110 protein-coding genes, 2 tRNA genes, 2 pseudogenes and 1 riboswitch (2 of these 115 only partly in view) are annotated in these 111,832 nt (G+C 60.1%); of the genes and pseudogenes, 63 read left to right on the top strand and 51 right to left on the bottom strand.

Annotation, left to right across the window (positions count from 1 at the left end):
* Positions 1-663 carry the 3' portion of an alpha/beta hydrolase gene (locus ABWV64_RS08415; protein ID WP_353343996.1) on the top strand. It extends 453 nt beyond the left edge of the window, so 663 of the gene's 1,116 nt are visible here — the last part of the coding sequence; its start codon lies off the left edge, out of view; its stop codon occupies positions 661-663.
* A 26-nt stretch (positions 664-689) separates the two neighbouring features.
* Here the strand turns inward: ABWV64_RS08415 and ABWV64_RS08410 are convergent, their stop codons facing one another.
* The 3 genes from ABWV64_RS08410 to ABWV64_RS08400 are packed head-to-tail and all read right to left on the bottom strand — an operon-like array spanning position 690 to position 2,982.
* Complete coding sequence (locus tag ABWV64_RS08410; RefSeq protein ID WP_353343994.1) at positions 690-1,274, bottom strand: Smr/MutS family protein; 585 nt, start codon at positions 1,272-1,274, stop codon at positions 690-692.
* Positions 1,271-2,326 (bottom strand): murein transglycosylase A, encoded by a 1,056-nt coding sequence (gene mltA / locus ABWV64_RS08405; RefSeq protein WP_353343992.1) that lies wholly within the window; start codon positions 2,324-2,326, stop codon positions 1,271-1,273. Before mltA ends, ABWV64_RS08410 begins: the two co-directional genes overlap by 4 nt.
* The gene (locus ABWV64_RS08400; protein WP_353343990.1) at positions 2,323-2,982 is read right to left on the bottom strand and encodes a Tim44/TimA family putative adaptor protein; all 660 of its coding nucleotides are present in this window, start codon (positions 2,980-2,982) and stop codon (positions 2,323-2,325) included. Before ABWV64_RS08400 ends, mltA begins: the two co-directional genes overlap by 4 nt.
* 107 nt (positions 2,983-3,089) lie before the next feature.
* On the opposite strand from ABWV64_RS08400, the gene ABWV64_RS08395 reads away from it, so the two are divergent.
* Together ABWV64_RS08395 and secB are read left to right on the top strand one after the other, a co-directional pair.
* Positions 3,090-3,572: an FxsA family protein gene (locus ABWV64_RS08395; protein ID WP_353343988.1), complete on the top strand. Its 483-nt coding sequence runs from the start codon at positions 3,090-3,092 to the stop codon at positions 3,570-3,572.
* A 77-nt stretch (positions 3,573-3,649) separates the two neighbouring features.
* The gene (gene secB, locus ABWV64_RS08390) at positions 3,650-4,135 is read left to right on the top strand and encodes a protein-export chaperone SecB (RefSeq protein ID WP_353343986.1); all 486 of its coding nucleotides are present in this window, start codon (positions 3,650-3,652) and stop codon (positions 4,133-4,135) included.
* 31 nt (positions 4,136-4,166) lie between these two features.
* Here secB and dnaQ read toward each other — a convergent pair whose 3' ends face one another.
* From dnaQ to ABWV64_RS08370, 4 genes are read right to left on the bottom strand one after another with little or no spacing between them, the layout of a single operon-like run.
* Positions 4,167-4,856, bottom strand: a complete 690-nt coding sequence (gene dnaQ, locus ABWV64_RS08385) for a DNA polymerase III subunit epsilon (protein WP_353343984.1) — start codon at positions 4,854-4,856, stop codon at positions 4,167-4,169.
* Entirely contained in the window at positions 4,849-5,442 is a 594-nt protein-coding gene (coaE, locus tag ABWV64_RS08380) for a dephospho-CoA kinase (protein ID WP_353343982.1), read from the bottom strand. Before coaE ends, dnaQ begins: the two co-directional genes overlap by 8 nt.
* Positions 5,439-6,266 (bottom strand): shikimate dehydrogenase, encoded by an 828-nt coding sequence (locus ABWV64_RS08375; RefSeq protein WP_353343980.1) that lies wholly within the window; start codon positions 6,264-6,266, stop codon positions 5,439-5,441. Before ABWV64_RS08375 ends, coaE begins: the two co-directional genes overlap by 4 nt.
* A 1-nt stretch (position 6,267) precedes the next feature.
* Complete coding sequence (locus ABWV64_RS08370) at positions 6,268-6,864, bottom strand: Maf family protein (RefSeq protein WP_353343978.1); 597 nt, start codon at positions 6,862-6,864, stop codon at positions 6,268-6,270.
* A gap of 420 nt (positions 6,865-7,284) precedes the next feature.
* Between ABWV64_RS08370 and hemJ the strand changes: the two genes are divergently transcribed.
* The 7 genes from hemJ (at position 7,285) to ABWV64_RS08335 (ending at position 14,675) form a co-directional block, all read left to right on the top strand.
* Positions 7,285-7,737 (top strand): protoporphyrinogen oxidase HemJ, encoded by a 453-nt coding sequence (gene hemJ, locus ABWV64_RS08365; protein ID WP_353343976.1) that lies wholly within the window; start codon positions 7,285-7,287, stop codon positions 7,735-7,737.
* Between the two features lie 134 nt (positions 7,738-7,871).
* Positions 7,872-9,155 (top strand): transcription termination factor Rho, encoded by a 1,284-nt coding sequence (gene rho / locus ABWV64_RS08360; protein WP_353343974.1) that lies wholly within the window; start codon positions 7,872-7,874, stop codon positions 9,153-9,155.
* A gap of 29 nt (positions 9,156-9,184) precedes the next feature.
* On the top strand, positions 9,185-10,471 hold the full coding sequence (gene mnmE / locus ABWV64_RS08355) for a tRNA uridine-5-carboxymethylaminomethyl(34) synthesis GTPase MnmE (protein ID WP_353343972.1): 1,287 nt from the start codon (positions 9,185-9,187) through the stop codon (positions 10,469-10,471).
* Between the two features lie 12 nt (positions 10,472-10,483).
* Positions 10,484-12,352 carry a tRNA uridine-5-carboxymethylaminomethyl(34) synthesis enzyme MnmG gene (mnmG, locus tag ABWV64_RS08350; protein ID WP_353343970.1) on the top strand — a complete coding sequence of 623 codons (1,869 nt, stop codon included), beginning with the start codon at positions 10,484-10,486 and terminating at the stop codon, positions 12,350-12,352.
* Positions 12,349-12,951, top strand: a complete 603-nt coding sequence (rsmG, locus tag ABWV64_RS08345; RefSeq protein ID WP_353343968.1) for a 16S rRNA (guanine(527)-N(7))-methyltransferase RsmG — start codon at positions 12,349-12,351, stop codon at positions 12,949-12,951. The genes mnmG and rsmG overlap by 4 nt, the downstream gene beginning before the upstream one ends.
* A complete protein-coding gene (locus ABWV64_RS08340) occupies positions 12,944-13,753 on the top strand; it encodes a ParA family protein (protein ID WP_353343966.1) in 810 nt (269 codons plus the stop codon). Before rsmG ends, ABWV64_RS08340 begins: the two co-directional genes overlap by 8 nt.
* A 10-nt stretch (positions 13,754-13,763) precedes the next feature.
* Positions 13,764-14,675, top strand: a complete 912-nt coding sequence (locus ABWV64_RS08335; RefSeq protein ID WP_353343964.1) for a ParB/RepB/Spo0J family partition protein — start codon at positions 13,764-13,766, stop codon at positions 14,673-14,675.
* On the opposite strand, the gene ABWV64_RS08330 is transcribed toward ABWV64_RS08335, so the two are convergent.
* From ABWV64_RS08330 to rph, 4 genes are read right to left on the bottom strand one after another with little or no spacing between them, the layout of a single operon-like run.
* Positions 14,665-15,018 carry a YbaN family protein gene (locus ABWV64_RS08330; RefSeq protein WP_353343962.1) on the bottom strand — a complete coding sequence of 118 codons (354 nt, stop codon included), beginning with the start codon at positions 15,016-15,018 and terminating at the stop codon, positions 14,665-14,667. The two genes, ABWV64_RS08335 and ABWV64_RS08330, sit on opposite strands and share 11 nt — an antisense overlap.
* 3 nt (positions 15,019-15,021) lie before the next feature.
* Positions 15,022-16,179, bottom strand: coding sequence for a radical SAM family heme chaperone HemW (hemW, locus tag ABWV64_RS08325; protein ID WP_353343960.1), 1,158 nt, complete (start codon positions 16,177-16,179; stop codon positions 15,022-15,024).
* On the bottom strand, positions 16,172-16,780 hold the full coding sequence (gene rdgB / locus ABWV64_RS08320; protein WP_353343958.1) for an RdgB/HAM1 family non-canonical purine NTP pyrophosphatase: 609 nt from the start codon (positions 16,778-16,780) through the stop codon (positions 16,172-16,174). Before rdgB ends, hemW begins: the two co-directional genes overlap by 8 nt.
* Complete coding sequence (gene rph, locus ABWV64_RS08315; protein ID WP_353343956.1) at positions 16,773-17,489, bottom strand: ribonuclease PH; 717 nt, start codon at positions 17,487-17,489, stop codon at positions 16,773-16,775. The genes rdgB and rph overlap by 8 nt, the downstream gene beginning before the upstream one ends.
* Positions 17,490-17,601: 112 nt before the next feature.
* Here rph and hrcA point away from each other — a divergent pair, with 112 nt between their 5' ends.
* On the top strand, positions 17,602-18,666 hold the full coding sequence (gene hrcA / locus ABWV64_RS08310) for a heat-inducible transcriptional repressor HrcA (protein WP_353343954.1): 1,065 nt from the start codon (positions 17,602-17,604) through the stop codon (positions 18,664-18,666).
* Positions 18,667-18,677: 11 nt separating this feature from the next.
* Positions 18,678-19,238, top strand: coding sequence for a nucleotide exchange factor GrpE (locus ABWV64_RS08305; RefSeq protein WP_353343952.1), 561 nt, complete (start codon positions 18,678-18,680; stop codon positions 19,236-19,238).
* An 82-nt stretch (positions 19,239-19,320) separates the two neighbouring features.
* On the opposite strand, the gene mutS is transcribed toward ABWV64_RS08305, so the two are convergent.
* Positions 19,321-21,948, bottom strand: coding sequence for a DNA mismatch repair protein MutS (gene mutS, locus ABWV64_RS08300; RefSeq protein WP_353344578.1), 2,628 nt, complete (start codon positions 21,946-21,948; stop codon positions 19,321-19,323).
* A 157-nt stretch (positions 21,949-22,105) separates the two neighbouring features.
* Between mutS and ABWV64_RS08295 the strand changes: the two genes are divergently transcribed.
* A complete protein-coding gene (locus ABWV64_RS08295) occupies positions 22,106-24,361 on the top strand; it encodes an NADP-dependent malic enzyme (protein WP_353343950.1) in 2,256 nt (751 codons plus the stop codon).
* A gap of 18 nt (positions 24,362-24,379) precedes the next feature.
* The gene (locus tag ABWV64_RS08290; RefSeq protein ID WP_353343948.1) at positions 24,380-25,255 is read left to right on the top strand and encodes a ribokinase; all 876 of its coding nucleotides are present in this window, start codon (positions 24,380-24,382) and stop codon (positions 25,253-25,255) included.
* Here ABWV64_RS08290 and msrA read toward each other — a convergent pair.
* Positions 25,249-25,914 carry a peptide-methionine (S)-S-oxide reductase MsrA gene (msrA, locus tag ABWV64_RS08285; RefSeq protein ID WP_353343946.1) on the bottom strand — a complete coding sequence of 222 codons (666 nt, stop codon included), beginning with the start codon at positions 25,912-25,914 and terminating at the stop codon, positions 25,249-25,251. The two genes, ABWV64_RS08290 and msrA, sit on opposite strands and share 7 nt — an antisense overlap.
* Positions 25,915-26,096: 182 nt before the next feature.
* Entirely contained in the window at positions 26,097-27,338 is a 1,242-nt protein-coding gene (locus ABWV64_RS08280; protein ID WP_353343944.1) for an argininosuccinate synthase, read from the bottom strand.
* A gap of 136 nt (positions 27,339-27,474) precedes the next feature.
* Here ABWV64_RS08280 and ABWV64_RS08275 point away from each other — a divergent pair, with 136 nt between their 5' ends.
* Together ABWV64_RS08275 and ilvA are read left to right on the top strand one after the other, a co-directional pair.
* Positions 27,475-27,738, top strand: a complete 264-nt coding sequence (locus ABWV64_RS08275) for a hypothetical protein (RefSeq protein WP_353343942.1) — start codon at positions 27,475-27,477, stop codon at positions 27,736-27,738.
* Entirely contained in the window at positions 27,701-28,939 is a 1,239-nt protein-coding gene (gene ilvA / locus ABWV64_RS08270; protein WP_353343940.1) for a threonine ammonia-lyase IlvA, read from the top strand. Before ABWV64_RS08275 ends, ilvA begins: the two co-directional genes overlap by 38 nt.
* A gap of 20 nt (positions 28,940-28,959) precedes the next feature.
* On the opposite strand, the gene ABWV64_RS08265 is transcribed toward ilvA, so the two are convergent.
* The gene (locus ABWV64_RS08265; protein ID WP_353343938.1) at positions 28,960-29,292 is read right to left on the bottom strand and encodes an Hpt domain-containing protein; all 333 of its coding nucleotides are present in this window, start codon (positions 29,290-29,292) and stop codon (positions 28,960-28,962) included.
* Positions 29,293-29,503: 211 nt separating this feature from the next.
* Between ABWV64_RS08265 and ABWV64_RS08260 the strand changes: the two genes are divergently transcribed.
* Positions 29,504-30,772 carry a PP2C family protein-serine/threonine phosphatase gene (locus ABWV64_RS08260; RefSeq protein WP_502902641.1) on the top strand — a complete coding sequence of 423 codons (1,269 nt, stop codon included), beginning with the start codon at positions 29,504-29,506 and terminating at the stop codon, positions 30,770-30,772.
* A gap of 53 nt (positions 30,773-30,825) precedes the next feature.
* Here the strand turns inward: ABWV64_RS08260 and ABWV64_RS08255 are convergent, their stop codons facing one another.
* On the bottom strand, positions 30,826-31,263 hold the full coding sequence (locus tag ABWV64_RS08255) for an NUDIX hydrolase (protein ID WP_353343936.1): 438 nt from the start codon (positions 31,261-31,263) through the stop codon (positions 30,826-30,828).
* A 118-nt stretch (positions 31,264-31,381) separates the two neighbouring features.
* On the opposite strand from ABWV64_RS08255, the gene hslO reads away from it, so the two are divergent.
* From hslO to ABWV64_RS08230, 5 genes are all read left to right on the top strand, one after another.
* Positions 31,382-32,383 carry an Hsp33 family molecular chaperone HslO gene (gene hslO, locus ABWV64_RS08250; RefSeq protein ID WP_353343934.1) on the top strand — a complete coding sequence of 334 codons (1,002 nt, stop codon included), beginning with the start codon at positions 31,382-31,384 and terminating at the stop codon, positions 32,381-32,383.
* On the top strand, positions 32,380-32,994 hold the full coding sequence (locus ABWV64_RS08245) for a CoA pyrophosphatase (protein ID WP_502902626.1): 615 nt from the start codon (positions 32,380-32,382) through the stop codon (positions 32,992-32,994). Before hslO ends, ABWV64_RS08245 begins: the two co-directional genes overlap by 4 nt.
* Positions 32,991-34,163, top strand: coding sequence for a CCA tRNA nucleotidyltransferase (locus ABWV64_RS08240; protein ID WP_353343932.1), 1,173 nt, complete (start codon positions 32,991-32,993; stop codon positions 34,161-34,163). Before ABWV64_RS08245 ends, ABWV64_RS08240 begins: the two co-directional genes overlap by 4 nt.
* Positions 34,164-34,201: 38 nt before the next feature.
* Positions 34,202-35,419 carry a class I SAM-dependent RNA methyltransferase gene (locus ABWV64_RS08235; protein WP_353343930.1) on the top strand — a complete coding sequence of 406 codons (1,218 nt, stop codon included), beginning with the start codon at positions 34,202-34,204 and terminating at the stop codon, positions 35,417-35,419.
* Between the two features lie 119 nt (positions 35,420-35,538).
* Positions 35,539-36,039: a L,D-transpeptidase family protein gene (locus ABWV64_RS08230; protein ID WP_353344572.1), complete on the top strand. Its 501-nt coding sequence runs from the start codon at positions 35,539-35,541 to the stop codon at positions 36,037-36,039.
* An 83-nt stretch (positions 36,040-36,122) separates the two neighbouring features.
* Here the strand turns inward: ABWV64_RS08230 and dalA are convergent, their stop codons facing one another.
* Positions 36,123-36,632 (bottom strand): divisome-associated lipoprotein DalA, encoded by a 510-nt coding sequence (gene dalA / locus ABWV64_RS08225; RefSeq protein WP_353343928.1) that lies wholly within the window; start codon positions 36,630-36,632, stop codon positions 36,123-36,125.
* A 168-nt stretch (positions 36,633-36,800) separates the two neighbouring features.
* Between dalA and ABWV64_RS08220 the strand changes: the two genes are divergently transcribed.
* A complete protein-coding gene (locus ABWV64_RS08220) occupies positions 36,801-37,418 on the top strand; it encodes a L,D-transpeptidase (RefSeq protein WP_353343926.1) in 618 nt (205 codons plus the stop codon).
* Positions 37,419-37,567: 149 nt separating this feature from the next.
* Positions 37,568-37,753 carry a hypothetical protein gene (locus ABWV64_RS08215; protein WP_353343924.1) on the top strand — a complete coding sequence of 62 codons (186 nt, stop codon included), beginning with the start codon at positions 37,568-37,570 and terminating at the stop codon, positions 37,751-37,753.
* 148 nt (positions 37,754-37,901) lie between these two features.
* Here ABWV64_RS08215 and hemH read toward each other — a convergent pair whose 3' ends face one another.
* A complete protein-coding gene (gene hemH / locus ABWV64_RS08210; protein ID WP_353343922.1) occupies positions 37,902-38,966 on the bottom strand; it encodes a ferrochelatase in 1,065 nt (354 codons plus the stop codon).
* Between the two features lie 86 nt (positions 38,967-39,052).
* Complete coding sequence (locus tag ABWV64_RS08205) at positions 39,053-39,886, bottom strand: methyltransferase domain-containing protein (RefSeq protein ID WP_353343920.1); 834 nt, start codon at positions 39,884-39,886, stop codon at positions 39,053-39,055.
* Positions 39,887-39,910: 24 nt separating this feature from the next.
* Here ABWV64_RS08205 and ABWV64_RS08200 point away from each other — a divergent pair, with 24 nt between their 5' ends.
* From ABWV64_RS08200 to ABWV64_RS08185, 4 genes are read left to right on the top strand one after another with little or no spacing between them, the layout of a single operon-like run.
* Positions 39,911-40,642, top strand: a complete 732-nt coding sequence (locus ABWV64_RS08200; protein ID WP_353343918.1) for a ComF family protein — start codon at positions 39,911-39,913, stop codon at positions 40,640-40,642.
* 36 nt (positions 40,643-40,678) lie between these two features.
* Positions 40,679-40,936 (top strand): glutaredoxin 3, encoded by a 258-nt coding sequence (gene grxC / locus ABWV64_RS08195; protein ID WP_353343916.1) that lies wholly within the window; start codon positions 40,679-40,681, stop codon positions 40,934-40,936.
* Between the two features lie 3 nt (positions 40,937-40,939).
* Complete coding sequence (locus ABWV64_RS08190; RefSeq protein ID WP_353343914.1) at positions 40,940-41,770, top strand: carbon-nitrogen hydrolase family protein; 831 nt, start codon at positions 40,940-40,942, stop codon at positions 41,768-41,770.
* A 34-nt stretch (positions 41,771-41,804) separates the two neighbouring features.
* On the top strand, positions 41,805-42,248 hold the full coding sequence (locus tag ABWV64_RS08185; RefSeq protein WP_353343912.1) for a MarR family winged helix-turn-helix transcriptional regulator: 444 nt from the start codon (positions 41,805-41,807) through the stop codon (positions 42,246-42,248).
* Here ABWV64_RS08185 and ubiG read toward each other — a convergent pair whose 3' ends face one another.
* Positions 42,249-42,998, bottom strand: a complete 750-nt coding sequence (gene ubiG, locus ABWV64_RS08180) for a bifunctional 2-polyprenyl-6-hydroxyphenol methylase/3-demethylubiquinol 3-O-methyltransferase UbiG (RefSeq protein WP_353343910.1) — start codon at positions 42,996-42,998, stop codon at positions 42,249-42,251.
* Positions 42,999-43,073: 75 nt separating this feature from the next.
* Here ubiG and pip point away from each other — a divergent pair, with 75 nt between their 5' ends.
* The 6 genes from pip to infB all read left to right on the top strand — a co-directional run bounded on the left by pip (position 43,074) and on the right by infB (position 50,340).
* On the top strand, positions 43,074-44,066 hold the full coding sequence (gene pip, locus ABWV64_RS08175; RefSeq protein WP_353343908.1) for a prolyl aminopeptidase: 993 nt from the start codon (positions 43,074-43,076) through the stop codon (positions 44,064-44,066).
* Between the two features lie 8 nt (positions 44,067-44,074).
* Complete coding sequence (locus tag ABWV64_RS08170) at positions 44,075-44,713, top strand: class I SAM-dependent methyltransferase (RefSeq protein ID WP_353343906.1); 639 nt, start codon at positions 44,075-44,077, stop codon at positions 44,711-44,713.
* Between the two features lie 220 nt (positions 44,714-44,933).
* Complete coding sequence (gene rimP / locus ABWV64_RS08165; RefSeq protein ID WP_353343904.1) at positions 44,934-45,533, top strand: ribosome maturation factor RimP; 600 nt, start codon at positions 44,934-44,936, stop codon at positions 45,531-45,533.
* Between the two features lie 36 nt (positions 45,534-45,569).
* Complete coding sequence (gene nusA, locus ABWV64_RS08160; RefSeq protein WP_353343902.1) at positions 45,570-47,195, top strand: transcription termination factor NusA; 1,626 nt, start codon at positions 45,570-45,572, stop codon at positions 47,193-47,195.
* A gap of 23 nt (positions 47,196-47,218) precedes the next feature.
* Entirely contained in the window at positions 47,219-47,842 is a 624-nt protein-coding gene (locus tag ABWV64_RS08155) for an RNA-binding protein (protein WP_353343900.1), read from the top strand.
* A 5-nt stretch (positions 47,843-47,847) separates the two neighbouring features.
* Entirely contained in the window at positions 47,848-50,340 is a 2,493-nt protein-coding gene (gene infB / locus ABWV64_RS08150) for a translation initiation factor IF-2 (RefSeq protein WP_353343898.1), read from the top strand.
* A 587-nt stretch (positions 50,341-50,927) separates the two neighbouring features.
* Here the strand turns inward: infB and mutT are convergent.
* Genes mutT through ABWV64_RS08135 form a run of 3 tightly spaced genes read right to left on the bottom strand, consistent with a single transcriptional unit; the run spans position 50,928 to position 53,429 of the window.
* Positions 50,928-51,326 (bottom strand): 8-oxo-dGTP diphosphatase MutT, encoded by a 399-nt coding sequence (mutT, locus tag ABWV64_RS08145; protein ID WP_353343896.1) that lies wholly within the window; start codon positions 51,324-51,326, stop codon positions 50,928-50,930.
* Positions 51,323-52,549: a bifunctional glutamate N-acetyltransferase/amino-acid acetyltransferase ArgJ gene (argJ, locus tag ABWV64_RS08140; RefSeq protein ID WP_353343894.1), complete on the bottom strand. Its 1,227-nt coding sequence runs from the start codon at positions 52,547-52,549 to the stop codon at positions 51,323-51,325. Before argJ ends, mutT begins: the two co-directional genes overlap by 4 nt.
* 1 nt (position 52,550) lies before the next feature.
* Positions 52,551-53,429, bottom strand: coding sequence for a peptidylprolyl isomerase (locus ABWV64_RS08135; protein ID WP_353343892.1), 879 nt, complete (start codon positions 53,427-53,429; stop codon positions 52,551-52,553).
* Positions 53,430-53,606: 177 nt separating this feature from the next.
* Between ABWV64_RS08135 and secA the strand changes: the two genes are divergently transcribed.
* Entirely contained in the window at positions 53,607-56,315 is a 2,709-nt protein-coding gene (secA, locus tag ABWV64_RS08130; protein ID WP_353343890.1) for a preprotein translocase subunit SecA, read from the top strand.
* 89 nt (positions 56,316-56,404) lie between these two features.
* Here the strand turns inward: secA and ABWV64_RS08125 are convergent.
* Positions 56,405-56,818 (bottom strand): annotated as a pseudogene (locus ABWV64_RS08125) (DDE-type integrase/transposase/recombinase); the annotation flags it as partial.
* Between the two features lie 233 nt (positions 56,819-57,051).
* Here ABWV64_RS08125 and ABWV64_RS08120 point away from each other — a divergent pair.
* Positions 57,052-58,080 (top strand): hypothetical protein, encoded by a 1,029-nt coding sequence (locus tag ABWV64_RS08120; protein WP_353343886.1) that lies wholly within the window; start codon positions 57,052-57,054, stop codon positions 58,078-58,080.
* A gap of 73 nt (positions 58,081-58,153) precedes the next feature.
* On the opposite strand, the gene ABWV64_RS08115 is transcribed toward ABWV64_RS08120, so the two are convergent.
* The 4 genes from ABWV64_RS08115 to ABWV64_RS08100 form a co-directional block, all read right to left on the bottom strand.
* Positions 58,154-59,329 (bottom strand): acetyl-CoA C-acyltransferase family protein, encoded by a 1,176-nt coding sequence (locus ABWV64_RS08115; protein WP_353343884.1) that lies wholly within the window; start codon positions 59,327-59,329, stop codon positions 58,154-58,156.
* A 153-nt stretch (positions 59,330-59,482) separates the two neighbouring features.
* Positions 59,483-60,214: a metallophosphoesterase family protein gene (locus ABWV64_RS08110; RefSeq protein WP_353343882.1), complete on the bottom strand. Its 732-nt coding sequence runs from the start codon at positions 60,212-60,214 to the stop codon at positions 59,483-59,485.
* An 87-nt stretch (positions 60,215-60,301) separates the two neighbouring features.
* Positions 60,302-61,894, bottom strand: coding sequence for a phosphoglycerate dehydrogenase (serA, locus tag ABWV64_RS08105; RefSeq protein ID WP_353343880.1), 1,593 nt, complete (start codon positions 61,892-61,894; stop codon positions 60,302-60,304).
* An 88-nt stretch (positions 61,895-61,982) separates the two neighbouring features.
* Complete coding sequence (locus ABWV64_RS08100) at positions 61,983-63,125, bottom strand: phosphoserine transaminase (RefSeq protein ID WP_353343878.1); 1,143 nt, start codon at positions 63,123-63,125, stop codon at positions 61,983-61,985.
* A gap of 203 nt (positions 63,126-63,328) precedes the next feature.
* Between ABWV64_RS08100 and serB the strand changes: the two genes are divergently transcribed.
* A complete protein-coding gene (gene serB / locus ABWV64_RS08095) occupies positions 63,329-64,207 on the top strand; it encodes a phosphoserine phosphatase SerB (RefSeq protein WP_353343876.1) in 879 nt (292 codons plus the stop codon).
* Between the two features lie 90 nt (positions 64,208-64,297).
* On the opposite strand, the gene ABWV64_RS08090 is transcribed toward serB, so the two are convergent.
* Together ABWV64_RS08090 and ABWV64_RS08085 are read right to left on the bottom strand one after the other, a co-directional pair.
* Complete coding sequence (locus ABWV64_RS08090; RefSeq protein WP_353343874.1) at positions 64,298-64,747, bottom strand: 6,7-dimethyl-8-ribityllumazine synthase; 450 nt, start codon at positions 64,745-64,747, stop codon at positions 64,298-64,300.
* Between the two features lie 77 nt (positions 64,748-64,824).
* Positions 64,825-64,969: riboswitch (FMN riboswitch) on the bottom strand.
* Positions 64,970-65,089: 120 nt separating this feature from the next.
* Positions 65,090-66,121 carry an asparaginase gene (locus tag ABWV64_RS08085; protein ID WP_353343872.1) on the bottom strand — a complete coding sequence of 344 codons (1,032 nt, stop codon included), beginning with the start codon at positions 66,119-66,121 and terminating at the stop codon, positions 65,090-65,092.
* Positions 66,122-66,296: 175 nt separating this feature from the next.
* Here ABWV64_RS08085 and ABWV64_RS08080 point away from each other — a divergent pair, with 175 nt between their 5' ends.
* Both ABWV64_RS08080 and rlmN read left to right on the top strand, forming a co-directional pair.
* Complete coding sequence (locus tag ABWV64_RS08080) at positions 66,297-66,833, top strand: invasion associated locus B family protein (protein ID WP_353343870.1); 537 nt, start codon at positions 66,297-66,299, stop codon at positions 66,831-66,833.
* A 128-nt stretch (positions 66,834-66,961) separates the two neighbouring features.
* Complete coding sequence (gene rlmN, locus ABWV64_RS08075; RefSeq protein WP_353343868.1) at positions 66,962-68,143, top strand: dual-specificity RNA methyltransferase RlmN; 1,182 nt, start codon at positions 66,962-66,964, stop codon at positions 68,141-68,143.
* 47 nt (positions 68,144-68,190) lie between these two features.
* On the opposite strand, the gene ABWV64_RS08070 is transcribed toward rlmN, so the two are convergent.
* Positions 68,191-69,039: an LOG family protein gene (locus ABWV64_RS08070; protein WP_353343866.1), complete on the bottom strand. Its 849-nt coding sequence runs from the start codon at positions 69,037-69,039 to the stop codon at positions 68,191-68,193.
* Positions 69,040-69,205: 166 nt separating this feature from the next.
* Between ABWV64_RS08070 and dapD the strand changes: the two genes are divergently transcribed.
* Entirely contained in the window at positions 69,206-70,033 is an 828-nt protein-coding gene (gene dapD / locus ABWV64_RS08065) for a 2,3,4,5-tetrahydropyridine-2,6-dicarboxylate N-succinyltransferase (protein WP_353343864.1), read from the top strand.
* Positions 70,034-70,101: 68 nt separating this feature from the next.
* On the opposite strand, the gene ABWV64_RS08060 is transcribed toward dapD, so the two are convergent.
* Both ABWV64_RS08060 and ABWV64_RS08055 read right to left on the bottom strand, forming a co-directional pair.
* Entirely contained in the window at positions 70,102-70,668 is a 567-nt protein-coding gene (locus ABWV64_RS08060; protein ID WP_353343862.1) for an AAA family ATPase, read from the bottom strand.
* Positions 70,611-71,012 (bottom strand): rhodanese-like domain-containing protein, encoded by a 402-nt coding sequence (locus ABWV64_RS08055; protein WP_353343860.1) that lies wholly within the window; start codon positions 71,010-71,012, stop codon positions 70,611-70,613. Before ABWV64_RS08055 ends, ABWV64_RS08060 begins: the two co-directional genes overlap by 58 nt.
* Before the next feature lie 66 nt (positions 71,013-71,078).
* Between ABWV64_RS08055 and ABWV64_RS08050 the strand changes: the two genes are divergently transcribed.
* The 4 genes from ABWV64_RS08050 to ABWV64_RS08035 all read left to right on the top strand — a co-directional run bounded on the left by ABWV64_RS08050 (position 71,079) and on the right by ABWV64_RS08035 (position 76,027).
* Complete coding sequence (locus ABWV64_RS08050; protein ID WP_353343858.1) at positions 71,079-71,447, top strand: DUF8846 family protein; 369 nt, start codon at positions 71,079-71,081, stop codon at positions 71,445-71,447.
* 437 nt (positions 71,448-71,884) lie between these two features.
* A complete protein-coding gene (gene nirB / locus ABWV64_RS08045; protein ID WP_353343856.1) occupies positions 71,885-74,341 on the top strand; it encodes a nitrite reductase large subunit NirB in 2,457 nt (818 codons plus the stop codon).
* Positions 74,342-74,343: 2 nt separating this feature from the next.
* Complete coding sequence (gene nirD, locus ABWV64_RS08040) at positions 74,344-74,670, top strand: nitrite reductase small subunit NirD (RefSeq protein WP_502902640.1); 327 nt, start codon at positions 74,344-74,346, stop codon at positions 74,668-74,670.
* 238 nt (positions 74,671-74,908) lie between these two features.
* Positions 74,909-76,027: a THUMP domain-containing class I SAM-dependent RNA methyltransferase gene (locus tag ABWV64_RS08035; protein WP_353343852.1), complete on the top strand. Its 1,119-nt coding sequence runs from the start codon at positions 74,909-74,911 to the stop codon at positions 76,025-76,027.
* On the opposite strand, the gene ABWV64_RS08030 is transcribed toward ABWV64_RS08035, so the two are convergent.
* The 3 genes from ABWV64_RS08030 to dapF are packed head-to-tail and all read right to left on the bottom strand — an operon-like array spanning position 76,024 to position 78,830.
* Entirely contained in the window at positions 76,024-76,665 is a 642-nt protein-coding gene (locus ABWV64_RS08030) for an FMN-binding negative transcriptional regulator (protein WP_353343850.1), read from the bottom strand. The two genes, ABWV64_RS08035 and ABWV64_RS08030, sit on opposite strands and share 4 nt — an antisense overlap.
* 54 nt (positions 76,666-76,719) lie before the next feature.
* On the bottom strand, positions 76,720-77,997 hold the full coding sequence (gene mtaB / locus ABWV64_RS08025; RefSeq protein WP_353343848.1) for a tRNA (N(6)-L-threonylcarbamoyladenosine(37)-C(2))-methylthiotransferase MtaB: 1,278 nt from the start codon (positions 77,995-77,997) through the stop codon (positions 76,720-76,722).
* Positions 77,997-78,830, bottom strand: a complete 834-nt coding sequence (gene dapF / locus ABWV64_RS08020) for a diaminopimelate epimerase (protein ID WP_353343846.1) — start codon at positions 78,828-78,830, stop codon at positions 77,997-77,999. Before dapF ends, mtaB begins: the two co-directional genes overlap by 1 nt.
* A gap of 107 nt (positions 78,831-78,937) precedes the next feature.
* Between dapF and ABWV64_RS08015 the strand changes: the two genes are divergently transcribed.
* From ABWV64_RS08015 to ABWV64_RS08005, 3 genes are all read left to right on the top strand, one after another.
* Positions 78,938-79,013: transfer RNA gene (locus tag ABWV64_RS08015), tRNA-Lys, on the top strand.
* Between the two features lie 280 nt (positions 79,014-79,293).
* Positions 79,294-80,592, top strand: a complete 1,299-nt coding sequence (locus ABWV64_RS08010; protein WP_353343844.1) for an MmgE/PrpD family protein — start codon at positions 79,294-79,296, stop codon at positions 80,590-80,592.
* A complete protein-coding gene (locus ABWV64_RS08005; protein ID WP_353343842.1) occupies positions 80,589-81,410 on the top strand; it encodes an HTD2 family dehydratase in 822 nt (273 codons plus the stop codon). Before ABWV64_RS08010 ends, ABWV64_RS08005 begins: the two co-directional genes overlap by 4 nt.
* Here ABWV64_RS08005 and ABWV64_RS08000 read toward each other — a convergent pair.
* Together ABWV64_RS08000 and ABWV64_RS07995 are read right to left on the bottom strand one after the other, a co-directional pair.
* Positions 81,407-82,351, bottom strand: coding sequence for a LysR family transcriptional regulator (locus tag ABWV64_RS08000; RefSeq protein WP_353343840.1), 945 nt, complete (start codon positions 82,349-82,351; stop codon positions 81,407-81,409). The two genes, ABWV64_RS08005 and ABWV64_RS08000, sit on opposite strands and share 4 nt — an antisense overlap.
* 260 nt (positions 82,352-82,611) lie before the next feature.
* Entirely contained in the window at positions 82,612-83,382 is a 771-nt protein-coding gene (locus tag ABWV64_RS07995; protein ID WP_353343838.1) for an enoyl-CoA hydratase/isomerase family protein, read from the bottom strand.
* A gap of 298 nt (positions 83,383-83,680) precedes the next feature.
* On the opposite strand from ABWV64_RS07995, the gene ABWV64_RS07990 reads away from it, so the two are divergent.
* The 10 genes from ABWV64_RS07990 (at position 83,681) to ABWV64_RS07945 (ending at position 91,414) form a co-directional block, all read left to right on the top strand.
* Complete coding sequence (locus tag ABWV64_RS07990; RefSeq protein WP_353343836.1) at positions 83,681-84,085, top strand: hypothetical protein; 405 nt, start codon at positions 83,681-83,683, stop codon at positions 84,083-84,085.
* A gap of 10 nt (positions 84,086-84,095) precedes the next feature.
* A complete protein-coding gene (locus ABWV64_RS07985) occupies positions 84,096-84,479 on the top strand; it encodes a MaoC family dehydratase (protein ID WP_353343834.1) in 384 nt (127 codons plus the stop codon).
* Positions 84,479-85,618: a thiolase family protein gene (locus tag ABWV64_RS07980; protein WP_353343832.1), complete on the top strand. Its 1,140-nt coding sequence runs from the start codon at positions 84,479-84,481 to the stop codon at positions 85,616-85,618. Before ABWV64_RS07985 ends, ABWV64_RS07980 begins: the two co-directional genes overlap by 1 nt.
* Positions 85,615-85,947 carry a Zn-ribbon domain-containing OB-fold protein gene (locus ABWV64_RS07975; protein WP_353343830.1) on the top strand — a complete coding sequence of 111 codons (333 nt, stop codon included), beginning with the start codon at positions 85,615-85,617 and terminating at the stop codon, positions 85,945-85,947. The genes ABWV64_RS07980 and ABWV64_RS07975 overlap by 4 nt, the downstream gene beginning before the upstream one ends.
* A gap of 3 nt (positions 85,948-85,950) precedes the next feature.
* Positions 85,951-86,865: an SDR family NAD(P)-dependent oxidoreductase gene (locus ABWV64_RS07970; protein WP_353343828.1), complete on the top strand. Its 915-nt coding sequence runs from the start codon at positions 85,951-85,953 to the stop codon at positions 86,863-86,865.
* A gap of 10 nt (positions 86,866-86,875) precedes the next feature.
* A complete protein-coding gene (locus tag ABWV64_RS07965; protein ID WP_353343826.1) occupies positions 86,876-87,682 on the top strand; it encodes a citryl-CoA lyase in 807 nt (268 codons plus the stop codon).
* A gap of 94 nt (positions 87,683-87,776) precedes the next feature.
* Positions 87,777-88,904 carry a CaiB/BaiF CoA transferase family protein gene (locus ABWV64_RS07960; protein ID WP_353343824.1) on the top strand — a complete coding sequence of 376 codons (1,128 nt, stop codon included), beginning with the start codon at positions 87,777-87,779 and terminating at the stop codon, positions 88,902-88,904.
* A gap of 9 nt (positions 88,905-88,913) precedes the next feature.
* Entirely contained in the window at positions 88,914-89,336 is a 423-nt protein-coding gene (locus tag ABWV64_RS07955) for a PaaI family thioesterase (protein WP_353343822.1), read from the top strand.
* A 72-nt stretch (positions 89,337-89,408) separates the two neighbouring features.
* Entirely contained in the window at positions 89,409-90,572 is a 1,164-nt protein-coding gene (locus ABWV64_RS07950) for an acyl-CoA dehydrogenase family protein (protein ID WP_353344570.1), read from the top strand.
* Positions 90,572-91,414: an HpcH/HpaI aldolase/citrate lyase family protein gene (locus ABWV64_RS07945; RefSeq protein ID WP_353343820.1), complete on the top strand. Its 843-nt coding sequence runs from the start codon at positions 90,572-90,574 to the stop codon at positions 91,412-91,414. Before ABWV64_RS07950 ends, ABWV64_RS07945 begins: the two co-directional genes overlap by 1 nt.
* A 67-nt stretch (positions 91,415-91,481) precedes the next feature.
* Here the strand turns inward: ABWV64_RS07945 and ABWV64_RS07940 are convergent, their stop codons facing one another.
* The 6 genes from ABWV64_RS07940 to ABWV64_RS07915 all read right to left on the bottom strand — a co-directional run bounded on the left by ABWV64_RS07940 (position 91,482) and on the right by ABWV64_RS07915 (position 99,503).
* Complete coding sequence (locus tag ABWV64_RS07940) at positions 91,482-93,611, bottom strand: acetate--CoA ligase family protein (protein WP_353343818.1); 2,130 nt, start codon at positions 93,609-93,611, stop codon at positions 91,482-91,484.
* 73 nt (positions 93,612-93,684) lie between these two features.
* On the bottom strand, positions 93,685-95,115 hold the full coding sequence (locus tag ABWV64_RS07935; protein ID WP_353343816.1) for an NAD-dependent succinate-semialdehyde dehydrogenase: 1,431 nt from the start codon (positions 95,113-95,115) through the stop codon (positions 93,685-93,687).
* 34 nt (positions 95,116-95,149) lie between these two features.
* Positions 95,150-96,457 (bottom strand): TRAP transporter large permease, encoded by a 1,308-nt coding sequence (locus tag ABWV64_RS07930; RefSeq protein ID WP_353343814.1) that lies wholly within the window; start codon positions 96,455-96,457, stop codon positions 95,150-95,152.
* 48 nt (positions 96,458-96,505) lie between these two features.
* Positions 96,506-97,042: a TRAP transporter small permease gene (locus ABWV64_RS07925; RefSeq protein ID WP_353343812.1), complete on the bottom strand. Its 537-nt coding sequence runs from the start codon at positions 97,040-97,042 to the stop codon at positions 96,506-96,508.
* A gap of 55 nt (positions 97,043-97,097) precedes the next feature.
* Positions 97,098-98,249, bottom strand: a complete 1,152-nt coding sequence (locus ABWV64_RS07920; RefSeq protein WP_353343810.1) for a C4-dicarboxylate TRAP transporter substrate-binding protein — start codon at positions 98,247-98,249, stop codon at positions 97,098-97,100.
* 195 nt (positions 98,250-98,444) lie between these two features.
* Positions 98,445-99,503, bottom strand: coding sequence for an alcohol dehydrogenase (locus ABWV64_RS07915; protein WP_353343808.1), 1,059 nt, complete (start codon positions 99,501-99,503; stop codon positions 98,445-98,447).
* 300 nt (positions 99,504-99,803) lie between these two features.
* Between ABWV64_RS07915 and ABWV64_RS07910 the strand changes: the two are divergent.
* A pseudogene (locus ABWV64_RS07910) lies at positions 99,804-99,977 on the top strand (helix-turn-helix domain-containing protein); the annotation flags it as partial.
* Positions 99,978-100,592: an IclR family transcriptional regulator domain-containing protein gene (locus ABWV64_RS07905; RefSeq protein ID WP_353344568.1), complete on the top strand. Its 615-nt coding sequence runs from the start codon at positions 99,978-99,980 to the stop codon at positions 100,590-100,592. It abuts the pseudogene before it with no gap.
* Between the two features lie 133 nt (positions 100,593-100,725).
* Here the strand turns inward: ABWV64_RS07905 and ABWV64_RS07900 are convergent, their stop codons facing one another.
* On the bottom strand, positions 100,726-101,904 hold the full coding sequence (locus ABWV64_RS07900) for an acyl-CoA dehydrogenase family protein (protein ID WP_353343806.1): 1,179 nt from the start codon (positions 101,902-101,904) through the stop codon (positions 100,726-100,728).
* A 176-nt stretch (positions 101,905-102,080) separates the two neighbouring features.
* On the opposite strand from ABWV64_RS07900, the gene ABWV64_RS07895 reads away from it, so the two are divergent.
* A complete protein-coding gene (locus tag ABWV64_RS07895) occupies positions 102,081-102,977 on the top strand; it encodes an IclR family transcriptional regulator (RefSeq protein ID WP_353343804.1) in 897 nt (298 codons plus the stop codon).
* 131 nt (positions 102,978-103,108) lie between these two features.
* Entirely contained in the window at positions 103,109-104,323 is a 1,215-nt protein-coding gene (locus tag ABWV64_RS07890; RefSeq protein WP_353343802.1) for an acetyl-CoA C-acetyltransferase, read from the top strand.
* Between the two features lie 48 nt (positions 104,324-104,371).
* Here ABWV64_RS07890 and ABWV64_RS07885 read toward each other — a convergent pair whose 3' ends face one another.
* The gene (locus ABWV64_RS07885; RefSeq protein WP_353343800.1) at positions 104,372-105,280 is read right to left on the bottom strand and encodes a helix-turn-helix domain-containing protein; all 909 of its coding nucleotides are present in this window, start codon (positions 105,278-105,280) and stop codon (positions 104,372-104,374) included.
* A gap of 91 nt (positions 105,281-105,371) precedes the next feature.
* On the opposite strand from ABWV64_RS07885, the gene ABWV64_RS07880 reads away from it, so the two are divergent.
* Positions 105,372-106,505 carry an alpha/beta hydrolase gene (locus ABWV64_RS07880; RefSeq protein WP_353343798.1) on the top strand — a complete coding sequence of 378 codons (1,134 nt, stop codon included), beginning with the start codon at positions 105,372-105,374 and terminating at the stop codon, positions 106,503-106,505.
* Between the two features lie 49 nt (positions 106,506-106,554).
* Here ABWV64_RS07880 and ABWV64_RS07875 read toward each other — a convergent pair.
* From ABWV64_RS07875 to ABWV64_RS07860, 4 genes are all read right to left on the bottom strand, one after another.
* Positions 106,555-106,631: transfer RNA gene (locus ABWV64_RS07875), tRNA-Pro, on the bottom strand.
* Positions 106,632-106,689: 58 nt separating this feature from the next.
* Positions 106,690-107,652: a DMT family transporter gene (locus tag ABWV64_RS07870; protein WP_353343796.1), complete on the bottom strand. Its 963-nt coding sequence runs from the start codon at positions 107,650-107,652 to the stop codon at positions 106,690-106,692.
* Positions 107,653-107,881: 229 nt separating this feature from the next.
* The gene (leuB, locus tag ABWV64_RS07865; protein WP_353343794.1) at positions 107,882-108,988 is read right to left on the bottom strand and encodes a 3-isopropylmalate dehydrogenase; all 1,107 of its coding nucleotides are present in this window, start codon (positions 108,986-108,988) and stop codon (positions 107,882-107,884) included.
* A gap of 78 nt (positions 108,989-109,066) precedes the next feature.
* Positions 109,067-109,990: a LysR family transcriptional regulator gene (locus ABWV64_RS07860; protein ID WP_353343792.1), complete on the bottom strand. Its 924-nt coding sequence runs from the start codon at positions 109,988-109,990 to the stop codon at positions 109,067-109,069.
* Positions 109,991-110,087: 97 nt separating this feature from the next.
* Between ABWV64_RS07860 and ABWV64_RS07855 the strand changes: the two genes are divergently transcribed.
* Complete coding sequence (locus ABWV64_RS07855) at positions 110,088-110,990, top strand: Rossmann-fold NAD(P)-binding domain-containing protein (protein WP_353343790.1); 903 nt, start codon at positions 110,088-110,090, stop codon at positions 110,988-110,990.
* A gap of 4 nt (positions 110,991-110,994) precedes the next feature.
* On the opposite strand, the gene ABWV64_RS07850 is transcribed toward ABWV64_RS07855, so the two are convergent.
* Positions 110,995-111,832 carry the 3' portion of an endonuclease/exonuclease/phosphatase family protein gene (locus ABWV64_RS07850; protein ID WP_353343788.1) on the bottom strand. The gene runs 197 nt beyond the window's last position, so only the last 838 of its 1,035 coding nucleotides appear in the window; the start codon falls outside the window, past its right edge; its stop codon occupies positions 110,995-110,997.

Below are 111,832 nucleotides of genomic sequence, written 5' to 3'. Positions count from 1 at the left end.
GGAACAGCGGTGCATTACTCGTGGCCCTCTGCGGCCAATCCTTTGGGCTATACTCACGACCGCGACAGCATGCTTTTCGCGCGCGACGGGCTGGAGGCCTTGCTGCGCGATGTTCAAAAAGCGGGGCCGAGCCGGATCGTGCTCGTCGGGCACTCGATGGGCACGCTTTTGGTCATGGAAGCCCTGCGCCAGATCGAAATCGGCACACCCGGTTGGTCGGAAAAGGCGTTGAGCGGCGTGGTTCTGATCTCTCCCGATATTGATCTTGATCTGTTTCGCAGCCAAGCCGACCGCGTCAATGCCCTGCCCCAACCGTTTGCGATTTTTGTCTCCAACCGCGACCGCGCTTTGCGTCTGTCTGCGCGGTTGAACGGCAGCTCAAAGCGCCTTGGCAATATCGAAAGCCCTGACGAGATCGCCGAATATCCGGTCACCATCATCGATGTGACCCAATTTGCAAGCACAGCCGACGGGCATTTTACCATCGGCAATTCGCCAACGCTGATCGCGCTTTTGAACGGGGCCGTCGATCTTGACAGCGCCTTCCAAAGGGATCGCGCCGGCATGGCAGGATTGCTCCCCGGGACGGCGCTGACGGTGCGCAACGCGACGCAATTGATTTTGTCGCCCGCATTGGTGATCGCAAACCCCAACGGAAATTAGCGGGGCCTTTTGCGTCACAAACGGCGCTAGTTTCGGCGTAGATAGATGTAGTAGGCGCCGCCGCCGCCATGTTTGAGATGCGCTTCGGAAATCTGCAAAACCAAAGACGATAGCGGCGCCATCGCGAGCCATTGCGGCACGTTATGGCGCAAAACGCCGTGCCGGACGGGGATCGGGCCGCCCTCATCACGGTGTTTGCCCTTGCCGGTCACTACCAGCACCAACCTTTTGCCGCTCGCGTGCGACGACAGAATAAAGCGCGACAGAGCCGGATGCGCTTGATCCATGGTCATGCCGTGCAGATCAAGCTTGCCTTCGGGGCGCAGCTTGCCGCGCTTGAGCCGCGCAAAGGTCTTTTTATCCATATTGAGCGGCGCGCTGGCGATGCGGTCACGCACTGGCGCGACCAGAGTATGCTCCTGCGGCTTGGCCCGCGCATGAGCGCCGATGGAAAAATCCTCGCGCGGGAGGTGTGTCTTTTGCGGCTTTGGCTTGGGGCGCGGCGTATGTTCGGGCGCGTCATTCGGGCGGTTAGGGTTGAGCCGCTCAGCCGTGGCGGCGACTTGGGCCCAAAGCTCAATCTCATCGGGGCGTAACTTGCGGCGACTCATTGCGCGCGCTCCGCCATCAAAGCCGCGGCAATTTCCTTGGGCAAGAGCACAGTCATACGGCCCCCGTCGCGCAAACGACCGGCATTGAGGCCCGCACTCTCGCCGGTGCCAAAGAAGATGTCGGCCCGTTGCGCGCCTTTGATCGCCGATCCGGTGTCTTGGGCAACCATCAAACGACGCATGGGGTTCGGCCCCCCCTTGTCCACCCAAACCGGCGCCCCGAGCGGGGTAATATCGGGATCGACCGCAATGGAGCGCAGAGGCGTAACCGAGCGGCCCATCGCGCCAACCGGCCCTTGGTCGGCGGGCACATCCGTCACTTCGCGAAAGAACACATAGGACGGATTGTGCAACAAAAGCTGCGCGCCCTCATGCGGGTTGGCGCGCACCCACTGCTTGATCACGTCCGCAGAGAGCGCCTCGGCCTCAAAGGTGCCCCGCCGGACCAGCTCTTTGCCGATAGAGCGGTAAGGATGGCCGTTTTTGCCCGCATACCCCAAACGCAAAACGCCGCCGTCCTCAAACCGGATGCGGCCCGAGCCTTGGACTTGAAGGAAAAACAGATCGACCGGCTCGGCAATCCACGCCAGTTCCAAACCGCGACCGCGCAGCGCGCCGCTGGCTTCGATCTCTTTCCGGCTCAGCCATGGTTGTTTGCCGCTTGCTTCGGGCGGCAATGCATAGACCGGATGGCGAAAAACATCCGAGCGAGCGCGCGCGCCGTTGATTTCGGGCTCGAAATAGCCGGTAAAGAGAGCATCCGCCCCGTCGGTGATGCGCACTGGCTGAAACTGCGCCTCAAAGAAGGCGCGCGGATCTGCTGCTGTTGTGGCCGCACTGCATAGTCTCTTCCACTCGGGATCGCTCGGCACATCGCAGGTCTGTTGAAACACCCCTATGGCCGCGAGGTGATCATCCTCGGGCCAACCATCAAGATCGGAGAAGGCGATATATTCATAAGTGAGTTTCGCGGTATCGGCCACGGCATCATCCAAGGTCGAAAAGGCGCAGGCGGCACAGGCAAGGCCCACCGCCAACGCCCGCCACGTCATTCACCCGTCGCGACGAGTATCCAATTGGGATCGTCTGCGCCCATGTGCCGCTCAAAGCTCCAGACATCGCGCTGACGTTTGACCTTGCCGTCGCGACCTTCAATAATGTCGCCCTCGTTGTCGCGCACGATCGACGTCAATTCACCGGTGAAACGAACATCCAAAATCGCGCGGCCCGTGGCCTCTTCGAACACCGCGTCCTCGAGAGACATTTCGCGCAAACCGACAAACTCGGCCTCGATGGTCAGGCCCTGAGCGTGGCGCGCTTCGACGACCTCGGCAAAGGTTTGATAAACCTCATCGCCGAGGAAGGGTTTGATTTCGGCCATCTCACCGCGTTCAAACCCCATCAAGATCATCTCATAGGCACCGCGCGCACCTTGCAAGAATTCGCCCACGTTAAAGCTCGGCTCGGCGGCTTTCATCGCGGCCAATGCTTTGGCGGCAGGGCTGCCTTCGGCAACGTGGTCGATGATATCGCGGTCCGGCCCGCCTTCGATCACCTCGAAATCGGGGCGCTGCGATGCGGTATCGGCGGTTTTCGGCAAAACCGGCTTTTCAAAGCCTTCACGCGTGCCGAGCACGTTTTTCAGTCGCAAAATCAAGAAGATGGCAATACCTGCCAAGACCAAAAGCTGAATGATGGGCGCGTTCATGTGTTACCTCGTCTAGGGGCAGGGCATGGAAACCTTGCCTGCATGCTCCTATGTAGGGATTGAGCGCCGCCAAGTCCACCATAGCAGCGCAAAAGAGGAGACCGCCCATGTGGCTTTTGATCGCGTTTATTGCCGTTCCCTTGATCGAAATCGCGCTGTTCTTGCAGGTCGGCGGCTTGATCGGAACATGGCCGACGCTCGGCCTTGTGCTTTTGACGGCGGTGATTGGCCACCGGCTCATGCGCCAACAGGGCGCTCTGGCGATGGGCGATGTGCGCCGCTCCCTATCCGAAATGCAGGACCCGACCGAACCCTTGGCCCATGGCGCGATGATCTTGGTGGCAGGCGTTCTTTTGTTGACGCCGGGGTTCTTTACCGACGCGGTGGGCATTTCGTTGCTTTTGCCGCCCGTCCGGCGCGCCGTGATGCGCGAAGCCCGCAAACGGATCACCGTGGCGCGGTTCGAAATGGGCGCATCCGGCCCCGCGCGGCCCGCGCCAGAGCAAGGCGATGTGATCGACGTGGAATTCACCGAAGTCGACCCCCCCAAGCGTCCGACGCACACGCCCTCGGGTTGGACCAAACACTGACGCCTTTCGGTTGAGGCGGCTTTGCCAAGCTGATAAGGCTGTAGCGAATTTGTTGAACCCTTTGGGAGAAGAACACGATGGCCGAGAATGGCAACGGCGCGGCACCGGAAATGCCCCAGATCAAAATGAACATCCTGACCCAGTATATTCGCGACATGTCGTTCGAAAACGTGCTGGCGCAGAAGGGTGGCAAGGGCAACGTGCAGCCCGATGTGCAGGTGCAGGTCAATCTCGACGCCAAACCGCGCGATACGGCGAACCAGTTCGAAGTTGTGACCAAGCTGGTCGTGACCTCCTCGGATAAAACCACCAAAGACACGCTGTTTTTGCTCGAGATCGAATATGCGGGCGTCTTCAACATCGAGGGCGTGCCGGAAGAGCAAATGCACCCGTTTTTGCTGATCGAATGCCCGCGCCTGACCTTCCCGTTCTTGCGCCGCATTGTGTCGGACGTGACCCGCGACGGGGGCTTCCCGCCCTTGAACCTCGACAATATCGATTTTGTACAGCTTTACCGCGCCGAAATCGCACGCCGCCAGCAAGAGGCGCAGCCAGCGTCCTAAGGGTTTGGCCGAAACAGTCTCTGTTTCGGTCCTATTTAGACCAAAGCGCGCCGTCGCCCATCGCCTCGACAAAGGCTTTATGGGCGGCGGCTTCTTCGTCTGTGATGCGCGGCGGAAGCGGCGCGGGGCGCGGGACAGGGCGCCAATCGCTGCTGACTTGGGCTTCGCTTCGCTTTTCTTGGGGGACAGCGCCAAGCCCGAAATCCGGCTGCCGCCCACCGATCAGCTCAAGATAGACCTCGGCCAGAATTTCGCTATCGAGCAAAGCGCCGTGCAAGGTGCGGTTAGAATTGTCGATACCGAAGCGGCGGCACAGCGCGTCGAGCGAGGCGGGCGAGCCAGGGAATTTTTTACGCGCAATGGCAAGCGTATCAAGCGCCTGAGACATGGGCAGGGTGGGCAATCCCATCCATTTCAGCTCGGCGTTGAGGAATTTCATATCGAAACTGGCGTTATGAATGATCAGCCTTGCATCGCCGATAAAGTCCAAAAAAGCCTGCCCGACCTTGGCGAATACCGGTTTATCGCGCAGGAAATCATCGCCAAGCCCGTGCACTTCAAACGCGCCTTGGGGCATGCTGCGCTCGGGGTTGATGTATTGATGATAGGTGTTTCCTGTCGGCATGTGATTATAAAGCTCGACACAGCCGATTTCGACAATCCGGTCGCCGCTTTCGGGTTCAAATCCGGTGGTTTCGGTGTCGAGGACAATCTCACGCATCGCGCATTCGCTTTCTGATATCTGCCACAACATCTTGCACCTGCGCGCGGGCATGCTCAAGCGTATCGGTTTCGATCACATAGTCGCTTCGGGCGCATTTCTCGTCATTGGGCATTTGTTTGGCTCGGATGCCCTCGAACTGTGCCTCGGTCATCGTGCCCCGCGCCATGACCCGCTCTCGTTGGGTTTGAGGTGAAACAGTGACACATGCAACCGCATCCATACGCTTTTCGCCGCCAGTCTCAAACAGCAAGGGAATGTCGTAGACGAGAATATCGGCGGCAGCATTTTTGGCAAAATCGGCGCGATCCGCGCCAAGCAGAGGGTGAACGATCGCCTCGATCTGACCTAATGCTTGCGGATCGGCGCCAATGATCTCTTTGAGGGCGTCGCGCGATACGGCACCATCAATGATCGCAGCCGGAAATACGGCCCCCATTGGCGCCACCGCTGAACCGCCCTTGGCATAAAGCCGGTGCACCGCGGCATCCGCATCCCATACGGCGCAGCCATCTTCGGCAAACATTTTCGCCGTCGTGGATTTGCCCATCCCGATGGAGCCAGTCAGACCGAGGCGAAATATCATCGCAATGCCGCCGTGCGCGCGGCGCTGTCGACCTCAGGTCGCTGGCCGAACCAGCGCTCGAAGGCGGGGACGGCTTGATGAAGCAACATGCCAAGGCCGTCCACGGTGGTGCACCCCTGTTTTTCCGCCTCAAGCAACAGGCGGGTTTTCAGTGGCGCATATACCAGATCGGTCACAACAGCGGATTTTTGCAACCCGTCGAGCGGCACCCGCAATTCGGGTTTGCCCATCATGCCAAGAGAGGTCGTGTTGACCACAAGGCTGGCCTCTTCAATCATATTGCCCGCTTGCACCCAATCCACGACCGTGAGGCGTTTGCCAAAATCATCTTGGAGTTTTTCAGCGCGCACCTTGGTGCGGTTGGAGATCAATATTTCCGGCACGCCCACATCCAAAAGCGCCGCGACCACGGCCCGCGCCGCGCCGCCAGCGCCAAGCACCGCCGCAGGTCCGGATTTCGGGTCCCAATGCGGTGCACCTTGGCGCAGGTTTTCAATGAACCCGTAACCATCCGTGTTGTCAGCGTGAATTTTTCCGTCTTTGCGAAAGATCAACGTATTCGCCGCGCCGATCAAAGTGGCACGATCTGTAATCAAATCGGCGATCTGCATCACATGCTCTTTGTGCGGAACGGTGATATTGACCCCCACAAACCCCATTTTCGGAAGCGTTTTCAGCACGTGTTCAAGATCATCCGACACCACATCCATCGGAATATAGAATCCAGGCAACCCGTAGGTTTTTAGCCAATGCTGATGCAGTTGCGGGGATTTTGAATGGGCGATCGGATTGCCGATCACGCCGGCCAACGGGATTCGTGTCATATCAAGTCTCCAAATCGCCGCGCAGGCTCAGGTAGGATAGGATTTCAAGTAAGGGCATGCCCAGCACCGTAAAATAATCGCCATCCACTCGGGAAAACAAGCGCACACCCTCTTCTTCAAGCTTATATCCGCCAACCGAGTGGCGCAGGCTATGCCAATTGCGATCAAGATAGCCCTGCAAGTAGCTTGGCGAGATATCCCGCATTTGCATCCGAACAATACCGATATGGCGCCACAAGGGCTTTCCGTTTTCGCAAATGACAGCCGCCGAGAGGAGTTGATGTTTTTGACCCGATAGTGCCCGCAGTTGCGCCTCGGCATCGCTGCGGTCCGCTGGTTTGGAGAAAAGCGTGCCCGCATGATCCAAAACCTGATCGGAGCCGATCACCAGCGCATCGGGATGTTTTTCGCTGACCTTGCGGGCCTTCATTTCGGCCAATGTGTCGGCAATATCGCGCGGCTTCGCTCCCTCGGCCAAAAGCGCGGCTTTGACCATCTCTTCATCCACGCGCGGCTTTTCTATTTCAAACGCTACATTCGCATTTTGCAGCATCTGCGCCCTGATGGATGAACCGGATGCCAGTATTATTTTCACCATGCTATGAGACCCGCCCTATGCGCCATGTGGATAACCCCGTGGAGGAGTTAACGGACTATTTACGAATAGTCTGCGTATCCTTTTAGAGGTCTCGCGCGGCTGGGGAAAGATACCGCGTCTCACGGGACGCCGCGGGAATTTTCCCTAAGGGGTAAGAATAACTTAACCATTGTGAATGGATCAGTTGTTGAATGCTTGCTCAGAGAGTTATTCACAGCATGTTTGGAATAAAAACTTATTAATTTCAATATTTTGTGCACTTATTTGGTCTGGTTATCCTTATCGACCACAGGATTTACTCCTCATGTGGAGAAGCCGTGGAGAACACAATAATCCACGGAAAATGCGTTTACCTACTAAATCATCATCCTTTTTCTTTTCTTTATTTATTATATTGAGATGGCAAAAAGGGGCTTTGAAATGATCGGTGATTTTTTGGCAGGGGTCTATCCATGGACCAAGGCGATGCACATCATGTCTGTGATTTCATGGATGGCAGGCTTGTTCTATCTGCCCCGTCTTTTTGTGCATCACACTGAGCAAGTGACATCTGGCGAGAAGGCGGATGAAATTTTTGCCATGATGGAGACCAAGCTTTTGCGCGTGATCATGAATCCAGCGATGATCGCGACTTGGATTTTTGGCCTGATGTTGGTTTTTACTCCCGGGATCGTGGATTGGTCGATGGTTTGGCCATGGACGAAGGCGGCGGCGGTTTTGATCATGACATGGTTTCATCACTGGCTGGCCAAGCGTCGCAAAGATTTTATACGTGGTGAGAATAGCCTGAGCGGAAAACATTACCGGATGATGAATGAGGTTCCGACGCTTTTAATGGTCGTGATTGTCTTGTCGGTGGTTGTGAAATTCTAAACCTGACTGCTTTCGTTGACTCGCAGCTTGGGCGGCTTTATGAAGCGATCAACCAGCCCGTCCGGGCAACGTGTTTTTCCAGATCAAAACAGAACGATCCACTGCGCGGGCAGTGTGTGCGTTGAGGTATGTCCATGAGCGATGAAACCACCATTGAACGTCTGAACCTGTCGGACCTCAAAGCCAAGAGCCCTAAAGACCTGCTCTCGATGGCTGAAGAGCTGGAGATCGAGAACGCCTCGACCATGCGCAAGGGCGAGATGATGTTCTCGATCCTCAAAGAAATGGCCGAAGACGATTGGGAAATCGGCGGCGATGGCGTGTTGGAAGTTCTGCAGGACGGTTTTGGATTTTTGCGCAGCCCCGAAGCAAACTATCTTCCCGGTCCCGATGACATCTATGTTTCGCCGGAAATGATCCGTCAGTATTCTTTGCGCACGGGCGACACAATCGAAGGTTTGATGGCCGCGCCTGACGGGGATGAGCGTTATTTCGCCCTTCAAACCGTGAGCCAGATCAATTTCGAAGATCCGGAAAAAGCCCGTCACAAGATCGCTTTTGACAACCTTACGCCGCTTTACCCCGACGAGCGTCTGAAAATGGAAGTCGAAGATCCGACGGTGAAGGATCGCTCGGCACGGATTATCGATCTGGTAGCGCCTATCGGGAAGGGGCAACGCTCGCTGATCGTGGCGCCGCCGCGGACGGGTAAAACCGTGCTGCTGCAAAATATCGCCAATTCGATCGAGCAGAACCATCCCGAGTGCTATTTGATTGTGTTGTTGATCGACGAGCGCCCCGAAGAGGTCACGGATATGCAACGCTCTGTGAAGGGTGAGGTGGTGTCCTCGACCTTTGATGAGCCTGCGACACGCCACGTTGCGGTATCCGAAATGGTGATCGAGAAGGCGAAGCGTCTGGTTGAGCATAAGCGCGATGTCGTGATCTTGCTCGATTCCATCACACGCCTTGGCCGCGCCTTCAACACGGTTGTGCCGTCCTCGGGCAAGGTTCTGACCGGCGGTGTCGATGCGAACGCCCTGCAGCGCCCCAAGCGCTTCTTTGGCGCTGCACGCAACATCGAAGAGGGCGGCTCGCTTACGATTATCGCGACGGCCTTGATCGATACGGGATCGCGTATGGATGAGGTCATCTTTGAAGAGTTCAAAGGCACGGGCAACTCCGAGATCGTTCTGGATCGCAAGGTTGCCGATAAACGGGTCTTCCCTGCGATGGATATCTTGAAATCGGGCACGCGTAAGGAAGACTTGCTTGTCGACAAAATCGATCTGCAGAAAACCTTTGTTTTGCGCCGGATCCTCAATCCGATGGGCACGACAGATGCCATTGAGTTCCTGATTTCGAAGTTGAAGCAGACCAAGACCAACTCTGACTTCTTCGACTCGATGAATACCTGATTTTCTAACGAAAACAGTAGGTTATTACTATGGACACGATCTTCGCCTTGGCAACTTCGGCGGGCAAGGCGGGCGTTGCGGTGATCCGTATTTCCGGCCCTCACGCCTTTGCGGCGGGACGGGCTTTGGCTGGCGATTTGCCAAAAACACGCGTTGCTGGGCTTAGACGCCTGATGGACCAAGATGGGATGATCTTGGATGAGGCGCTTGTTTTGTGTTTTGAGAAGGGGGCCAGCTTTACCGGCGAGCAGGTCGTCGAGCTGCAGCTACACGGATCTGTCGCGGTGATTTCTCAGGTGCTGCGGGTTTTGTCTGATATGCCGCAACTGCGTATGGCCGAACCTGGAGAGTTTACGCGTCGCGCGTTGACCTCTGGACAGTTGGACTTGGCGCAAGTCGAGGGCCTCGCGGATTTGATCGATGCCGAAACGGAGGCACAGCGGAAACAGGCGTTTCGCGTGCTTTCAGGTGAATTAGGGTCGAAAGCCGAAGTTTGGCGGCGCGATCTGATCCGCGCGGCGGCCTTGATCGAAGCGACGATTGATTTTGCCGATGAGGATGTGCCGGTTGATGTGTCGCCGGAGGTTACCGGACTGTTGCTCGATGTGCGCGGCTCAATGGCGGCAGAGATTTCCGGTGTTGAAGCAGCGGAGCGCATCCGAAGCGGGTTTGAGGTGGCAATTGTCGGCGCGCCGAACGTCGGAAAATCCACGCTCTTGAACCGGCTGGCGGGTCGAGATGCGGCAATCACATCCGAATACGCCGGAACAACCCGCGATATCATCGAGGTCCGCATGGATATCGCGGGCCTTCCCGTGACCCTTTTGGATACCGCGGGGCTGCGCGAAACCGAGGATCACGTCGAGGCCATCGGGATTGACCGTGCGCGCGAAAGAGCGACTGCGGCGGATCTGAGAGTGTTCCTCATAGAGGAAGGCGGCTCTTTGCTGATGGATCCCCAGCAAGGGGATATTGTTCTGCGCGCGAAGGGCGATCTGAGTAACGCTGGCGAAGAGAAAATTTCGGGTCTGACAGGGCAGGGCGTTGATGAGTTGGTGCGCCGTGTGGGTGAAATTTTGTCAACGCGCGCAGCGAATGTCGGGATTGCCACCCGTAATCGCCATCGGTCCGCTATGATGCGAGCCGACGAATCGTTGGCTTTGGCCGAGAGCTATATCTCCTCCTCCTTTGAGGAGACGGATATCGTTGCGGAGGAACTCCGCACTGCTATCCGTGCCCTTGAAACTTTGGTGGGTCGCATAGATGTTGAGAACCTGCTTGATGAAATTTTTTCCAGCTTTTGCCTTGGAAAGTGAGGAGTGTTTCACGTGAAACATTTTGATTTTGATGTTGTTGTGATCGGGGGGGGCCACGCGGGCGCCGAAGCAGCACACGCGTCCGCGCGAATGGGCGCGCGGACCGCTTTGCTGACTCTGCGCCGCGATGGTATCGGCGTTATGTCTTGCAATCCTGCGATTGGCGGGCTCGGCAAAGGGCATTTGGTGCGCGAAATCGATGCCATGGATGGCGTCATGGGTAAAGTTGCCGATCGCGCGGGCATCCAGTTTCGCCTTCTCAACCGTCGAAAGGGCCCCGCTGTTCAAGGCCCGCGCACACAGGCGGACCGTAAAGTTTACCGCGAAACGATGTTGTCCTTTACCGAGGCGCAGGAAAACCTAGAGATTATCGAGGGCGAGGCCATTGATTTTCTGATGAGCGAAGGGGCGGTGCGCGGCGTGATTCTCGAGGGCGGGCGCGAGATCTCTAGCGCTGCCGTCGTGCTGACCACAGGCACATTTTTGCGCGGCGTGATTCATATTGGCGATGTGTCCCGCCCTGGCGGGCGCATGGGGGATAAACCCTCTGTAAAGCTGGCCGAGAGAATTGATGCGTTTGGGCTGCCGCTGGGCCGGCTAAAGACCGGAACACCGCCTCGCCTTGACGGGCGCACGATCGATTGGTCTTCGCTTGAAAGCCAGCCGGCCGACGGTGACCCTACGATGTTCTCGTTTCTCTCTAGGGCACCTTTTGCTCGACAGATTTCGTGCGGCATAACCCACACAAACCCGAAAACCCATGAGATCATTCGCAGAAATCTTGATCGATCCGCCATGTATGGTGGGCATATTTCAGGTGTAGGCCCGCGCTATTGCCCATCCATCGAGGACAAAATTGTGCGGTTTGCGGATAAGGAATCACATCAGATTTTCCTAGAACCGGAGGGACTCGAGGATCATACGGTCTATCCCAACGGAATTTCGACATCGCTTCCTGAGGATGTTCAGGAAGCCTACATTCGTTCGATTGCAGGTCTAGAGCGGGCAAAAATTTTGCAGCCTGGTTACGCGATCGAATATGATTACGTCGATCCGAGGGCTCTGGACGCGACGTTGCGGGTAAAGTCCGTGCTTGGTCTATTTCTTGCAGGGCAAATAAACGGGACCACAGGATATGAAGAGGCGGCGGCGCAGGGTCTGGCTGCTGGTATTAACGCGGCCTTGGCGTCGGCTGGGCGTGAGCCTTTTCAGTTTAGTCGCGCTGACAGCTACATCGGCGTGATGATCGATGACCTTATATCTCGCGGAGTGACCGAGCCGTACCGGATGTTTACGTCACGGGCCGAGTTCAGGCTTTCCCTGCGTGCCGATAACGCTGACCAAAGACTTACCCCGATCGCGATCGCGTTGGGCTGCGCCAGTGTCGAGCGTCGGGCGGTGTTCGAGGATAAGCACTCTCGCTTGAAGTTTGCTCGGCAGCGAATTTCCGAGAAAACCTATACCGCGAAAGAACTTAGCGCGGTTGGGGTCGCGCTGACACAAGATGGCGCGCGCAGGACGGGGTTTGAATTGCTGTCTTTGCCCAGTGTTGATTTCGCTACATTGCGTTCTCTCGACCCAGGTTTAGAGGATATCGATCGAGAGGTCAGCGGGCAGCTGGAAAAAGACGCGATCTACGCCCATTATATTGAACGACAACAGCGCGATGTGGAGGCGATGCGGCGAGACGAAGCGCACATCATTCCCGAAGACTTTGATTTTTTGAACGTTGAGGGCCTTACAACCGAGCAAAAAGTAAAGCTTGATCGTCTCAGGCCGTCAAATTTGGCGCAAGCCGCGCGAATGGAGGGGATAACTCCTGCGGCGCTAACCTTGCTTCTCTCTAAAATCCGACAGGCGAAGCGGAGCCAAAGTGCATGATTGAGGGAAGTGATGTTTCACGTGAAACAATTGAGCGGTTAGAGCATTTTGCGACGCTCTTGATTAAGTGGAATCCAAAGATCAACCTTGTTTCCAAGGCCTCATTGGAAAATTTATGGGAGCGCCATATCCGGGATTCTGTTCAAGTCGCACAGATTGCGTTGGGAGCGAGGGGTCATTTGGTGGACTTGGGAAGTGGTGGCGGCTTTCCGGGTGTTGTTTTGGCAATCATGCGTGATGAGATTGGCCTCGACAAGGTGACCCTGATCGAGAGCGATCAGAGAAAATGCGCATTTTTGCGCTCTGCCCTGCGAGAAACGGGTGCATCAGCAGAGATTATTTCGCAACGTATCGAGCTTTCGCCACCACAATCTGCTGATCTTGTTTCGGCGCGCGCTCTTGCTGACCTGGCGGCGCTTTTGGGTCATGCTGAACGTCACCTTGCGCCGACCGGGCTGTGTTTGTTTCCAAAAGGCAGGAGTTGGGAAAAAGAGGTGGCAGAGGCCCGAGAACAATGGCATTTTGAACATGAGGCTATACCAAGCAAAACAGAAGCTGGCGCTGTCATCTTGCGAATCGGAGAAATAAAACGTGTCTGATCCGTCCCGCCCTGCAGGCCCTCGCATTATTGCTGTCGCCAATCAAAAAGGTGGCGTAGGAAAGACGACGACCACCATCAACTTGAGCGCTGCATTGGCCGAGCAAGGTAAGCGCGTTCTGGTGATCGATCTCGATCCGCAGGGGAATGCCTCTACCGGCCTTGGGATCGATCCGGAGGCACGCGATTACACGACCTATGAGTTGCTTCTCGAGGATGTGCCACTTGATGAGGTGGTTCTGCCGACAAGCAGCGAAGGTCTTTTTATTATTCCTGCGACGGTTGATCTGAGCTCGGCTGATATCGAATTGATATCAAACGAAAAGCGTAGCTTTCTTTTGCATGATGCATTGCGCCAAACGGCCATGGATGCGTTCGATTTTGACTATATTCTGATCGACTGTCCTCCATCGCTCAATTTGTTGACGGTAAATGCGATGGTCGCAGCGCATTCCATTTTGGTGCCTCTGCAGAGCGAATTTTTTGCCTTGGAAGGGTTGTCTCAGTTGATGTTGACCATTCGAGAGGTGCGAGAGGCTGCCAATCCAGCGCTGCGCATAGAGGGCGTCGTCTTGACGATGTATGATTCTCGAAACCGGTTGTCACAACAGGTCGAAATGGATGCTCGGGATAACTTGGGTGATTTGGTTTTCAAAACAATAATCCCGCGAAATGTTCGAGTTAGTGAGGCGCCGTCATACTCAATTCCGGTGTTGAGCTACGATTCGAATTCAAAGGGGGCCGCGGCGTATCGGGCGCTTGCGGTCGAGTTGCTAGAGCAGCACGCGGCGGTCGCGGTGTAAGGGGGATACAATGACGGACAAGACAAGAAAAAACCGCGGTTTGGGCCGAGGGTTGTCGGCCCTGATGGCAGATGTAGCGGTTGAACAGACAGCGACCACCCAATCTGGTGGTCGTGAGGCGCCTGATATGATGGTCCCAATCGAGAAGGTTGTGCCAAATCCTGATCAGCCGCGCCGCAGCTTCACCCCCGAACAGCTGGACGAACTGGCCGCTTCGATCAAAGAGAAGGGTATCATCCAGCCTCTGATCGTGCGTCCGCGTCCAAATAACAGCGGCGAGTATGAGATCGTGGCCGGTGAGCGGCGTTGGCGCGCGGCGCAGATGGCGCAGCTACACCGTATTCCGGTGCTTGTGCGTGAATTTGACGATACCGAAGTTCTCGAGATCGCGATCATCGAAAATATCCAGCGCGCCGACCTCAACCCGGTGGAAGAGGCGATGGGCTATCGTCAGTTGATGGACAAATTCGGTCATACCCAAGAACAACTGGCGCAGGCGCTCGGGAAAAGCCGAAGCTATCTTGCGAACCTTATGCGGCTCTTGCAATTGCCCGAAGAGGTCCTGGAATATTTGCGCGATGGCGCGCTCTCCACGGGGCACGCGCGTGCGCTGATCACCTCGGATGATCCAGTGGGATTGGCGAAGACGGTAATCAAGAATGGCCTTTCGGTGCGTGATACAGAGCGGTTGGCAAAGCGCGAAAGTGCTCCAAAGATCGGCGAACGCGCGGCCAAAGGGCCGTCGGATCGTATAGAAAAGGATGCCGATACGCGGGCCTTAGAGGGGGACCTGTCGGCCGCGCTGAAAATGAAGGTGAGTGTTGATCACAAGGCGGGTCAGGATGCGGGGCAGATTACGATTAAGTATGAAACCTTGGAGGAGCTGGACGAGCTTTGCCGCATCCTGAGCTTTACGCGCTAGGGCGCGACCAAATGAAAACCAGCACGGCACATAGCGTAATTGCCTGAATCAACAGGATTAAAAGTTTCAGCTTGAGCACCACAGATAGGCCGAAGGTCAGCGCAATAGACAATGTGGCCAATCTTTTTGCGCCTATCGAGATTGCGCCGTGTGCCTGCCAATCGTGGATTGGCGGGCCGAATTTTGGGTGATTGAGTAGCCAAAAGTGGAGCCGCTCGGATGAGCGCGCAAAGCAAAATGCGGCGAGAAGAAAAAGCGGGACGGTCGGAACCAGCGGTAGAATGATGCCTGCGATACCGGTTCCCAAGCTGAGCAGGCCGCAGATCATCCAAATCAGTCGCATTGCTCAGCCCGCCAGTAGTTTCTCGAGGATTGCGTTGAGCACCAACCGGCCTTCGCGGGTGGTTCGCAAGTTTGTGCCCTGCGCTTCGATCATGCCGATTTCGTCTAGGTGCTGCAAGCTTTCCGCGTCGAGCGGCTGTCCGGCGAGGGCGGCGTAGCGCTCTGTGTCGATGCCTTCCGTGAGGCGCAGACCCATCATCAAATATTCACCCGCCTGATCGAGCGGGGCAATGATGTTGCGGGCTTGCTCGCCGTGGTGATCCTCGGCTTGGGCGAGCCATATTGCAGGATTGTGAACCGTGCTTGTTGCGTAGCGCGCGCCACCAGCGGTCAACCGTCCGTGTGCCCCGGGTCCGATCCCGATGAAATCCCCATAGCGCCAGTAGATCATGTTGTGGCGCGATGCGGCGCCGTCTTTGGCATGGTTAGAGACTTCGTATGCGCTTAAACCGGCTTCGCCGCAGATGTCCTGCGTGGCTTTATACATATCGGCCGCGGTCGAATCTGCAGGAAGACCGCGCAGTTTTCCCAGAGCATATCGGTCTCCAAATGCGGTGCCTTCCTCGATTGTCAGTTGGTAGAGCGAAAGGTGATCCACCGCGAGGCGCAACGCTTGCGACAGCTCGCTGCGCCAGTCTGACAGGGTCTGGTCTTGACGCGCATAGATCAAATCAAAGCTTATTCGGTCAAAGTGGGCACGCGCGATGTCAAAGGCGGCATATGCCTCCTCTGCAGTATGTAAGCGGCCCAATTTTTGCAGATCACGGTTATTTAGAGACTGAATTCCCATCGAAACGCGGCTTACCCCCCCCTCGGCATAGGCGGCAAAGCGGCCTGCCTCGACCGAGCCGGGGTTGGCTTCGAGGGTGATTTCGAAGTCATTGGCTGTGGGCCAATGCGATTTGATGCGCTCGATGATGGCGGCCACGCTATCGGGGTTCATCAGGCTGGGCGTGCCGCCGCCAAAAAAGACCGAGGTCAATACGCGGCCTTTGGTTTGTGCCGCGTATCTGTCTATTTCCCTCAGGTAGGCCGAAAGCCAGCGTGATTGATCAATCTCGCGCGAAACATGGCTGTTGAAGTCACAATAGGGGCATTTCGATTGGCAAAAGGGCCAATGCAAATAGAGGCCAAAGCCCCCGTTTCGCCAATCTTCACTCAAAACAGCCCGCGACAAGTTTGGCAAAGGCGTCGGCGCGATGGCTGATCCGGTTCTTTTGCTCAGAGGGCATTTCGGCGAAGGTCACCTCATAGCCATCAGGAATGAAGATCGGGTCATATCCATGCCCGTTATCGCCGCGCATCGGCCAAGTGACTTGGCCTTCCATTTTTCCAGGGAACACCTCGTCATGCCCATCGGGCCATGCGAGCACCAAGGTCGAGCAAAACCGACCGGTCCAAGGTTGGGGTTTGCCGGTTTCGCGCAGCTTGTCGTGGGTCTTGGTCATCGCCATGATGAAATCGCGACCAGTCTCTGTTTCGGCCCAATCGGCGGTATATACGCCAGGTGCGCCGTCCAAAGCGTCGATTTCGATACCGCTGTCGTCGGAGAGGGCCGGAAGGCCGGTGGCCTGAGCCGCGGCGTGGGCCTTGATCCGCGCATTGCCGACGAATGTGGTTTCGGTCTCTTCGGGTTCTGGCAGGTTCATGTCGCCTGCACCGATGACCTCTATCCCGAAGGGCGCCAGCAGATCGATGATCTCCGCCAGCTTGCCCTTGTTGTGGGTCGCAACGAGGAGCTTTTTGCCGTCGAATTTACGCACTGGCGGCGGCCTTTTGCGCGGCGACCAATTCGGTCACGCCTTTTTCCGCGAGATCCATCAGTTGGTTCATCTGGTCGCGCGAATAGGTCGATCCTTCGGCAGACATTTGAACTTCGATCAATTTCTTGGTGCCGGTCATGATGAAATTACCATCGACGCCCGCTTCGCTGTCTTCGGGATAGTCAAGGTCGAGCACGGGTTGACCTGCATAGATGCCGCAAGAAACCGCCGCGACCGGATCGACCAAAGGATCGGAGATCACGGCGCCGGTTTTCATCAGCTTGTTGACCGCGAGGCGCAGCGCGACCCAGCCGCCCGTGATCGACGCGCAGCGGGTGCCGCCGTCCGCTTGGATCACGTCGCAATCGACGGTGATTTGGCGCTCGCCCAAAGCCACACGGTCGACGCCCGCGCGCAAGGAGCGACCGATCAGGCGCTGGATTTCGACAGTGCGGCCGCCCTGTTTTCCGGCGGCGGCTTCGCGGCGCATCCGGCTGGTGGTCGAGCGCGGCAACATACCGTATTCGGCGGTGACCCAACCAAGGCCGGAGCCTTTGATAAACGGCGGCACGCGGTCTTCGATCGTCGCGGTGCAAAGCACATGCGTGTCGCCCATGCGGATCATGCAAGACCCTTCGGCATGTTTGGTCACGCCGGTTTCAATGGACACGTCGCGCATTTGGTCTAGGTTTCTTCCCGAAGGCCGCATGGTTATTCCCCTTTGCTGTTATGCAGGGGATACAAGGGGCCAAGGCGCAAAAGCAACCCCGATTGACCTTTCGCTACGGTCATCTTTAATGATGGGGAGCACAGAGGGCCATATGACGGACAAAACGGGCATATTCGATCAAATGAACGACCGCTCGCGCGAGGTGTTTCGCCGCGTGGTCGAGGGCTATCTTGAAAGCGGCGGGCCAGTCGGCAGCCGGACATTGACTCGCACCTTAAGCGAAAAGGTTTCGGCGGCGACGATCCGCAATGTGATGCAAGACCTCGAGTATCTGGGTTTGCTGGACAGCCCGCATGTCTCTGCCGGGCGCGTTCCGACACAGCAGGGGCTTCGGATGTTTGTCGACGGCTTGCTCGAGGTGGGTGATCTGGAGAGCGATGACCGACGCAAGATTGACGAGACCTTGGGGGATACGCGCTCTGATGTCGCCGGATTGCTTGACCGCGTCAGCACCGCATTGTCGGGGGTCACCCATGGGGCGTCTTTGGTTTTGACCCCAAAGCACGAAGCCCCGATCCGGCACATTGAATTTGTCTCGCTGGCCCAAGACCGCGCCTTGGTGGTTTTGGTCTTTGCCGACGGTCATGTCGAAAACCGGCTGTTTTCCCCGCCCCCTGGTCAAACGCCCAGCTCGATGCGCGAGGCGGCGAATTTTCTCAATGCCATCGTCGGCGGGCGCACGCTTGGCGATTTGCAGCCGGTGATTGCCAAGGAGATTGCCGCGCGCCGTCAAGAGATCGACCGACTGGCGCATGATATGATCGAATCGGGCCTTGCGGTTTGGGAGAATGCGGGCGAACGCAATGAGCGGCTCATCGTGCGGGGGCGGTCGAACCTTTTGGATCGCGAGGGCAGCGACGAAGACGTCGAGCGCATTCGCACCCTCTTCGACGACCTAGAACGCAAACGCGATATTGCCGAATTCCTCGAATTGACCGACGAGGGCGAAGGTGTGCGCATTTTTATCGGTTCCGAGAACAAACTTTTTTCACTTTCGGGTTCCTCTTTGGTGGTGAGTCCATATATGAACGCTGATCGAAAGATCATCGGTGCGGTCGGGGTTATCGGCCCAACGCGCCTGAACTATGGACGGATTGTGCCGATTGTAGATTACACGGCGCAGCTGGTTGGAAAGATCCTCTCCGACCGCGGTTAAAGGTAGAGAAGATGGCAGAGCCAAAGAACGACGATTTTCTGGACGATATTGATGACGCCGAAGCCGAGGCTTATGCCGAGGAAATGGAAGAAGTCGATGATGAGGCGCTTGAACTTGACGAGCTGCGCGCAGAGCGGGACGAATATAAGAATCGCTTTATGCGCGCCTTGGCCGATGCCGAGAATGCACGCAAGCGGTCGGATAAAGATCGCCGCGAGGCCGAAAATTATGGCGGCTCCAAATTGGCCCGCGACTTGCTGCCGGTCTATGACAATATGAAGCGCGCGCTTGAGGCGGCGACCGACGAGCAACGCGCCGTTTCTGCGGCATTGCTTGAAGGTGTAGAGTTGACTCAGCGTGAATTGATTTCGGTGTTCAAAAAGCACGGTATTGTGCCGATCTCGCCGGTGGTGGGCGATGCCTTCGATCCGCAAATCCATCAGGCGATGTTCGAGGCGCCGGTTCCTGGCACCAAAGCGGGCGACATTATTCAAGTCGCAGCCGAAGGGTTCATGCTACATGATCGTTTGCTGCGCCCCGCGCAGGTCGGGGTGTCGTCGACCCCAGCCTAAATCGGCGCACGATGTTCAACGTGAAACGCCCGCTCTCAGTATGAGGCGCGGGCGTTTTGGCTGTTTTGGGGCGCGGTAGTCTCTATTCCACGTCTGCTGCCTCTTTCAATTCATAGAGCATTTGCAGCGCCTCGCGCGGGCTCATCTCGTCGGGGTGCATCTGTGCGAGACGCTTTTCGAGCTCTGACGGGCCTTTGGCGGCGGGCGGCGGTGGGGGCGGCGCAACAGAGAAAAGCGGCAGGTCATCAATGACGGCGCGTTTCGCCCCGCCGCCTTCGCGCTCGCCTTTCTCCAGAGCATCCAAAACCACGCGCGCCCTCGCGACGACGCTTTCGGGCAATCCGGCCAATTTCGCGACCTGCACACCATAGCTGCGATCCGCCGCGCCTTTGACCACTTCGTGCAGGAAGATGACGTCGCCCTCCCATTCCTTGACCGTCACTGTCGCATTTTCGACGCCCGCCAGTTTCGCCGAAAGCGCCGTCATCTCGTGGTAGTGCGTGGCGAAAAATGCGCGGCATTTGTTTGCGTCATGCAGGTGTTCCAGCGTCGCCCATGCAATCGACAATCCGTCATAAGTCGCGGTGCCGCGCCCGATCTCATCAAGGATAACAAGGGCGCGGTCGTCTGCTTGGTTCAAAATTGCGGCGGTTTCGACCATTTCGACCATAAAGGTCGAGCGCCCTCGCGCCAGATCATCTGATGCGCCGACGCGGCTGAAAAGCTGGCTGACCATCCCGATGCGGGCGCTGCGCGCGGGAACAAAGCTGCCCATTTGCGCAAGAAGCGCGATCAAAGCGTTCTGCCGCAGGTAGGTCGATTTACCGGCCATGTTCGGGCCGGTCAGAAGCCAGATATGCGCGCCATCGCCGCCATGGATCAGGTCGGCATCATTGGCAACAAAGGGAGCGCCGCCTTGGGCGCGCAGGGATTGCTCAACAACCGGATGACGCCCGCCTTCGATCACCAGATCGCGCGATGCGTCCATCTGCGGCCTGCACCAGTTTTCGCCCTGCGCGAGGTCGGCCAGTGCCGCGGCGAGGTCGAACTCCGACAGCGCGCGCGCGGTAGCATTGATTAGCGCGGCCTGATCCAAAACCGCCTCCCTTAGGCCGGAATAGAGACGCTTTTCGATCTCGAGCGCCCGCCCGCCGGCGTTCAAAATCTTGGTTTCCATCTCGGTCAATGCGGGCGTGGTAAAGCGCACCTGATTGGCCGTCGTTTGGCGGTGCTTGAAGCTCAAGGACAGGGGCTCGGCGTGCATTTTGTCGGCATGGGTGGCAGTCACCTCGACAAAATAGCCAAGCACATTGTTGTGTTTGATCTTGAGCGAGGAAATGCCGGTTTGCTCGGCATATTCGGTTTGCATTCGGGCGATCACGCTGCGGCCCTCGTCGCGCAGTTTTCGGCATTCGTCGAGTTCTTCGTCAAAGCCTTCGGCGATAAACCCGCCATCACGGGCGAGCAGCGGCGGTTCTGCGATCAGGGACTGCCCGAGCAGATCGATCAGAGTCTCGTGACCCGTCAAATCCTGCGCGGCCTCGTTCAGCAATTGAGGCAAGGCCGCGCCGGTAAGGTTGGCGACAATCATTTCGGCTTGTTCAAGCCCGTTGCGGATGGACGCCAGATCGCGCGGGCCGCCGCGGTCCAGCGCCAGCCGTGACAGAGCGCGATCAAGGTCGGGAACCCTGCGCAAACTATCGCGCAAATCGGCACAAATACGAGACTGTTCCAGCGCAAAACCCACCGCATCGTGGCGCGCGGTGATGGTGTCGAGTACGCGCGAGGGTGACGACAACCTGCGCTCCAGAAGGCGCGCACCGCCCGATGTTACCGTGCGGTCAATGGCCGCCAGAAGCGATCCGGCGCGCCCGCCGGACAGGGCATGGGTCAGCTCCAGATTGCGCCGAGTCGCCGCATCGATTTGCATCATTCGGCCTTCGGCTTCGCGCACGGGCGGGCGCAGCAGCGGAAGTTTGCCTTTTTGGGTCAGGTCGAGATAATCGACGATTGCTCCCATTGCCGAGATTTCGGCGCGCGAAAACTGGCCGTAAGCCTCGAGCGAGCCGACACCGAAAAGCGATGTAATGCGTTTTTCGCCGCTGGTGCTATCGAATGATGCGCGAGAGATGGGCGTGATGGCCGCGCCCGATTCAGAGACTGTTTCGGCCAAATCGCCCTCAACGGCCTCGTTGATCAACAGCTCGGAGGGCATAAGCCGTGCAAGTTCGGGCCCGACCCGCATAAGCGGCAGCGCGGCGGCGTGAAATGCGCCGGTAGAGATATCGACCCAAGCCAGAGCGGCCTCGTCTCGCACGACGGCGAGCGCGGCGAGATAATTGTGTCGCCGCGCTTCCAAGAGGCTTTCTTCGGTCAAGGTGCCGGGCGTGACCAAGCGCACCACATCGCGTTTGACGACGGATTTGCTACCGCGCTTTTTGGCTTCGGCGGGATCTTCCATTTGCTCTGCGATGGCGACCCGAAATCCCTTGCGGATGAGGGACAAAAGATAACCTTCGGCGGAATGCACCGGCACGCCGCACATGGCGATATCTTCGCCCAGATGTTTGCCGCGTTTGGTCAATGCGATGTCGAGCGCTTCGGCGGCAGCCACGGCATCGTCGAAAAACATCTCGTAGAAATCACCCATCCGGTAGAACAGCAGCGCATCGCTGTGCCGTTCCTTGATCTCCAGATATTGCGCCATCATTGGCGTAACTGCTGCGGTATTCACGCCCGTCCCCCATCACATCTTGCGCCGAAACCTAAACGCCCGCGCGGCGACGCGAAAGGCAAAAGCGCGAAGTTGTTGAGGCGCGGCGCGTTGCCGTGTAGAAGGCGCAAGCCCAGATAGGAACAGAGCCGCAATGTCGAAGAATAAAGTTACCGCAGAAGAGGCGCTTGCCTTTCACCTAGAGCCGACCCCAGGCAAATTCGAGATCAGCGCAACCGTGCCGATGAGCACGCAGCGCGATCTTTCTCTTGCCTATTCTCCAGGTGTTGCGGTGCCCTGCGAGGCGATCGCGGCCAATCCTGAAACGGCCTATGATTACACCAACAAGGGCAACCTCGTCGCGGTGATTTCGAACGGCACGGCGGTTTTGGGTCTTGGCAATCTTGGTGCGCTGGGATCGAAACCGGTGATGGAGGGCAAGGCGGTTTTGTTCAAACGCTTTGCGGATGTGAATTCGATCGATATCGAATTGGACAGCGAAGACCCGGAAGCCTTGATCGCGGCGATCAAATTGATGGGTCCGACGTTCGGGGGTATCAACCTTGAGGACATCAAAGCGCCCGAGTGTTTCATCATCGAGCAGCGGCTCAAGGAAGAAATGGACATCCCCGTCTTCCACGATGACCAACACGGCACAGCGGTGATTTGCGCGGCGGGTTTGATCAACGCGCTGCATATATCGGGCAAGAAAATCGAGGACGTGCGCATCGTGTTGAACGGTGCGGGCGCGGCGGGGATTGCCTGCCTTGAGCTTTTGAAATCCATGGGTGCCAAGCATGACAATTGCATCATGTGCGACACCAAAGGCGTGATCTACCAAGGTCGCACCGAGGGCATGAACCAATGGAAATCGGCCCATGCGGCGGTGACCGATGCGCGCACTTTGGAAGAGGCCATGAAGGACGCGGATGTGTTCCTTGGCGTGTCGGTCAAGGGGGCCGTGACCCCTGCGATGGTCGAAAGCATGGCTGATAATCCGGTCATTTTCGCCATGGCCAACCCCGATCCAGAGATCACACCCGAAGAGGCCCATGCCGTGCGCGCCGACGCGATTGTCGCCACGGGCCGTTCGGATTACCCGAACCAAGTGAACAATGTGCTCGGTTTTCCCTACCTGTTCCGCGGGGCGCTCGACATCCATGCCCGTGCGATCAACGACGAGATGAAGATCGCCTGTGCCGAAGCCTTGGCGGAGCTGGCGCGCGAGGATGTGCCGGACGAAGTCGCCATGGCTTACGGGCGTGCGCTGTCCTTCGGGCGCGACTATATTATCCCGACGCCGTTTGACCCGCGGCTTATCTACCGCATTCCGCCCGCCGTGGCGAAGGCAGGGATGCAGACGGGCGCCGCGCGGCGTCCGATTATTGACATGGAAGCCTATGAGATTTCGCTCAAATCGCGGATGGATCCGACGGCTTCGATCTTGCAGGGCATTCACGCCCGTGCCCGCAATGCACAGGCGCGGATGATTTTTGCCGAAGGCGACGATCCGCGGGTGTTGCGTGCGGCGGTGCAATACCAACGCTCTGGGTTGGGCAAGGCTTTGGTGATCGGGCGCGAGGCCGATGTGAAGGAAAAGCTCGCCGCTGTCGGTTTGCCCGAAGCGGTGCGCGAGTTGGAAATCGTCAATGCCGCGAATACCCGCCACTTGGCGCAATACAAGGATTTCCTGTACGAACGGCTGCAGCGCAAAGGCTATGACCGCCACGACATCCACCGTTTGGCGGCGCGCGACCGCCACGTGTTTTCGGCCCTGATGCTTGCGCATGGGCATGGCGACGGCTTGGTCACGGGTGCGACGCGTAAATCGGCGCATGTGCTTGAGCGGATCAACCATGTGTTCGACGCCGAGGCGCACCAAGGCGCGGCGGGCGTCACCGCCTTGCTGCATAATGGCCGCATCGTGTTGATCTCTGATACGCTGGTTCACGAGTGGCCGGACGAGAACGATCTGGCGACGATTGCCGAGCGCTCGGCGGATGTAGCGCGCCACCTCGGGCTTGAGCCGCGTGTGGCCTTTGTAAGTTTTTCGACCTTTGGATATCCGGTGTCGGAGCGGGCGCATAAAATGCACATTGCGCCCCAAGTTCTCGAACAGCGCGGCGTTGATTTCGAGTTCGAAGGCGAGATGACCGTCGATGTGGCGTTGAACGTCAAAGCGCAAGAGGCCTATCCCTTCTCGCGCCTGACAGGACCTGCGAACATCCTTGTGGTCCCGGCGCGGCACTCGGCCTCGATCTCGGTCAAGCTGATGCAAGAGATGGGCGGCGCGACGGTGATTGGCCCGATTCTCGCCGGTGTTGACGCTTCGATCCAGATTTGCTCGTCTAACTCGACGGTGAATGACATTTTGAATATGGCGGTTTTGGCGGCGTGCAAGGTCGGCTGATCCCGTAGGGGGACGCGGATGACCATTTTCACCTTTGGCTCGATCAATGCCGATCATTTCTACCGGCTGCCGCGTTTGCCGCAGCCGGGGGAAACATTGGCCTGCAGTGACTATTCCACCGGGCTTGGCGGCAAAGGCGCGAACCAATCGGTGGCGGCCGCGCGCGCGGGTGCGCGGGTGGTGCATATCGGGGCTGTCGGGCCGGATGGTGTGTGGATGCGCGCGCGTATGGTCGAGCTTGGCGTAGATTGCACGCATGTGGCGACGCTGGATGTGCCGTCGGGCCATGCGATTATCAATGTTGAGGAGGGCGGCGAGAACTCCATCGTCATTTTCGCAGGAGCCAATCGCGCCTTATCGCTCGCGCAGCTTGAGGCGGCTTTGGCGCAGGCCGAGGCTGGTGATGTGTTGTTGCTGCAAAACGAAACCAATCTAACCACTGACGCAGCGCGAGTTGCGCAGGAACAGGGTCTATTTGTTATCTATTCCGCTGCGCCTTTTGACGCGGGTGCTGTGCGTGAGATCGTACCGTTCATATCGCTGCTGTTGGTCAATGAGGGCGAGGCGCGCGAGCTGCGGCGCGCCATGGGCCTGCCCGAAGGGCCGATTCGGACGGCGGACATGGTCACCACCCGAGGCGCCAAAGGCGCGATATGGGAAACGCGGGGCGGGGCGACGTTTACGGTGCCCGCAATGAAGGTCGCGACCAAGGACACCACGGGCGCGGGCGATACATTTGCGGGCTATCTCGCAACGGGCCTGTCCGAAGGGATGGAGCCGAACGATGCGATGCGTTTGGCCTCGGTGGCAGCGGGTTTGAAGGTGACACGGGCGGGAACCGCAGATGCGATCCCCGCCCGAGCAGAGGTCGATGCGTTTCTAAACGCTCAGTGACCGACGAAGGGTGCAGCGCTGCCCCAAAGCTGTTTGACGCGCGCATCGCGGCCACAGCCTTCGCGGTATTTCTTGTAGGCTTTGGATTGTTTGATCGGTCCGAAGCGGGTCACGACCAGATTGTCGCCCTTGTAGTAGTCCTGATGATAGCCTTCGGCGTTATAAAAGGTTTTCGCATCGAGGATGGGCGTGACAATTTTCTTGCCAAGTGCGGATTGAGCCTCAGCCTTGGCAGCATCGGCAAGGGCCTTTTCTGCGGGATTAGAGACGAAAATAGCCGTGCGATAGGGTTCGCCGCGGTCACAGAACTGACCACCAGCGTCGGTCGGGTCAATCGAGCGGAAGAACAGCCCGAGGAGTTTTTCTCGGCTGACCTGCGCAGGATCAAAGGTGATCTTTACCGCCTCATAGTGACCGGTGCCGCCGCGCCCGACCTGTTTGTAGGTCGGGTTATCGGTGGTGCCGCCCGTATAGCCCGATACCGCGGATTTCACGCCTTTGACGCTTTCAAAATCGCTTTCGACGCACCAGAAACAGCCGCCCGCAACGATGAGCGTTTCGCTTCCGGCTGCGTGGGCACGGGTGCATTGTAGCAAGAGAGCCAATCCGATCAGAGCGGATAAAGCGAGGGGTTTGATGTGGTCTAGAACGTTTGGCATGGCGCACCTCCGCGCGGGTTGGAACATGTTTTCCCGACTGTGGCGCGACGCGGGCCGCCCTGCCAATCCCCATGTCACTCATGTCACGCTAAGGTGAGTGGAGTTTACCGCCATGCGGAAAACAAAAAAGCCCCCCGCATGGATCATGCGAGGGGCTAATCAGTCTCTAATTCGGCGTAATCCTAGCCCTTGAGGCGACGATTGCGCGCGCCGAGCAGTTTGAGCCGCAAAGCGTTCAATTGGATGAAGCCTGCCGCGTCTTTTTGGTCATAGGCACCCGCGTCATCCTCGAAGGTCACATGGGCTTCGGAATAGAGCGAGTGATCGGACCAGCGGCCAACGGTGGTTGCCGCGCCTTTGTAGAGCTTCACGCGGACGGTGCCGGTGACGTGTTCTTGACTCTTGTCGATCGCGGCTTGCAGCATTTCGCGCTCTGGCGAGAACCAAAAGCCGTTATAGATCAACTCGGCATAGCGGGGCATCAGGCTGTCTTTGAGATGGCCCGCACCGCTGTCCAGCGTGATTTGTTCGATCCCGCGGTGCGCCTCGAGGAGCACCGTGCCGCCAGGGGTTTCATAGATGCCACGCGATTTCATACCGACAAAGCGGTTCTCGACAAAATCAAGACGGCCAATGCCGTGTTTGCCGCCCAGTTCGTTCAGCTTGGTCAGGATCGTCGCGGGGCTCATTGCCTCGCCATTGATCGACACGGCGTCACCGCGCTCAAAGCCGACCTCGATGAATTCCGGCTCGTTCGGCGCATCTTCGGGCGCGACAGTGCGTTGGTAGACGTAGTCGGGCGCGGCCACGGCGGGATCTTCGAGAACCTTGCCTTCGGAGGAGGTGTGCAACAGGTTCGCATCGACCGAGAAGGGCGCTTCGCCGCGCTTGTCTTTGGCGACGGGGATCTGGTTCTTCTCGGCGAATTCCAACAGGCGGGTGCGCGAGGTCAAATCCCACTCACGCCACGGCGCGATGACCTTGATGTCGGGGTTGAGCGCGTAGCAGGCCAATTCGAAACGCACCTGATCATTGCCCTTGCCCGTGGCCCCATGGGCAACCGCGTCGGCACCGCAAGCGGCGGCGATCTCGACCAGACGTTTGGAAATCAGCGGACGCGCAATCGAGGTGCCGAGCAGGTAGAGACCCTCGTAGAGCGCATTGGCGCGGAACATCGGGAAGACGAAATCGCGCACGAACTCTTCGCGGATGTCTTCGATATGGATGTTCTCGGGTTTGATGCCCAAGAGCTCGGCTTTGGCGCGCGCGGGCTCCAACTCTTCGCCTTGGCCCAGATCGGCGGTAAAGGTCACGACCTCGCAGCCATATTCGGTTTGCAACCATTTCAGGATGATCGACGTATCAAGACCACCGGAATAGGCCAGAACAACCTTCTTCGGGGCGAATTTTTTGGGCGCGGACATATTGTTTTCCCTTCATCGGATATCGCAGCGCCGATAGCGCCTTTTTTGCCGCAGGGCAAGGGAGAGGCGGGCGCAGGGCCTTTTCTTTGCCGCTCTTGCGGGGCAATTTCGCCTTTAGCGAGAGAAAGGCATCGATGTGATCGGTTTCAAGATTTTTGCAAAGGCGATCCAGCTGGTTTTGAACAATGGCAAAGCGGCCGCGCAAATTGCTTTGGTGCCGATGCTTTTGATGATCTTGGTGACCATTGGCGCGGCCTACAACTTGCGCGGCCCAGGTGGCGGCGCGGTAGCCTTTGAGCTAGGTGTGTTTTTGGCGGTTTGTTTTCTTGCCATACCGCCGCGCTTGCGTCACTTGATCGTCTATGGACAGCTTTACCGATACGGCCCGCGCGGCCACTGACGAGATGCGCGCTGTGTTTGACGCAACGCCTTTGCAACGTAACGCCCATTTGAGCGAGCGCTTCGGGGCCGACATCTGGCTCAAGCGCGAAGACCTGACGCCAGTGCGGTCGTATAAATTGCGCGGGGCGTTCAATGCGATGCGCAAGGTGTTGGCAGATGACCCCGAAAGAGCGGTTTTTGTTTGTGCCAGCGCGGGCAATCACGCGCAGGGCGTTGCCTACATGTGCAGCCATTTCGGGGTCAGGGGCGTGATCTTTATGCCGGTGACGACGCCCGCGCAAAAGGTCAACAAGACGCGAATCTTTGGCGGCGATGCGGTCGAAATCCGGTTGGTTGGCGATTATTTCGACGACACGCTCGGCGCGGCGCAAACTTGGTGCGCTAAGGCGGGCGCGCATTTTCTCGCGCCCTTTGACGACGGCGATGTGATCGAAGGTCAAGCCAGCGTGGCGATTGAAATCCTCGACCAATTGGGCCGCGCGCCGGACCATATTGTTTTGCCTGTCGGCGGCGGCGGTTTGGCGGCGGGGGTGCGGTCGGTTTTGGGGCCGGATCAACCCTATAGCTTTGTCGAGCCGATGGGAGGCGCGAGCCTTGCCGCTGCGGTCGAGGCAGGCGCGCCGGTGGTGCTCAACAAGGTGGATAGCTTTGTTGATGGCGCTGCTGTGGCGCGGATCGGGGCGTTGCCATTCGAGCGGCTCAAAGATGTGGATCCGCGCGATATCCTTGCCGCGCCGGAGGACCGGATTTGCGTGACCATGCTCGATATGCTCAATGTCGAGGGCATCGTTTTGGAGCCTGCAGGCGCCTTGGCGATTGATGCGCTGGGCGATATTGCGGAAGATATCCGCGGCAAAACCGTGGTGTGTGTCACGTCGGGCGGCAATTTCGATTTCGAACGCCTGCCCGAGGTCAAAGAGCGCGCGCTGCGCTATTCGGGGCAAAAGAAATATTTCATTTTGCGGCTGCCGCAACGGCCAGGTGCGCTCAAGGAATTTCTTGGCATCCTTGGCCCGCAAGATGATATCGCGCGGTTCGAGTATCTGAAGAAATCAGCGCGCAACTTCGGCTCGGTTCTGATCGGGATTGAAACGCAAGAGGCGGCGAATTTCGATCGTTTGTTTGCGGCGCTGGATGCGGCGCATTTCACTTATCAAGATATCACAGAAGACGAAATTTTGGCGCAATTCCTGATTTGAGCCGCGCGCGGCGGGCCGAATTACGCCGCCAGTCGGGCGTCGAGCTCTGCATTGAAGGCATTCATGGAGGCAGCAAAGCTGCTCGAAATTGCATCGAGATCAATGCCATCCGTGTGGCCTTCGCCCGCGCGTTTTTCCCCCGCTTCGCAGAGGGATGAGAATTCCGAAAACCCCAAATTCAGGGCGCTGCCTTTCAAAAAGTGCAACTCGGCCTCAAGCGCACCTGCGTCCAGATCGGGGCCAAGCCGCGCGACACCGTCGCCGACCTCGTCGAGAAACAATTCGACAACTTCGGCAAAGTCTTCTGCGCCAATCTCGTCCCGCAATTCGGTCACGCGCGCCCAATCGATCATGATTCTTCCCTCAGGTCGTGAGTTTTGAATATTAGGAACCGGAAGCATTAATAAATTCTGGATCGCGAAGACGCGCGCTGGGCAAATCCGCTTGGATTTGGGTCAATTTTTCCATTTTACAGCTTATTAAACCGGCACGGATATCGCTGTTCCCATATGAGGTAACGCCGCTTTGCGCGGCATGGGATTACGTGTGAGAGCGGCACAGGATATCGACACAGCAGGCGACGCGAGCGCCCCGCAAACGCGCGCGATCAAGCGCGTGTTGGTGGTCGATGACAGCCGTTTGCAACGGCGCATCCTGAGCGCATCACTGAGCAAATGGGGTTTTGAGGTTCTGGAGGCAGAATCGGGCCGCGAGGCCTTGGAAATATGCCGCCAATCGCCACCCGATCTTGTGCTTTCCGATTGGATGATGCCCGAAATGGACGGGCTTGAATTTTGTCAGGCGTTCCGCGCGATGGAGCGCGAGAGCTATGGCTATTTCATCCTTCTGACATCGAAATCGGAAAAGGGCGAAGTGGCGCGCGGCCTCGATAACGGGGCAGATGACTTTCTCTCCAAACCGGTCAGCGCTAGCGAATTGCGCGCCCGAATCGCTGCGGGCGAGCGGATTTTGCGTATGGAGCGCGAGTTGACCGAGAAAAACCGGTTGATCACCGAAACGCTCGACGAGCTTCAGGCGCTCTATGATTCCCTCGACAGTGATTTGCTGGAGGCGAAGAAGCTTCAGCAGAGCCTCGTGCCGGAACGATACCGTGATTTCGGCTCTGCGGATCTGTCGCTTTTGCTGCGCTCCTCCGGTCACGTCGGCGGTGATCTTGTCGGGTTCTACCCGATCAGCGACACGCGCATCGGGCTTTACGGGATCGACGTCTCCGGCCACGGGATCAGCTCGGCATTGATGACGGCGCGGCTTGCGGGCTATCTGTCCTCTTCTTCGCCAGAGCAAAATATTGCGATGCAAAAACAATTGGATGGAAGCTACGAACCTTTGCCGCTGGATGAGGTTGCGGCCAAGCTTAATCAATTGGTTCTGGGCGAGATGGAGACCGAGCATTACTTTACGCTGCTCTTGGCGGATGTAGATCTTGCAACCGGCCGCGTGGTTATGGTGCAGGCGGGCCATCCGCATCCCTTGGTGCAACGAGCCGACGGGACCATCGAGCAAAGCGGGCCGGGAGGGCTTCCGGTTGGATTGATCGAAGGGGCGCATTTTGAGGTGTTCGAGCGGCAACTCCATGCGGGGGATCGGCTCTTGATCCTGTCCGACGGGGTGGTGGAATGCCCTGATGCCAACGGCGCGCAGCTCGATGAAGAGGGGCTCGAAGAGATCATTGGCGGGCTCAAAGACATGCGCGGCACCAATCTTCTGGAGGCGCTGATCTGGAAGCTGACCGACTTTGCGGGAGGGCGGGATTTCCCCGATGATATCTCGGCGATCCTTTTGGAATATCAAGGAGATGCTGGGGCGATCTAGGCGGTCCGAGAGGCGCTGCCCGGCGCCTCTTTGCACAGCGCCTGCCGCGCGGGTCAGTTCAGCAAAGATGCCACAAAATGCCGATCGCCCGCATTGCCAAGCTCTGCAGCGGCCAAGGATGCAGGCATCCAAAGCGCCATATGGTCCGGCTCGGTCGGTTCGTGAATTTGCCGCACGGGACGGGCAAGATAGACCGTGCAAAGCTTCTCGGCCCAGATGTCGTATTCGGGCATGAACGTATAGCGGCGGAAGGCCCCAAGGCGCTTGGGCCGGTCGATGGTATATCCTGTTTCCTCCAATACCTCGCGATGCAGGGCCTGCAACGGATGCTCGCCCGCATCAATCCCGCCGCCAGGCAATTGCAGATCGGGGAAGGGTTTGGATTGATAAGTCAAAAGAAGCTCGTCCCCCTGAGCAAGCACAGCATAAACGCCAGGGCGGTGGATGTATTTGCGACCGGTTTCGGGGGCCGAGCCAAAGCGTCTGATCATGATGGTATCCTGCTGTTAACCGCATTTCCGGCGCATCTGCCGCCGCGCGCCCTTGGACCGCGCCTTGCCGTGACTATATAGTCGCGGTATGCCAAGCCAAGGCCTTGAAGGGAACCCTATGACACTTGGAACGAAACTCGCTTGGGACGACACGGTATTGCCGTTTCAGCTCGACAATGCAGATGTGCGCGGACGTGTGGCGCGGCTGGACGGGGTGCTTGATGGCATCCTCAAGCAGCATGACTATCCGGCGCAAGTCGAAGCTTTGGTCGCCGAAATGGCGCTGTTGACCGCATTGATCGGGCAAGCGATCAAGCTGCGCTGGAAACTGTCGTTGCAGGTGCAGACCAAGGGCGCTGTGCGCATGATTGCGACAGATTACTACGGCCCCTCCGAGGATGGCCGCGCCGCGCGCATCCGCGCCTATGCCAGCTATGACGCCGAGCGTCTGACCGAAGAGGCGCCTTTTGCGCAGCTGGGCGAAGGATATTTCGCCATTCTAATCGATCAGGGTGAGGGGATGCAGCCCTATCAAGGGATTACGCCGCTTGACGGCGGATCTCTGGCCTCCTGCGCCGAGGCTTATTTTGCTCAATCCGAGCAATTGCCGACCCGCTTTTCGCTGTCCTTTGGCAAATCGACCGAGCGCGGCGGAGAAGAGCATTGGCGCGCGGGCGGGGTGATGTTGCAACATATGCCCAAAGCGTCGCCCTTTGCGGCTTCGGGTGAAGGGACGGGCGAGGGCGGCTTGCTGCGCCCTGCCGATTTGGTCGAAGGCAACGCCGAAGAAAACTGGAACCGTGCCAATATCTTGCTCGATACGGTTGAGGACCTTGAATTGATCGGGCCGAGCGTGCCACCGACCGATCTGCTGGTGCGGCTGTTCCACGAGGAAGGCCCGCGGGTGTTTGATGCGCAATCGGTGCGCTTTGGCTGCACCTGCTCCGAAGAGAGGGTGCGCCAAAGCCTGTCGATCTACTCGGCGCGCGACATCGAGAAGATGACAACACCCGAGGGGCGCGTGACGGCAGATTGCCAGTTTTGCTCGGCGCATTATGATCTTGACCCTCTGTCGGTCGGGTTTGACGCCGAGACACCAGCGCAGGATGACGCATCGTGAAAGACCGCGCAGGGGATATACCTGCGCTTTTCGCGCCGGTTCTGGCCGCGCTTGATGTGCCGACCGAGGCCTCCTCTGATTTCGATCTGAACCCCGCGCTTCGCATGACGGGGCGCAGCCTGCGCGCAGCGGGCGTGTTGGTGCCGTTGATCGAGCGTCGCGGCGCGCTGCATCTGATTTTGACCAAACGCGCTTCGCACCTCAAACACCACCCCGGACAGATTGCCTTTCCAGGCGGCAAGCAAGAAGACAGCGACGCGGATGTGATTGCTGCCGCGCTGCGCGAAGCCGAAGAAGAGATCGGGTTGCAGCGCGATAACGTCGAGGTGTTGGGCGTTCTGCCGTCGCATGAAACGGTCACGGGCTTTGAAATGACGCCCGTTTTGGGCCGTGTTAGAGCCGATTTTGCCCCCAAACCGGAGGCAGGTGAGGTTGATGAGGTCTTCGAAGTGCCCCTCGCCCATGTCGCCGATCCGGCGCAGTATATCGCGCAATCGCGCCGTTGGCGCGGGGTGGAGCGGACCTATTACACCGTTCCCTATGGCCCCTACTATATTTGGGGCGCCACCGCGCGGGTGTTGCGCGGCCTTGCGGACCGGATGGACGTATGAGCAGCGCCGCGCCGCAAAGCCTTCACGTGAAGGGGGGTTGGCTGAGCGCGCCGCCAACGCAGGCCGTCTGCCATATGCTCGAAGAGGCGGGTCATCAGGCGCTTTTTGTCGGAGGCTGCGTGCGAAATGCGCTGATCGGCGCGCCAGTGTCAGACATTGATATCTCCACCGATGCGCGTCCCGAACGTGTTGTGGGTCTGGCTGAGGCGGCGGGGTTTCGCGCCGTGCCAACGGGGATCGATCATGGCACGATCACGGTTGTGAACGGCGGCATTGCGCATGAGATCACCACCTTCCGGCGCGACGTTGAAACCAATGGGCGCCATGCGGTCGTGGCCTTTGCCGATGGGGTGGAAGAGGATGCGCGTCGCCGTGATTTCACGATGAACGCGCTGTATTGCGACGCGCGCGGAGTGGTGATTGATCCGCTGGGCGGGATGGATGACCTGATGGCGCGGCGGGTGCGGTTCATTGATGATCCGAGCGCGCGGATCGAGGAAGATTACCTGCGGATTTTGCGGTTCTTCCGCTTTCATGCTTGGTATGGTGACCCGCAGGGCGGGATGGACGCCGACGCCTTGGCGGCCATTGCTGTGCATCTCGATGGGTTGTCGGGACTGTCGGCGGAACGCGTGACCTCCGAATTGCGCAAGCTTTTGGCTGCGCTCGACCCTGCGCCGAGCGTGGCGGCGATGCGCGCAAGTGGTGTTTTGGCGCGCGTGATAGAGGGCGGCGATGACCGCAGTTTGGCCCCTTTGGTGCATCTGGAGCGAAGCATCGGCGCAAAGCCGGATGCGATGCGGCGGCTGGCCTGTTTGGGCGGTGCGCCGGAGACGGCGCTGCGGTTGAGCCGCAAAGAGGCGGCGCAACTGGTGCGGCTGCGCGAGGCGATTGGCGCAATGACCGGCGCGGGCGAGTTGGGATATCGAATGGGTTATGAGGGCGCGCGCGACGTTCTTTTGCTGCGCGCAGCCTTGTTCGAGGCGCCGATTGATGCGGCGGCGCTGCCTGAGGCCGAACAGGGCGCGGCGGCGCAATTCCCCGTGAAGGCCCAAGACCTGATGCCTGCCTATGAGGGCGCGGCCTTGGGGGCAAAGATTGCCGAGCTTGAGGCCCGCTGGATCGCGTCGGATTTTTCGCTCGCGCGCGAGGCGCTGCTTTCGGCTTAGGGCTTTCGCGGCGTCCGATTGCGCGCTATTGCGGCGATATGAGCGAATATAAAATCCAAAGATTGGGCCATCAGGGTGACGGTATTGCTGCTGGCCCGCTGTTTGCCCCGCTGACCTTGCCTGGTGAGGTTGTGACCGGCACCGCCGACGGCACGCGGCTCACCGATGTGCGCATTGTTACGCCTTCTGCCGACCGCGTCGCCGCGCCGTGCCGCCATTTCAAAACCTGCGGCGGGTGCCAGTTGCAGCACGCGAGCGACGAATTTGTCGCCCAGTGGAAGATCGATGTGGTGCGCCGCGCGCTGGAGGCGCAGGGGCTTGAGGCTGCGTTTCGCCCGATCCAGACCTCGCCGCCGCAAAGCCGCCGCCGTGCCGGATTCTCGGTCAAGCGGACCAAGAAAGGCGCGATGGCCGGATTTCACGCGCGCGCCTCCGGCCTCGTCATTGAAATCCCCGATTGCCAGCTATTGCACCCTGACGTGATGGCCGCGCGGCCAGCGGCGGAGGCTTTGGCGGTCTTGGGCGGCTCGCGCAAGGGCGAATTGACGGTGATGGTCACGCGCTCGATGGATGGGGCGGATGTGGCGGTCACCGGCGGCAAGCCGCTCGATAACGATTTGCGCATCGGATTGCCGGCAATCGCAGAAGAGTTCTCTTTGGCGCGGCTGACGTGGGACGGTGAGGTGATTGCCATGCGCGAGCCGCCGCGACAGCAGTTCGGCCGCGCGCATGTGGTGCCCCCTGCGGGTGCGTTTTTGCAGGCGACAGACGCGGGCGAGGCGGCGCTTCTGGCGGCGGTGCGCGAGATTGTGGGCGGCGCCGCGCAGGTGGTTGATCTGTTTGCCGGATGCGGAACCTTCGCGCTGCCGATTGCGGAAAAAGCAGAGGTGCACGCGGTCGAGGGCGAGGCCCAGATGCTTGCCGCGCTTGATCGCGGGTGGCGCGAGGCGCCTGCGTTGAAAAAGGTCAGCCATGAGGCGCGCGATCTGTTCCGCCGTCCCTTGATGCCGGACGAGCTCAAGCGTTTTGATGCGGCAGTGATCGACCCGCCGCGCGCGGGGGCCGAGGCGCAGGTGGCCGAGCTTTGCCGATCACAGGTCGCACGTATCGCCTTTGTGTCCTGTAATCCCGTGAGTTTCGCGCGCGATGCCAAGGCATTGGTCGATGCGGGATACCGAATGGAGTGGGTGCAGGTGGTCGATCAGTTCCGTTGGTCGGCGCATGTGGAGCTTGTGGCGGCTTTTTGCCGAGGCTGACACGGCTCGGACGGGCGCATTAGTTTCGATATGTCTTGACGCTTTGCCAAGAGGGCAGGGTTTGGTATGAGCGTGAGAAAAGAGCAAAGTTTCTTATCGGTGCGATCGGGCAAAATATGATGGTGATTTTTCGGGCATTCCTTCTCTTGGCGGTGTTTTTCGGGCTGGCGTCCTGCGGCGGCTCGCGGGGCTATAATGGCCCCGAGGTGACGCAGGTTCTGGTCTATAAAGAGAACCGAACGATGTATTTGATGCACCATGGCAGGGCGCTCAAGAAATATGACATCGGTTTGGGTTTCGCGCCGCAGGGTCATAAATCCCAAGAGGGCGACGGGCGCACGCCGGAGGGGGCCTATGTGATCGACCGGCGCAATCCCAACAGCAAATTCCACTTGTCGGTCGGGATCAGCTATCCCAATGCGGCGGATGTGGCGAAGGCCAAAGAAATGGGCGTTGAGCCGGGCGGTGATATTTTCATCCATGGGCAACCGAACCGCGCCAAGGGTAAGAAATTGCCGCAACGCGATTGGACGGCAGGGTGTATTTCCGTGCGCAATCGCGAGATCGAACAGATTTTCGCAATGGTGCGGGACGGAACGCCGATCTACATCCACCCTTGATGCACCAGATCATGTTGCGAAAGCGGCCGCCTGTTTGGGGCGGCCGTCTGCGTTTTGCAATGTCAGTGCTGACGAAGGAGGGCTTAATCGCCCATGATCAATGTCCACCAGATTTTGCCGTTGCTCTCTTGGTGCCACGCAAACCCCATATTCAGCGCGCGTTTGTCCAAAATCACGTCGCGCGTGTCCGGCTTTTCCATCCAAGCGCCAAGGGTTTCGACCTCGGTTTCGTAGGTCTCTGAGATATTCTCGCCCAGCATCGTGCCGGTGTAACCGACGCGGCGGACGCGATCGATCGGCGAGGAGCCGTCAGAGCCGAAATGCCAAGGGCGGTTTTGCACCGACATATCGCGCGAATGGGTCGCGGCAGCGGCGTTCAGTTGCGGATCGAGCGTAACGGGCTGTGCGCCGGCGGCGCTGCGCAGGGAGTTGACCGAATCGAGCATGCGATACTGCAGCTTGGCTTCGCCGGACTTCGGAATGCGGTAAAGCCGCGGCAGGGGCTTGCCATCGGGGCCGAGGCTGGGTTCGCTCGGTGCGCAAGCCGAAAGGGTCAAGGCAGAGACGAGGGCAATTGCAATTAGTCGGATCATGAGGGCTCACCTGAAACTTGTGTCCCTCTGCCTTATCGTGCGAGGCGTTGCGTTTCAAACCCACATGCGCGTGAGATTGCCAGTTAACAGTTGTTTGATTTGCGACTGCGGCTTTCGCGCCATATATGATGAGGCAATTGAATGCGTTCCGGTCCGGAGATTTTCGCAATGAACACCAATAAACCATCCAGCCGCCGTGCCTTTTTGGCGGGAACTGCTGCTTTTCTAGGCACACCTGCGCTTGTCTCGCGCGCCTTCGCGCAAACGGCCGACGTGAACGGCGATAGCACCGTCGAGATCGAGCGTGATGTTACCGAAGTGGTACGCCGCAATATTTCGAGCTTCCGGTCGCTTGATTGGCGGCCCTATTTTTCGGATCTGAGCGGCGGCGCGGTATTGGTGGATATCACCTCGCGCGCCTTGCATTATTGGTCCGAGGACGAAAGCATCTACAAACTTTACCCGTCCAGCGTGCCTTTGACCGACGATCTGACCCGCCGCGGGCGCACCTCTGTTGTGCAAAAGGTTGAAGGGCCAAGCTGGCGTCCGACACCGTCAATGCTTAAGCGCAACCCCGAGTGGCCGGACTACATCGGCCCTGGCCCTGATAATCCGCTTGGCACCCACGCGCTTTATCTCAGCTGGACCTATTACCGCATTCACGGCACACATGACACGCGCAAAATCGGGCGTCGCTCGTCGAATGGCTGCATCGGGCTCTACAACGAGCATATCGCCGAGCTTTTCGATCTGACCAAGGTCGGCACGCAAGTGTTGCTTATTTGACAAACATCTGCCGAGTTGGCAGGGTTGAATTAATCTAGTGTTTGCAATCGCCAAAATTTGATGGTTAGAAAACGCTACGAGGTTTAGTCTTGGGGCCTGTCCGTGCCATGTTTGGCCGTAAAACAGGCGAATATCTGGAGAACACTACTATGAAAAAGATCGCACTCGCAGCCGCTTTCGCAGCCGCAGCAACCACCGCATCGGCCGGCAACGTTTCCGAGCCCATGATGGAAGCACCCGTCATCGTTGAAGAAACAGCTTCTTCCTCGGCTTCGGGCATCCTGATCCCGCTGTTGGTTCTGGCAGTTGTCGCAGCAGCCGTTGCAAACAACTAAGATTTCGCCTTAACGGGCAAATCAGAAAGGCGGAGGGTTTTCCCTCCGCCTTTTGCGTATCTAGGGCCTGCTTTTGAGGCCAAAGAAAAAGCGCCGGCTTCGGGTATGGAGCGCGGCGCTTTTGTGTTTGTTGCGGCGGGGCGTGCGCTTAGGCGAGCCAGCCCTTGAGGTTTTCTTCGATAATTCCGGTGAGTGCGCGGATATGCGCCGGATCATCGTTGAGGCAAGGGATATAGAGAAAATCTTCCCCGCCCGCATGTTCAAAGCTTTCGCGGATTTCCTCGTTGATCTCTTCGAGGGTCTCGATGCAATCGGCGGAAAAGGCGGGGGCGATGACGGCGATGTTTTTCTTGCCCTCTTCCTCGGCCAATCGCGCCACCTCTTTGACCGTATAGGGTTTGAGCCATTCTTCGGGACCAAAGACCGATTGGAAGGTCGTGGTGATCTGGCCCTCGTCCCAACCCAGCCGCTCGCGCAAAAGCCGTGTCGTTTTTTGGCATTTGCAATGATAGGGGTCGCCCTGCATCAAATAGCGCTTTGGCATGCCGTGGTAGGAGACGACCAAGAGCTCCGGTTTTTTCTCGGCGGCTTCATAGGCGCGTTCGACCGATGCGGCGAGGGCATCGATGTATTCGGGGCTTTCGAAATATTCCGGCACGGTGCGCGCGGCGGGTTGGGCCGGTTGTTCCATCAGGGCGCGGAAAAATTCGTCGTTGGCCGTGGCGGTCGTGGCTCCCGCATATTGCGGATAGAGCGGGAAAAACAGGATTTTGGTGCATCCGGCTTTGACCATTTCATCCACTTTGGATTTGGTCGATGGATTGCCGTAACGCATGGCGAAATCCACCATGACCTGATCGCCGTAACGCGTCTCCAAGTCGCTGCGGATTGCGGCGGTTTGGTCGCGGGTGATCGTCAGAAGCGGGCTTTCGTCCTTCTCGGTGTTCCAGATCGACCGATAGGCCGCGCCCGAGCTGAAGGGACGTTTGGTCAGGATGATCAGTTGCAGCAGGGGCTGCCATTTCCATTTGGGATAATCGATCACCCGCTGGTCCGACAGAAATTCGTTCAGGTAGCGGCGCATGGACCAATAATCGGTGCCATCGGGCGTGCCGAGATTGGCGATGATCACACCGACTTTGGCGCTGGGCACTTTGGGGTGGTCCTTCGGTGCATGCGCGGGGCAGGTGGCGGTCATGGATGCGTCGGGCATCGGGCTCTCCTGATCTGGATGGCTGTATCTGTATAAAGCCTCATCGGACATAGTGGAAATGTCCGAGGGTTCAACGTTTTTTCACCTCACGGCTCAAGCGGCGTTTCCGTCGATCCCAAGGCATCGGCAAGGCGCTGCGCCGCTGACCCAGGGCGCAGGGGCTTTTGTTGACTGGCATCTGGCGCCCATCCGGTCAGAACAGTCAATTCAAAGCTTGCCTTGATCCGGCCTGCGTCTTGCGGGTCTTCTGCGGCAAAATGCAGCGCGTAAATTTCGGCGGCGCGGGTGAAGAGCGCGCGGCGGGTCGGGCGGCGCAATCGGGCGTGAAGTGCATTGCCCTCGCCCATCGCCCGTATGTCGCGCATCAGGTCAAAGGCGCTTTTGTAGGTGACGGTCAGCGGCACGCTATCGGCCACAGGCAGGGCAAAACCGGCGCGCTGAAGCAGCCCGCCCAGATCGCGGATCTCTCCCATAGGCGCGATGCGCGGGCTGATTCCGCCGGTCACTTCGCTTTCGGCCTGCGCCAAGGCGGCGCGCAGTTCCGATAGGGTCTGCCCGCCAAAGAATACCGCCAAAAACAACCCGTCAGGCCGCAAGGCGCGGCGCGCCTGTACCAATTGCCCGACCGGATCACTGGCCCAATGCAGGGCCATGGCGTGGATCACCAGATCATGCGCCTGCACCGCCAGATCAAGCGTGTCGTCGTCTTCAACAATCTGCGCGCTGTCAAAATTCTTTTGCCAAAACGCCTTATGTCCGGTCACGAGGGCCGGATCGGTAAAGGTTCTGTTAACCATAGACAGGCGATCATGAAGCTCCTCGGCGGCCACGTCGTGCAAGAAATGCGCGAAGTCTGTTCCAGCGCGCCTGCGGTTGCGCGTCAAAGCGGATCGGTCGGTGAGGATCGGGTTTTGCGTCATGGCGCGGACCATAGGAGGGGGAGCATGGGAATTCAAACGGCATTGCGCGTTGTTTACCCGCCGCATTGCCTGCATTGCGGGGATACGGTTGAGAGCGATTTCGGCCTTTGCGCCACCTGCTGGCGCGACACGCCGTTTATCAATGATCCGTGCTGTGATGCCTGCGGCGCGCCTTTGCCCGATGGCGGCGGCGAAGACCTCGGGGCCACGCTCATTTGCGATATCTGTCTGGATCATCCGCGTCCTTGGCGGCACGGGCGCGCGGCGCTGCTTTATGAGGGGACGGGGCGTGATCTGGTTCTGGCGCTCAAATATGGTGACCGCCACGAGATCGTCAGGCCAGCCGCGAAATGGATGGCGCGGCGTGCGCAGCCGTTGCTTGCCGCGCATCTTCTTGTGGCTCCGATTCCCTTGCATTGGACGCGGATGCTCAAACGGCGGTTCAATCAATCGGCCTTGCTCGCCGCGGCTTTGGCGCATGAACTGGGCCTTGCCTATTGTCCCGACTTGTTACAGCGGCCCACGCGCACGGCCAAGCTGAAGGGCATGGACCATGCTGAACGGTTTTCCGAACTTGAAGGGGCCATCAAGGCGCACCCCAAACGGCGCCATCGTATGGCGGGGCGGTCTGTGTTGCTGGTTGATGATGTGCTGACCTCGGGGGCGACGCTTCATGCGGCAACAGAGGTCTGTTTGCAGGCAGGTGCCAAAGATGTGCGCATCCTGACCCTCGCACGCGTTGCAAAGGACGCGTAAATCTCCGACAACGGATGTGAAAACCGGAGAAATGCGATGCAACCTGTCTTGATTTACACCACCCCGATTTGCGGCTTTTGTCATGCGGCCAAGCGTCTGTTGAAAGAGAAAGACGTGAATTTCCAAGAGGTCGATGTGATGGCCGATCCGTCCCGCCGCGCCGAAATGACCCAAAAGGCCAATGGCGGGCGCACCGTGCCGCAGATTTTTATCGGCGAGACCCATGTCGGCGGCTGCGACGATCTTTATGCGCTCGAACAAGCGGGCAAGCTTGATGCCTTACTGGCGGGCTAGGCGATGAAAGCCGCGCTGCTGCAAATCTGTTCGTCGGACAATCCGCCGCAAAACCTTGCGATGATGCAAGGGATGCTGCGCGAGGCGGCGGGCAATGGCGCGGGGTTCGCCCTATTGCCCGAGGTGTGCAATTGCGTCTCCACCTCGCGCCGCCATCAAAACGAGGTGTTGGCGCTGGAGGAGGACGACCAGACCCTCAAAGGCCTGCGCGCCGAGGCGCAAGCTTTGGGGATTTGGCTTTTGATCGGCTCGCTCGGGGTGAAAACCCGAGATGCGGACGGGCGATTTGCCAACCGCTCCTTCGTCATTGCACCCGATGGCAGCATCAAGGCGCGCTATGACAAGCTGCATATGTTTGATGTGCAGGTCAGCGAGACCGAGACTTTCCGCGAAAGCGACGGATACCGTCCGGGCGATCATGCGCAAATATGCCAGACGCCTTTTGGCGCGCTGGGCCTGTCGGTCTGCTACGATCTGCGCTTTGCCTATCTTTATCGCGCTTTGGCTAAGGCAGGTGCGCAGATATTGACCGTGCCTGCGGCGTTTTCCCCCGTGACCGGCGCGGCGCATTGGGAGCCTTTGTTGCGCGCGCGCGCCATCGAGACGGGCTGTTATGTTCTGGCCCCTGCACAAACCGGCGCCCATGACCTTAGCCGCGGCAAGCCGCGCCGCACCTATGGCCATGCGATGGCGGTTGCCCCTTGGGGTGAGGTCTTGCTGGATATGGGAGATCAGGTCGGTATCGGATATGTCGATCTGTCGCTTGATGAGGTGCGGCGCGCGCGTGCACGGGTGCCCGCCTTGGATCATGATCGCGCCTTTCGCGGGCCTTGACGCATGAGATCAGAGCCTTAAAGCAGTAAGAGCTATGACCGATACCACCGCAAATGCCCTCGCCGTCGCTTTGTTCAGCGAAATCCTGACCGCCGATCAATTGGTGCGCAACCGGCTGAGCCGCGTTCTGCCCAAGGGGATGGAGATTTCGCATTTCTCGGTCTTGAACCATCTGGCCCATGCGGGCGCCGAGCGCAGCCCCGCGCAATTGGCCAAGACGTTCCATGTCACCCGAGGCGCGATGACCAATACGCTGAGCAAACTGGAATGGGCGGGCTATGTCCACATCCGCCCCGATTGGGATGATGCGCGCCGCAAGATGGTCGCGATCAGCCCCGCAGGCCGCCAAGCGCGCGAGGCGGCCTTGGCGGCGATTTCACCGATGATTTCGGATTTGGTCAGCGAGATCGGCGACGAGAAAGTCCGCGCGGTCCTGCCCATCCTGCGCGAGCTGCGCGCCAAGCTTGAGGACGAGTGATTACGCGTCCGGTTTCACGCTGGCGGTGACGTAATTGACGCTCAGATCACGGTCTGACAGGGACCATTTCCACGTGATCGGATTGAACACAAACCCCTTGCGATCCACGGGGCGCAGGCCTGCGGTTTCGATCAGTCCGTAAAGCTCGTCCGGCGTGATGAATTTGCGCCACTCATGGGTGCCTTTGGGTAGCCAGCGCATGATCACCTCGGCCCCGACGATGGCCACGGCAAAGCTTTTGGGATTGCGGTTGATGGTCGAGCATATCATCAATCCCCCCGGTTTGAGCAGCATCTGGCAGGCGGTCGTATAGGCTTGCGGATCGGAAACATGTTCGACCACCTCCATGTTGAGCACCACGTCGAATTGCTCGCCATCCTCGGCCAAGGATTCGGCGGTGACATTGCGGTAATCGATGGTTAGCCCCGAGGCTTCGGCATGGACCTGCGCGACGGGGATATTGCCCGCCGCCGCATCGGCGCCGACGACCGTCGCGCCAAGGCGCGCCATGGGTTCGGACAAAAGCCCGCCGCCGCATCCGATGTCGAGAATGCGCAGCCCTTCAAACGGGCGCGGGCCGTCCAGATCGCGGCCAAATTCGGCGGCGATTTGCGAGGTGATGTAATCCAACCGGCAGGGATTGAGCATATGCAGGGGCTTGAACTTGCCATTCGGGTCCCACCATTCGGCGGCCATGGCTTCGAATTTGGCGACTTCTGCGGGATCGACGGTGTTTTGGGCGGTTTGCATTTTGCTCTCCCTGTGGTCTTCTGGGGGTGTCGCGGGCGCTGGTGCGCCGGACTTTGAGATCTATATAGGGCAGTCATGGACAGAATCTCAGGCCAAAAGAGCGCAGTGCAATATTTATACCCGCCGATCGACCCGTTCGATCAGCGGATGCTCGATGTGGGTGAGGGGCATAGCGTCTATGTCGAGCAATCGGGCAATCCCGACGGGCGGCCTGTTGTGGTGCTTCATGGCGGTCCGGGCGGCGGGTGCAGCCCTGCGATGCGGCGCTATTTCGATCCCGAGGTCTACCGCGTGGTCTTGTTTGATCAACGCGGCTGCGGGCGGTCAAAGCCCTATGCGAGCGTGACCGACAACACCACATGGCACCTTGTGCGCGATATCGAAATGATCCGCGAAGCATTGGGCATTGATGCGTGGGTGGTGTTCGGCGGCAGTTGGGGCGCGACCTTGTCGCTCATCTACGCGCAAACCCATCCCGAGCGGGCGCAGCATCTGGTGCTGCGCGGGGTGTTCATGATGACCAAGGCCGAACTGGATTGGTTCTACGGCGGCGGCGCGGGGCAATTTTGGCCCGACACATGGGACCGGTTTTGCGCCCCCATCCCCGAGGATGAACGCTGCGATATGATTGCCGCCTATCACAAGCGGTTGTTCAGCGGCAATCGCATGGAAGAGGTGAAATACGGCAAGGCTTGGGCGGCATGGGAAAACGCTTTGGCCTCGGTGCAGTCAACGGGTTACGGCGGCGAGAGCGCGGGCGAATATGCGCGGGCCTTCAGCCGTCTGGAGAATCACTATTTCACCCATGCGGGATGGCTCGACGAAGACGGGCACATCATGAAGAAGATGGGCCGCATTTCTCACATTCCCGCGCATATCGTGCAGGGCCGTTATGATATGATTTGCCCGCCGGTGACGGCCTACCGTTTGGCCGAGGCATGGCCGCGCGCCGAATTGCGCATGGTGCCGGTGGCAGGTCATGCGTTGTCGGAGGCGGGCATTTCCGCAGAATTGGTGCGAATCATGGACCGTCTGGCATTGTCCGGCGGCCCGAGAGCAAAGGGGTAGGGCGCGATATGGCAGGCAAGGGAAGCGGGTTTTGGAACTTTATGGCGCCGCGCTACGCGCGCTCGAAGATCAGCGATGAGGCCACATATCAGCGCAAGATCGACGAGACGCGCGCGATTTTGCATGACGGAATGCGTGTGCTTGAAATCGGATGCGGCACCGGCACAACGGCGGTTGGACATGCGCCCTATGTGCGCTCGATCTTGGGCGTCGATTTCTCAGAAAAGATGATCGAGATCGCGCGGGCGCGTGCGGCAGAGGCCGGCGTCGAGAATGCGCGCTTCGAGGTCGGTTCGGCCAGCACACTCAAGGCGCAGCCCGCCAGTTTCGAGGCGATACTGGCGCTCAACGTGCTGCATCTTTTGCCCGACTACGCGCAGGTGATTGAAAAGGCCTATATGATGTTGCCCCCTGGCGGGTATTTTGTCTCCTCCACGGCCTGCCTTGGCAAAGGGTTCACGCCGGTCAAATTGCTGCTTGCGGTGTTGGCGCCTTTGGGAATTTTGCCCAAGGTCCAATATATATCGCAAGACGAGCTTTTGGCGGCGATGCGCTCGGCGGGTTTCGAGGTGATATCGTCATGGACCCCGCCAGCCAAAATGGCGGCGACCTTTGTGATCGCGCGGCGGCCCTCGGCGGCCTATTGAGCCGCCAAGGCGCGCGCGCGGACAAAAGCCTTGCACATGCGGCATCATCGGCATATATCGCTCTCAACAGCGGCGCTTTGAGAGATTGAGGCTCCACCGAGAACGATCAACGGGCCGCGCGCCCGTTTTTTTGTGCCTGTCTTTGATGGGGCAATATGCGGGGCCGCGTGTCGATACGATCCCCGCATGGGGCGCAACCGATAGGACCACTAAGGCCGATATGAGTAACGATCTGATTGCCAAAGCTGCGATGGACCGGCGTCTTGCCGAGATCATCACCCCCGTGATCGAAGACATGGGGTATGAGTTGGTGCGCGTGCGCCTGATGAGCGGCAAGACAAACACGTTGCAAATCATGGCCGATAAACCCGAAGGCGGGATCGAGGTCGATGATTGCGCGAAAATTTCCACGGCGCTGGGCGCGACTTTGGATGTCGAAGACCCGCTGACGGATGAATATGTGCTCGAAGTCTCCAGCCCGGGCATCGACCGCCCGCTGACGCGGATCAAAGATTTCGACATGTTCGAAGGCTATGAGGCCAAGATCGAAACCGGCGAGTTGATCGACGGGCGCCGCCGCTTCAAGGGTGTGCTGGCAGGGGTCGAGGGCGACGAGATATTGATCAATCTCGAAGAAGGCAAAGAAACGGTCACCGTGGGTTTGCAATTTGACTGGCTGACCGATGCGAAATTGGTTCTGACCGACGAGTTGATTAAAGAGATGCTGCGCCAACGCAAGGCGGCGGGCGTGCTCAATGAAGACGGTTTCGACGAGATCGAGACCGAAGCCGATACTGAAACCGATACAAACGAAGAGTAACGCCGCCACGGCGCATGTTCCGAGGAGAACCTGAGAATGGCAATTACATCTGCAAACCAGCTTGAGCTGCTGCAAACAGCCGAAGCGGTTGCCCGCGAAAAGATGATCGACCCCGGTTTGGTGGTCGAGGCGATGGAAGAGAGCCTCGCGCGCGCGGCCAAGAGCCGTTACGGCTCGGAGATGGATATTCGGGTCAGCATCGACCGCAAGACCGGCCGCGCGACGTTTACCCGTGTGCGCACCGTGGTCGAGGACGAAGAGCTTGAGAATTACCAATCCGAGCTGACGGTCGAGCAGGCCAAGCAATATATGGAAAACCCTGCTGTCGGCGACACGTTTGTCGAAGAAGTGCCCCCCGTCGAAATGGGCCGGATCGCGGCGCAATCGGCCAAGCAGGTGATCTTGCAAAAGGTCCGCGAAGCCGAACGTGATCGCCAATACGAAGAATTCAAGGACCGCGCAGGCACCATCATCAACGGTGTTGTCAAGCGCGAGGAATACGGCAACGTTATCGTCGACGTGGGCCGCGGCGAAGGTATCTTGCGCCGCAACGAGAAGATCGGCCGCGAAAGCTATCGCCCGAACGACCGTGTGCGGTGCTTTATCAAGGACGTGCGCCGCGAAGCGCGCGGCCCGCAGATTTTCCTGTCGCGCACCGCGCCCGAGTTCATGGCCGAGCTGTTCAAGATGGAAGTGCCGGAAATCTATGACGGCATCATCGAGATCAAAGCTGTTGCCCGCGATCCTGGATCGCGCGCCAAAATCGCCGTGATCTCTTACGACAGCGGGATTGACCCTGTGGGTGCCTGCGTGGGTATGCGCGGCAGCCGCGTGCAGGCGGTCGTGAACGAGCTTCAGGGCGAGAAAATCGACATTATCCCGTGGAATGAAGATCAGCCGACCTTCCTCGTGAATGCGCTTCAACCTGCCGAGGTGACCAAAGTGGTTCTCGACGAGGAAGCCGAGCGCATCGAAGTGGTTGTGCCTGATGAGCAATTGTCGCTCGCCATCGGTCGCCGCGGCCAGAACGTGCGTCTTGCCTCGCAACTGACCGGCCTTGATATCGACATCATGACCGAATCCGAGGAATCCGAGCGCCGCCAGAAAGAATTTGAAATCCGCACCAAGCTCTTCATGGATGCTCTGGACGTTGACGAATTCTTTGCGCAGCTTCTGGTCGCCGAAGGCTTCACCAACCTCGAAGAGGTCGGTTATGTCGAGCTGGACGAGCTTTTGGTCATCGACGGCGTGGACGAAGATACCGCGAAAGAATTGCAGACTCGTGCGCGCGAAACGCTTGAAGCTGCTGCAAAGGCCGCTTTGGCCCATGCCCGCGAGCTTGGCGCCGAGGATAGCCTTATTGAATTCGAAGGTCTGACACCCCAGATGGTGGAAGCATTGGCCGAAGACGGCGTTAAAACGCTCGAAGATTTCGCCACATGCGCGGATTGGGAATTGGCCGGCGGTTGGACGACCGAAGGCGGCGAGCGCATCAAGGACGATGGTTTGCTCGAAAAATTCGACGTCAGCCTCGAAGAAGCGCAAAACATGGTCATGACTGCGCGGGTCATGCTGGGCTGGGTCGATCCGACCGAGCTTGAGGCTTCCGAGGATGCGGGTGCCGAAGACGCCGATGAAGCGCAAGAGGAGGCCGAGGCCTAAGGGTCTCGGGTCTGGAGCCGCCGATGGGCCGAGCCGGTGCAGAAAAATCCCGCGACGACGGGCCGGAGCGTAAGTGCATTGCCACAGGCGAAGTGCACCCTACCTCTGATCTGATCCGTTTTGTGGTGGGGCCGGACGGGCAAATCGTGGCGGATGTCATGGGCAAATTGCCCGGACGTGGCATTTGGGTTCGTGCAACCCGCGAGGCGCTCGATTTGGCCGTGCAAAAGGGGCTGTTTGCCCGCGCCGCCAAGCAGACGGTGCAAGTGCCCGATGACTTGGTCGCCAAGATCGAGGCGCAATTGGCGCGGCGGATCATCGATCTCGTTAGCCTTGCCCGCAAGGGCGGCCATGCGGTTTCGGGCTACGAGAAGGTCAAGGACTGGCTCTATAAAGACGACGCCAAAGTGCTCTTGCAGGCCTCTGACGGCTCCGAGCGCGGTAAGTCGAAGCTGAGCACGCCCGAGGGCGGAAAATTCATTGGATGGCTGACAGCGGATGAGCTGGGTCAGGCATTCGGGCGCGAAACCACCATCCATGCTGCACTGGCGGCTGGTGGTTTGGCGCAACGTGTTGTAGAGGAAGCGGCAAGGCTGAAAGGCCTGCGCGTTTCGGACGGCGGGAAGGCTCGCCGGAAAGGGAAGTAGACCACATGAGCGACGACAACGACGGCAAAAAGACTTTGGGTGTACGTGGTGGTCCGCGCGCGGGCAATGTGAAGCAAAGCTTCAGCCACGGGCGGACCAAGAATGTCGTGGTGGAAACCAAGCGCAAGCGCGTTGTGGTGCCCAAACCGGGCGGCGCAAAGCCAGGCGCGGGCGGCAATCCTGCCTTGGGCGATCCGTCCAAACGGCCTGCCGGGATTTCCGACGCGGAGATGGAGCGCCGCCTGAAGGCGCTGCAAGCGGCAAAAGCGCGCGAGGCGGATGACGCTGCGCAGCGCGAAGCCGATGAAAAAGCTCGCGAGGAAGAGCGCCAGCGCCGCCGCGAAGAGGCCGAGGCCAAAGAGCGCGAAGAGCGCGAGCGTGAAAATGCACTGAAGGCGAAAGCCGAAGAGGACGAACGCGCACGGCGCGCCGCGGAAGAGGCTGCCAAAGCGGCCGCCGCTGCAGCGGCCAACCCGCCCGCGGGCGAGCCAGCCGCGCCGCGTGCGCAGCGCTCGGCGCCGTCATCTGCGGGCGCAAACGCGCGCCGCCCTGCCGAGAACGACGATCGCCCTAACCGCAACAAGGGCCGTGATGATGGCCGCCGTTCGGGCAAGCTGACTTTGAATCAAGCCCTTTCGGGCGGCGAAGGCGGGCGTCCGAAATCCATGGCGGCGATGAAGCGCAAGCAAGAGCGCGCGCGTCAAAAAGCGATGGGCACGCAAGAGCGCGAGAAGGTCGTGCGCGACGTGCAATTGCCCGAAGCAATCGTGGTTTCGGAATTGGCCAACCGTATGGCCGAGCGCGTGGCTGACGTCGTCAAAGCCTTGATGACCAACGGCATGATGGTGACCCAAAACCAAACCATCGACGCGGATACCGCCGAATTGATCATCGAAGAGTTCGGCCACAAGGTGGTGCGCGTTTCCGATGCGGATGTCGAAGACGTGATCAAAGAGGTCATCGACAAGGAAGAAGATTTGCAGCCGCGTCCGCCGGTCATCACGATCATGGGCCACGTTGACCACGGTAAAACCTCGCTGCTCGATGCGATCCGCAATGCCAAAGTGGTAGCGGGTGAAGCGGGCGGCATCACGCAGCACATCGGTGCCTATCAGGTGAAAACCGATAGCGGTGCGCTGCTGAGCTTCCTCGACACGCCAGGCCACGCGGCCTTTACGTCGATGCGTTCGCGCGGCGCGCAGGTCACCGATATTGTGGTTCTTGTGGTTGCTGCCGACGATTCGGTGATGCCGCAGACCATTGAAGCGATCAATCATGCGAAAGCGGCGAATGTGCCGATGATCGTGGCGATCAATAAATGCGACAAGCCCGAGGCAGACCCGATGAAGGTGCGCACCGAGCTTTTGCAACATGAGGTGATCGTCGAGGCCATGTCCGGCGACGTGCAAGATGTCGAAGTCTCCGCCCATACCGGTCAGGGCCTTGATCAACTGCTCGAAGCGATCGCGTTGCAGGCCGAGATCCTCGAGCTGAAAGCCAATCCGGATCGCGCGGCGCAAGGCGCGGTGATCGAAGCGCAGCTTGACGTGGGCCGCGGCCCTGTCGCGACAGTTCTGGTTCAAACCGGCACCCTGCGCCAAGGCGATATCTTTGTCGTGGGTGAGCAATACGGTAAGGTTCGCGCGCTGATCAACGATCAGGGCGAGCGCGTTCAAGAAGCCGGACCATCGGTGCCTGTCGAGGTGCTTGGCCTTAACGGCACGCCGGAGGCAGGCGATGTCTTGAACGTGACAGAAACCGAAGCGCAGGCGCGCGAGATCGCGGAATACCGCGAGAAAGCCGCCAAGGACAAACGCGCAGCAGCCGGTGCGGCGACCACGCTTGAGCAATTGATGAGCAAGGCGAAAGAGGACGAGAATGTCTCTGAATTGCCGATCCTTGTCAAAGCGGACGTTCAAGGGTCTGCCGAGGCCATCGTTCAGGCGATGGAGAAGATCGGCAATGACGAGGTGCGCGTGCGCGTGCTGCACTCGGGCGTTGGTGCGATCACCGAAAGCGATATCGGTTTGGCCGAGGCCTCCGGCGCTCCGGTCTTCGGCTTTAACGTGCGGGCCAACGCGCCGGCGCGGGCCAGTGCGAACCAAAAAGGCGTGGAGATCCGGTATTATTCGGTGATCTATGACCTTGTGGATGATGTGAAGGCGGCGGCTTCGGGGCTTTTGAGCGCGGAAATCCGCGAGCATTTCATCGGCTATGCGCAGATCAAGGAAGTGTTCAAGGTGACCGGCATTGGCAAGGTTGCGGGCTGTATCGTCACCGAAGGCGTAGCGCGCCGTTCGGCAGGCGTGCGCCTGCTGCGCGACGATGTTGTGATCCACGAAGGCACGCTCAAAACGCTCAAGCGCTTCAAGGACGAAGTCAAAGAAGTGCAGTCGGGCCAAGAATGCGGCATGGCATTTGAGAATTACGATGACATTCGCCCCAACGACGTCATCGAGATTTTCGAGCGCGAGGAAGTGACGCGGACCTTGACCTAAGCCTGTCGTGCCTGCGGCCGGTTTGGCGGCATGGTGGGAGATGGCGAGAGCCTAAAACTGGAAAAAGGGGCTTGGCGAAATGCCGAGCCCCTTTTTCTTTCCCGCTTTGTTGCTGGGGCGGCGTTTGAAGGGCGCTGCCAGTCCGATCAAAGCCACGCACTCAGCGCGGGAAGGTCGTATGTGTATTATTTGAGATCTTTCGCGGGGCGCGAACGCCCAAGCAAGTGATGTGAGTGGTAGTAAGCGACCGAATTAGGCGGCGTCCGAGACAGGTTTACCGGTAAAAGTCTTATCACCAACACGAACTTCGACTTTTCCGTTCGGAAGCGAGCGGACAAAAGTCCCTTGGACAGAGATATAGCTGCCCATAACAATAGTGCGTAGCATTTCGAGTCTCCCCAGTTACGAAATGTAGTGTCCATCGGTTGAGTTAAATTGTTCCTAACTCTACGTCATGGTTAATTGTTACAAATTTACGAAACAATATGAAGTAGAATATTCGTCATATATGCGGAAATATTGTGCAAATTCCCATTGACGGGCAAAATTTCTGTCTGATTTTCTTGCAAATGGAAACAGTGGGTAAATTATAGCCAATCCCGCAAGATGGGAATCAACGGCACATCCGCGGGCGGCATCGGGTAATCGCGTAGATTTTTTGGCGACACCCATTTGAGGGTCTGGCCTTCTTTCGGGCGCGCAATACCCTCCCATTTGCGGCAAGCAAAGAGCGGCATCAACAAATGGAAGCTGTCGTAGCTATGCGAGGCGAAGGTCAGAGGAGCGAGGCAGGAGTTCCACGTCTGGATGCCCAGCTCCTCATCAAGTTCGCGGACCAAAGCCTCCTCGGGTGTCTCGCCCTCCTCGACCTTGCCACCTGGAAACTCCCACAGACCGGCCATGCTTTTGCCTTCAGGGCGTTGGGCGAGCAAAACCCGTCCATCCGCATCGATCAGCGCAACGGCAGAGACCAGTAGAACCGTCATGAGCGATAATCGGCGTTGATGTCGATATATCCGTGCGTCAGGTCGCAGGTCCAAATGGTGGCCGTTCCGGTGCCGAGGCCGATATCAACGCCAATGCGGATTTCCTCACCCCTCATGTGGGCTGCGGCATCGGCTTCTTTGTAGTCAGGGTGCACCCAACCGTTCTCGGCGACGCGCACCTCGCCAAAAGTGATCCCGAGCAGATCGCGGTCGGCAGCGGCGCCGGATTTGCCGATGGCCATGACGATGCGGCCCCAATTGGGGTCTTCGCCTGCGATGGCGGTTTTGACCAAGGGAGAGTTTGCGATTGCCAAAGCATGCCTGCGCGCATCGGCATCTGTTGCGGCGCTGCGCACGGTGATTTCGACGAACTTCGTGGCGCCTTCCCCATCGCGGATCACCTGATGGGCGAGATCGAGCATCACATCATGCAGGGCGGCGGCAAACTCCTGATCGTCCGTGACATCTACGCCCGATGCTCCCGTCGCGCAGGCGATCAATGTATCAGAGGTCGATGTGTCGCTGTCCACGGTGATGCAATTGAATGTGCTGTCGGTGTGGGCCGAGACCAGAGATTGAAAGGCGCCTTGGTCGACCTTTGCGTCGGTGAAGAGATAGACCAGCATCGTCGCCATATCCGGCGCGATCATACCCGATCCTTTGGCAATGCCCGCGATTTTCACGGCTTTGCCGCCGATCTGGACCTCGGCGCTTGCACCTTTGGGGAAGGTGTCTGTGGTCATGATCGCGCGGGCGGCGGGTTCGATGGCGCTGACGTCCAAACCGTCTTTCAATTCCGCAATCTTTGCGGTGATGCGCGCGTCGGGCAATACCTCGCCGATGACGCCGGTCGAGGATGAGAACACGCGCGCCTCAGGTAGGTCCATCATATCGGCAACCGCAGTGGTCACGGCCTTGGCGGCCTTGCGGCCATTGCTGCCGGTAAAGGCATTGGCATTGCCCGAATTGACAATAATGGCCGCACCGGCGTCATTGTTGCCGCCGATTTTTTCTTGGCAATCGAGAACCGCCGCAGAGCGGGTCGCCGAGCGGGTGAACGTGCCCGCAATCGCCGTTCCGGGGATCAATTCGGCCAGCATCACATCGGTGCGCCCTTGGTAACGCACGCCGGCTTGCGCCGTTGCGAAACGCACGCCGCCAATTTGCGGAAGCTGCGGGAAGCGTGCGGGTGCCAGTGGCGATTGCTTGGTGATTTTTGCCATCTTATTGCTCCATGAAATCCGCGCGCGACAGGACCGAAGGATCAATTTCGGTTTCTGCACTGCGGTCGATGTCGGCCTCGCTGGTGAGGTCCTGAATGCGGCCTTCGACCACTTTCTGGCGGATCATGTCCTCAAGCTCTGCGCGCACTTCTTCAAGGCTCGGCGCATCTGCGAACCGCTTTTGGTTCAACTTGATCACATGCCAGCCGAACTGTGTTTGCACGGGTCCGGAGATATCGCCTTCGCTTAGCTCCTTGACCGCATCCTCGAAGGGTTTGACCATCATGCCCGCGCCAAACCAGTTGAGCGCGCCGCCGTTCGGGCCCGAGGGGCCGGTGGATTTTTCTTTTGCAAGGGCGGCGAAATCTGCGCCGCTGTTGAGCTCTTCGATCAAGGCCTGCGCCGCCTCCTCGGTTTCAACGAGGATATGCGACGCGTTGTATTCGGGCGCCGGATCGGCATTGCCGTAAGTCTCTTCATAGGCGGCTTTGACGTCGGCTTCGGTTGCCGCGCCTGCCAAAAGCCGGTCGATCACTTCAGAGGCCAGAAGCGAGCGCTTTTGATTAAGCAAAACGATGCCGATATAGGCGGGCTCGGGTCCGTCAAAGGATTGCGACAGGACGGTTTGTTGCACCAGCTGGTCCAGAATTCCGGAGAAGAGCACCTCATCGGGCAATTGCTTGTATTGCTCGGGCAGGTTGGAGCGCGCAATCGCCATCTGGCCAAGGGTGATGGTCTCGCCATTGACTGTGGCCACAACGGTTGCGGGGTTTAGGTCTTCGGCGCGGCTTGGTGCGGCCCACGCCAGCGCCACCGCAAGGGTCGAGGCCGCGACTGCGGACAAAAGGCTGCGGGGGGCAAGACTGAGGGTTCGGTGCATCGTTTGGTCCTTCAAGAGAGGCGGCAAGGCCGCGCGGCGTTGACACGGGTTTAGCGGGCCCTTACATCGCCTTGTGAACAAGGCCAAGAGCACACTTTGCACTGTTGTAGGGTGGGGCGCGAAACGGGGCAAGCACCCATAGGCCACAATGTCGTCAACGACCGGAACGGATAGAGAATGCTGGGACTCGGAACAATCGCCAAAAAGGTTTTCGGCACGCCGAATGACCGTAAAATCAAGGCGACGCGCCCGATTGTAGAGAAGATCAATGCGCTCGAGCCCGAGTTTGAAAAACTCACCGATGAAGAGATCATCGCCAAGACCCGCGAGTTGTCGGACCGTGCGAAAGGCGGCGAGATCCTTGATGCATTGTTGCCCGAAGCCTTTGCGAATTGCCGCGAAGCGGCGCGGCGCGCCTTGGGTCTGCGGGCCTTTGACACACAGTTGATGGGCGGCATTTTTCTGCACCAAGGTAACATTGCCGAGATGAAGACCGGCGAGGGCAAAACCCTCGTGGCGACCTTTCCGTCCTATTTGAACGCGCTGACCGGCAAGGGCGTTCATATCGTGACGGTCAACGATTACCTCGCCAAGCGCGACGCCGAATGGATGAGCAAAGTTTACGGCGCCTTGGGGTTGACCACCGGCGTGGTCTATCCCGGACAGCCCGAGCATGAGAAGCAAGAGGCCTACGGCGCCGATGTGACCTATGCGACCAACAACGAGCTTGGTTTTGACTACCTGCGCGACAACATGAAATCGGAACTGTCGCAGATGTTCCAACGCGGGCATAATTTCGCGGTGGTCGATGAGGTCGATAGCATCTTGATCGACGAGGCGCGCACGCCGCTGATCATCTCCGGCCCCTCCGAGGATCGCTCCGAGCTTTATCAAACCATCAACACCGTGATCCCCGAATTGACGGATGACCACTATTCGATTGATGAAAAAACCCGCTCGGTGACCTATACCGAGGAGGGCAACGACTTCCTCGAAAACCTGCTCTTGTCGCGCGAGTTGCTCGAAGAGGGCACCACGCTCTATGACGCTGAAAACACCACTGTGGTGCACCACGTCAACCAAGCGCTGCGCGCGCATAAATTGTTCACGCGGGACAAGGATTACATCGTGCGCGGTGAAGAGGTCGTATTGATCGACGAATTCACCGGCCGGATGATGCCCGGGCGGCGGTTGTCCGAAGGATTGCACCAAGCGATCGAGGCCAAAGAGGGCGTCGCGATCCAGCCCGAAAATACCACGCTCGCGCAGGTGACATTCCAAAACTATTTCCGCCTCTACGACACCTTGTCGGGCATGACCGGCACAGCGACCACCGAGGCCGAGGAATTTTCCGAGATTTACGGTCTGGGCGTGGTCGAAGTGCCGACCAACCGTCCGATCCAGCGTGTCGATGAAGACGACGCCGTTTACCGCACCGCACGCGAGAAATACGCCGCCATCGTCGAGACGATCAAAGAGGCCACGGCCAAGGGGCAGCCGATTTTGGTCGGCACCACCTCCATCGAGAAATCCGAAGCGCTGTCGCAGATGCTGGAAACAGCAGGGATCAAGCATGACGTTTTGAACGCGCGCCAGCACGAGCGCGAGGCGCAGATTGTTGCCGATGCGGGCAAATTCGGCGCGGTGACGATTGCGACCAATATGGCGGGCCGCGGGACCGATATCCAACTTGGTGGCAACGTCGAGATGAAGGTGCTTGAGGCGCTGGAGGCCGATCCTGAGGCGCATCCCGACCAGATCCGCGCGCGGATCGAGGCCGAGCACGCCGATGATAAGCAAAAGGTTCTGGACGCGGGCGGGCTTTTCGTGCTGGCCACCGAGCGCCACGAGAGCCGCCGGATCGACAACCAGTTGCGCGGCCGTTCGGGCCGTCAAGGCGATCCGGGCCGTTCGTCCTTTTATCTCTCGCTCGAAGACGATCTGATGCGGATTTTCGGCTCCGAACGTTTGGAAAAGGTGCTCTCGTCGCTGGGCATGAAAGAGGGTGAGGCGATCGTGCACCCTTGGGTGAACAAATCCCTCGAGCGCGCGCAGGCCAAGGTCGAAGGGCGCAACTTTGACATCCGCAAGCAGCTTTTGAAATTCGATGACGTGATGAACGAGCAGCGTAAAGTGATCTTTGCGCAGCGCCGCGAAATCATGGAAGCCGAAGACCTGTCGGAAATCGCCGAGGATATGCGCGAGCAGGTCATCGACGATATGGTCGAAGAGTTCATGCCGCCGAAAACCTACGCCGACCAGTGGAACACCGAAGGGCTTTATGCCGCTGTGATCGAGCGGCTGAACCTTGATCTGCCGGTGATCGAATGGGCCGCCGAAGAGGGCGTGGACGACGAAGAAATCGCCGAACGCCTCGAGAAGGCCACGGCCGAGCAAATGGCCGCCAAGGCCGAGAAATTCGGCCCCGAAAACATGCGGATGATCGAGAAGCAGATTTTGCTGCAAACGATTGACGGCAAATGGCGCGAGCATCTTTTGACGCTTGAACATCTGCGTTCGGTGGTGAACTTCCGCGCTTATGCGCAGCGCGATCCGCTGAACGAATACAAGAACGAAGCCTTCCAACTCTTCGAGATGATGCTCGACAGTCTGCGCGAAGACGTCACCCAGCGGTTGGCGCGTGTGGAGCCGATGAGCGAAGAGCAGCAGCAACAGATGCTGGCGCAGATCGCCGAGCAGCAGGCACAGCTTCAAGCCGCCGCTGATGGTGCGCAGGCCGCCACCGGCGGGGCCGCGCCCGAGAGCGCAGCACCCGAGGGCTTCGACGAGAATGACCGCGCCACTTGGGGCAATCCTGGGCGCAATGATCCGTGTCCTTGCGGGTCGGGCAACAAATTCAAACATTGCCACGGCAAGCTCGCCTAAGCCGTCTTTCGCCAAGACTAGACCGTCCTGATCTTGCGCTGTCGTATTAATTGACGACGGCCGCATGGATAACAGTGTTGTATGCGGGGTTATGCGGTGGCGGGGTCGAACAGTGCGTCGATGAACGCGATCTCTCCCGCGACTCCTAGCTGTTTGTGATACATGTGATCGGGTTTGATCGTTCGTATCGTCTCAAGCCCGCTTAGGGTCGGCTTGGCTGATCGCAAGGATAGAAAGCTTTGACTGGGTCCAAGGATCCGTTTCATGGCCGCGTGACCGCTGTTGATAAGGTTGTTGCGCCACGTCTTGTCGATATGCCGGATGCTCGCAAAATGTGGGTCATACCCGCAATTAATCTCGCGGACGTCGATCATTTGAGCGTTTGCATCGACAGCCCTCCAAAGATTGCGCCATTCACCGCCCGACGGTCGCTGCATGCAGCGATGAGAGGGGGCGCCGACGCGGATGTGGGCCTCATCGACATGCCAGTCGACGCTCGCTCGGTGATCTGCGCGGCACGCTCAACCTCAAAAACCGCGACTTCCCTAAGAACGGCGATTAACGCAGCAGTCCCTCTGATCTTACTATTCGGGATGGGTTGCATGCTAACGACCCGCGTGCAATCCGTGTGCCGCCTGCCTTAACAATGCCTGAATGACTCCCCCCGCGCGCCACAAGCGCGTCTCTTTTTGCGCCAATACTTGGTCTCGACAAGAGTGGGCTCGTGGAGGGCGATATGATCAACGTGAAACGCTATGTAATGGCCGGAGGCACCTTTGCCGCCGCATTGGGCATCGGCTTTGTGATGCAAAACGGAAGCGCGCAGGCGCCCGCCGGTGTTCCGCAGGTCGTCGCGCAATCCTTGGTTCCCAAAGGTCCCGCGCCGCAATCCCAAGCGCTTGAAATCGAAGGGATTACGCATACTGCGGCCTTGGTGCCCAAACCCGTTACGCAGACCCCCGCGATCAAAGCGACGACCGCGCAGGACAAGATGGCCTTGCCGGACATGCCGGAATTGCGGCACGCAACATTGCGCGATACGCCCGTCGGCGCCTTGCCCCAAGACGAGCCAGCGCCCAGCTTTGGCTGCGAGGTCACAATGACCGCAGAGCCTACAGCCGCAGCGATGGTTGACCTGACGCTGGACGCGCCATGCCTTGGAAATGCGCGCCTGACGATCCACCACAGCGGCTTGATGTTCACGCAGGTGACGTCAGAGGACGGCAAACTGTCGATCACGGTTCCGGCCTTGGCGGAGGATGCGGTCTTTATCGCGGCCTTTGCCAGCGGCGAGGGCGCCGTGGCCAATACGGAAGTCTCCTCCTTGGCCTTCTATGATCGCGTGGCGGTGCAGTGGAAGGGCGACAGCGGCTTGCAAATCCATGCCCGCGAATATGACGCCGACTATGGCGGCGAAGGACATGTATGGGCCGAGCGCGCCCGCGATATGGCGGCGGCGGCACGCGGGATCGGCGGGTTTATCACGCCGCTTGGCGATCACAGCGCGGCAGAGCCGTCCTTGGCCGAAGTCTATACCTTCCCCACCGGCACGGCGACGCTTGAGGGCGAAGTGGCGCTCAGCGTCGAAGCCGAGGTCACAACAGCGAATTGCGGCCGCGAGGTCGACGCGCAGACAATGCAAACCGGCGGCGGTCGCCCGCTCAAGGTGCATGATCTGACGCTGCAGATGCCCGCTTGCGATGCGGTTGGCGATTTTCTGGTCTTGCGCAGCCTGCTCAACGATCTGACCGTCGCACGCAACTGATTACAGCCTGTTTCAACAAAAAACGCGCGGTCCCGAGCGGGCCGCGCGTTTTGCGTTTGTGCGGGTATGGGGGTTAGAGACGCTCGATCGCCAATGCGATGCCTTGACCGCCGCCGATGCACATGGTGATCAAGGCCTTGCTGCCGCCGATCCGCTCCAATTCATAGAGCGCTTTGACGGTGATGATTGCGCCCGTGGCCCCGACGGGATGGCCAAGAGCGATTGCGCCGCCGTTCGGGTTGACCTTGGCCGGATCAAGGCCAAGGCCCTTGTTCACCGCCAAAGCCTGCGCGGCGAAGGCTTCGTTGCTTTCGATCACGTCGAAATCGGAAATGCTCATGCCCGTGCGTTTCAAAAGGCTTTCGACCGCTGGGATCGGCCCGATGCCCATGACCTCGGGGCGCACGCCGGAATGGGCGTAACCGATGATGCGCGCGAGCGGCTTGAGGCCTGCCTTTTCGGCCGCCTCTGCACGCGCGAGAACCAACGCCGCCGCGCCGTCATTGAGGCCCGAGGCATTGCCCGCCGTGACGCTGCCGTCTTTTTTGAAGGCGGGGCGTAGGCCTGCGAGAGCCTCGGCAGAGGTCGCTTTGGGGTGCTCGTCCACCTCAAAGGCCACCATCTCGCGTTTGACCTTTACCTCGACGGGGGTGATTTGCTCTTTGAAATATCCCGCCTCGATCGCCGCTGCGGCGCGCTTTTGGCTTTCCAAGGCAAAGGCGTCCTGCGCTTCGCGGCTGATGTCATGTTCGTCCGAGACGTTTTCGGCGGTTACGCCCATATGGCCGCTGCCAAAGGGGCAATTCAGCGTGCCGAGCAGCATATCCAAGGTGCGAATGTCGCCCATTTTCGCGCCCCAGCGTTGATCCGGCACGATATAAGGCGCGCGGCTCATGCTTTCGGCGCCGCCCGCAAGGCCGAAGTCCGCATCGCCCATGAACAAAGACTGATAGACCGACACAATCGCTTGTGCGCCCGATCCGCACAGGCGGTTCACATTCATCGCCGGAACCGTGTCGGGGATACCGGCCTCGATGGCGGACACGCGGCTGACATACATGTCGCGCGGTTCGGTGTTGATGACGTTGCCATAGACCACATGACCGATCTGTGCGCCCTCAACGCCCGCGCGCTCCAATGCGGCGCGCGCGACGGTCGCGCCGAGTGTCGTGGTCGGCGTTCCGGCAAGTGCGCCGCCGAATGTGCCGATCGCGGTGCGCGCGCCGGACAGAATGACGATATCTGACATGGGTGGTCCTCCATTTTTCCCGTTCGCGCGCATTATGCGTGGCTTCTTTCGGGCTGTCACAAAAACCTGCCGTCATGACCCGCGTGGGCGCGGCGTGGTTCCGTCGCATTGATCGGGGCGCGATAACGCGATCTGGCCAGACTAGTGCCGATATTACGGGCGCAGCGCCACGCGGCCGGCTTTCTCCAAGAGCCAGCATTCGCGCCCCTCAAACACGGCGGGGACAAGCGGTCGTCCGTAAGCCGCGCCGCCATCCAGATCGATGCGATTGCCGAAATGGCGCGCCCGCTGAAGCGCGGTATGGCCGTGCACGACCAGCCAAGGGTGCGCACCCTCATGGCTTAGAAACGGCTCGCGTATCCACACAAGGTCGTTTTCAACCTGCTGTTCGAGCGGCACGTCAGGCGCGATCCCTGCGTGCACGAACAATAGATCATCCACCACATGATGGGTTTTGAGCCGCGACAGAAACTCAACATGCGCCGAGGGCACCGCAGCAAGGGCGCTTTGATGCACCTCGCCATAGCGGCGCGCTTCGCTCACTTCGATGCCGTAAGAGGCCAAAGTGGTCGCGCCGCCGATCCGGTCGTGAAACCAGTGCAGCCCGACCATCCAGTGCGGATCCCAGCGTGGAACCGGCTCCAGAAACCATTGCATCATCCGGTCATGGTTGCCCTTTAGAAAGGTCCAATCGCGTCCGGCCTGCTGACCGGCAATGAGCCGGTCCAACACGCCGCGACAATCGGGGCCGCGGTCGATGTAATCGCCAAGAAAAACCACCGCCGCATCGGCCCCGCCGTCGGCCTCGATAAGGGCCAAAGCGTGATCCAGTTGATCAAGGTGACCGTGGATGTCGGGGATGACGTAGATCGGGCGCGTGGTCATATGTTTATCCTCAAAGCAAGCGATCCAAATGAAAACGCCGCCCCCGTCGCAAAACGGGCGCGGCGCAGTCATTGCAATGTTAGAGCCTTACGCGTCGAAAGACAGGGGCTTGATTTGCTTGAACAGGCTCGTGCTCTTGAGCGCTTCGACCACTTTGGGGTCGATCACGCCATCGACATAGAGCAAAGCAATCGCTTCGCCGCCGGTTTTGGCGCGGCCGAGGGTAAAGTTCGCGATATTGACCTGATGCTCGCCCAAAATGCGGCCCAAGGCACCGATGATGCCCGGCACATCGTCATTGGTGGTGTAGAGCATGTGCTCGCCCACTTCGGCGTCGATGTTGATGCCCTTGATCTGGATGAAGCGCGGTTTGCCATCCGAGAAGACCGTGCCCGCGATCGAACGCGCGCGTTTCGCGGTTTTGATGTCGACTTTGATATACCCGTCGAACACGCCTGCGGCGTCTTGGGTGGTTTTCGAGATTTGCACACCGCGCTCTTTGGCGATGACGGGAGCCGAGACCATGTTCACATCGGGGTTCGACGCTTGCATGATGCCCGCAATCGCCGCGCATTCGAGCGCCGAGAGGTTCATTTCGGAGGCGACGCCATCATAGGTGATGTTGACCTCTTCAATCGGCTCGTCTGTCAATTGCCCGATAAAGGCGCCCAGATGTTCGGCCAATTTGACCCACGGGCCCATGACTTTGGCTTCTTCGGCGGTGATCGACGGGGTGTTGAGCGCGTTGGACACGGCGCCTGTCAGCAGGTAGTCGGCCATTTGCTCGGCCACTTGCAGGGCCACGTTCTCTTGGGCTTCGGTGGTTGCCGCGCCAAGGTGCGGGGTGCAGACCACGTTGGGCAAACCAAAGAGTGGGTTCTCGGTTGCGGGCTCTTCGGAGAAGACGTCGAAACCGGCACCAGCTACATGACCGGATTTGATCAGCTCGGCCAAGGCCGCCTCATCCACCAAACCGCCGCGGGCACAGTTGATGATGCGCACGCCTTTTTTGGTTTTGGCGAGGTTTTCGGCCGACAGGATGTTGCGGGTGCCATCGGTGAGCGGCACGTGCAGCGTGATGAAATCGGCGCGTTTGAGCAGCTCTTCAAGCTCGACCTTTTCGACGCCCATTTTGTCGGCTTTCTCTTCGCCAAGATAGGGATCAAATGCCACGACTTTCATTTTCAGGCCGCGCGCGCGGTCGCAGACGATACCGCCGATGTTGCCCGCGCCGATGACGCCAAGGGTTTTGCCGGTCAATTCGACACCCATGAATTTGGACTTTTCCCATTTGCCCGCATGGGTCGAGGCGGAGGCCTCGGGGATTTGACGTGCCACGGCGAACATCATCGCAATCGCGTGTTCGGCGGTGGTGATCATGTTGCCAAACGGCGTGTTCATGACGATCACGCCTTTTTTCGACGCGGCCTCTTTGTCGACGTTGTCGGTGCCGATGCCGGCGCGGCCGATGACTTTGAGGTTGTCGGCCTTTTCGATCAAAGCGGCGGTGGCTTTGGTTGCCGAGCGGATGGCAAGGCCGTCATATTTGCCGATCACTTCGGCAAGCTTTTCTTTGTCTTTGCCCAGCTTGGGTTCGAAATCCACCTCGATGCCGCGGTCGCGGAAAATCTGGACGGCGGCTTCGGAGAGGCTGTCGGAGATGAGAACTTTGGGTGCCATGGTGTCAGGCTCCTGTTTTATGCGCAGCGCGCGAAATAAGGGGAGGAGCGGCGCGCCGTAGCGCACCGCGATCAGTCTCTAATCCAGCTTAAAGCGCTGCGATTTCAGTCTCGAATGCATATTCGAGCCACGGCAGCATCGCCTCGATATCCGAGGTTTCGACCGTGCCGCCGCACCAGATGCGCAGACCCGCAGGGGCATCGCGGTAGGCACCGATATCCAGCGCCGCGCCTTCGTTTTCCATGCGCTTGGCAACCGCTTTGGCAAAGGCCGCGCCATCGGTGATGCGATCATCGGTGAATTTGAGGCACACGGATGTGTTCGACGCCGTCGCCGGATCATTGGCCAGATTGGCAATCCACGGTTTGGCGGCGCAAAAATCATGGATCGCTTGCGCGTTGGCATCGGCGCGGGCGATCAGGCCCTTGAGGCCGCCCACGGATTTCGCCCATTCGAGCGCCTGAAGGTAGTCCTCGACGGCCAGCATCGACGGCGTGTTGATGGTCTCGCCGCGGAAGATGCCGTCGATCAATTTGCCGCCCTTGGTCAGGCGGAAGATTTTCGGCAAGGGCCATGCGGGGGTGTAGGATTCGAGTCGCTCCACAGCGCGGGGGCTGAGAATGATCATGCCGTGCGCTGCTTCGCCGCCCAGAACCTTTTGCCAAGAGAAGGTGGTCACGTCGAGCTTGTCCCAAGGCAGATCCATCGCAAAGGCTGCCGATGTGGCGTCGCAGATGGTCAGACCTTCGCGGCTCGCAGGGATCGCATCGCCGTTCGGGACGCGCACGCCCGAGGTGGTGCCGTTCCATGTAAACACAACGTCGGTGTCGAAATCGAGCGAGGCCAGATCAACGATATCGCCGTAATCGGCGGTTTTCACCTCGGCGTCGATTTTCAACTGCTTGACCACATCGGTGACCCAGCCGGAGCCGAAGCTTTCCCATGCGACCATCGTGGCTTTGCGGGCGCCCAAAAGCGACCACATGGCCATTTCCATCGCGCCGGTGTCCGACGCAGGCACAATGCCGATGTGGTAATCGGCGGGCACGCCCAGAATTTCGCGGGTGTTTTCGATCGCGTCTTTCAGCTTGGCTTTGCCAATGGCTGCGCGGTGCGAACGGCCCAAGGCAGCGTCCGACAAGCGATCCAATGTAAATACGGGGGGTTTGGCACAGGGGCCGGACGAAAAACGCGGGTTTGCCGGCCGCGTGGCCGGTGCTTCGATAGCCATTGCTGGTATCCTTCCAGATAAATGCCTCTCGTTGGGGAGAGGTGTCCCGCCGCCGGACATATGCGCGAATGGACGATCCGGCAATATCCAAAGTGACGCAGATTGAAGATAAGGCGTCGTATTGCGCCCTCTGGCCTTGAGCAGCGTGGCGCGGTATGAGGCGGCCAAAGCGGCCCGAACCGCGCGAAAACCGGAGATTTGCCATGTATATCGCGACACTTGTGACCAATCCTGCCGCGCCTGCGCTTGACCGTACGATGGTCGAAACGCTGCGCAACGCATGGGGCGGAGGCGATGCGATTTGGCTCGCGGTCGGCGAGGCGGCCGAGTTTGCAATGCAAGCTGTGCCCGCGAATCAGTGGGACGTTTGGGCCGATCTGCAAGCCGTTGGCGTGGATTTGATCGTGCAGCCTGCGAAGGGCCGCGCGAAGAAAATGTTGCTGGCCGATATGGACAGCACGATGATCGAGCAAGAGTGCATTGATGAATTGGCCGATGTTGCGGGCGTCGGCGATCATGTCAAAGCGATCACCGCCAAGGCGATGAACGGCGAGTTGGATTTCGAAGGGGCGCTGACCGAACGGGTCGCCTTGCTCAAAGACCTGCCCGAAAGCGTCATTAACGAGGTGATCGAGACCCGCATCACCTTCATGCCGGGGGGCAAGGCTTTGCTTGCAACGATGAAGGCGAGCGGCGCCTACTGCGCCTTGGTGTCGGGGGGCTTTACCGCCTTTACGGGCCATGTGGCGCAAACGCTGGGCTTTGACGAAAACCGTGCCAATCGATTGATCGTCGAGGGCGGCACATTGACGGGCACGGTGGGCCTGCCGATCCTTGGCCGCGAGGCAAAGGTGCAGGCGCTCAAAGAGATTTCCGCGCGGCTGGGAATTGGCCATGACGATGTGATGGCGGTGGGCGACGGGGCCAATGATCTGGGCATGCTCGGGATTGCGGGTAGCGGCGTCGCCTTGCACGCCAAACCCTCGGTGGCCGCCGAATGCGACATCCGCATCAACCACGGGGATTTGACGGCGCTCTTGTATATCCAAGGCTACGCCAAGAGTGAATTTGCGGGTCTATAGGCCCAAATAGAGACTGTTTTGGCGGGCAGTTTGAGCGCGCAATAAAACGCGCCCTACCTGACACAGGCGGGCGCGTTTTCCGGTTTGGTCTTAGGCTGCGGCGCTGGGCGCGGCGATTTTCGCGCGGGCCTCGCCGATCATCAACGCGGCGCGCGCGGCCTCGCGACCCTTCTCGACGAAATGCGCGGTGTAGATCGCTTTGTGGTGCTCGGTTTCCTGAAAATGATGGGGGGTGAGCGAGACTGACAGGACGGGCACGCCGCTGTCCATCGAGGCGCGCATCAAGCCGTCGACCACGGCAGAGGCGACGAAATCATGGCGATAAATCCCGCCATCCACGACCAATGCAGCGGCCGCCACGGCAGCGTATTTTCCGGTATCGGCCAGATCGCGCGCCAAAAGCGGCATCTCGAATGCGCCAGGCACATCGAAGACATCGATTTGCGCCATGGGGATCACTTCGGCAAATCCGGCCAAGGCCTGATCGACGATATCGGCATGCCAGTTGGCTTTGATAAATGCGTAGCGGGTGTGTGTCATTTGCGTTTCCTCTCTTAGCGTTACACATCACCCAGAGCGAAAGACGACCGTTGAGGCGCCCGCAAAGGCGCGCCAAATGTCGTTCTCTTCCATCCGGACTATGACCGTCGGCTCTGGAGTTGCACCAGATCTGCTGACCCTTCGCATCTGCGAAGGCGCTCGCGGGCTTACGCTTGCGCGCTTACCGCCGGTGGGGAATTTCACCCCGCCCTGAGAACAGCATTAATCTGGCAAGACGCGGCGGATTTGGCAAGAGGAACGCGGGGTCGGATTGCTGATCGGGGCGCACAACGGGTGTGCGCGGGTCCGACATCCGTCCGACATTTGCCCGAAATCTGTGGCCTAAAGCAGCGCCGCCGCAGGGCGCAAAATACCCGTTTCGATCCCGCGCCAGTTTCGGATCGGAGCGTTCATCCGCTTGAGCGTGGCGGGGTGGTTTGCCTCCAATACGCCGAGTTTGACGAGGATCGCGGCAATGGCGCATTCGGCGCCGCGGGTCGATCCGTCGACCACCTTGAGCGCGACACCCAAACCCTTATCGGGAATGATGGCGACGTAGTAGGCTTCGGCGCCGGTTTTGACCGCCACGCGGCCCTCCATCGCGCGCATAAGCTCGGTGCAGGCGCGACCTTCGCCTGCAACCAATTCGGGATAGGCGCATATTGCATCGCGCAGGCGTGCAGCGGCGTTTTGCCGTGTGTTAGAGCCTGTTTTTGCCCCTGCAAAAAACCCCATGGCGCGGGCCATACCGTGGACCGTGGTGGCATGATTGGGGGCCGAGCAGCCGTCGATCGCATATCCGTAGCTGTCCGCGCCGGTGAGGTCTTCGAAGGCCTCAAGCGCGGCTTTTTGCACCGGATGGTCGGCTTCGACATATTCGGATCCGCCGCCCAGATGGGCATTGAGGGTCAAGAATCCTGCGTGTTTGCCCGAACAGTTGTTGTGGAGCTGGCAGGCGCTTTCGCCCGCGCGGATCAACCGTTCGGCCTCATCCGTATCGGCAGCCGGTTGCACGCCGCAGCGCAGATCGCTTTCCGATTTGCCAAGATGGTCGAGCCAATCGGCAACGCGGCTGGTATGGATCGCGGCGCCTTGATGCGAGGCGCAGGCAAGCGCAAGATGTGCGGGCGTCAATCCGGCGGCCTCAGCGGCGCCGCTTTCAATGAGCGGCAAGCCTTGCAACATCTTCGACGAGGAGCGCGGCAACACCACCGCAAGCGGATCGCCCCATGCCATAACAATCTCGCCCTTGGTGTCACACACCGCCCCATGCCCTAGATGCACGCTTTCCAAAAACGGACCGCGCCAGATTTCGGCAAATGGAACCGGCGCACCGGTTTGTGCGGGTGTATCGGGGGTGTGGGACGCTGTCATGATCCTGCTCCTGCTCACATCTGTGCGAAAATCCGCCAATTGGCCTTTCGTATGTGGCGGATTTCAGTCTAATATAGCAATGTCGAGAAGAAATCGTCAGGACGCCCGCAAAAAAGCCAATTCAAGGCCGGGTGCAAATGGCATTGAGGTAAGAGACAGCTGGAGGCTGCAAGACATGGTATCACGTATCGCAACGGGTTTGATGCGCGTTGGGTTTTTGGCTGCGGCGATGGCGGCAAGCCCCGCCTTGGCACAACAAGCAAGCACAAACCAAGTGGCGGCGAAGACCGCATGGAGCGTTTTCGAAGACGCCAACCCCAAAGAATGCTGGGCCGTTTCGGCCCCGACCGAAACCGTCAATACCAAAGACGGCCGCGTTGTTGCGGTGACGCGCAGCGAGATTTTGCTGATGACCTTCTATCGTCCGGGTGCGGGCGTGGACGGGCAGGTGACATTCACCGGCGGCTATCCCTTTGCCAGCGGATCAACGGTCAACATGAACATCGGTGGGACGCAGTTTGAATTGTTCACCGAAGGCGAATGGGCGTGGCCTGCCTCTTCTTCGGACGATAGCAAGATCATCGCCGCGATGAAGCGCGGCGCAACGGCGGTTTTGACCGGCCGTTCGGGACGCGGCACGCAAACCCGCGACGAGTTTTCCTTGTCCGGTTATACCGCAGCCTTGGAAGAGGCCGAAAAGCGCTGCAAGTAAGCGCGCGGCCTTAGGGCCGATCACATTTCGCGCCCTGCGGCCCCACTGAAACGGGCGGCGGGGCGTTTTCTTTGGCAAAACCCTTGCGAATCCTGTAAGGCCGCAGAAATCCCAAAAGGAACAGACCCATGACGGCCACGGCTCCGATCACTCAAGACGTTCATACGATCCCGCGCAAATTGCCCGAGGGTCCGGTGAACCTTGTCGGTATGACCCGCGATGCGATGCGCGCGGCCTTGATCGAGGCGGGCGTGGTGGAAAAGCAGGCCAAGATGCGGGTCGGGCAAATCTGGCAATGGATTTACCAATGGGGCGTGCGTGATTTTGCGGCGATGACCAACCTGTCCAAGGCTCTGCGCGCCGATCTGGCCGAGCGCTTTGTGATCGAGATCCCCGAAGTGGTGTCGAAACAGGTTTCTGACGACGGGACGCGCAAATATCTGGTGCGGATCGCGGGCGGTCATGAAGTCGAAGTGGTCTATATCCCCGAGGAAGATCGCGGCACCCTATGTGTGTCGAGCCAAGTCGGCTGCACTTTGACCTGTTCCTTCTGTCATACGGGCACGCAAAAACTGGTGCGGAACCTGACCGCAGGCGAGATCGTCGGTCAGGTGATGATGGCGCGCGATGATTTGAATGAATGGCCCGAACCGGGCACGCGCAATGTCGAAGAGGAAAAGCGCCTTTTGTCCAACATCGTTTTGATGGGCATGGGCGAGCCATTGTATAATTTCGAGAATGTGCGCGACGCGATGAATATCGTGATGGATCCCGAGGGCATTTGCCTGTCGCGGCGGCGCATCACCTTGTCCACCTCCGGCGTGGTGCCCGAAATTGCCCGCACGGCGCAAGAAATCGGGTGCCTCTTGGCGGTGTCCTTTCATGCCACCACCGACGAGGTGCGCGACACGTTGGTGCCGATTAACAAACGCTGGAATATCGAAACGCTTCTGGAGGCGCTGCGCGCCTATCCCAAAGTGTCTAATTCCGAGCGGATCACCTTTGAATATGTGATGCTCGACGGGGTGAACGACAGCGATGAGGACGCGCGCCGTTTGGTCAAGCTGATCGAAGGTATTCCGGCCAAGATCAACCTCATTCCCTTCAACGAATGGCCTGGAGCGCCCTATAAGCGCAGCTCGAACAACCGCATCCGCGCCTTTGCCGATATCGTTCATAAGGCGGGGTATTCGAGCCCCGTGCGCCGCCCGCGCGGCGAAGATATCATGGCCGCCTGCGGGCAGTTGAAATCGGCCACCGAGCGGGCGCGCAAGAGCCGCAAACAGATCGAAGCCGACGCGGGGCTATAGGCGGCTGCGGGCCGAAAACAGTCTCTGTTTCGGCCCGATCGCGCGGTTTACCGACCGGGGATTTCGCCGCGTTTTTCGCCTTTGCCTTCCCAGTTGTCGATCGCATCCATGGCCTCTTCGGCGGTTTCGACAAAGCGAAACAGCGCCAGATCGTCGCGCGCGATGGTGCCTGCCTCGGCCAAGGCTTCCCAATTGATGATGCCCTCCCAAAAGCTGCGGCCAAAGAGCAAAAACGGCACACGTTTCATGCGGCCGGTCTGGATCAGGGTCAGCGCTTCGAACATCTCGTCGAGGGTGCCAAAGCCCCCCGGAAAGACGCAAACCGCCTCGGCACGCATCAAGAAATGCATCTTGCGAATGGCGAAATAGTGGAAGTTAAAGCACAATCCGGGGGTGACATATTCATTCGGCGCCTGCTCGTGCGGCAGCACGATATTGAGGCCGATGGAATGCCCGCCCGCATCGATGGCGCCGCGGTTGCCGGCCTCCATCACACCCGGACCGCCGCCGGTGGCGATGACATGTTCGCGCCCGCCGGTGGCGTTGGAGCGTTCGGTCATCATCTGCGCGAAGCGCCGCGCCTCGGTGTAAAAGGCCGACAGCTTGCCCAAGGTTTCGGTTTTCGCCGCGCCCTTGTTTTCGGGCGCCGGTATGCGCGCCCCGCCGAACAGGACGATGGTGCTGTCGATCTCGGCTTCGTCGAGGGCCAATTGCGGTTTCAAAAGTTCCAGTTGCAGCCGCACAGGGCGCAATTCATCGCGGCACAAGAAGTCGTCATCGGCAAAGGCAAGCCGGTAGGAGGGCGCGCGGGTCTGGGGCGTGTCGGGCACTTCGCGCGCGGTGGAAATATCGGTGTGGGCATCGCGAAAGGCGCTATGTCGGGTATCGTCGGTCATCTGCTCTCTCTTCGGCGGTTTGGGCCGTTTTGCTGTCTATGTTGCCCCAAGAGGTATCGCGTCCGAGGCAGCTTTGCCAGACGCCAATGCGGTTGAGGAATTGCGCCTCTTGGCGCTTGGCTCTATAGCCGTTGCGAATGAAATCGAGATGAAACGGAGACGCCCCATGTCCAACGCACAATTGGAAACTGCCATCGAAGCCGCGTGGGACGCGCGCGACACGATCACATCCGCCACCACGGGCGAGACCCGCGAGGCGATCGAAGAGACACTGGCCGCGCTCGACAGCGGCAAGCTGCGGGTTGCGGAGAAGCAATCCGATGGCGCATGGCATGTGAACCAATGGGCCAAAAAGGCCGTTCTGCTCGGCTTTCGCATCAAGGATATGGAAGAGCAATCGGGCGGCCCGCAAGGCTCCGGCTGGTGGGATAAGGTCGACAGCAAATTCAAAGGTTGGGGCGAGGCCGAATGGAAGACCGCAGGGTTCCGCGCCGTTCCCAATTGCGTTGTGCGCAAATCGGCCTTTATCGCGCCGGGTGTGGTGCTCATGCCGTCTTTTGTGAACCTCGGCGCCTATGTTGACGAAGGCACGATGGTCGACACTTGGGCCACTGTCGGCTCCTGTGCCCAGATCGGCAAGAACGTGCACCTGTCGGGCGGCGTTGGCATTGGCGGCGTGCTGGAGCCAATGCAGGCAGGTCCGACCATCATCGAGGACAACTGCTTTATCGGCGCGCGCTCCGAGGTGGTCGAAGGTTGCATCGTGCGCGAGGGGTCGGTCTTGGGCATGGGCGTGTTTATCGGCCAGTCGACCAAAATCCTCGACCGCGAAACCGGCGAAGTGTTCTACGGCGAAGTGCCCGCCGGATCGGTCGTTGTGGCCGGATCGATGCCGTCGAAAAACGGCGTGCACCTTTACTGCGCCGTGATCGTAAAGCGCGTGGACGCCAAGACCCGCTCGAAAACCTCGATCAACGAGCTGCTGCGCGATTGATTTTTTCTCTGTGGTAGAGCTGTTTGAAACGCCCTTCGCATCAGCGAGGGGCGTTTTGCGTTTGCGCCTTAACCGCCCTGTGACTTGATGAAGGCATTCACCGCACGCAGACTACGAAACCTGTGGCGTGTTTTGTCGCGCGGAACGTTCTCGTGAGCCGTCTGCATCATCTCGAAATACTGTTTGCGGGAGGTCCATACCCATTTCAAAAATGACATGTCGAAGCTTTCGGGGCAATTGGCGGGCATGTCAGCGCGGCTTCGACCTTTGTGACGTATCGTGCGTTTACAAATCCGCCAAAGCCGCGCCCAAACCGGAATATCGATCCATATCAAGGTGTCACAACGCGCGATCCGTTCGCGCCAAGTTGGCGAATTTCCCCCTTCGATGATCCAAGCATCTTGCGCGTGAGCCTCACGGCAGAGCTTGTCGCGTTCTTCGGCGTCGCGCTCGATCCAGCCCTCTTTCCAGTGGAACTGATCGATATGCACGACGGGCAGGTCTAGAGCCGCTCCGAGCCGGCGCGCGAGGGTGGATTTGCCCGCCCCGGGTTGCCCGATAATCATGACACGCTGCATCAGGTATTGGTCTTTTTCACCGGCCTCTTGCCCACCGCGCCGCCCGCTGCTTTCCATCCGGAAAACCCGTCGCTGATGTGGCTGACGTTGGTCAATCCCATCTCTTGGGCCGCGCGCGCGGACAGGGCGGAGCGCCAGCCCGAGGCGCAGTAGAACACAAAATGATCGCCGCTTTGGAATTGCGGTTTGGCGTAGGGGCTTTCGGGGTCGATCCAGAATTCGAGCATCCCGCGCGGGCAATGAAATGCGCCCGGGATCATGCCTTCGCGGTCCAATTCGCGCGGATCGCGCAGATCGACAAAGGTCACGCCATCCGCCCCGTGCCTCGCCATCACCTCGGCGGCGGGGGCGTGGGTGACGAGGGCGTTGGCCTCGGCCACCATATCCTTGATCCGTTTCACTGCGCCCGCCCCTCCTTGACTTCGCGGCCTCGCTCGCGCACCAAGCGGCAAGCGGAGGATCCCGATATGGTCGACGAAAAACCCAAAAAGCGCAATCGCCAACAGGTTTACACTTTGCTGGTCGAAATTGGCCGCAAGGAGGGCGATGGGTTGCCCAAGGGCGCGGCGGGCGCGGCGTTGATGATCTATGCGTCGGGCATCGACGAGGCGGAGGCCGTGCGCGAAACGGTTGCGATCCTCAAACAGGCCGATACCGCGCCGCTCGACGTGACCGGATACGGCACGCTCGATGAGCGGCTCGCAGAGGGGCATGACATCTCTGACGAAGAGCGCGCCCTGATGGGTCGCGCTTTGGAGGAAAACTCGGTCATCGTGGCACAGATGACCCCGTTTTTCGAGGATACGCCGCGCGGTGGATCCGCGACCGAGCATTAGAGATCACTGCCAGAGAATCGCCTGTTTGGAAGGGGTTTTGTGCGCCTCTCTGGCCTGCGCCGCCGCCTACCCCAGAGGCGATTTCGGCCATCTTGCCCGCATCTGCGCCTAAATATTAGTCACAGGCCTGCGCCCACGCTTTTCCTTATGCTGCAGTGCAACAAAGATGTTGCGATACGGCGCGGGCTTGGTAAGGCTGAAGTCAACAAGCCTGATTGGCAGATGCCAAAAGGCTCGAATGCGGCAATGGCGCGGCATATTTCCAACACTTGCTCTAGATGGGCTTTGCAGCAACGGCGCTGCGATTTCGCTGACCGCTTTCGCGGTTCGGGAGACCGTTCGTCGCGCCTGATTTTGCGCCCCATTCGTGTCTCCTTCTGATTTCGCTGCGGCGCCGGAGAGGTCCGGCTGCGCGCCCGTCCCACCGGAGACAGATAATGACCCAAGAGAAACAACGCCTTGTGATTGTCGGCAATGGTATGGCCCCTGGCCGGATGCTCGAAGAGCTGTTTGCCCTCGCCCCCGATGCCTATGACGTCACGATTTTTAATGCCGAGCCGCGCGTGAACTATGACCGGATCATGCTCTCGCCGGTGCTTTCGGGCGAGAAGAGTTTTGAAGATATCGTGATCCATGATGACGCTTGGTATGCAGATCACGGCATCACGCTCCATCGCGGCGCGAAGGTCGCGAAGATCGACCGCACGGCCAAGATCGTGACTTCCGTGGGCGGGATTTCTGCGCCTTATGACAAGCTGGTGATCGCGACGGGATCGTCACCCTTTATCATCCCCGTGCCTGGTCATGATCTGCAAGGCGTGCTGGCCTACCGCGATTTGGACGACGTGGACGGGATGCTGGGCGCCTGCGCCAAAGGCGGGCGCGCGGTGGTGATTGGCGGCGGATTGCTGGGGCTAGAGGCTGCTGCGGGGTTGAAGGCGCAGGGCATGGAGGTGACGGTTTTGCACCTGATGCCGACGCTGATGGAGCGCCAATTGGATGCGGCGGCGGGGTATTTGCTGCAACGCGAATTGGAAAGCCGCGGCATTGATGTGCGCTGCGGGGCCAATACCAAGGCGATCCATGGTGACACCTGCGTCGAGGCGGTCGAATTGGAAGACGGCACAATGATCGACGCTTCTTTGGTGGTCATGGCCGTGGGCATCCGTCCCAGCGCCGATCTGGCGAAAGAGGCAGGGCTTGAGGTCGGGCGTGGGATCGTCACTGATGCGGCTTTGCGCACGTCGGACCCTGACGTGTTTTCGGTCGGGGAATGCACCGAAGTGGACGGCCGCGTCTACGGCCTTGTCGCGCCGCTCTACACCATGGCCAAAGTTGCCGCAGAGCACCTGTCGGGCCCGTCCGAGGCCGCGTTCAAACATGCCGAAACCCCGACCAAATTGAAGGTCACGGGGATCAACCTCTATTCCGTGGGCGAGTTTGGCGACAGCGAGGGCACCGAAGACGTGGTGTTGCGCGACGCGATGCGCGGCACGTACAAGCGCGTGATTCTCAAGGATAACAAGGTGATCGGCGCGGTGCTGTATGGCGATGTGGCCGATGGCATGTGGTATAACGAGATGCTCAAATCCGGCGAGGATGTCTCGGATATCCGCGATACGCTGATCTTTGGCCAAGCCTTCCAAGGCGGCGGCGGGGCGGATCCGTTGGCCATCGTCGCAAACCTTGCAGATGACGCGGAAATCTGCGGCTGCAACGGGATTTGCAAGGGCGATATCGTCAATGCGATCACCGAAAAGGGGCTGACCTCGCTGGACGGTGTGCGCGCCCATACCAAAGCTTCGGCCTCTTGCGGGACCTGCACCGGATTGGTCGAAGATCTGATGACGCTGACGCTTGGCGATGATTTCGCGGCGGGGGCGCCTGCGGGCATGTGCGGCTGCACCACACATAGCCACGGCGATGTGCGCCGCCTGATCAAGGCCAAGGAATTGAAGTCGATCCCCGAAGTGATCCAGGAGTTGGAATGGTCAACGCCCGAGGGCTGCGCAAAATGCCGCCCTGCGCTGAACTACTATCTCATCTGCGATTGGCCCGGTGAATATGTCGATGACATGCAGTCGCGTTTCATCAACGAGCGCGTCCATGCCAACATCCAAAAAGATGGCACCTATAGCGTCGTGCCGCGCATGTTTGGCGGTCTGACCACGCCGGACGAATTGCGCGCCATTGCCGATGTGGCCGACAAATACGAAATCCCGACCGTCAAAGTGACCGGCGGGCAGCGGATCGATTTGCTCGGCGTGAAGAAAGAAGACCTGATCCCCGTTTGGGACGATCTGAACAAGGCGGGTATGATTTCGGGCGCGGCCTATGCCAAGGGTTTGCGCACGGTGAAAACCTGTGTCGGCACCGATTGGTGCCGCTTTGGCACGCAAGACAGCACCGGTTTGGGCGTCAAGCTGGAGAAGTTTTTGTGGGGCTCGTGGTCGCCTGCGAAGCTGAAGCTGGCGGTGTCGGGTTGCCCGCGCAACTGCGCCGAGAGCACCTGTAAGGACATCGGCATTGTCTGCGTCGATAGCGGCTATGAAATCCTCTATGGGGGCGCGGCGGGTTTGCATATCCAAGGCACGACCATGCTGGGCAAAGTGCCGACTGAGCAGGACGTATTGGAAACCGTTGGCGCGCTGACGCAATATTACCGCGAAACAGGTTTCTACCTCGAGCGAATTTACAAATGGGCGGACCGGATCGGATATGACCATGTGAAATCCGTGGTCTTCGACGATCTGGAGCAGCGCGCCGCCTATTATGAGCGCTTTGTTTTCTCGCAAAAATTCGCACAAATCGACCCGTGGGCCGAACGGGTGGCAGGCGCCGAGGCGCATGAATTTGCCCCCTTGGCCGATCTGACGCTGGAGGCAGCACAATGAACATGCAAGCAACCGCCGAGACCTTGAGCTGGACCCTTGTGGGGGTCGTCACCGACATTCCGCGCCAAGGCGCGCGCTGCGTCAAGCGCGGCGATATGACGGTCGCGGTGTTTCGCACCGGCGACGACCGCATCTTCGCGCTCGAAGATAAATGCCCGCATAAGAACGGACCTTTGAGCCAAGGGATCGTGCATGACGGATGCGTCACTTGCCCCCTGCACAATTGGGTGATTTCGCTGGAAACCGGCTCTGCTCAAGGCGCAGATGAAGGCCAGACCGCGAGCTTTCCCGTAAAAGTCGAGGACGGCCGCATCTATATCTCGCTCTGACAGTGCGCCGCCTCGGCACGCTGAAGCGGGGCGGTGCAGAAATCCCATCCCCCGCGCGTCGCGGCCATGTGAGGGCGGTGATATGCCCCTGTGCCTCGGGCGATCCTGCGGGCGGGTGGACCTGAACGCACGCATGATCCGGACCGCCACGCCGCGCCCAAACCCGCGGCGCGCAGCCGCGCTTTGGCGGTTTCAGTTTCCGGTCGCGGCGGGCGGGATTTGATTGTATCGAAGGGGGATGAGCACATCCGATCCCTTTGAGATTTTCCTCGCCTGCGCCCCTGGTTTGGAGGCGGCGCTTTTGGCCGAAGTGCACGCCAAAGGCTTTGCCAACCCTGTGGCCACAGGAGGCGGCGTGACGATCGAGGGCGGATGGCCCGATGTGTGGCGCGCCAATCTGGAGCTTCGCGGCGCGGGGCGCGTCTTGGCCCGTTTCGGCAACTTCATGGCCTTTCATCTGGCGCAGCTTGATAAACGCAGCCGCAAATTTGATTGGGCGGCGGTGCTGCGCCCTGATGTGCCGGTGCGGGTCGAGGTGACAACCTCGAAGAAGTCGAAAATCTATCACGCGGGCGCGGCGGTGCAGCGGATCGAAAAGGCGCTTGTCGAAAGCTTTGGCGCGACGCTGGCGAGCGATGCGCCGATCTGTCTCAAGGTGCGGATCGACGACAATAAAGTGCAGTTTAGTGTCGATACCTCCGGTGAGAGCCTGCACAAACGTGGCCACAAGCCAGCGGTGAATAAGGCCCCGATGCGCGAGACTTTGGCGGCGCTGATGCTGTCGGAATGCGGCTATGACGGGCGCGAGCCGGTCTATGATCCGATGTGCGGATCGGGCACCTTCGTTTTGGAGGCGGCAGAGATCGCGCTTGGCCTTAATCCGGGGCGTTCACGTCATTTCGCATTTGAGCAACTGGCGACTTTTGATCCGCAGGTCTGGGCCGACATGCGTGCGGGTTCGGCAAGGTTAGAGACTGATTTGAGGTTTTACGGCTCTGATCGTGATGCGGGCGCGGTGCGGATGAGCGCGGCCAATGCCGAGGCGGCGGGCGTCGCGCATATCAGCCACTTCGAGGTCAAGGCGGTGAGCGATATCACCCCGCCCGACGGGCCCAAAGGCCTCGTGATCGTCAACCCGCCCTACGGTGCACGGATCGGCAACAAGAACCTGCTTTTCGGTGTTTACGGCGCCCTTGGCAAAGTGTTGATGGAGCGGTTTTCGGGCTGGCGCGTCGGGATTGTCACCAATGAGGCGGGGTTCGCCCGCGCCACGGGTCTGCCGTTTTTGCCCCATGGCGCGCCGATTGCCCATGGCGGCCTCAAGGTGCGGCTCTACCGCACCGATCCTTTGCCCTAGTTTTCGCTTGTTTCGGGCGGGCAGCGCATCATCGCGGACAAGATGCGCGGCTCGGAGCCAAAGCCGTGGGCGTCCATATGATCAGCGGCGCCGATACGCGCGGCCTCGGGTTTGTTTTGCGAAAATTTCCATGTGCCCTCGACCTGCGCCACCGTGAGGCGCATCGGCACGATCTGGCGCAGCATTTTCGCGGTGATGTCTTCGGGCATCTTATCCATGGTCCAAGGCGTTTTGGGCAAGAGTAGAGCCTCATTTTGGGCCGAGAGCCGGTCCAGAACGCCGCCGATTTCCTGTTGCTCCAACATCTCCAGATGGCCGGTCAAATGGACCGCGACATAGTTCCATGTCGGCACCTGATGGTCGATGCCATACCAATCGGGCGAGACATAGCCATGCGGGCCTTGGACGGCCAAGCGGGCGGGCAGGGGGCCGGATTTGGCGGCGCGGGCAATCGGGTTGGAACGCACCAGATGCAGTTCGGCGCTGCGCCCGTCCGCGTCGAGCAAAAAGGGAATATGCCCGACCAGCGGCGGCGCACCCTCGGGGCCGTTCACCGTGAGCATGCCAAAGCCGACGCCGCGCGCAAAATCGATATTCTGGGCGGCGCTGGCGCTGTGATAGATCGGGTTTTGGTGCATGTCGCGGGGCTCCGGCTGTGATGCGACATTGCTAGCCTGCGCATGGCCAGGGCGCTAGGGGGTAATCGCGGTGAGTTGATGGGCGTCGAGGCCGGTGATCACGGCGGTGACAATCTGCCCTTCGGTTTGCGGCGCGGCGAAAGTCACTTCGGTGAATTGCTCGGTGCGGCCCATATGCGGGTTTTCCATCAACACGCGATGGGTATTGCCGATCTGCGCGGCAAGGTGGCGCTGCACGCGCGCATCGCCCGCTGCCCGCAGCCGCGCGGCGCGTTCTTTGATCGCGCGTCCGTCCACGGCGGGCATGCGGGCGGCGGGGGTGCCTTGGCGCGGCGAATAGGGAAAGACATGGAGCCATGTGAGGCTGCAATCCTCCACCAGCCGCAGGGAGTTTTCAAACATCTCTTCGGTCTCGGTGGGAAACCCCGCGATGATATCGGCACCAAAGGTCATGTCGGGGCGCAGGCGGATCGCCTCTTGCGCAAAGCGGATCGCATCATCGCGCAGATGGCGGCGCTTCATGCGTTTGAGGATCATATCGTCGCCGTGTTGCAGGCTCAGGTGCAGATGCGGCATCAATCGCGGCTCGGTCGCGATGGCGGCCATCAGGTTTTCATCGACCTCGATGCTGTCGATCGAGGAGATGCGCAGCCGCGGCAGGTCCGGCACCAGTTTGAGGATCCGCATCACCAGATCGCCAAGGCGCGGCGCGGCAGGCAGGTCAGCCCCCCATGATGTCAGGTCGACGCCCGTCAAAACGACCTCGTTAAATCCCTTGTCCACCAAGCGTTTGATTTGATCGACCACAACCCCCGCAGGGACCGAGCGCGAATTGCCGCGGCCATAGGGAATGATGCAAAAGGTGCAGCGGTGATCGCATCCGTTTTGCACCTGCACATAGGCGCGGCTTCGGGTGCCAAATCCGTCGATCAAATGCCCTGCCGTTTCGGTCACGGACATGATGTCATCAACCGCGACGCGTTCGGTTTGGCCAATGAAATCAGGGCCGGTTTCGGCGGCAAGCCGTGTCCAAGTGCCCGCCTGCATCTTTTCGGTATTGCCGATGACGCGGTCGACCTCGGCCATGGCGGCAAAGGTTTGCGGTTCGGTTTGGGCGGCGCATCCGGTGACGATGATCTGCGCATCGGGGTTGTCGCGGCGCAGTTTGCGGATTTCCTGACGGGCTTTGCGCACGGCCTCGGCGGTGACGGCGCAGGTGTTGACGATGACCGCGCCCTCCATGCCCGCTTGCGCCGCGAGGTCCTTCATCGCCTCGGTTTCATAGGCGTTCAGGCGGCACCCGAGGGTGGTGAATTTGGGCGGATTTTGCATCACAGGGAGGCAAGAAACTGCGCGGTGAGCGTGCCGTTTGCGACATGCATCGTCGCGCCGGTCATCCAAACGCCATCCTCGCGCCAGTCGATCTCGAGGCTGCCGCCGTCCAGTTCGACCAAAACGCGCCGCCCCGTCAGGCCGCGCCGCGCGGCGGCAACGGCGGTGGCGCAGGACGACGAGCCAGACGCCATGGTGACGCCCACGCCGCGCTCCCACACGCGCATGCGCAAATGGTCAGGACCGATCAGCGAGGCGACCTGCACATTGGTGCGCTGCGGATAAAGCGGATGATGCTCATAGCGCGGGCCGAAGTCTTCGAGCGCGACGCGTTCGGCGTCCTCGACAAAAAACGTGCAATGCGGATTGCCCATGCCGGTGGCGGTGGGGCCTCCCTCGATGGGCAATTCAAGCGTCTCCATCGCCTCGGCCAAGGGGATGTCTTGCCACTCAAGCTGCGGCGCGCCCATGTTGACCGAGGTCAGCCCGCCGCCCGCATCCTCTGCATAAAGATCGCCGCGCTCGGTCGTCAGGTGCAACTCGGTTTTGCCGCTCTCGTCCATGATGTGGCGCGCGATACATCGGGTGGCATTGCCGCAAGCCGCCGAGCGCGAGCCGTCGGAATTGTAGAAAACCAGATGCGCATCGGCCTGCGGCGCGGCTTCGATCACCGCCAGTTGGTCAAACCCGATTCCCATATGCCGGTGCCCCACGGCCCGCACGAGCGCTTCCGTGACGTCATGGGCATAGGCGCGGGAATCAATGACAACAAAGTCATTTCCCAGCCCGTGCATCTTCATGAAAGGCATATCGATATGGTTTTGAGCGCTCATGAAACCGCATATAGACCCGCCGGATTGATGAATCCAGCCAAGCGATGACAATTCTTGTTTTTTCGGGGTTGACCCTGCCTCTAGGTATTTCTAGAAGCGCCTCCAGTGGGCCTGTAGCTCAGTTGGTAGAGCAACTGACTTTTAATCAGTAGGTCTCCGGTTCGAACCCGGACGGGCTCACCATTTTCTTTTTGATACATCAAAGAGGCGCATGGGTGCAGATTTCGAGCGCGAGCCTGAAATCAAGATTGGCGCTTGTGCATATATCGTTCCGAAAATCCCCGTCACTTGAGGTCGCCCGTGCGGCGGCATAGCTTGGTTGAATATCGAGTGTTGGTTTATCCTATGGCCGTGTTTTCGGGCTGCTGTGCCATAGTTTGAAGTGACAAAAAGTGATCAAAAAGTGCGGCCGGAACGGTGCAAGGGGCTTTGCTTCGTTTGCGCCCATCGGCAGGAGGCATTGATGAGCGGCGTGATGACAACCCTACTCGATCTGGCGGATCTGCCCGAGGTCGATATCCCCAGCGGCCCGTTGGAGGCGGCGCGCAACTCTTTGTTCGACTGGATGGTTTGCGGCCACGCAGGCAGCAGCGAGCCGGTGGCGCAAAAGATGAGAGCCTTCATGCAGGCCGAGGGCGGCGCGGGGGTGGCTTCGGTGTTTGGCGGCGGGTTGGCTCCGGCGCGGATGGCCGCGCTTGTCAACGGCACGATCAGCCATGCGATTGATTTTGACGATACGCATTTTGCCCATGTCGGCCATTTGTCCGTTGGCATTTATCCCGCCGCTCTGGCCGCAGGAGAGGCCGAGGGCGCGACCAAATCCCAGATCATTGCGGCGTTTCTTTTGGGGGCAGAAGCGGCCATTCGCGTCGGGCTGGTTTTGGGCAACGGGCATTACAATCGCGGCTTTCATCAAACGGCCACGGCGGGCGCTTTTGGCGCGACGCTTGCGGCGGGGCGGTTGATGGGGTTGTCGCGCGCGCAGATGCGCGCCGCGCTCGGGCTTTGTGCGACCCGCGCGTCGGGGCTGAAGTCGCAATTCGGCACGATGGGCAAGCCGCTCAATGCGGGCATCGCTGCGTCCAATGGCGTCGAGGCGGCGCAACTGGCACGGCTCGGGATGACCTCTTGCGAGGACGGTTTGATGGGCGCGCAGGGGTTTGTCGCCACCCATAGCGACGCGCCGCAGCCTGATGTCGCCCCTGTTGGCGAATGGATTTTCCCCGCCATCAGCTATAAATTCCACGCCTGCTGCCATGGCACCCATGCGATGATCGAGGGGCTGCGCGCGCTCTTGCCTCTGGCGCCGGAAACCATCGAGACCATCACATTGCGCACAAATCCGCGCTGGCTTTCGGTGTGCAATATTGCCAAGCCAGCGACCGGATTGGAGGTGAAATTCAGCTATGCGTGGCTGGCGGCGATGGTGTTCATGGGGCGCGATACGGGCGCGTTCGGCAGCTACACCGATGCGGCGGCAGGCGAGGCGGCGCTTGGCGATATTGCGCGCCGCGTCGCGGTGTCGGGCGATGCGGAGCTGTCGGATATGCAGGCCGAAGGCGCGGTGGTTTTGACGGATGGCACGCGGCTTGGCTTTGCCTATGATCTGGCGAAGGGGTCTGATGCCTGCGCGTTAAGCGAGCGGCTGATTGCCAAGTCGCGCGCGCTTTTGGGCGATGCCGCATCCCGCCTCGATCCGGTGCTTAGCGCCTCGGATGTGCCAGCGGCCGAGCTGGGCCAACACATAAGGACAGGCATATGAATATCGCTCAGGATTGGATTGGCCGCGCTTGGCAAAGCGAGGATCAGATCACCGCGCGCCGCGCCGCGGAATTTCGTGCAACCTTGGGGCCGCAACATTGCGCGGGCGAAGCATCGCCTTGCCTGCAATGGTGCCTTTGCCCCGACATCCTTGAGCCAAGCCAGCTTGGGCGCGATGGCCATCCGCGCAAGGGGCTTGTGTTGCCCGACCTTGGTTTGGCGCGCCGGATGTGGGCGGGCGGCAAGATCACCTCGCATCAGGGGCTTTTCGCGGGCGAGCAGATCACCCGCAGCACGACGCTGCGCGATCTGCGCTACAAAGAGGGGCGCAGCGGGCGGCTTGGCTTTGTCGAGCTGGAGCATCGCTATTCGTGTGCGGATGAGCTGCGCATCGAAGAGGTGCAGACCATCGTTTACCGCGAAGACCCGTCGGATGACGAACCGCCGAACGTGCCAGCCCGCGCCGAGGATTGGCCGAAAGCCGAAAGCCGTGCGGTGCTGCCCACGTCGACCATGCTGTTTCGCTACTCGGCGATGACGTTCAACGGCCACCGCATCCATTATGACCACCCCTATGCGACGGGTGTCGAAGGCTATGGCGGATTGGTGGTTCACGGCCCGTTGCAAGCGACGTGGATGATGCATCTGGCCTGCGACATCATGGGGCGGGTTCCGGCACAGTTCTCATATCGCGGCCTGTCGCCCTTGATCTGTGATCGTCCGGCGATGATCGAGGCGCGTCCGGCGGCGGGCGGGCTTGAGCTGCGCCTGCGCGAAGTTGAGGCGAATATCGTCACGATGAGCGCTACCGCAAGCTAGGCGCCCGACCAAACCAGATCACCTTCCCAAATGCCGCGCCCGACCATATCGGCGGCAACCTTGAGCGTTGCTTTTTCGATCGCGGCGCAGGCTCGGCTTTGGGTAAAGGCCGGATTGCGGACCAGATAGACAGGGCGCGAGATTACCGGATCAATGATCGGTGCCTTCAAAAGCCGTCCGGCCGCAACAAAATCATGGCAAGCCGCGGGGGCAAAGATCGAAAATCCAGAGCCGCGCGCGACCAGTTCCTTGATCTGCGTCATCGCATCCAGCTCGGTCACCACATTCAGGCTGACACCCGCTTTCTCCGCAGCTTGATTGATAATCCGGCGCAGCCCGTGCGGCTCGCCCGGAAGGACCAATTCGACAGTCTCAAGATCGCGCAACGGCACCGGTGTTCCCGGTGTGGTTTTTAGCGGCCAGCAATCGGGCGCGGAGAAGAAGTAGAGCTGCTCATCAAGCACATGGATCGCACGCAGATGCTCGACCGCCTTGAGGTCGTATAGAAAACCGATCTCGACGGTTTCATCGTCAATCCACGTTTTGATAAACCCGCTCATCGCCTCGCTGGCACGCAGCCGGACATTTGGCAAATCGATGCGCACGGTTTCGGCCAAGGGCACGGACATCACCATCGAGACAGAGGGGGGCATGCCAAAACGCACATTGCCGGCGATTTCGCTCGATAATTCGCGCATTTCGGACATGCAATTTTTCAATTTATCGCAGATCTCATGCGCGTGGCGCAAAAGCACTTCGCCCTCCGCCGTCAGTGCCGACCCACGCGAGGATCGAACGACAAGCTGCACGTCCAGTTCTTGCTCCATATTGGCGAGGTGCTGCGAGAGAGAGGGCTGCGCGATATGCAGTTTTTGCGCCGCATAAGATAGCGAACCCGCCTCGGCGATTGCGATGAAATATCTCAGTTGGCGGATGTCCAAAGGTCGTCTCCCCGATGCGGTGCGACAATGGGGTTGGCGCCGCAATGCGTCAAGACGCGAAGCGCGTGCCTTGAAGTTTTGCGGCGGTGCGGCCTTTGGTTGCCGGTTCATCACAACGGGCGTCAGCAGAAACCCCTTCGGCCCGCCTGCAGGCTGAGGACCTCAAAGCCGCTTCTGCGCAGGGGCTTTGCACGACAAATTTCGAAACCCAAGAACCGCGCAGAACCTCTCAATTGCGCAGCTTGTAAGTGGCGGCCCGTCTATGATCCGGTAAATACCGGCGGGCGTTTTTCGAGGAAGGCCGCAGTGGCCTCGGCATGATCCTTGGTCATAAACAATGCGGCCTGCGCCTCGCGCTCTGCGGCCAGAACGGCGTTCAGATCACCGAAATGTTGGGCGATAATCGATTTGATATAGATGTTTGGCCGCGATGCTGCGGGGACCAACGCCGCGGCTTGGGCCAAAGCTGCCGCGCGTATATCTCCCTGTGCGAGCACATCGGCGAGGCCGATGTCAATTGCCTCGATCCCTTTGCGCTCGCGGCCGTCCATCAATATCTGCTGCGCGCAGGCAGGGCCGACACGGCGGGGCAAAGACCACAGAAGGCCGCAATCGGGCGCAAGGCCAATGCGCGAGAACGATGCGCAAAACCGCGCGGTCTTGGTCGCCACGACGCTATCACACGCCAGCGCCAAAGACATGCCCGCGCCGTAGGCAACCCCCTCGACCGCCGCGACCACCGGCTTGGGGCCAAGGGCGATCAGCCGCACGACATCGTGCAGGATGTCCAGACGTTTGAGCGCGATGGGGACGGGCTGTCCCATCGCCTTGATATCGCCGCCCGCACAAAAGATACCCTCTGCACCGCTCAGCACGATGGCGCGCACCTTTGGATCATTGTGGGCGGATGTGAGCGCCGCACGCAGGGCTTCGCGCATCTCGTCGCTCAAGGCATTTCGCCGCGCTGGTGTATTCATGACCAGCATCCGCAGGTTATCCGGATGCTCCTCGATTTTCAGGCACTCACTCATCGTTGGTCCCTCCGACGGTAAGACCGATTCGGAAAACTGTTTTCGGGTGGGGTTTCAATTTTGGCTCCTATTACAGCGCTTTAAGAGATTTTGCGCTCTGTGTGAGGGCTGCAATCTGTCTTGTGCTCGGAAAGTTATTCTGTATGATGAAAGCCATTCCGCCAAGAGAAAAGTCAATGCTCCTGTCAACACCTCCACATGAATCCGTGCGCGCCATAAGGGCGCCCAAGGCCATTTGCCGCGCCCGCGCGGGCGCGCCCTGTCCGTTTCGCTCCCAACACAGCGAGTGTGTTTTGCCATGACCCAAGAGATATCCGAAGAGCTTTGGACCTTTGAGCGCTTTCATGCCGGACAGAGCTTTGGCGCCATCGAGGTGACGCTTGATGCGCAGCGTGTCGCGGGTTGGGAGGCGGTCTATGGTTCGATCAAGGGCAGGATCGCGCCGGATGGGTTGATCGTCGCTGGCATGATGGAGGCCTATCTTCTGGCGATCCAACCGCGCCCCAATGGCAACGTCCATGCCTCGCAAAAACTGACCTTCACCGGTGAGCAGGCAGCCTTGGACGACACGATCACCTACCGCGTAGAAATCGCCAAAGCAGAGCAAAAGAAAGGGCGGTTTTGGGTAACCTTCCTGATCTCGGCGACACTTGAGGGCCGCGCATTGATGCAAGGCGAGCTGGTCTCGATCTGGGCAGCATGAGGAGGCTGATATGATCCAATTTCCCGAAACAATTGCCCCCATTAGTATCCAGACCAGCATGAAAGCGGCTGAGGGCTATGCCGCGCTGACCCAAGATTTCAACCCGATCCATCTTGATGAGGCTTTTGCAGCCAAGACCGCTTTTGGCAGGCCGATTGCGCATGGGACGATGGCGCTCAACCTTATTTTGGAGGCGATGTCCCGCGCGGCAGACGGGGCGTTTTATATCGCCGATCTCGATATTCGTTTTACGGCGCCAACCTATATCGGTCAGACCTTGACCGCCCAAGCCACGCAAGACGACGGCGCGCTTTACCGGCTTGAGGTCAAAACCGAGGACGGGCGTCTCGTTCTGTCGGGGGCTGCACGGCTGGCGGCAAGGGTGCGTGGTTGATGGCCTATTTGCGGGCCGCATATGCGACTGCGTTCGGGCGTCATGACGGCTCCGATCCGCTCTCGCTGATGCGCGTTTCGGCGCAGCATGTGTTGGACGCGGCCGGCATGGAGCGCGGCGCGATTGACGGGCTGGTGTGCGGCTATGCGACGACCTTGCCGCATCTGATGCTCGCCACGCGCTTCGCCGAAAGCTTCGGTTTGACGCCACAGTTTGCACAGGCAGTGCAGATGGGCGGCGCGACGGGGGCGGGTATGATCCATCTGGCACGGTTGCTTGTGGCCTCGGGGACATGCCGCAATGTTCTGGTGGTGGCGGGCGAGAACCGTCTGACAGGACAAAGCCGCGACGCCTCTGTCCAAGCGCTTGCGCAGGTTGCCCACCCGCAAGGCGAAGTGCCCACAGGCGCGACGGTTCCGGCCTGTTATGCGCTGGCTGCTGCGCGCTATCTTCACACGACGGGCGCGCAGGCGTCACATCTTGCGGCGCTTGCGGTCTTGATGCGGCACAATGCCGCCCGCACCCGCGGCGCACATCTGAGCGCGCCGATTACCGAAGCGGATGTGCTAGCGTCCCGTCCGATTGCCGAGCCTTTGAAGCTTCTTGATTGTTGCCCGATCTCCGATGGTGGGGCGGCTGTATTGGTCTCGGCCGAGGCGGGCAGCGGCCCCGCCGTGGCCATAACCGGCGCGGGCCAAGCGCATACCCACCAGCATATCACCGAAGCGCCCGATGATCTCGCGCGCGGGGCGCGGCAATCTTGCGCCGCCGCGCTTCTGGAGGCGGGGGTGACGGCCGACGATATTGGATACCTCGCGATCTACGACAGCTTTACGGTGACGCTTGCGATGCTGCTCGAAGCATGCGGTATTTGCGCGCCAGGGCAGGCGGGCAAGGACGCGCGCGCGGGCCGGTTTGATGCGGTGGGGGACTTGCCGCTCAACACCCATGGCGGCCTGTTGTCCTATGGGCATTGCGGCGTGGCGGGCGCGATGGCGCATATCAGCGAGGCTTTGCTACAGATGCGCGGCATGGCGGGTCCGCGCCAGGTCGCCGCCGCCCCGACCCATGCGCTCATCCATGGCGACGGGGGGATTTTGTCCTCTCATGTCTCCCTCGTTCTGGAGCGGGTTGCATGAGCGCTATTCAATTTCAAAAATGTGCCTCCTGCGCGCATCAATGGGTCTTGGCGCGGTCGGGCTGCCCCTCATGCGGAGGCCGCGAGCTTCTGGTGCAAGAGAGCGCGGGCGCCGGACGGGTCTATTCGGTCACGATCCAGCACCGCGCACCGCACAAGGATTTCCCCGAAGCGCCGCCGTGGCGGATCGCCTTGATCGACCTCGATGAGGGGCCGCGTATCATGGGGCATCTCGAAGATGATGGCGGGATCGGTGCGCGCGTTCAGGGCCATATGAAACCTTTTGGCGGTGCGATGGTGCCGTCTTTCAATAGCAAACCAAAGGAATGAAACATGAGTGAAATCCTCAAAGACAAGGTGATTTTGATCACGGGTGCGGGCGGCGGCATCGGGCGCGATCTGGCGCTGGCGGCGGGGCGCGCGGGCGCGGCCGTGGTGGTCAATGATATCGGCGCCTCGCTCAAGGGCGACCGTGAAAACGCCGGTGCCGCGCAAAGCGTGGTCAAGGAAATCGAAGCCGCAGGCGGACAGGCGATTGCCAATGCAGGAAGCGTGAGCGATCCAGACGCGGCCAAGCAAATGGTGGACGATGCGGTAGGTGCTTTCGGGCGGCTCGATGCGGTGATCAACAATGCCGGTATTCTGCGCGACGGTTTTTTCCACAAGATGACCTATGAAGATTTTGATGCAGTGATCAAAGTCCATCTGTACGGCGCATTCAATGTCTCGCGCGCCGCAGCCGATCAATTCCGCGCCCAAGAAAGCGGGGCGATCATCAATATGACCTCGACCTCCGGCCTGATCGGAAATCTTGCGCAGGCGAATTACTCGGCTGCTAAAATGGGCATCACGGCCTTGTCAAAATCTATGGCGCTCGACCTGAAGCGGTGGAATGTGACCTCCAATTGCATCGCGCCTTTCGCGTGGAGCCGGATGACATCGGCGATCAAGGTGGATTCGCCCGAGCAGGCCGAGCGGGTCAAGAAGCTTCAGGAAATGTCGCCTGCCAAGATCGCGCCTCTGGCGGTCTATCTCGCTTCGGATGCGGGGCGCGATGTTACGGGGCAAATCTTCACCTGCCGCAACAACGAGCTTTTTGTGATGAGCCAATCGCGTCCGCTGCGCTCGGTTCATCGCAGCGAAGGTTGGACGCCCGAAACGGTGGCCGATCATGCCATGCCAGCGCTCAAGGCGGGCTTTGTGCCGCTGGATGTGTCGGCCGACGTTTTCCACTGGGATCCGGTTTAAGGAGAGACAAATGCCCAAACGCATAGATACGATCACCTCGGCCATCGGTTGGAGCACGCCGGATAAAATTCAGGTCCACGGACTTGATTTGCCTTCGCAAATCCTTGGCCATATCAACCTTGGCGACATGGCTTTCATGCAGGTGACAGGGCGCAAGCCGACGGAGCAGGAATCCAATGTATTCAACGCCATCGCGGTGACATTGGTCGAACACGGGATCACGCCTTCGGCGATGGTGGCGCGGTTGACCTATATGGGCGCGCCGGAATCGCTTCAGGCGGCGGTCGCGGCGGGGCTTTGCGGGCTTGGCACGGTTTTTGTCGGCTCGATGGAGGGCGCGTCAAAGATGCTTTATGCCGCCTTGCCGCCAGAGCAGGCTGGCAAGGGCGCGGACCTTGCGGCCATCGCAAAACAGACCGTCGCAGAGCATCGCGCCGCGCGTAAAATCGTGTCTGGGTTGGGGCATCCGGTGCATAAGCCCGTCGATCCACGCACCCCGCGCCTGTTCGACATAGCGGCCGAAAACGGCATGTCGGGCGATTACGTTGCGCTGATCCAATTGATCCAAAAAGAGGCCGAGGCGGCGTCGGGGAAGACGCTTCCGATCAATGCGACCGGCGCCATCGGGGCGATCTGTTGCGAGTTCGGATTTCCCGAAGAGATCATTCGCGGCTTTGGCGTGATGTCGCGCGCCATCGGGCTGGTGGGACATATCTTGGAAGAAACCCGCAATCCGATGGCCTTTGAACTTTGGCAGCGCACGGAGGAGGAAATCCTTGCCACATGCGGTCCCGATGCGGCCGCTGCGTCCACATAGGTAAATCGGATACCGCGGCACGCTTTCTCTTATGACGCCTCTCGGCCGGTCTTGTGCCACACTGCGGCGCAACGCGGCTTTTTCGGAGTATTCAATGACACGTGATCTGGATGGACTTTTGGTCGTTTCGATTGAGCAGGCGGTGGCCGCCCCCTATCTTACGGGGCGGCTTGCCGAGGCGGGGGCGCGAGTGATCAAAGTAGAGCGCGAAGAAGGCGATTTCGCGCGCGGGTATGATGATCTGGTGCATGGGGAAAGCGCCTATTTCGTCTGGCTCAACCGCGGCAAGGAATCCGTTTGCCTTGATCTGCGCCTTGAGACCGACAAGCGGGTGCTCTCTTCGATGTTGGCGCAAGCGGATGTGTTTGTACAGAATCTCGCACCCGGAGCGATTGAGCGGCTTGGCTTTGATCCGGTGCATCTACGGGCCCAAAACCCCAAGCTGATCACGGTCTCGATCTCGGGCTATGGCGATGACGGCCCCTATGCCAAGCGCAAGGCGTATGATTTGCTCGTGCAGGCGGAAAGCGGGCTGTCGGCGATCACCGGAAATATGGCGGGGTCCGCGCGGGTCGGGGTTTCGGTATGCGACATCGCTTGCGGAATGACGGCGCATCAAGCTGTTCTTCAGGCGTTGATCGGGCGCGGCGCGACCGGCAAGGGGCGCCATATCGCGGTGAGCCTGTTCCATGCGCTGACCGATTGGATGAACGTGCCCTATCTGCAATTCGCCTATGGCGGCAAAGCGCCGGAACGCAGCGGTCTGTCCCATCCGACGATCGCGCCCTACGGCGCCTTTGCGGGGTCGGATGGCAAGGAAGTCTTGCTCTCGATCCAGAACGAGCGCGAATGGGTCAAATTTTGCTCTGACGTGTTGGGCGATGAAGCGCTGGCGCGCGATCCGCGTTTTGCGAGCAATACAAAACGGGTGCAGAACCGCGATGCGCTTGATGCGCTGGTCGCGGCGCATTTCGCCCGCTACCCGCGCGACGCGCTGGCCGATATGTTGCAATCGGCGGGGGTCGCGAATGGCCGCGTCAATACGATGGATGATCTGGCCAACCACCCGCAAAACCGGTTTGTCGAAGCCCAAACTCCCAGCGGTCCGGTAACGCTTCTCGCGCCTGGTGCCTTGATGGACGGGCAAATGCCGACCTTTGGTCCGGTGCCCGCCTTGGGTGAACATACCCAGTCCGCCCGCGCAGAATTTGCCAAAGGTTAGGGCCGCGTCATGCGCAAGAACGACGATATCTGGACCTTGCCGCCTTTCCCGAATGATCTCGGGGTCGCGTTGACCGATTGCAAGCCCGAGCAGGTGTGCGGCGCCCTTACCGTTACGGCCAAGATGGCCAATCGCAATGGCGTGATGCATGGCGGAGCCTTGATGAGCTTTGCCGACACTTTGGGCGGCGTGGCCAGCACGCTGAACCTCGCAGGCAATGACAGCACCACCACGCTTGAAAGCAAAACGAACTTTATCCGGCCCATTGCGATAGGCGAGCGGATCACCGGTCGCTGCGTGCCGTTGCATGTGGGGCGCAAGACGATGGTTTGGCAAATCACCATCTCGCGCCAAGATGGCAAACCCGCCGCCGTGACGACCCAAACCCAGTTGACCGTCGAATGGCGCGCTCCGCCGGACACCGCCCGATAGGGCGCGATGTCGCGCCCAAGACATCCTTTTCAAGCCGTTCCCAGACAAACAAATCAGGAAATACCCATGTCCTTGCCCACAAGCGCCTCTGCCGATCACAATGAACTTCGCGAAGCCTTGCGCGCGCTTTGCGCCGAGTTCCCCGCCGAATACCACCGCAGCCAAGCCGCACAGGGCAGCTATCCGGCCGCGTTTATCGATGCGCTCACCCGTGATGGCTGGCTCGCGGCGATGATCCCCGAAGAATACGGCGGCTCCGGTCTGGGGTTGACCGAAGCCTCGATTGTGATGGAAGAGATCAATCGCAGCGGCGGCAATGCGGGCCATTGCCATGGGCAGATGTATAATATGGGCACGCTTTTGCGCCACGGCTCGGACGCGCAAAAGCGCCAATATCTGCCCAAAATTGCCAGCGGTGAACTGCGCCTGCAATCGATGGCCGTCACCGAACCGACCACCGGCACCGACACCACCAAGCTTAAGACCGTCGCCAAAAAGCAGGGCGACAAATACATCGTGAACGGGCAAAAGGTCTGGATCAGCCGGATCGAGCATTCCGATTTGATGATCCTTTTGGCGCGCACAACGCCGCTGTCCGAGGTCACAAGAAAATCCCACGGCATGTCGATTTTCATCGTTGATCTCAAACAGGCGCTGGGCCACGGGATGCAGATCAATCCGATCAAGAACATGGTTGGGCACGAGACCTATGAGGTGTTTTTCGACAACCTCGAAATCCCCGCCGAGAACCTGATCGGCGAGGAGGGCAAAGGCTTTCGCTACATCCTTGACGGGTTGAATGCCGAGCGCACGTTGATTGCGGCGGAATGTATTGGCGATGGCTATTGGTTCATTGAAAAAGCGCGCGATTACGCCGGTGAGCGGGTCGTATTCGACCGCCCGATCGGGCAAAACCAAGGCGTGCAGTTTCCGCTTGCGCGGGCCTATGTGAACATCGAGGCGGCCAATCTGATGCGTTTTGAAGCCTGCCGGCGGTTCGATGCACGCGAAGAGTGCGGCGCGCAGGCCAATATGGCCAAACTTCTGGCGGCGGATGCGTCATGGGAGGCGGGCAATGCCTGTTTGCAGACCCATGGCGGATTTGGATTTGCCGAAGAATATGATGTCGAACGCAAGTTCAAGGAAACGCGGCTCTATCAGGTTGCGCCGATCTCGACCAACCTGATCCTGTCCTATGTCGGCGAGCATTTGCTAGGCTTGCCGAGGTCCTTTTGATGGCACCCAAGGCAGCGGTGGCGGGTCCGGATGGTCTGTCCTTCCCGCTTTTTGCGCCCGCGCATCGCCCTGACCGTGTGGTCAAGGCGCGGGCGAGCGGAGCAAGCTGCGTCATCGCGGATTTGGAAGATGCGGTCGCGCCGGATTTGAAAGACGCGGCGCGCGCCTCTTTGGCACAGCAGCTTGGCGCGCCCGCGGGCCTGCCCCTATATGTTCGGATCAATGCTCTCGGCACAGCGTGGTTCGAGGCCGATCTGGCGATGGTGACCGCGTGCGGCGCGGCGGCAATCGTGTTGCCCAAAGCCGAGGATCCCGAATATGCCGCGCAATTGAAGCAACGCCTTGGCGCGGGCGTTCAATTGATCGGGCTGGTCGAGACGGTCAAGGGCATCGCGCAGGCCCGCGCGTTGGCGCAGGTGTTTGACCGGTTGCATTTCGGCTCGCTCGATTATGCGATCAGCCTTGATTGCGCGCACACCAAGCAGGCCTTGGCCCATGCGCGGGCCGAGCTGGTTCTGGCAGCCGCGCTTGCACGTAAACCAGCGCCCATAGACGGGGTCACGCCCGATGCGCATGACGGGGCGCAGGTCACGGAGCAGGCGCGCTATAGCTGCGAGATGGGGTTCAAGGGCAAATTGCTGATCCATCCGGCGCAGATCGAACCTGCAAAACAGGGCTTCAGGCCGAGCGAGGCCGAGATCGAATGGGCCAAGGGGATCATCGCGGCGGGCGCGTCAAACAGCAGCGGCGTCGCCATGTATCAAGGCGCGATGGTCGATGCGCCGGTGATCGCGCGGGCGCATCTTGTGTTGGAGCGGGCGGCGCAAACCGCAGCGTGCTGACGTTTCATGAAAACGCCCCGCGGGTAACACGCGGGGCGTTTTCATTCGCGGCTATTGGCTGCCTGCCCTAGCTTGCCTGCGCCCCGTCATCCAGTTCGATCACCGCATCCAGAGCAAAGGCGCCTTCGGGCATTGCCACGACGGGGTTGAGATCGACCGACACAAGCCGCGGACCGGCGCAGGCGGCAAAGACCGACAGTTTCGACAACATCTCGGCCAAGGCATCGATATCGACCGGTTCACGCCCGCGCGCGCCAGTCAGGATCGAGACGGCCTTGATCGAGAGGATCATCTCACGCGCAGTTGCCACATCAAAGGGGCAGCGCCGGATCACCACATCATCAAGGATTTCAACGAAGATTCCGCCCAGCCCAAAGGCCGCGACCGGTCCGAAACTGGGATCGCGGTTGATCCCCATCAGGCATTCCACCCCGCCCGAAAGCTGCTTTGCCACCAAAACGCCGGTGACCTGTGCGTTTGGGGCATGCGCGGCGGCGGCGGCCATGATCGCGCCGTAAGCCTCTTTGGCGCTTTGCGCATCACTGATGCCGAGCTTGACGCCGCCAATATCGGATTTGTGCAAGATATCGGGCGAGAGGATCTTCATGACCACCGGAAATCCGATCTCTGCCGCTGCCGTGGCCGCATCCTCGGCGCTGGAGACTGCACGTTCGGGTGCGGCCCGCAATCCGGCCTGTTCGAGGATTTTCTTGGCCTCGAATTCATCAGGGGTCGCGGCGGGCAGGGCGACATTCGCGGCGCCTTGCGGCAGGGACATATCGGGGGCTGGGCTGTCGATGATGTCGCGCACCCTGCCCATTGCATGAAGCGCACGCACCGCGCGGCTGAGATCGGCAAAGACGGGGAAGCCCGCATCCTCATAGGTCTTGATGACCTCGCGCGGGCCGATGGCGCAAAAGACGATCAATCGATCATGGTAGTCGGCGCGCAGCGGTTTGAGCGCCTCCAAAATGACCGGCGCGAGGTCTTTGCCGCCCGCCACATAGGTCATGAAACACAAGACCGAGGCATAGCCGCCTTGCTCCAACGCCGCGCGGGTGAATTTTTCCAACAGGGCCGGATCGTTGATCGCTTGGGCGGTGCAATCGAGCGGGTTGAGCGGCGAGCAGATCGGCAGCAGCTCTTTAAGTTCGGCCTGCGCGCTGGCGGGCATGGGCGGCATGGGAAGGCCGAGGTCTTCGGCCTCGTCGCTGGCCACGATCCCCGCGCCGCCGCTGACGGTAATAAAGCCCATAGAATTGGCGCTGGGATAGATTTTTTGATGCGCCATATAGGCAAAGTCGAGCATCTGTTCGCTGTCTTGCACGCGGATCACCCCGTGATCGCGCAGCACCGCATCCGCCACAACCGTATCGCCCGTCAGCGAGGCCGTATGCGAGGCCGCAGCGCTTGAGCCGAGCTTGCTGCGCCCGCCTTTGAGCATGAACACAGGCTTGCCTGCAGCGCGGGCAAGATCAAGCGCGGCAAGCAGGTTTTCGGGCCTATTGATGCCCTCGTGATAGGTGCAGATCACATCGACGGTCTCGCTTTGCGCCATCCATCCGATGGCCTCGCCGACGGTGATATCGGCCTCGTTTCCGGTGGTGACCAATACCGAGGCCCCAAGCCCCTGATCGCGCGCCAGCGCGGCCAGATGCGCCCCGAAGGCGCCTGATTGGCTGGCGATGCCGATGTTGCCTGCCAGCGGCAGACCGGTGTCGAGCGACGAGGAAAACGTGCCGTAGTAATTGAGGCTGACATTATAGACGCCAAGGGTGTTCGGCCCCAAAAGACGCATGCCGTATTTATGCGCGATCTCGATGATCTGCGCCTGCATCGCAAGGCCTTTTTCGCCAAGCTCGGCAAAGCCTGCGGAAAACAAGGTTGCAACCTTGCAGCCGCGCTGGCCAAGCGCTTCGATGACGCCCGCCGCATGCGCCGCAGGCACCGCGATCAAGGCGGCATCCGGCGTTTCGGGAAGATCGGCAACCGAGGCGTAGCAGGTCAGCCCCTGCACCTGATCGCGTTTGGGGTTTACCGGCAAAATCCGCCCCGCGTAACCGGCGCGCAGCATTGCCGCTATCGGGCGCCCGCCAATGCGCGTGGGATCGCCGGAGGCGCCAATCACCGCCACGGATTTTGGCTCCAATAGGCCGGAAAGCGAAGCGAATTTTTGCTCCATGGTGATCTGGGTCATGGTGATGCCTTTGCGTCTTTGTATCTTTGGTATTGTTCATGCGCCCGATCATGGATGGGGCGCGGCCTATCGGTTAAGCGGCCTGTGTGACCAGTTTGGTCACAAGGTAGGCCTCGATCGCTTCTGCGCCGCCCTCCGAGCCATAGCCCGAATCCTTGACCCCGCCGACATGCAGTTCCGGCAGACCAAGCAAAGTGTGGTTGATCGCCAGCATTCCGGCCTCCATCTCGTTTTGCAGGCGCTGCGAGGTGCGGATCGAGGTGGTGAACGCATAGGCGGCGAGACCGTAGTTGAGGCTGTTGGACCGCGTGATTGCCTCTTCGATTGTGTCGAATGCGGCGAGAGTGGCAACCGGACCGAAAGGCTCTTCATGCAAAATACGCGAGGCCGGATTGACCTGCGCGAGGATTGTGGGTGCGTAGAAAAATCCGTCGCCCTCAACTGGCGCACCGCCGGTCAGCGCCTGTGCGCCCTGCGCGATGGCCTCGGCGATCAAGTCGCTGACGGCGTCGAGCCTGCGTTTGCTGACCAGCGGACCCATGGTGTTTTTGGGGTCCATCCCGTCCCCGCAGGTCAGGCTTTCGACTTCGCGGCGGAAGGCCGCGGCAAAGGCGTCATAGGCACCGCGCTCGACCATTACGCGCAACGGCGAGATGCACACCTGCCCCGCGTTGCGAAATTTGAACCCTGCGATTGCTTTGGCTGCGGCGTCGATATCGGCGTCCTCAAAGACCAGAACGGGGCTATGCCCGCCCAATTCCATCGTCGTGCGTTTCATATGCTGACCGGCCAGCGCCGCGATATGTTTGCCCACAGGCACCGAACCGGTGAAAGAGATTTTGCGGATCGCGGGGTGCGGGATCAGATATTCAGAAACCTCATGCGGAACCCCGTAGACGATGTTCAAAACCCCCGCAGGCAGGCCGGCATCGGCCAATGCCTGAGCGAGGGCGGCGGGCGCGGCGGGCGTGTCTTCGGCGGGTTTGGCCACAAGGCTACAGCCTGCCGCGAGGGCGGGGCCGACTTTGCGCACCAGTTGCGAGAGCGGGAAATTCCACGGCGTAAACGCGGCGACGGGGCCGACGGGTTGTTTGAGCGACAGTTGGGTGACATCGGGCGAGCGTGCGGGGATCACGCGGCCATAGACGCGGCGCGCTTCCTCGGCGAACCAATCCATAAGGTCGGCAGCCGAGGCGACCTCTGCCGTCGCCTCGCCAAGCGGTTTGCCCATTTCCGCGGTCAGGATCGGTGCGATTTGCGCCGCGCGGTCGCGCAGCAATGTGGCGGCGCGGCGCATCAGCGCCGAGCGGTCAAAGGCCGAGGTGTCGCGCCACGGCGCAAAGCTGCGTTCGGCGGCCTTTACGGCGTCTTCGAGGTCCGAGGCCTCGGCCATCGCATAGTGCCCGATACGCGCGCCGGTGGCGGGATTATGCACCTCGCCGGTTTTGCCATCCGCGCCGTCGCGCCACGTTCCATCAATGAAAAGTTGGGTATTGGGATACATGAGATCGCTTTCTATCGAGAGAGGAAGGGGAGGGTCACTGTAGCAGGGCTGGCAGGAACAAGACGAAATCGGGGAAGGCCACCATCAGCGCGATGATCAGCACATCGGCACAGATGAACCACATCACGCCTTTGAAGATCGTGCTGATCGCGATCTGGTCGCCCATGACGCCTTTGAGCACAAAAACATTCAACCCGATGGGCGGCGTGATCATTCCGATTTCCAACAGTTTTGCCACCAAAACCCCGAACCAAAGCAGGCTGATATCGGCGGCCTCGATCAAGGGCAGAAGGATCGGCAAGGTCAGAAGCATCGCGCCAATCGGCTCGAGGAACATCCCCAAGAGGATATAGAGCAAGGCGATCGCGAGGATCAAAAACAGCGGGCTGACGCCCATGCCGTCCACCATCTGTGCGATTTCGTCTCCGGCGCCCGAATAGGCAAAAAAGCGGGTCAGCATGCTCGCCCCGATGGCGATGATGAAGATCGAGGCAGAGATCGTCAGGGTCTCCATCAAGGAGGTCCAGATCCCGCGCAGGCTGATCGAGCGTTTGAGCACCGCAATCAGCAAGGACAAGGACGCACCGATACCGCCAGCTTCGGTCGGGGTGAAAATCCCTGCGAAAAGCCCGCCGAACACGCCAAAGATCAAGACCAGAACCGGCCAGACTCCGCCAAGCGCGACAAAGCGCATTTTCCAACTGATCTCTTCTTCGATCTTGGGGGCAAGCTGCGGATTGCGCAGCACGCGCAGCATGATCACGGCGCTATAGGCCGCTGCGGTCAAAAGGCCGACCGCAAGCCCGCCAAGGAACAGCTGTCCCACGGGCACTTTGGCGATGATGCCGAACAGGATGAACAGGATCGAGGGCGGGATCAGCGCGCCAATGGTGCCGGCGGCGGCAATCGATCCGGTGGCAAGGCCCGGATCATAGCGATGGCGCAGCATCTCGGGCACGGCGATCCGCCCCATTGCGGCGGCGCAGGCAACTGACGATCCGGTCACCGCCGCAAACCCCGCACAGCCCAAAACGCCAGCAATCGCGAGACCGCCTGGCAGCGCCGAAAGCCACAGCCGCGCTGCGCCGAAGAGGCCTTTGGTCAGGCCCGCGTGAAAGCAAAAGAACCCCATCAGGACGAACATGGGAATGGACGACAGATGCCAAGTCGCCGAGAAGGCGTAGGGAAACACCCCCAGCGCGCCAAAGGCGGCCCGCTCGCCGACCAGCAACCAGATGCCGCCGAAGGAGACGGAGATCAACGCAAGGCCAATGGGCGCGCGCAAGGCGATCAACGCCAAAAGGAGGGCGACACCGGCATATCCGATCTGCACATCAGTCATGGTATTTCTCGTTCTTTATGGGGGCTTCAAGACGGGTGAGGGAAGGCATTATGCGGCTCCCTTTGTCGCAAGATCATCGCCGGTTTCGGGCCCGTCGCTGTGGCCGGTGAAATAGCAGGCGAGCTTGTAAAACAGCACAAGGGTGAGCAGGGCGGTGCCAATGGGCACAATGTAATAAGTCGGCCACGTGAGGACCTTGTGGCCGTTCTCGTAGCTGAAGGTGCCGACGTCATATTTGCGTCCGGCCTCGATCAGGGCGCGCCACGTCAGAAGGGCGAATATGATGGTGCCAAGGGCCGAAGCCAGCATGGCAATGAAATCTTGCACGCGCTTGGGAAAATGGGTGACGATGATCTCGACCGAGATATGCCCGTTGGCGCGTTCAACCATGGCCAAGGGCAGGAACGTCGCAATCACCATATAGAACTGTGACACGATCGGGATGGTCCCCGGCAAGGGGCGGTTGAAAACGAATTTTCCAATCACATCGGCAGTGATGTGGAGCATCATCAGGGCAATCGCCACCGCGCCAATCACGGCATAAGCCGCGGCCACTGCGGCCAGAATATCGCCTAGTTTCTTCATCACACTCTCCTTGCAAAGCAAAAGAGGCAGGCCAGCGCCTGCCTCTTCATTTGGCTTAGTCCATGTTGTAGTTGTCGGCCGAAACCTTGGCGAAGATCTCGTCGTGATAGACTTTGGCCAAGGCGTCTTTGTCGTCGTAGACGTCGTTGGTCAGCCCTTTCCACTTCTCGATCAAAGCGATGATTGTCTCGACTTTTTCGTCAACATTCTTGAGGCCGTAGTCATTGGTGAAGTTGGATTTGATCACCTCGATATCCTGCTTCACAAAGGCCTCTGTCGCATCGCGCAGAGCTTGCGGCGCTTCGATCACCTCGATCCCCATGCCTTTGGCTTTTTCGATGTCCGAAAACGCCGCGTCGGAGTAGTTCACTGTCGTCGCCGCAGAGTTGAACGAGGCCATCGAAATCAGACGCGCGCGGTTTTCCGGCGACATGTCGCGCCACACATCAAGGTTCACGTTGAGCGCGCCAACGCCCGAGAAAGAGCCGCCCGGAACATTGAGAGTGATATATTTCGTCACATCGAACAGCTGCAGGTTGCCCAGCTCGGGCGCTGAAATCATCGTGCAATCGACGACGCCTTGGGACATGGCCTCATAGATGTCATTGGCCGGCAGCGACACTTTGGTGGCGCCGAAGCTTTCGGCCCAACGGCCCATGGCCGAGAGCGCCGAGCGCATTTTCTTGCCCTTTAGGTCCTCGACCGAACGGATCGGCGTGGTGCACAGGTTGACGTATTCCGAGGTGCCGATCGCGCCAAGGAACACTTGGTTTTCGCGTTTGAACTGTGTCTGGCAGTCAGGGCAATGCAGCATCACATATTCCGACACCACACCTGCCATGACCGCGCCGGACGAGGCGGTGGGAGTTCCGACGGTCGCAAGCATCGACATTTCGACGGGCAGGTTGGTTTCGGAGAATTCGGCCGGATAATAGGCGGTGATGATATAGCCCGCATCGGCCAGACCGTCGCGCACACCCGGTGGGGTTTCTTTGAGGTTGAGCAAGGAAAGTTCGAAAACCTTCAGCGAAACGTCACCCTCGGCAGAGAGTTTTTCATTGAACTGCGCAACGCCATCTGTTGCCGCGCCGCCGGGCGGGAAGCCGATCGCATATTTGAGCGTCTGTGCAGACAGGCCCGTCGCGCAGAGCATGGCGGCAAGGCCAAGCCCTGCAATCTTGGATGTAAATTTGGTTGTATGGGTCATATTTTCCTCCTGTTGATCGTGACGTGTTGGCGCCGGCTTGTGTCGGCACCCAATGCTGTGCGGGGCGGGTGCCGATAAGGCGCACCCCTCCAATCGCGCAAACGGGCTGCGCGTTGGGTGTTTGTCTTTCACTGGCTTTGGCAGTTTGCGGGGCGCTATCGAAATGCTTGCCCCGCGACATGCCAAGCAGGCGCGTCAGCGCTTGGGGTCAAGCAAGGCGCGGCCTAAGATCTTCCCTTCTTCGAGCATATTCATGACCTCCTCGGCCTGTGAGAGCGGCCATGTTTTGGACGGGATGGCGGTTAACGCACCGCTATGGACGAGCTCCATCAGCTGTGCAAAATCCGAAAGCGATCCGGTGTAGCTGCCGCATACGGTGATGCTTTTGGCGGGGATCAAGGGTAAGGCCCAAGGCGCCGCGCCGCCGAACAGGCCGACCATGACAAGGGTGCCGCCCCTGCCCAAAACATCAAATCCGAGCGCGGCAGTTTGCGGGGCGCCGACGAAATCAATGGCGCCCATCGGCGCGCCGCCGCAGGCTTTGTGAATTTGCGCGATTGCGTCGTCGTCTTTTGGGTCCACCGCCGCAGCGGCCCCCGCCTCTCGTGCCGCGGCGCGTTTGGACGGGTCGATGTCCACCACGACCGGCGCTTTGGCCCCGCGCGCTTTGAGCAGTTGCAAACACATCAGCCCAAGCCCGCCGCCGCCAATCAACACCAACCGGTGCTCCGCGAGCAGATGCTCCACCTTTTTCAGCGCCGCATAGGTCGTCAGCCCCGAACAGGCGAGAGGCGCGGCAAAGGCCGGATCGAGATCGCGGATATCAAACAGGTATCTGGGATGGGGAACGCGAATATGGGTGGCATAGCCGCCATCGCTTTGAATGCCCAAAAAGGCCGGAGTGGCGCAAAGCTGCTCCTCGCCGCGCTGGCAACTCGGGCATGTGCCGCAGCCGCACCAAGGGTAGACTACATATTGCGCATCGGGGTCGATGTCGCCCGCATCGGGGCCTGCGGCGACGAGTGTGCCGGTTGTTTCATGCCCCGGCACCACGGGCAAAGAGACGCCGCGATCCTTGTAGGCCATCCGTTTGCCGTGGCCGAGATCAAAGCCGCCCTCGCGCAGATGCAGGTCGGTATGACAGACGCCTGCCGCCGTCACTTTCAAAATGACTTCACTTCCTTGCGGCTCCATGTCGGCGCGGTCTTCGGCCTGTAGCGGCTTTCCGAATTCGTGAACACATTGGCAGTGCATCTTGTTCTCCCTATCAATTCTGGCGGTGAAAATCGGTGGATGGTCTTGCGCGGGGTCAAGCGCGCCGCGACGGCCGTACCGGCTTGGCGCTTCGGGCGCTCACCCGCACAGGTGCCCCGACATACGGAAAATCGCAGCCTGTTTTCGCTTGCTCAAAGAACACACCCTCCCAAGTTTCTTTGCCGGCAAGCGCGCCCCTGCGTTTGTGTTGCTGGGCGACATGTACCATTAACGAATCACGGGAACGCTTGCACTGCATGTGTTTTCCTATACTGAAAGGCTTTCTGCAAGGAAAATGTGATGTCATCAACGCCCCCTTCAAAATCCGTTCCAGCCGTTGAAAACGCTGTGAAACTTCTGCGCCGGATGGCCATGACGAGCAGCGCCGAAGGGGTCGCGCCCATGGCGCGGGCTACGGGGTTGAGCGTTTCCACAACGTTCAACATACTGAAAACGCTAACAAAAGAAGGCTTCGTGACCTTCGAGCCCAAGGATAAAACCTACCGGATCGGTATGGGGATATTGGAGATCGTCGCGCCGATTTTGGGGGCCAATCCCAATGATCTGATCCGGCCCTTGCTGTATAATCTTGCCAGCGAACACAGCGTGATGGTGGCGCTTTGGCATGTAACCGAAAGCCAGCGGATCGTTTTGATCGACAGTGTGACCCCGTCAAAAATCGTTCATGCCCGTATGGAAACCGGCTCGCGGCTTCCGGCGATGATTGGCGCGGTGGGGCGGGTGTATGCGGCGCGGCTTGATGTGACAGAGGATGAGGCCAAGGCCGAATACGCAAAGTTGCAATGGCAGGCTGCACCAGGTTTCGACCACTACTGGAACGACATCCAAGAGGCGCGCGAAACCGGATATGCCTTCGACTTTGGAAATCTGTTTATCGGCCTCAACATTGCGGCGGCGATTGCCTGTGACGGGGACGGGCACCCGCGGTTGGGGCTCAGCGCGATCACCATCGCAGGGCAAACCGACGTCGAGACGCTTAGGGCCGCGGCCATCGGGTTGAAGGAGGCAGCGGGCTTGATCGAGACAAATGTATTTGCCCGCTCTCGCGGCGCGATCAAGGGCGCCTAGGCCGGCGAAGCACCGGCTCTAGCGGCAGGACTGGCGGATCACTTCGAGCCGCCAAGCGCAATGGAGATCGCGCTTGGCCAACTGCACTTCGTTGTCCCAAAAGGCGCCGCTGAGCGCCCTCCGAGGCTGCGCCCTAGAGGCGCGTGCCGTTGGTGTGATCGGCGATCAAATTGCGCGCAATGATCAATTGCTGGATCTGCGTCGTGCCCTCGTAAATCCGCATCAAACGCACATCGCGGTAGATCCGCTCTACGGGGTATTCGCTCATATAGCCTGCGCCGCCGAAAATCTGCACGGCGCGGTCGGCGATACGGCCAACGGCCTCTGTGGAGAACATTTTGACACAGGCGGCCTCCGTTGTGATCGGCTCGCCCGCGTCGAATTTGCGCGCCGCATCGCGCGCCATGGTCTCGGAGGCGTAAAGTTCGGCCCGACTGTCGGCGAGCATCGCCTGCACGAGCTGGAATTGCGAAATCGACTGGCCGAACTGCTTGCGGTCAATGGCATAGCCTGCTGCCTCGTTGATCAGGCGGCGCGCCTGACCCACAGCGAGCGCCGCCATATGGATGCGCCCGCGATCCAACACTTTCATCGCGGTTTTGAACCCTTGGTTGAGCCGCTCGGTCCCGCCGATGATATTGGCCGCTGGCACGCGCACATTCTCAAAGGTGATGTCGCAGGTGCGGGTGCCTTTTTGGCCCATCTTCTTGTCGTGCTTGCCGATGGTGATGCCTTGGGTGTCGGTCGGCACGATAAAGGCGCTGATCCCGCGCGCGCCCTTTTGATCGGGGTCGGTGCGCGCCATGAGCGACAGGATGGTCGCGCGATTTGCGTTGGTGATATAGCGTTTGGTGCCATTGATCACGAAATCATCGCCGTCGCGCAGAGCACGGGTGCTCAGCCCCCCCGCATCCGAACCCGCATCGGGTTCCGTAAGGGCAAAGGATGCGATCACATCGCCCGTGGCAAGGCCGGGAAGCCATTGTTGCTTTTGCTCTTTGGTGCCATCGATCACGATGCCCTGCGAACCGATCCCGACGTTGGTGCCAAAGACCGAGCGAAAGGCGAGCGCGGCCTGACCGACCTCGGCAATCACCTCGAATTCCTGCGTCAAGCTCAACCCCATACCGCCGTATTGCTCCGGCACGGACAGACCGAACAGTCCAAGTTCCTTCATCTCATCGACAAGGCTTTCGGGAAGCGCGTCCGTCTCTTCGACCTCCTGCTCGGTCGGGATCAGCCGCTCATGGGTAAAGCGCCGGACCATCTGCTTGATCTGTTGAAAGGTATCCTCGTCTACATGTGCGCTCATCTGCTGTGTCCTGCTATGTTGGTTGGAAGGTGATCATATGTTGTTCCACTTAGTGAAACTGTGATCGCAGAATGTCAAGAACCGTGGCGCGCATTCGACAAGCGCGCTCAAATAGGTTTAAGTAGCGCCAAGACGCCGCTCATCAGGCTCTGTCTTTAGAAAAAGGCTCCGCATCCATGGCAAAGCGCCCCGCAAAATCTTCCGGTCCCTCCGAGACGCCGCCAAAACGCGACGCGGGCGAGGCCAATGCAAAACATGCCTCAAGCTCGGCGGTGCAACTGATTTATGACGATCAGGATCTAAGCGAGACTCTCAAGAACGACCCCAAGTTCAATTGGTCCTTGGCGCGCGGTTTGGAGATTTTGCGTGCCTTCAGCGGGCGGCCCGCGCCCTTGGGCAATACCGAGTTGAGCGAAATCACCGGATTGCCAAAGGCCACGGTGTCGCGGTTGACCCATACGCTCAACCAGCTCGGATTTCTTGCGCTCAATCCCCGTCTTGGCAAATTCGAGCTGACCCCTGCGATTCTCGCGCTGGGCTATCCGGTTTTGTCGAGCATGAAAACGCGCGCTTTATCAAAAGGTTATATGGAGGATCTGGCGCGTGAGGTGGGGTTGACCGTGGCGCTTGGAAGCCGTGATCGTTCTAGCATGATCTATGTGGATGCCTGTCATCCCTTGGGTATGATGTCCTTGCGTCTTGATGTCGGCAGCCGCGTCGAAATGGCAAAAACCTCGCTGGGCCGCGCTTTCTTGTGGGGCCTGTCGGAGATGGAGCGCGCGATTTTGTTCAACACGTTCGAACGGCGTTATGGCGCAGAATGGCCCGCGCTCAAGGAGGCGATCGAGAGCAGTCTTGCGCAGATTGATGCGTGCGGATTTTGCATCGTGGACGGCGATTGGCAGGACGATACGCGCGGCGTCGGGGTGCCGCTGTTTTCCGAGGATGGCAGCGTTGCCTTGGCGCTCAATGCCGCCGGTCCTCGGTTCGCGGCGACCATCGAGGCGCTAGAGCAAGATGTCGGCCCGCGCCTCGTGCATCTGAGCCGCAGCTTGCAACCGATGCTGGGTTAAGCCGGAAATTTGGGATTGCGCAGTCTGTTCCACTGTGTGAAACTATGGGCAGATTTCATCTGGCCCTGACCGGACCCTGCGCCCTTGCGGTGGCGGGCGCCGATCTGCCTGACCCAAAAGGATTCCAAATCATGTTGAACGATGTTGTCATTTGCGAACCGGTTCGCACGCCCGTTGGCCGGTTCGGGGGGCAGTTCAAATCGCTGCAGGCGCATGAGCTTGGCCGGATTGTTATCGAGGGACTGTTGGCGCGGTGCGACGCGCTCAGGGATCAGGTCGATGACGTGATCTTTGCGCAATGCTACCCGTCGATGGATGCGCCGGCGCTGGGGCGCGTGGTCGGTCTTGATGCGGGGCTTTCGATTGAAACCGGCGGTTATCAAATCGACCGGCGCTGCGGCTCGGGGTTGCAGGCGGTGATCAACGCCGTGATGCAGGTCGCCACCGGCGGGTCGGAGGTTGTCATTGCGGGCGGGGCGGAATCGATGTCGAACGCGCCCTTCTATTCGACCAAATCGCGGTGGGGGATTCAGGGCACGTCGCTGGAATTTTACGATGCGCTTGCACAGGGGCGCGTGACGGCGGGGGGCATCAACTTCCCCGTTCCGGGCGGCATGTTGGAGACCGCCGAAAACCTGCGCGAAAGCCATCATATCTCGCGCGAGGCGCAGGACGAATTCGCGCTCGAATCGCATCGCCGTGCGATCGCGGCGCAGGAGGCGGGCCTGTTTGACGACGAAATCATCGCCGTGCCGGTCACGGACCGCAAAAAGGGCACGACGCTGTTTGACCGCGACGAACATCCGCGCCCCGATATCAGCCTCGAAAAACTCTCTGCGCTCAAGCCGATCCGCTTGCGCGCCGACCCAAATTCGACCGTGACGGCAGGCAATGCGAGCGGCCAGAATGATGGCGCTTCGGCCTGCGTTGTGACCACCCGCGCGCGGGCCGATCAATTGGGGCTCAAACCGCTTGCGACGCTCAAAAGCTGGGCCGTGGCGGGGGTCGCGCCCAAGGTCATGGGCATCGGCCCCGTGCCTGCGGTGCAAAAGGCATTGGCGCGCGCCGAACTGGCGCTCAAGGACATGGACCTGATCGAATTGAACGAGGCATTTGCCGCGCAGGTTCTGGCCTGCACCAAGGAGTGGGGCCTGACCGCGCAGGACTTCGAGCGGATGAATGTCAGCGGCTCGGGTATCTCCTTGGGTCATCCGGTCGGGGCCACGGGGGGCCGTATTCTGGCCGGATTGCTGCGCAATATGGAGCGCCGCGACGCCTGTTTCGGGATCGAGACCATGTGCATCGGCGGCGGTCAGGGCCTCGCGGCGATTTTCGAGAAAGCCTGAGCCTGAGCGCTGCGAAGCGCGCAGGATCGGCCGCGTCCGAAGGCGCGGTCAAAACCGCTGTGACAGCAGGCGATAGCACCAAAAGGCTTCGTCTTGCTCGATGCGCCGGTTGATCTGTGCGGGGGTGAACCCCGTGGCGCGGCGCAGGGCGCGGCCCATGTGGGATTGATCGGCATAGCCCGCCTCGAGCGCCAGTTGCGCCAAAGGTGCGGCGGGGTTTTGCGAGGACAGGCGGTGCAAATCCTCGAAGTTGCGGTAGAAGGCGAGGCTTTGCCGTGTTTGCCCGCTCCACCGTTTGATCCGCCGCTCCAGCGCGCGCAGGCTGCGGCCCCTGCCGGATGTGGCGGCGCGGGTGAGAATCGAGCGGCTCCAATCGCCCAGCCGCAAAGCGCCCGTCCAGTCGGGCCAAGGCCCCGCGCCGCGCGCATCGGCCCAATGCGGGGCGGCGAGGGCGCAAAACCTGTCCCAGCCCGCGGCGGGATCGTCCGCAGGGCCAAAGGTGCGGCAGGCCTTTGCGAGCCATTGGGGCACATCGGCGGGCACATCCCTGGGCACAGAGTTTGGCACAGGGGCTGGTATGGCGGCGGGCACATCGGCGGGCGCCTTTGCCTGCTCCGCGCCGCCGGTCAGTTTTATCCAAGCATCGTGATAAAAACCGATGGTCACCGCCGCGAGCGGTCCGGCGCTCCAGCTTGAGGTCGGCCCGTCTTGCGGCGGTATCAGCGACAGGCGCGGCAGGGGCGCGCGGCGCTGTGCCTGCGCAAGGCTCTCGCCTGCGCGCAGCAGGTGCAGATCGCCCTCGATCACATAGGTGAGCGCCACCAAAGGCGAGGCGGGAAAATGGTTGACCCGCTCTGCATCCGTCAAATCCGCCCCGCGGGTGTCGCGAAAAATGGCCGCGAAACAACAGCTTGCCAAAGAGGGCGGGGCGTAGAGCAAAAGCGATCTGGGGCGCATGGGACAACTCCGGTTTGCCGCAATCATTCTATATCGCGCGGGCGGGCGCTGGCAAATCTGTGGTGGAACAGATCAGACAACGGAGGGCCGGATGGCCAAGATCACCTATAGCGGACCTGTGCGTTTTCGTATCGAGAGTTCTGTGGCGCTGGGCGCGATCGCCGTGGCGAGCTATGCGCGCCATGCTTTGGGCCGCAAGATGGAGCCAAGCTGGAGCGCGCAGTTCGAGACCGGTATCCGCTTTTGGCGGCGGCAATTCACCCGCGCTATGCGGATGCGCGATATGGCGCGCGGGCGGCTCTTGTTCGATGCGCTGCAAACCTCGACGGATGATGTTTACGAGGTCACCGCCGAGGCCTGCGCCGCGCCGCGCGGGCATTGGTACGTGCCGCGCCGCGCGGCCTCAAAGGCGGTGATCCTCTATCTGCATGGCGGCGGATATACGTTTCACGGCGCGGTCTCGGCGCGGTTTGCGCAGATGCTGGCCCATCACACCGGCGCGCGGGTCTTTGCGCCCGACTACCGTTTGACCCCCGAGCATCCGCATCCGGCGCAATCGGATGATGCTTTGGCCGCGTGGCGCTACCTGCGCGAGAGGGCGCAGGCGCAGCAGATCGTCGTGGTTGGCGATAGCGCGGGCGGGCATATGGCGTTGATGCTGCTGCAACGGCTCAAATCGGAGGCTCTGGAGCAACCGGCGCTTTGCATCGGGCTTTGCCCTTGGACCGATATCGGCCCGCGCGGCGCGAGCCTTCGCTGCAATGACCGCTATGATCTGGTGCAGGGGTGGATGGCGTTGCAATTCGGCCGATGGCTCGACCCTGACGCGCGCTTCGGGCGCGCGGCGCTTTCGCCTGTCTCGTATGATTTCGCGGGGCTGGCCCCGATCTATTTGCAAGCGGGCGGGCGCGAGGTGCTGCGCGATATGATCATCGACTTTGCCCAAGGTCAGGCGGTCAAAGGTGCGGAGGTGATGCTCGATCTATGGCCCGATATGCCCCATGATTTCCAAGCCTACGACAGCCTCAAACCCTCCTCGACCGAGGCTTTGGCGCGGCTTGTGGCGGCGGTTGCGGCCTATACGGGCCAAGGCGCGCCTTTGGCGGCGATGGCGCAGCGAACCGTGGTCGCAAGCGATGGGCAGGCGGCCAAGGCCAAGGGAGCGCCCAAGGCCACGGTTGCGCCCGAGGGCAAGGGCAAGCCCGAGGCCAGCCGAGGTGCATGAGCGCCGCGCAAGAGGCGGTGGCATGGCGGCTATGATGGGGGGTGAGGTTTGGTCGGGCTGAGAGGATTCGAACCTCCGACCCCCTGCTCCCGAAGCAGGTGCGCTACCAGGCTGCGCTACAGCCCGACCGTGAGGGGCGGCTTAATACGCGCGCGCGGGTTTGACAAGATAAAACAAACGCGGCTCAACCGGCTTTGCGCCAAAAGCCTTGCAGCAGGCTGATGCGGGCCAAAGTCCCCGCGCCATAGCGGCTTTGGGTGCGCAGGACCGGTGTTTGGGCGCTCGATGATCCGTCCTCGCGCAGGACGATATAGATGCCGCTGGCGATGATGATCACGGCGCCGATGGCGGTGTAAATGTTGGGGTATTCGTCGAAAAACAGCGCACCGAACAAGGCGGCCCAGATGATTTGCGAATATTGCATCGGGGCGACGATGGCGGCGCGCGCGCGGCGATAGGCGCTGATCTGGATCAAGAGCGCGGCAAAGGCCAAAGCCGCCAGCGCCGCCAGAGCGCCCATATCGGCGGGGGCGACGGGGACATAGACGAAGGGCAATATCGCCCCCATGATCACGAAATTGGCCAGCATCGGATAGAGCAGCAAGACCGCGCTGCGCTCTTCATGGCCGATCTTGCGCACGATCACCGAAGCCAGCGAGGAAAACACCGCCGCCGAAAGCGCCGCTGCATGGCCCAGATTGAGCGCGGTCGCTCCGGGTTGCAGGACGACGAGAACTCCGGCCAATCCGATCACAATCGCCAGCCCGCGCCGCCATCCGACCCGTTCGCCCAAAATCGGGATCGCGGCGAGGGTGATGATCAGCGGCATGGCGAAAAGGATGGCATAGGTTTGCGTCAAGGGCAGGGCCGAGAAGGCGTAAAAGACGCTGACTGTGGCGATGGTCGCAAACAATGTGCGCAGCGCCGTCCACAGCGGGCGCTTGGGCCGCAGATTGCCATCGGTGCGGTCGCGGATCAACATGACGGTGATCAGCGGAAAGCCGAAGAGCACCGAGAAGAACACGATCTGGAAGGCCGAATAGGTCGCGCCCAAGGATTTGATCACGGCGTCATGCACCGAAAAGACCGCAAAGGCGAGCAAAGCAGTCAGCGCACCGCGCAGCGAGGATTGGGCTGTGTCGGACATGATCGGCTACCGGTTTTCGAGGTTGCGATTGGGCACAGGCGACTCGCGGCTGCTCGCGCTCACGTTAGGCAAAAGCGCCCTTTGTGAAAAGGGGGGTGATCTACGGGGGTGTTGTGCCGCAGGGGGCGGTGGGGCGGCGCCGCACTGGAGTGTGCGGGGCATGGCCCAATGAAAACGGCGCGCCCCCAAGGAAGCGCGCCGCAAAATCATGTTATCGGGTCAGCGGAGCCTAGAGCGAGGCCTCCAGAGCCGCGACAATCGCATCGCCCATTTCGGCGGTGGTCACCGGCGTGACGCCCTCTTCGCCCAACAGATCCGCCGTGCGTTTGCCATCGGCCAGAACCTGCTCGACGGCTTTTTCGAGGCGGTCGGCCTCGGCGCCTTGATCAAAGCTGTAGCGCAGGGCCATGGCAAAGCTGAGCACGCAAGCGATGGGGTTGGCCTTGCCTTGGCCCGCGATATCGGGGGCCGAACCGTGCACGGGTTCATAAAGCGCCTTGGGGCGGCCGTTTTCCATCGGCGCGCCGAGGCTGGCCGAGGGCAACATGCCCAGCGAGCCGGTGAGCATCGCCGCCGCATCGGACAGAAGATCGCCAAAGAGGTTGTCGGTGACGATGACGTCGAATTGCTTGGGCCAGCGGCAAAGCTGCATCGCGCCCGCGTCGGCATACATATGCGACAGTTCCACATCGGGGTATTCGGCGGCATGGACTTCGGTGACCACATCGCGCCACAGGATGCCCGATTCCATCACATTGGCTTTTTCCATCGAGCAGACTTTGTTGCCGCGCTTGCGGGCCAGTTCAAAGGCCGAACGGGCGACGCGGGCGATTTCGCTCTCGGTATAGCGCTGGGTGTTGATGCCGACGCGCTCGTTGCCTTCCTTGATGATGCCGCGCGGCTCGCCAAAGTAGATGCCCGAGGTCAATTCGCGCACGATCATGATGTCGAGCCCCGCCACCACGTCTTTTTTCAGCGAGGAGAAATCGGCCAGCGCGTCAAAACATTGCGCAGGGCGCAGGTTGGCAAAGAGGTCCATTTCCTTGCGCAGGCGCAAAAGCCCGCGTTCGGGTTTGACCGAGAAATCCAGATCGTCGTATTTCGGACCGCCCACAGCGCCAAGCAAAACCGCATCCACCTCTTGGGCTTTGGCCATGGTGTCGTCATGCAAGGGCGTGCCGTGTTTGTCATAGGCCGAGCCGCCGACAAGGTCTTCGCTCACGTCAAAGGCGAGGTCACGTTTGGCGCCATACCAATCGATGATCTTGCGCACTTCGGCCATAACCTCGGGGCCGATGCCGTCACCTGCGAGAATGAGAAGCGAGGGGTTGGTCATGTTGATCTGTCCTTCGTGGAATACCGTTGCGCATCGCCTATCGGCTCAGGGGCGCAGGGTCAAGAAATGAAGGGGCGTTTATGCGGATCGGGGCGCGGTGACATGGGGCGCAAGCCCCGCCGCGAGCAGCTTCCAAACACGGGCGATGCGCGGGGTGGCGCGCATCGCCTGATGCGCCGCCAGCCACAGGGGCAGCGGCGGGATGGCAAAGCCGAGGTCGATCTGCTCGACCTGCGGGTCGGCCTCGGCCACGCCCGATTGCGAAAACCCGATGCCGCATCCGGCGCGCAGCAATTGCCAATAGGTGTTTTGGTCGTCGCATCGGGTTTGAAAGGCCTCGCGGGCGATGGTGAACCCCGCCGCTTGCATGCCGCGCACGATCAGGTCCGAGCGCTCGTATCCGATCAGATCATGGGTCAATAGATCCTCGGCCGAGCGCGGGTGCCCGCGCCGCTCAAGGTAGCTTTTGGCGGCATAGACCCCGATGCGCAGATCGCCGATATGGCGGGTGATGACGTCGAGCTGTGTGCTGCGATACATGCGCAGGGCAATATCGGCCTCGCGGTAGAGCAGGTTTTCGGTGCTGTCGGAGGGCAGCAACACCACCTGTATCCCTGGCTCTTGTTGGCGGATCTGCGCGATGATCGGCGGCAAGATGTGGTGGCTGACCACTTCGCTGGCGGTGATGCGCACCGTGCCTTGCAATCGCGTATCGCGCCCTGCGGCGGTCAGGGCGATGTCGCGCATCGCCGCTTGCATCCGCTCGGCGGCAGGGCGCAGCCGCGCGCCTTCCTCGCTCAGGCTTAGCCCGCGCGGATGGCGGGTGAACAGCGTCAGCCCGAGGCTCGCTTCCAGCAGGCTGATTTGCCGTCCCAGCGTGGGTTGGCTGCTGCCCAGCCTCTTGGCCGCGCCCGACAGCGATCCGGTTTCGGCGACGGCGAGGAAGGCTTGGACCAAGGCCCAATCGAGGCGGGCGAGGGGGGAGGCGGCGGGGTTATCCATTCAGATTTGAATATCAGATGCGAATATTCTGTCAATTTCAATTCATAAAGGAATGGGAGATCCTCTCCTTAACGACACCCCAAACGGAGCGAGACCAATGACGAAAACAGCCCTTATCCTCGGCGGCAATGGCCGCTTTGCCCGCCACAGCGCGCAGGCCCTGCGCGCGGCGGGTTGGACCACGCGCGGCTTTGACCGCAGCACGGACGATTTGATGCAGGCGGCCAAGGGCGCCGATCTCATCGTGGCGGGATGGAACCCGCCCTATCATTTGTGGCAGGCGCAGGTTTTGCCGCTGCACCGGCGCGTGATCGGGGCGGCGAAAGCCTCGGGCGCGACGGTTCTGTTGCCGGGCAATGTGTATAATTTCGGCGAAACGACCCCCGCGCCTTGGGGGCCGGATGCGCCGCAGGCCGCGCGCAATCCCTTGGGCCGGATCCGGATCGAGATGGAGCAGGCCTACCGCGACAGCGGCGTGCAGACGATTATTTTGCGCATGGGCGATTTCATCGACACCGAGGCCTCTGGCAACTGGTTCGATATGTTCATCGCCAAGACCGCGCAAAAGGGCGCCATCCGCTACCCAGGGCGGGAGGATATCCCCCATGCTTGGGCCTATTTGCCCGATGCGGCGCGCGCGGCGGCGGCTTTGGCTGACAGGCGCGCGGATTTGCCGATCTATTCGGATATCCCCTTTGCGGGCTACACGTTGACGGGGCGCGCGCTTGCCGCCGCTTTGTCGCGGGCTTTGGGGCGCGATGTTGCGTGTAAGCAAATGGCGTGGTGGTGGCTCAAACCGATGCGGTTTGTGATGCCGATCCTCAAGGGCGTGTTGGAGATGCGCTACCTGTGGAACACGCCGCATTGGCTCGATGCGGGGCCGATGGCGCGCGCCCTGCCCGATTTTCAACCCACGCCTGCCGAGGAGGCCCTGCGCGCGGCGCTGGGCGTTCGCGCGCCCGAGGCCCGCCTTGCCGAAGGCGCCGCGCAGGCGGTTTAACCCCTCAGGGCGCGGGCGGCGGCAGCGCCAGATCGACAAAGATCAACCGGTGGCGGCTGGCCTCGGGGTCGGCGTGCTGCCCGCTTCCGGTGACGGTCCAACTTGCCGAGGGCAGGATATAGCTCAGCCGCAGCGGACCGGCCGTGGCGAATTCTGCGGTGGCGTCATCGCCCGAGGGGCCGCGCGGGCGCGGATCGGTCAGGCGCGGATCGGCCAGAAGCGCGCGCAGCGCGCCGCGCCGTCCCTCGCCGTGCACGGGGTCGATATTGGCCAGACCCAGCAGCACAAAAGGCTCCTCGGGGGCGGGGCCGAAAGCCCCCTCCATCATCCACGTCCAGAAGCGCAGCTCGTCATGGTTGCGTTTGCCATTGCGGTCCTGCGGCCCGTCAAAGACCGGCGGCGTGGCGGCAAAGCTCAGCAGCGTGATCACCGCGCCGCTGTCGAGGCGCAGGGGCACGGCCCAATGGCCGGTGGAGCTGAGCCGCTGCGCTGCGAAGGCCTGCGCCGAGGGGAAGGGCACGCCGCCGCGCATCGGGATCATCGGGTCGGGCATATCGGCCCAGAGCAGGGCGCTGAAATCGCGGGCTTGGTCTTGGAGAATCGGATAGCGCGACAGAAGGGCCATGCCGCCGTGGCCCGAATATTGCCCGTAGCCTTGGGCATCGCGGGCGGTGCCAAGACGCCCGTCGCCATCCATATCAAGCCCCGTCGCAAGGCCGCTATTGGGGCGCAGGGCAAAATGATAGGGCATCGCGTGGCCTGCGGCTTCGATCTGCTGCGCGAGCGCGGTGAGCGCGGCGGCGCGGTGGTCGTAGTCGATGCCTTGCAGGGCGATGATATCG

The organism is Litorivita sp. NS0012-18 (assembly GCF_040371945.1).
Taxonomy (GTDB): Bacteria; Pseudomonadota; Alphaproteobacteria; order Rhodobacterales; family Rhodobacteraceae; genus Litorivita.
Note: the sequence above shows the minus strand (reverse complement) of the source record. Positions and strands in the feature narration are given on the sequence as shown.

Coding starts and splice junctions, on each gene's coding strand:
- ABWV64_RS08410 (WP_353343994.1), bottom strand. CDS start 1,274: ATGAGTCGCCGCAAGTTACGCCCCGATGAGATTGAGCTTTGGGCCCAA.
- mltA (WP_353343992.1), bottom strand. CDS start 2,326: ATGACGTGGCGGGCGTTGGCGGTGGGCCTTGCCTGTGCCGCCTGCGCC.
- ABWV64_RS08400 (WP_353343990.1), bottom strand. CDS start 2,982: ATGAACGCGCCCATCATTCAGCTTTTGGTCTTGGCAGGTATTGCCATC.
- ABWV64_RS08395 (WP_353343988.1), top strand. CDS start 3,090: ATGTGGCTTTTGATCGCGTTTATTGCCGTTCCCTTGATCGAAATCGCG.
- secB (WP_353343986.1), top strand. CDS start 3,650: ATGGCCGAGAATGGCAACGGCGCGGCACCGGAAATGCCCCAGATCAAA.
- dnaQ (WP_353343984.1), bottom strand. CDS start 4,856: ATGCGTGAGATTGTCCTCGACACCGAAACCACCGGATTTGAACCCGAA.
- coaE (WP_353343982.1), bottom strand. CDS start 5,442: ATGATATTTCGCCTCGGTCTGACTGGCTCCATCGGGATGGGCAAATCC.
- ABWV64_RS08375 (WP_353343980.1), bottom strand. CDS start 6,266: ATGACACGAATCCCGTTGGCCGGCGTGATCGGCAATCCGATCGCCCAT.
- ABWV64_RS08370 (WP_353343978.1), bottom strand. CDS start 6,864: ATGGTGAAAATAATACTGGCATCCGGTTCATCCATCAGGGCGCAGATG.
- hemJ (WP_353343976.1), top strand. CDS start 7,285: ATGATCGGTGATTTTTTGGCAGGGGTCTATCCATGGACCAAGGCGATG.
- rho (WP_353343974.1), top strand. CDS start 7,872: ATGAGCGATGAAACCACCATTGAACGTCTGAACCTGTCGGACCTCAAA.
- mnmE (WP_353343972.1), top strand. CDS start 9,185: ATGGACACGATCTTCGCCTTGGCAACTTCGGCGGGCAAGGCGGGCGTT.
- rsmG (WP_353343968.1), top strand. CDS start 12,349: ATGATTGAGGGAAGTGATGTTTCACGTGAAACAATTGAGCGGTTAGAG.
- ABWV64_RS08335 (WP_353343964.1), top strand. CDS start 13,764: ATGACGGACAAGACAAGAAAAAACCGCGGTTTGGGCCGAGGGTTGTCG.
- ABWV64_RS08330 (WP_353343962.1), bottom strand. CDS start 15,018: ATGCGACTGATTTGGATGATCTGCGGCCTGCTCAGCTTGGGAACCGGT.
- rph (WP_353343956.1), bottom strand. CDS start 17,489: ATGCGGCCTTCGGGAAGAAACCTAGACCAAATGCGCGACGTGTCCATT.
- hrcA (WP_353343954.1), top strand. CDS start 17,602: ATGACGGACAAAACGGGCATATTCGATCAAATGAACGACCGCTCGCGC.
- ABWV64_RS08305 (WP_353343952.1), top strand. CDS start 18,678: ATGGCAGAGCCAAAGAACGACGATTTTCTGGACGATATTGATGACGCC.
- mutS (WP_353344578.1), bottom strand. CDS start 21,948: ATGATGGCGCAATATCTGGAGATCAAGGAACGGCACAGCGATGCGCTG.
- ABWV64_RS08295 (WP_353343950.1), top strand. CDS start 22,106: ATGTCGAAGAATAAAGTTACCGCAGAAGAGGCGCTTGCCTTTCACCTA.
- ABWV64_RS08290 (WP_353343948.1), top strand. CDS start 24,380: ATGACCATTTTCACCTTTGGCTCGATCAATGCCGATCATTTCTACCGG.
- msrA (WP_353343946.1), bottom strand. CDS start 25,914: ATGCCAAACGTTCTAGACCACATCAAACCCCTCGCTTTATCCGCTCTG.
- ABWV64_RS08280 (WP_353343944.1), bottom strand. CDS start 27,338: ATGTCCGCGCCCAAAAAATTCGCCCCGAAGAAGGTTGTTCTGGCCTAT.
- ilvA (WP_353343940.1), top strand. CDS start 27,701: ATGGACAGCTTTACCGATACGGCCCGCGCGGCCACTGACGAGATGCGC.
- ABWV64_RS08265 (WP_353343938.1), bottom strand. CDS start 29,292: ATGATCGATTGGGCGCGCGTGACCGAATTGCGGGACGAGATTGGCGCA.
- ABWV64_RS08255 (WP_353343936.1), bottom strand. CDS start 31,263: ATGATCAGACGCTTTGGCTCGGCCCCCGAAACCGGTCGCAAATACATC.
- hslO (WP_353343934.1), top strand. CDS start 31,382: ATGACACTTGGAACGAAACTCGCTTGGGACGACACGGTATTGCCGTTT.
- ABWV64_RS08240 (WP_353343932.1), top strand. CDS start 32,991: ATGAGCAGCGCCGCGCCGCAAAGCCTTCACGTGAAGGGGGGTTGGCTG.
- ABWV64_RS08235 (WP_353343930.1), top strand. CDS start 34,202: ATGAGCGAATATAAAATCCAAAGATTGGGCCATCAGGGTGACGGTATT.
- ABWV64_RS08230 (WP_353344572.1), top strand. CDS start 35,539: ATGGTGATTTTTCGGGCATTCCTTCTCTTGGCGGTGTTTTTCGGGCTG.
- dalA (WP_353343928.1), bottom strand. CDS start 36,632: ATGATCCGACTAATTGCAATTGCCCTCGTCTCTGCCTTGACCCTTTCG.
- ABWV64_RS08220 (WP_353343926.1), top strand. CDS start 36,801: ATGAACACCAATAAACCATCCAGCCGCCGTGCCTTTTTGGCGGGAACT.
- ABWV64_RS08215 (WP_353343924.1), top strand. CDS start 37,568: ATGAAAAAGATCGCACTCGCAGCCGCTTTCGCAGCCGCAGCAACCACC.
- hemH (WP_353343922.1), bottom strand. CDS start 38,966: ATGCCCGACGCATCCATGACCGCCACCTGCCCCGCGCATGCACCGAAG.
- ABWV64_RS08205 (WP_353343920.1), bottom strand. CDS start 39,886: ATGACGCAAAACCCGATCCTCACCGACCGATCCGCTTTGACGCGCAAC.
- ABWV64_RS08200 (WP_353343918.1), top strand. CDS start 39,911: ATGGGAATTCAAACGGCATTGCGCGTTGTTTACCCGCCGCATTGCCTG.
- grxC (WP_353343916.1), top strand. CDS start 40,679: ATGCAACCTGTCTTGATTTACACCACCCCGATTTGCGGCTTTTGTCAT.
- ABWV64_RS08190 (WP_353343914.1), top strand. CDS start 40,940: ATGAAAGCCGCGCTGCTGCAAATCTGTTCGTCGGACAATCCGCCGCAA.
- ABWV64_RS08185 (WP_353343912.1), top strand. CDS start 41,805: ATGACCGATACCACCGCAAATGCCCTCGCCGTCGCTTTGTTCAGCGAA.
- ubiG (WP_353343910.1), bottom strand. CDS start 42,998: ATGCAAACCGCCCAAAACACCGTCGATCCCGCAGAAGTCGCCAAATTC.
- pip (WP_353343908.1), top strand. CDS start 43,074: ATGGACAGAATCTCAGGCCAAAAGAGCGCAGTGCAATATTTATACCCG.
- ABWV64_RS08170 (WP_353343906.1), top strand. CDS start 44,075: ATGGCAGGCAAGGGAAGCGGGTTTTGGAACTTTATGGCGCCGCGCTAC.
- rimP (WP_353343904.1), top strand. CDS start 44,934: ATGAGTAACGATCTGATTGCCAAAGCTGCGATGGACCGGCGTCTTGCC.
- nusA (WP_353343902.1), top strand. CDS start 45,570: ATGGCAATTACATCTGCAAACCAGCTTGAGCTGCTGCAAACAGCCGAA.
- ABWV64_RS08155 (WP_353343900.1), top strand. CDS start 47,219: ATGGGCCGAGCCGGTGCAGAAAAATCCCGCGACGACGGGCCGGAGCGT.
- infB (WP_353343898.1), top strand. CDS start 47,848: ATGAGCGACGACAACGACGGCAAAAAGACTTTGGGTGTACGTGGTGGT.
- mutT (WP_353343896.1), bottom strand. CDS start 51,326: ATGACGGTTCTACTGGTCTCTGCCGTTGCGCTGATCGATGCGGATGGA.
- argJ (WP_353343894.1), bottom strand. CDS start 52,549: ATGGCAAAAATCACCAAGCAATCGCCACTGGCACCCGCACGCTTCCCG.
- ABWV64_RS08135 (WP_353343892.1), bottom strand. CDS start 53,429: ATGCACCGAACCCTCAGTCTTGCCCCCCGCAGCCTTTTGTCCGCAGTC.
- secA (WP_353343890.1), top strand. CDS start 53,607: ATGCTGGGACTCGGAACAATCGCCAAAAAGGTTTTCGGCACGCCGAAT.
- ABWV64_RS08120 (WP_353343886.1), top strand. CDS start 57,052: ATGATCAACGTGAAACGCTATGTAATGGCCGGAGGCACCTTTGCCGCC.
- ABWV64_RS08115 (WP_353343884.1), bottom strand. CDS start 59,329: ATGTCAGATATCGTCATTCTGTCCGGCGCGCGCACCGCGATCGGCACA.
- ABWV64_RS08110 (WP_353343882.1), bottom strand. CDS start 60,214: ATGACCACGCGCCCGATCTACGTCATCCCCGACATCCACGGTCACCTT.
- serA (WP_353343880.1), bottom strand. CDS start 61,894: ATGGCACCCAAAGTTCTCATCTCCGACAGCCTCTCCGAAGCCGCCGTC.
- ABWV64_RS08100 (WP_353343878.1), bottom strand. CDS start 63,125: ATGGCTATCGAAGCACCGGCCACGCGGCCGGCAAACCCGCGTTTTTCG.
- serB (WP_353343876.1), top strand. CDS start 63,329: ATGTATATCGCGACACTTGTGACCAATCCTGCCGCGCCTGCGCTTGAC.
- ABWV64_RS08090 (WP_353343874.1), bottom strand. CDS start 64,747: ATGACACACACCCGCTACGCATTTATCAAAGCCAACTGGCATGCCGAT.
- ABWV64_RS08085 (WP_353343872.1), bottom strand. CDS start 66,121: ATGACAGCGTCCCACACCCCCGATACACCCGCACAAACCGGTGCGCCG.
- ABWV64_RS08080 (WP_353343870.1), top strand. CDS start 66,297: ATGGTATCACGTATCGCAACGGGTTTGATGCGCGTTGGGTTTTTGGCT.
- rlmN (WP_353343868.1), top strand. CDS start 66,962: ATGACGGCCACGGCTCCGATCACTCAAGACGTTCATACGATCCCGCGC.
- ABWV64_RS08070 (WP_353343866.1), bottom strand. CDS start 69,039: ATGACCGACGATACCCGACATAGCGCCTTTCGCGATGCCCACACCGAT.
- dapD (WP_353343864.1), top strand. CDS start 69,206: ATGTCCAACGCACAATTGGAAACTGCCATCGAAGCCGCGTGGGACGCG.
- ABWV64_RS08060 (WP_353343862.1), bottom strand. CDS start 70,668: ATGGAAAGCAGCGGGCGGCGCGGTGGGCAAGAGGCCGGTGAAAAAGAC.
- ABWV64_RS08050 (WP_353343858.1), top strand. CDS start 71,079: ATGGTCGACGAAAAACCCAAAAAGCGCAATCGCCAACAGGTTTACACT.
- nirB (WP_353343856.1), top strand. CDS start 71,885: ATGACCCAAGAGAAACAACGCCTTGTGATTGTCGGCAATGGTATGGCC.
- nirD (WP_502902640.1), top strand. CDS start 74,344: ATGCAAGCAACCGCCGAGACCTTGAGCTGGACCCTTGTGGGGGTCGTC.
- ABWV64_RS08035 (WP_353343852.1), top strand. CDS start 74,909: ATGAGCACATCCGATCCCTTTGAGATTTTCCTCGCCTGCGCCCCTGGT.
- ABWV64_RS08030 (WP_353343850.1), bottom strand. CDS start 76,665: ATGCACCAAAACCCGATCTATCACAGCGCCAGCGCCGCCCAGAATATC.
- mtaB (WP_353343848.1), bottom strand. CDS start 77,997: ATGCAAAATCCGCCCAAATTCACCACCCTCGGGTGCCGCCTGAACGCC.
- dapF (WP_353343846.1), bottom strand. CDS start 78,830: ATGAGCGCTCAAAACCATATCGATATGCCTTTCATGAAGATGCACGGG.
- ABWV64_RS08010 (WP_353343844.1), top strand. CDS start 79,294: ATGAGCGGCGTGATGACAACCCTACTCGATCTGGCGGATCTGCCCGAG.
- ABWV64_RS08005 (WP_353343842.1), top strand. CDS start 80,589: ATGAATATCGCTCAGGATTGGATTGGCCGCGCTTGGCAAAGCGAGGAT.
- ABWV64_RS07995 (WP_353343838.1), bottom strand. CDS start 83,382: ATGAGTGAGTGCCTGAAAATCGAGGAGCATCCGGATAACCTGCGGATG.
- ABWV64_RS07990 (WP_353343836.1), top strand. CDS start 83,681: ATGACCCAAGAGATATCCGAAGAGCTTTGGACCTTTGAGCGCTTTCAT.
- ABWV64_RS07985 (WP_353343834.1), top strand. CDS start 84,096: ATGATCCAATTTCCCGAAACAATTGCCCCCATTAGTATCCAGACCAGC.
- ABWV64_RS07980 (WP_353343832.1), top strand. CDS start 84,479: ATGGCCTATTTGCGGGCCGCATATGCGACTGCGTTCGGGCGTCATGAC.
- ABWV64_RS07975 (WP_353343830.1), top strand. CDS start 85,615: ATGAGCGCTATTCAATTTCAAAAATGTGCCTCCTGCGCGCATCAATGG.
- ABWV64_RS07970 (WP_353343828.1), top strand. CDS start 85,951: ATGAGTGAAATCCTCAAAGACAAGGTGATTTTGATCACGGGTGCGGGC.
- ABWV64_RS07965 (WP_353343826.1), top strand. CDS start 86,876: ATGCCCAAACGCATAGATACGATCACCTCGGCCATCGGTTGGAGCACG.
- ABWV64_RS07960 (WP_353343824.1), top strand. CDS start 87,777: ATGACACGTGATCTGGATGGACTTTTGGTCGTTTCGATTGAGCAGGCG.
- ABWV64_RS07955 (WP_353343822.1), top strand. CDS start 88,914: ATGCGCAAGAACGACGATATCTGGACCTTGCCGCCTTTCCCGAATGAT.
- ABWV64_RS07945 (WP_353343820.1), top strand. CDS start 90,572: ATGGCACCCAAGGCAGCGGTGGCGGGTCCGGATGGTCTGTCCTTCCCG.
- ABWV64_RS07940 (WP_353343818.1), bottom strand. CDS start 93,611: ATGACCCAGATCACCATGGAGCAAAAATTCGCTTCGCTTTCCGGCCTA.
- ABWV64_RS07935 (WP_353343816.1), bottom strand. CDS start 95,115: ATGTATCCCAATACCCAACTTTTCATTGATGGAACGTGGCGCGACGGC.
- ABWV64_RS07930 (WP_353343814.1), bottom strand. CDS start 96,457: ATGACTGATGTGCAGATCGGATATGCCGGTGTCGCCCTCCTTTTGGCG.
- ABWV64_RS07925 (WP_353343812.1), bottom strand. CDS start 97,042: ATGAAGAAACTAGGCGATATTCTGGCCGCAGTGGCCGCGGCTTATGCC.
- ABWV64_RS07920 (WP_353343810.1), bottom strand. CDS start 98,249: ATGACCCATACAACCAAATTTACATCCAAGATTGCAGGGCTTGGCCTT.
- ABWV64_RS07915 (WP_353343808.1), bottom strand. CDS start 99,503: ATGCACTGCCAATGTGTTCACGAATTCGGAAAGCCGCTACAGGCCGAA.
- ABWV64_RS07900 (WP_353343806.1), bottom strand. CDS start 101,904: ATGAGCGCACATGTAGACGAGGATACCTTTCAACAGATCAAGCAGATG.
- ABWV64_RS07895 (WP_353343804.1), top strand. CDS start 102,081: ATGGCAAAGCGCCCCGCAAAATCTTCCGGTCCCTCCGAGACGCCGCCA.
- ABWV64_RS07890 (WP_353343802.1), top strand. CDS start 103,109: ATGTTGAACGATGTTGTCATTTGCGAACCGGTTCGCACGCCCGTTGGC.
- ABWV64_RS07885 (WP_353343800.1), bottom strand. CDS start 105,280: ATGCGCCCCAGATCGCTTTTGCTCTACGCCCCGCCCTCTTTGGCAAGC.
- ABWV64_RS07880 (WP_353343798.1), top strand. CDS start 105,372: ATGGCCAAGATCACCTATAGCGGACCTGTGCGTTTTCGTATCGAGAGT.
- ABWV64_RS07870 (WP_353343796.1), bottom strand. CDS start 107,652: ATGTCCGACACAGCCCAATCCTCGCTGCGCGGTGCGCTGACTGCTTTG.
- leuB (WP_353343794.1), bottom strand. CDS start 108,988: ATGACCAACCCCTCGCTTCTCATTCTCGCAGGTGACGGCATCGGCCCC.
- ABWV64_RS07860 (WP_353343792.1), bottom strand. CDS start 109,990: ATGGATAACCCCGCCGCCTCCCCCCTCGCCCGCCTCGATTGGGCCTTG.
- ABWV64_RS07855 (WP_353343790.1), top strand. CDS start 110,088: ATGACGAAAACAGCCCTTATCCTCGGCGGCAATGGCCGCTTTGCCCGC.